105 protein-coding genes and 1 tRNA gene (2 of these 106 running past the window's edge) are annotated in these 110,840 nt (G+C 73.3%); 45 read left to right on the forward strand and 61 right to left on the reverse strand.

Going from position 1 to position 110,840, the window contains the following annotated elements; genetic code table 11:
• The 5 genes from OG553_RS16985 to OG553_RS17005 form a co-directional block, all read right to left on the reverse strand.
• On the reverse strand, positions 1-1,156 hold the 5' portion of the coding sequence (locus OG553_RS16985) for a peptidoglycan D,D-transpeptidase FtsI family protein (protein WP_405979777.1). It extends 311 nt beyond the left edge of the window; only the first 1,156 of its 1,467 coding nucleotides appear in the window; the start codon lies at positions 1,154-1,156; its stop codon lies beyond the left edge, outside the window.
• Positions 1,153-2,577 carry an FtsW/RodA/SpoVE family cell cycle protein gene (locus tag OG553_RS16990; RefSeq protein ID WP_405979778.1) on the reverse strand — a complete coding sequence of 475 codons (1,425 nt, stop codon included), beginning with the start codon at positions 2,575-2,577 and terminating at the stop codon, positions 1,153-1,155. Before OG553_RS16990 ends, OG553_RS16985 begins: the two co-directional genes overlap by 4 nt.
• A 31-nt stretch (positions 2,578-2,608) precedes the next feature.
• On the reverse strand, positions 2,609-4,075 hold the full coding sequence (locus tag OG553_RS16995) for a PP2C family protein-serine/threonine phosphatase (RefSeq protein WP_405979779.1): 1,467 nt from the start codon (positions 4,073-4,075) through the stop codon (positions 2,609-2,611).
• A gap of 142 nt (positions 4,076-4,217) precedes the next feature.
• A complete protein-coding gene (locus OG553_RS17000) occupies positions 4,218-4,718 on the reverse strand; it encodes an FHA domain-containing protein (RefSeq protein WP_405979780.1) in 501 nt (166 codons plus the stop codon).
• 10 nt (positions 4,719-4,728) lie between these two features.
• Positions 4,729-5,535 (reverse strand): FhaA domain-containing protein, encoded by an 807-nt coding sequence (locus OG553_RS17005; protein WP_405979781.1) that lies wholly within the window; start codon positions 5,533-5,535, stop codon positions 4,729-4,731.
• Positions 5,536-5,828: 293 nt separating this feature from the next.
• On the opposite strand from OG553_RS17005, the gene OG553_RS17010 reads away from it, so the two are divergent.
• The 6 genes from OG553_RS17010 (at position 5,829) to OG553_RS17035 (ending at position 11,327) form a co-directional block, all read left to right on the forward strand.
• Positions 5,829-5,911 (forward strand) — tRNA-Leu (locus tag OG553_RS17010).
• A 130-nt stretch (positions 5,912-6,041) separates the two neighbouring features.
• Positions 6,042-7,733: a histidine kinase gene (locus OG553_RS17015; protein WP_405979782.1), complete on the forward strand. Its 1,692-nt coding sequence runs from the start codon at positions 6,042-6,044 to the stop codon at positions 7,731-7,733.
• Between the two features lie 10 nt (positions 7,734-7,743).
• Positions 7,744-8,403, forward strand: coding sequence for a response regulator transcription factor (locus tag OG553_RS17020; protein ID WP_125595717.1), 660 nt, complete (start codon positions 7,744-7,746; stop codon positions 8,401-8,403).
• Positions 8,404-8,472: 69 nt separating this feature from the next.
• Complete coding sequence (locus OG553_RS17025; protein WP_405979783.1) at positions 8,473-9,954, forward strand: DUF2252 domain-containing protein; 1,482 nt, start codon at positions 8,473-8,475, stop codon at positions 9,952-9,954.
• A gap of 131 nt (positions 9,955-10,085) precedes the next feature.
• Positions 10,086-10,916, forward strand: coding sequence for a J domain-containing protein (locus OG553_RS17030; protein WP_405979784.1), 831 nt, complete (start codon positions 10,086-10,088; stop codon positions 10,914-10,916).
• A 66-nt stretch (positions 10,917-10,982) separates the two neighbouring features.
• Positions 10,983-11,327 carry a rhodanese-like domain-containing protein gene (locus OG553_RS17035; protein ID WP_405979785.1) on the forward strand — a complete coding sequence of 115 codons (345 nt, stop codon included), beginning with the start codon at positions 10,983-10,985 and terminating at the stop codon, positions 11,325-11,327.
• A gap of 33 nt (positions 11,328-11,360) precedes the next feature.
• Here the strand turns inward: OG553_RS17035 and OG553_RS17040 are convergent, their stop codons facing one another.
• From OG553_RS17040 to paaA, 6 genes are all read right to left on the reverse strand, one after another.
• Positions 11,361-12,503: an acyl-CoA dehydrogenase family protein gene (locus tag OG553_RS17040; protein ID WP_405979786.1), complete on the reverse strand. Its 1,143-nt coding sequence runs from the start codon at positions 12,501-12,503 to the stop codon at positions 11,361-11,363.
• A 105-nt stretch (positions 12,504-12,608) separates the two neighbouring features.
• The gene (locus OG553_RS17045) at positions 12,609-13,709 is read right to left on the reverse strand and encodes a 2Fe-2S iron-sulfur cluster-binding protein (protein WP_405979787.1); all 1,101 of its coding nucleotides are present in this window, start codon (positions 13,707-13,709) and stop codon (positions 12,609-12,611) included.
• Positions 13,710-14,216 carry a 1,2-phenylacetyl-CoA epoxidase subunit PaaD gene (paaD, locus tag OG553_RS17050; RefSeq protein WP_405979788.1) on the reverse strand — a complete coding sequence of 169 codons (507 nt, stop codon included), beginning with the start codon at positions 14,214-14,216 and terminating at the stop codon, positions 13,710-13,712. It lies immediately after the preceding gene.
• Positions 14,210-14,944, reverse strand: coding sequence for a 1,2-phenylacetyl-CoA epoxidase subunit PaaC (gene paaC, locus OG553_RS17055; RefSeq protein ID WP_405979789.1), 735 nt, complete (start codon positions 14,942-14,944; stop codon positions 14,210-14,212). The genes paaD and paaC overlap by 7 nt, the downstream gene beginning before the upstream one ends.
• The gene (gene paaB / locus OG553_RS17060) at positions 14,941-15,225 is read right to left on the reverse strand and encodes a 1,2-phenylacetyl-CoA epoxidase subunit PaaB (protein ID WP_125813338.1); all 285 of its coding nucleotides are present in this window, start codon (positions 15,223-15,225) and stop codon (positions 14,941-14,943) included. Before paaB ends, paaC begins: the two co-directional genes overlap by 4 nt.
• Positions 15,222-16,238: a 1,2-phenylacetyl-CoA epoxidase subunit PaaA gene (gene paaA / locus OG553_RS17065; protein WP_405979790.1), complete on the reverse strand. Its 1,017-nt coding sequence runs from the start codon at positions 16,236-16,238 to the stop codon at positions 15,222-15,224. The genes paaB and paaA overlap by 4 nt, the downstream gene beginning before the upstream one ends.
• Positions 16,239-16,373: 135 nt before the next feature.
• Between paaA and OG553_RS17070 the strand changes: the two genes are divergently transcribed.
• The 3 genes from OG553_RS17070 to OG553_RS17080 all read left to right on the forward strand — a co-directional run bounded on the left by OG553_RS17070 (position 16,374) and on the right by OG553_RS17080 (position 19,208).
• On the forward strand, positions 16,374-17,072 hold the full coding sequence (locus OG553_RS17070) for a DUF5819 family protein (RefSeq protein ID WP_405979791.1): 699 nt from the start codon (positions 16,374-16,376) through the stop codon (positions 17,070-17,072).
• A complete protein-coding gene (locus tag OG553_RS17075) occupies positions 17,069-18,358 on the forward strand; it encodes an HTTM domain-containing protein (RefSeq protein ID WP_405983060.1) in 1,290 nt (429 codons plus the stop codon). Before OG553_RS17070 ends, OG553_RS17075 begins: the two co-directional genes overlap by 4 nt.
• A gap of 109 nt (positions 18,359-18,467) precedes the next feature.
• Entirely contained in the window at positions 18,468-19,208 is a 741-nt protein-coding gene (locus tag OG553_RS17080) for a TrmH family RNA methyltransferase (RefSeq protein WP_405979792.1), read from the forward strand.
• A gap of 10 nt (positions 19,209-19,218) precedes the next feature.
• Here OG553_RS17080 and paaN read toward each other — a convergent pair whose 3' ends face one another.
• The gene (gene paaN / locus OG553_RS17085) at positions 19,219-20,901 is read right to left on the reverse strand and encodes a phenylacetic acid degradation protein PaaN (protein WP_405979793.1); all 1,683 of its coding nucleotides are present in this window, start codon (positions 20,899-20,901) and stop codon (positions 19,219-19,221) included.
• Between the two features lie 189 nt (positions 20,902-21,090).
• Here paaN and OG553_RS17090 point away from each other — a divergent pair, with 189 nt between their 5' ends.
• Positions 21,091-22,617, forward strand: a complete 1,527-nt coding sequence (locus tag OG553_RS17090; protein ID WP_405979794.1) for a 3-hydroxyacyl-CoA dehydrogenase — start codon at positions 21,091-21,093, stop codon at positions 22,615-22,617.
• Positions 22,614-23,204, forward strand: a complete 591-nt coding sequence (locus tag OG553_RS17095; RefSeq protein WP_285547841.1) for a TetR/AcrR family transcriptional regulator — start codon at positions 22,614-22,616, stop codon at positions 23,202-23,204. Before OG553_RS17090 ends, OG553_RS17095 begins: the two co-directional genes overlap by 4 nt.
• Before the next feature lie 54 nt (positions 23,205-23,258).
• On the opposite strand, the gene OG553_RS17100 is transcribed toward OG553_RS17095, so the two are convergent.
• Entirely contained in the window at positions 23,259-23,813 is a 555-nt protein-coding gene (locus OG553_RS17100) for an Lrp/AsnC family transcriptional regulator (RefSeq protein WP_386275350.1), read from the reverse strand.
• Between the two features lie 179 nt (positions 23,814-23,992).
• On the opposite strand from OG553_RS17100, the gene pdhA (OG553_RS17105) reads away from it, so the two are divergent.
• The 3 genes from pdhA (OG553_RS17105) to OG553_RS17115 are packed head-to-tail and all read left to right on the forward strand — an operon-like array spanning position 23,993 to position 27,446.
• Entirely contained in the window at positions 23,993-25,126 is a 1,134-nt protein-coding gene (gene pdhA / locus OG553_RS17105) for a pyruvate dehydrogenase (acetyl-transferring) E1 component subunit alpha (RefSeq protein ID WP_405979795.1), read from the forward strand.
• Positions 25,126-26,124, forward strand: coding sequence for an alpha-ketoacid dehydrogenase subunit beta (locus OG553_RS17110; protein ID WP_405979796.1), 999 nt, complete (start codon positions 25,126-25,128; stop codon positions 26,122-26,124). Before pdhA (OG553_RS17105) ends, OG553_RS17110 begins: the two co-directional genes overlap by 1 nt.
• The gene (locus OG553_RS17115; protein WP_405979797.1) at positions 26,124-27,446 is read left to right on the forward strand and encodes a dihydrolipoamide acetyltransferase family protein; all 1,323 of its coding nucleotides are present in this window, start codon (positions 26,124-26,126) and stop codon (positions 27,444-27,446) included. Before OG553_RS17110 ends, OG553_RS17115 begins: the two co-directional genes overlap by 1 nt.
• Positions 27,447-27,670: 224 nt before the next feature.
• Here OG553_RS17115 and OG553_RS17120 read toward each other — a convergent pair whose 3' ends face one another.
• From OG553_RS17120 to OG553_RS17165, 10 genes are all read right to left on the reverse strand, one after another.
• Positions 27,671-28,648, reverse strand: coding sequence for an NAD(P)H-quinone oxidoreductase (locus OG553_RS17120; RefSeq protein ID WP_405979798.1), 978 nt, complete (start codon positions 28,646-28,648; stop codon positions 27,671-27,673).
• 19 nt (positions 28,649-28,667) lie between these two features.
• Positions 28,668-29,768, reverse strand: coding sequence for a potassium channel family protein (locus OG553_RS17125; protein ID WP_405979799.1), 1,101 nt, complete (start codon positions 29,766-29,768; stop codon positions 28,668-28,670).
• On the reverse strand, positions 29,756-31,048 hold the full coding sequence (locus OG553_RS17130) for a molybdopterin molybdotransferase MoeA (RefSeq protein WP_405979800.1): 1,293 nt from the start codon (positions 31,046-31,048) through the stop codon (positions 29,756-29,758). The genes OG553_RS17125 and OG553_RS17130 overlap by 13 nt, the downstream gene beginning before the upstream one ends.
• A complete protein-coding gene (locus OG553_RS17135) occupies positions 31,045-31,920 on the reverse strand; it encodes an NTP transferase domain-containing protein (RefSeq protein ID WP_405979801.1) in 876 nt (291 codons plus the stop codon). The genes OG553_RS17130 and OG553_RS17135 overlap by 4 nt, the downstream gene beginning before the upstream one ends.
• 713 nt (positions 31,921-32,633) lie before the next feature.
• Positions 32,634-33,173 carry a bacterial proteasome activator family protein gene (locus OG553_RS17140; protein ID WP_401254360.1) on the reverse strand — a complete coding sequence of 180 codons (540 nt, stop codon included), beginning with the start codon at positions 33,171-33,173 and terminating at the stop codon, positions 32,634-32,636.
• Between the two features lie 82 nt (positions 33,174-33,255).
• A complete protein-coding gene (locus OG553_RS17145; RefSeq protein WP_405983061.1) occupies positions 33,256-36,012 on the reverse strand; it encodes an FtsX-like permease family protein in 2,757 nt (918 codons plus the stop codon).
• Between the two features lie 101 nt (positions 36,013-36,113).
• Positions 36,114-36,857 carry an ABC transporter ATP-binding protein gene (locus OG553_RS17150; RefSeq protein WP_405979802.1) on the reverse strand — a complete coding sequence of 248 codons (744 nt, stop codon included), beginning with the start codon at positions 36,855-36,857 and terminating at the stop codon, positions 36,114-36,116.
• Positions 36,858-36,882: 25 nt separating this feature from the next.
• Positions 36,883-37,566: a PadR family transcriptional regulator gene (locus OG553_RS17155; RefSeq protein WP_405979803.1), complete on the reverse strand. Its 684-nt coding sequence runs from the start codon at positions 37,564-37,566 to the stop codon at positions 36,883-36,885.
• Positions 37,567-37,627: 61 nt separating this feature from the next.
• The gene (locus OG553_RS17160) at positions 37,628-38,173 is read right to left on the reverse strand and encodes a hypothetical protein (protein WP_405979804.1); all 546 of its coding nucleotides are present in this window, start codon (positions 38,171-38,173) and stop codon (positions 37,628-37,630) included.
• Positions 38,174-38,598: 425 nt separating this feature from the next.
• Positions 38,599-40,284, reverse strand: coding sequence for a protein kinase domain-containing protein (locus OG553_RS17165; protein ID WP_405979805.1), 1,686 nt, complete (start codon positions 40,282-40,284; stop codon positions 38,599-38,601).
• Positions 40,285-40,510: 226 nt separating this feature from the next.
• Here OG553_RS17165 and OG553_RS17170 point away from each other — a divergent pair, with 226 nt between their 5' ends.
• On the forward strand, positions 40,511-42,100 hold the full coding sequence (locus OG553_RS17170) for a protein kinase domain-containing protein (protein WP_405979806.1): 1,590 nt from the start codon (positions 40,511-40,513) through the stop codon (positions 42,098-42,100).
• 77 nt (positions 42,101-42,177) lie between these two features.
• Here the strand turns inward: OG553_RS17170 and OG553_RS17175 are convergent, their stop codons facing one another.
• Positions 42,178-42,621: a pyridoxamine 5'-phosphate oxidase family protein gene (locus OG553_RS17175; RefSeq protein ID WP_405979807.1), complete on the reverse strand. Its 444-nt coding sequence runs from the start codon at positions 42,619-42,621 to the stop codon at positions 42,178-42,180.
• A gap of 148 nt (positions 42,622-42,769) precedes the next feature.
• Positions 42,770-43,429 carry a response regulator gene (locus OG553_RS17180; RefSeq protein ID WP_405979808.1) on the reverse strand — a complete coding sequence of 220 codons (660 nt, stop codon included), beginning with the start codon at positions 43,427-43,429 and terminating at the stop codon, positions 42,770-42,772.
• 325 nt (positions 43,430-43,754) lie between these two features.
• Here OG553_RS17180 and pdhA (OG553_RS17185) point away from each other — a divergent pair, with 325 nt between their 5' ends.
• The 5 genes from pdhA (OG553_RS17185) to OG553_RS17205 all read left to right on the forward strand — a co-directional run bounded on the left by pdhA (OG553_RS17185) (position 43,755) and on the right by OG553_RS17205 (position 49,302).
• Positions 43,755-44,963 carry a pyruvate dehydrogenase (acetyl-transferring) E1 component subunit alpha gene (pdhA, locus tag OG553_RS17185; RefSeq protein ID WP_405979809.1) on the forward strand — a complete coding sequence of 403 codons (1,209 nt, stop codon included), beginning with the start codon at positions 43,755-43,757 and terminating at the stop codon, positions 44,961-44,963.
• A complete protein-coding gene (locus OG553_RS17190) occupies positions 44,963-45,943 on the forward strand; it encodes an alpha-ketoacid dehydrogenase subunit beta (protein WP_405979810.1) in 981 nt (326 codons plus the stop codon). Before pdhA (OG553_RS17185) ends, OG553_RS17190 begins: the two co-directional genes overlap by 1 nt.
• A gap of 13 nt (positions 45,944-45,956) precedes the next feature.
• Positions 45,957-47,450: a dihydrolipoamide acetyltransferase family protein gene (locus OG553_RS17195; protein ID WP_405979811.1), complete on the forward strand. Its 1,494-nt coding sequence runs from the start codon at positions 45,957-45,959 to the stop codon at positions 47,448-47,450.
• A 130-nt stretch (positions 47,451-47,580) separates the two neighbouring features.
• Positions 47,581-48,519 carry a GNAT family N-acetyltransferase gene (locus OG553_RS17200; protein WP_405979812.1) on the forward strand — a complete coding sequence of 313 codons (939 nt, stop codon included), beginning with the start codon at positions 47,581-47,583 and terminating at the stop codon, positions 48,517-48,519.
• An 18-nt stretch (positions 48,520-48,537) separates the two neighbouring features.
• Positions 48,538-49,302, forward strand: a complete 765-nt coding sequence (locus OG553_RS17205) for a hypothetical protein (RefSeq protein ID WP_405979813.1) — start codon at positions 48,538-48,540, stop codon at positions 49,300-49,302.
• Positions 49,303-49,323: 21 nt separating this feature from the next.
• On the opposite strand, the gene OG553_RS17210 is transcribed toward OG553_RS17205, so the two are convergent.
• Positions 49,324-50,025 carry a TetR/AcrR family transcriptional regulator gene (locus OG553_RS17210; protein ID WP_405979814.1) on the reverse strand — a complete coding sequence of 234 codons (702 nt, stop codon included), beginning with the start codon at positions 50,023-50,025 and terminating at the stop codon, positions 49,324-49,326.
• A gap of 113 nt (positions 50,026-50,138) precedes the next feature.
• Between OG553_RS17210 and OG553_RS17215 the strand changes: the two genes are divergently transcribed.
• Both OG553_RS17215 and OG553_RS17220 read left to right on the forward strand, forming a co-directional pair.
• The gene (locus OG553_RS17215; RefSeq protein WP_405979815.1) at positions 50,139-50,753 is read left to right on the forward strand and encodes an NADPH-dependent FMN reductase; all 615 of its coding nucleotides are present in this window, start codon (positions 50,139-50,141) and stop codon (positions 50,751-50,753) included.
• Positions 50,754-50,767: 14 nt separating this feature from the next.
• Positions 50,768-52,183: a DHA2 family efflux MFS transporter permease subunit gene (locus OG553_RS17220; RefSeq protein ID WP_405979816.1), complete on the forward strand. Its 1,416-nt coding sequence runs from the start codon at positions 50,768-50,770 to the stop codon at positions 52,181-52,183.
• Here the strand turns inward: OG553_RS17220 and OG553_RS17225 are convergent.
• The 3 genes from OG553_RS17225 to OG553_RS17235 form a co-directional block, all read right to left on the reverse strand.
• Positions 52,180-52,599: a PPOX class F420-dependent oxidoreductase gene (locus OG553_RS17225; protein ID WP_405979817.1), complete on the reverse strand. Its 420-nt coding sequence runs from the start codon at positions 52,597-52,599 to the stop codon at positions 52,180-52,182. The two genes, OG553_RS17220 and OG553_RS17225, sit on opposite strands and share 4 nt — an antisense overlap.
• 87 nt (positions 52,600-52,686) lie before the next feature.
• Positions 52,687-53,889: a DUF1266 domain-containing protein gene (locus tag OG553_RS17230; protein WP_405979818.1), complete on the reverse strand. Its 1,203-nt coding sequence runs from the start codon at positions 53,887-53,889 to the stop codon at positions 52,687-52,689.
• Positions 53,890-53,899: 10 nt separating this feature from the next.
• Positions 53,900-54,313 carry an ATP-binding protein gene (locus OG553_RS17235; protein WP_405979819.1) on the reverse strand — a complete coding sequence of 138 codons (414 nt, stop codon included), beginning with the start codon at positions 54,311-54,313 and terminating at the stop codon, positions 53,900-53,902.
• A 204-nt stretch (positions 54,314-54,517) separates the two neighbouring features.
• On the opposite strand from OG553_RS17235, the gene OG553_RS17240 reads away from it, so the two are divergent.
• Genes OG553_RS17240 through OG553_RS17250 form a run of 3 tightly spaced genes read left to right on the forward strand, consistent with a single transcriptional unit; the run spans position 54,518 to position 55,840 of the window.
• Positions 54,518-55,399 (forward strand): DUF5753 domain-containing protein, encoded by an 882-nt coding sequence (locus OG553_RS17240; protein WP_405979820.1) that lies wholly within the window; start codon positions 54,518-54,520, stop codon positions 55,397-55,399.
• 4 nt (positions 55,400-55,403) lie between these two features.
• Entirely contained in the window at positions 55,404-55,580 is a 177-nt protein-coding gene (locus OG553_RS17245) for a DUF397 domain-containing protein (RefSeq protein WP_405979821.1), read from the forward strand.
• Positions 55,577-55,840 carry a glutaredoxin domain-containing protein gene (locus tag OG553_RS17250; RefSeq protein ID WP_405979822.1) on the forward strand — a complete coding sequence of 88 codons (264 nt, stop codon included), beginning with the start codon at positions 55,577-55,579 and terminating at the stop codon, positions 55,838-55,840. Before OG553_RS17245 ends, OG553_RS17250 begins: the two co-directional genes overlap by 4 nt.
• Here the strand turns inward: OG553_RS17250 and OG553_RS17255 are convergent.
• Positions 55,837-56,151 (reverse strand): hypothetical protein, encoded by a 315-nt coding sequence (locus tag OG553_RS17255; RefSeq protein ID WP_405979823.1) that lies wholly within the window; start codon positions 56,149-56,151, stop codon positions 55,837-55,839. The two genes, OG553_RS17250 and OG553_RS17255, sit on opposite strands and share 4 nt — an antisense overlap.
• A gap of 172 nt (positions 56,152-56,323) precedes the next feature.
• The gene (locus tag OG553_RS17260; RefSeq protein WP_405979824.1) at positions 56,324-57,550 is read right to left on the reverse strand and encodes a serine hydrolase domain-containing protein; all 1,227 of its coding nucleotides are present in this window, start codon (positions 57,548-57,550) and stop codon (positions 56,324-56,326) included.
• Positions 57,551-57,846: 296 nt separating this feature from the next.
• Here OG553_RS17260 and OG553_RS17265 point away from each other — a divergent pair, with 296 nt between their 5' ends.
• The 3 genes from OG553_RS17265 to OG553_RS17275 all read left to right on the forward strand — a co-directional run bounded on the left by OG553_RS17265 (position 57,847) and on the right by OG553_RS17275 (position 61,401).
• The gene (locus tag OG553_RS17265) at positions 57,847-59,052 is read left to right on the forward strand and encodes an FAD-dependent monooxygenase (RefSeq protein WP_405979825.1); all 1,206 of its coding nucleotides are present in this window, start codon (positions 57,847-57,849) and stop codon (positions 59,050-59,052) included.
• Between the two features lie 123 nt (positions 59,053-59,175).
• Entirely contained in the window at positions 59,176-61,059 is a 1,884-nt protein-coding gene (locus tag OG553_RS17270) for a C1 family peptidase (RefSeq protein ID WP_405979826.1), read from the forward strand.
• A 30-nt stretch (positions 61,060-61,089) separates the two neighbouring features.
• Positions 61,090-61,401, forward strand: a complete 312-nt coding sequence (locus OG553_RS17275) for a protease inhibitor I42 family protein (RefSeq protein ID WP_405979827.1) — start codon at positions 61,090-61,092, stop codon at positions 61,399-61,401.
• Here the strand turns inward: OG553_RS17275 and OG553_RS17280 are convergent.
• The gene (locus OG553_RS17280) at positions 61,385-62,560 is read right to left on the reverse strand and encodes a DUF418 domain-containing protein (protein ID WP_405979828.1); all 1,176 of its coding nucleotides are present in this window, start codon (positions 62,558-62,560) and stop codon (positions 61,385-61,387) included. The genes OG553_RS17275 and OG553_RS17280 overlap by 17 nt on opposite strands.
• Positions 62,561-62,705: 145 nt before the next feature.
• Between OG553_RS17280 and OG553_RS17285 the strand changes: the two genes are divergently transcribed.
• Positions 62,706-63,362, forward strand: coding sequence for a GntR family transcriptional regulator (locus OG553_RS17285; RefSeq protein ID WP_405979829.1), 657 nt, complete (start codon positions 62,706-62,708; stop codon positions 63,360-63,362).
• Positions 63,359-64,666 (forward strand): nitrate/nitrite transporter, encoded by a 1,308-nt coding sequence (locus tag OG553_RS17290; RefSeq protein ID WP_405979830.1) that lies wholly within the window; start codon positions 63,359-63,361, stop codon positions 64,664-64,666. Before OG553_RS17285 ends, OG553_RS17290 begins: the two co-directional genes overlap by 4 nt.
• Positions 64,667-64,696: 30 nt before the next feature.
• Here OG553_RS17290 and OG553_RS17295 read toward each other — a convergent pair whose 3' ends face one another.
• A complete protein-coding gene (locus tag OG553_RS17295; protein ID WP_405979831.1) occupies positions 64,697-65,524 on the reverse strand; it encodes a maleylpyruvate isomerase family mycothiol-dependent enzyme in 828 nt (275 codons plus the stop codon).
• A gap of 139 nt (positions 65,525-65,663) precedes the next feature.
• On the opposite strand from OG553_RS17295, the gene OG553_RS17300 reads away from it, so the two are divergent.
• Complete coding sequence (locus OG553_RS17300; RefSeq protein ID WP_405979832.1) at positions 65,664-66,443, forward strand: carbon-nitrogen family hydrolase; 780 nt, start codon at positions 65,664-65,666, stop codon at positions 66,441-66,443.
• Positions 66,444-66,470: 27 nt separating this feature from the next.
• Here OG553_RS17300 and OG553_RS17305 read toward each other — a convergent pair whose 3' ends face one another.
• Positions 66,471-66,986: an LURP-one-related/scramblase family protein gene (locus OG553_RS17305; RefSeq protein WP_405979833.1), complete on the reverse strand. Its 516-nt coding sequence runs from the start codon at positions 66,984-66,986 to the stop codon at positions 66,471-66,473.
• A 32-nt stretch (positions 66,987-67,018) separates the two neighbouring features.
• Here OG553_RS17305 and OG553_RS17310 point away from each other — a divergent pair, with 32 nt between their 5' ends.
• On the forward strand, positions 67,019-67,858 hold the full coding sequence (locus tag OG553_RS17310; RefSeq protein WP_405979834.1) for a hypothetical protein: 840 nt from the start codon (positions 67,019-67,021) through the stop codon (positions 67,856-67,858).
• 50 nt (positions 67,859-67,908) lie between these two features.
• On the forward strand, positions 67,909-69,750 hold the full coding sequence (locus tag OG553_RS17315) for an NHL domain-containing thioredoxin family protein (protein ID WP_405979835.1): 1,842 nt from the start codon (positions 67,909-67,911) through the stop codon (positions 69,748-69,750).
• Here the strand turns inward: OG553_RS17315 and OG553_RS17320 are convergent.
• The 5 genes from OG553_RS17320 to OG553_RS17340 form a co-directional block, all read right to left on the reverse strand.
• On the reverse strand, positions 69,747-72,026 hold the full coding sequence (locus OG553_RS17320; RefSeq protein ID WP_405979836.1) for a hypothetical protein: 2,280 nt from the start codon (positions 72,024-72,026) through the stop codon (positions 69,747-69,749). The two genes, OG553_RS17315 and OG553_RS17320, sit on opposite strands and share 4 nt — an antisense overlap.
• Positions 72,027-72,076: 50 nt before the next feature.
• Positions 72,077-72,418 (reverse strand): hypothetical protein, encoded by a 342-nt coding sequence (locus OG553_RS17325; RefSeq protein ID WP_405979837.1) that lies wholly within the window; start codon positions 72,416-72,418, stop codon positions 72,077-72,079.
• Between the two features lie 104 nt (positions 72,419-72,522).
• Positions 72,523-73,815: a M18 family aminopeptidase gene (locus OG553_RS17330; RefSeq protein WP_405979838.1), complete on the reverse strand. Its 1,293-nt coding sequence runs from the start codon at positions 73,813-73,815 to the stop codon at positions 72,523-72,525.
• Between the two features lie 100 nt (positions 73,816-73,915).
• Positions 73,916-74,650 (reverse strand): hypothetical protein, encoded by a 735-nt coding sequence (locus OG553_RS17335; protein ID WP_405979839.1) that lies wholly within the window; start codon positions 74,648-74,650, stop codon positions 73,916-73,918.
• A gap of 134 nt (positions 74,651-74,784) precedes the next feature.
• Positions 74,785-76,611 carry an acyl-CoA dehydrogenase gene (locus OG553_RS17340; protein ID WP_405979840.1) on the reverse strand — a complete coding sequence of 609 codons (1,827 nt, stop codon included), beginning with the start codon at positions 76,609-76,611 and terminating at the stop codon, positions 74,785-74,787.
• Positions 76,612-76,787: 176 nt separating this feature from the next.
• Here OG553_RS17340 and OG553_RS17345 point away from each other — a divergent pair, with 176 nt between their 5' ends.
• The gene (locus OG553_RS17345) at positions 76,788-77,249 is read left to right on the forward strand and encodes an SseB family protein (protein ID WP_405979841.1); all 462 of its coding nucleotides are present in this window, start codon (positions 76,788-76,790) and stop codon (positions 77,247-77,249) included.
• Positions 77,250-77,296: 47 nt separating this feature from the next.
• Positions 77,297-78,271: a helix-turn-helix domain-containing protein gene (locus tag OG553_RS17350; RefSeq protein WP_405983062.1), complete on the forward strand. Its 975-nt coding sequence runs from the start codon at positions 77,297-77,299 to the stop codon at positions 78,269-78,271.
• Positions 78,272-78,477: 206 nt separating this feature from the next.
• Here OG553_RS17350 and OG553_RS17355 read toward each other — a convergent pair whose 3' ends face one another.
• Positions 78,478-78,954: a hypothetical protein gene (locus OG553_RS17355; RefSeq protein ID WP_405979842.1), complete on the reverse strand. Its 477-nt coding sequence runs from the start codon at positions 78,952-78,954 to the stop codon at positions 78,478-78,480.
• 198 nt (positions 78,955-79,152) lie between these two features.
• Between OG553_RS17355 and OG553_RS17360 the strand changes: the two genes are divergently transcribed.
• Complete coding sequence (locus OG553_RS17360; protein ID WP_405979843.1) at positions 79,153-80,124, forward strand: pirin family protein; 972 nt, start codon at positions 79,153-79,155, stop codon at positions 80,122-80,124.
• A gap of 64 nt (positions 80,125-80,188) precedes the next feature.
• Here OG553_RS17360 and OG553_RS17365 read toward each other — a convergent pair whose 3' ends face one another.
• Positions 80,189-82,393, reverse strand: coding sequence for a SpoIIE family protein phosphatase (locus OG553_RS17365; protein ID WP_405983063.1), 2,205 nt, complete (start codon positions 82,391-82,393; stop codon positions 80,189-80,191).
• Positions 82,394-82,529: 136 nt separating this feature from the next.
• Between OG553_RS17365 and aspS the strand changes: the two genes are divergently transcribed.
• Positions 82,530-84,347 carry an aspartate--tRNA ligase gene (gene aspS, locus OG553_RS17370; protein WP_405979844.1) on the forward strand — a complete coding sequence of 606 codons (1,818 nt, stop codon included), beginning with the start codon at positions 82,530-82,532 and terminating at the stop codon, positions 84,345-84,347.
• An 80-nt stretch (positions 84,348-84,427) separates the two neighbouring features.
• Here aspS and OG553_RS17375 read toward each other — a convergent pair whose 3' ends face one another.
• Entirely contained in the window at positions 84,428-86,410 is a 1,983-nt protein-coding gene (locus OG553_RS17375) for a VWA domain-containing protein (protein ID WP_405979845.1), read from the reverse strand.
• Positions 86,411-86,733: 323 nt separating this feature from the next.
• Between OG553_RS17375 and OG553_RS17380 the strand changes: the two genes are divergently transcribed.
• The gene (locus tag OG553_RS17380; protein ID WP_405979846.1) at positions 86,734-88,827 is read left to right on the forward strand and encodes a PhoX family protein; all 2,094 of its coding nucleotides are present in this window, start codon (positions 86,734-86,736) and stop codon (positions 88,825-88,827) included.
• Positions 88,828-88,845: 18 nt separating this feature from the next.
• On the opposite strand, the gene OG553_RS17385 is transcribed toward OG553_RS17380, so the two are convergent.
• The 4 genes from OG553_RS17385 to OG553_RS17400 all read right to left on the reverse strand — a co-directional run bounded on the left by OG553_RS17385 (position 88,846) and on the right by OG553_RS17400 (position 93,976).
• Complete coding sequence (locus tag OG553_RS17385) at positions 88,846-90,102, reverse strand: ATP-binding protein (protein WP_405979847.1); 1,257 nt, start codon at positions 90,100-90,102, stop codon at positions 88,846-88,848.
• Positions 90,090-90,797: a hypothetical protein gene (locus OG553_RS17390; RefSeq protein ID WP_405979848.1), complete on the reverse strand. Its 708-nt coding sequence runs from the start codon at positions 90,795-90,797 to the stop codon at positions 90,090-90,092. Before OG553_RS17390 ends, OG553_RS17385 begins: the two co-directional genes overlap by 13 nt.
• 285 nt (positions 90,798-91,082) lie before the next feature.
• Entirely contained in the window at positions 91,083-93,077 is a 1,995-nt protein-coding gene (locus OG553_RS17395; RefSeq protein WP_405979849.1) for an FUSC family protein, read from the reverse strand.
• Positions 93,078-93,148: 71 nt separating this feature from the next.
• Positions 93,149-93,976, reverse strand: coding sequence for a hypothetical protein (locus OG553_RS17400; protein ID WP_405979850.1), 828 nt, complete (start codon positions 93,974-93,976; stop codon positions 93,149-93,151).
• A gap of 163 nt (positions 93,977-94,139) precedes the next feature.
• Here OG553_RS17400 and OG553_RS17405 point away from each other — a divergent pair, with 163 nt between their 5' ends.
• Complete coding sequence (locus OG553_RS17405) at positions 94,140-94,553, forward strand: hypothetical protein (RefSeq protein WP_405979851.1); 414 nt, start codon at positions 94,140-94,142, stop codon at positions 94,551-94,553.
• 68 nt (positions 94,554-94,621) lie between these two features.
• On the opposite strand, the gene OG553_RS17410 is transcribed toward OG553_RS17405, so the two are convergent.
• The 7 genes from OG553_RS17410 to OG553_RS17440 form a co-directional block, all read right to left on the reverse strand.
• Positions 94,622-94,825: a hypothetical protein gene (locus OG553_RS17410; protein ID WP_405979852.1), complete on the reverse strand. Its 204-nt coding sequence runs from the start codon at positions 94,823-94,825 to the stop codon at positions 94,622-94,624.
• A 57-nt stretch (positions 94,826-94,882) separates the two neighbouring features.
• A complete protein-coding gene (locus tag OG553_RS17415) occupies positions 94,883-95,239 on the reverse strand; it encodes a hypothetical protein (RefSeq protein WP_405979853.1) in 357 nt (118 codons plus the stop codon).
• A 90-nt stretch (positions 95,240-95,329) separates the two neighbouring features.
• Positions 95,330-95,932, reverse strand: a complete 603-nt coding sequence (locus OG553_RS17420; protein ID WP_405979854.1) for a hypothetical protein — start codon at positions 95,930-95,932, stop codon at positions 95,330-95,332.
• 179 nt (positions 95,933-96,111) lie between these two features.
• Entirely contained in the window at positions 96,112-97,170 is a 1,059-nt protein-coding gene (locus OG553_RS17425; RefSeq protein ID WP_405983064.1) for a PucR family transcriptional regulator, read from the reverse strand.
• A gap of 145 nt (positions 97,171-97,315) precedes the next feature.
• A complete protein-coding gene (locus OG553_RS17430; RefSeq protein WP_405979855.1) occupies positions 97,316-97,561 on the reverse strand; it encodes a hypothetical protein in 246 nt (81 codons plus the stop codon).
• Positions 97,562-97,609: 48 nt separating this feature from the next.
• Positions 97,610-98,371 (reverse strand): CbtA family protein, encoded by a 762-nt coding sequence (locus OG553_RS17435; RefSeq protein ID WP_405979856.1) that lies wholly within the window; start codon positions 98,369-98,371, stop codon positions 97,610-97,612.
• Positions 98,372-98,413: 42 nt separating this feature from the next.
• Positions 98,414-98,629 (reverse strand): CbtB-domain containing protein, encoded by a 216-nt coding sequence (locus tag OG553_RS17440; protein WP_401250855.1) that lies wholly within the window; start codon positions 98,627-98,629, stop codon positions 98,414-98,416.
• A gap of 242 nt (positions 98,630-98,871) precedes the next feature.
• Between OG553_RS17440 and OG553_RS17445 the strand changes: the two genes are divergently transcribed.
• A complete protein-coding gene (locus tag OG553_RS17445; protein WP_405979857.1) occupies positions 98,872-99,315 on the forward strand; it encodes a histidine phosphatase family protein in 444 nt (147 codons plus the stop codon).
• 73 nt (positions 99,316-99,388) lie between these two features.
• Here OG553_RS17445 and pucL read toward each other — a convergent pair whose 3' ends face one another.
• Positions 99,389-100,306, reverse strand: coding sequence for a factor-independent urate hydroxylase (pucL, locus tag OG553_RS17450; RefSeq protein ID WP_405979858.1), 918 nt, complete (start codon positions 100,304-100,306; stop codon positions 99,389-99,391).
• 270 nt (positions 100,307-100,576) lie between these two features.
• Positions 100,577-101,938 carry an aspartate aminotransferase family protein gene (locus tag OG553_RS17455; RefSeq protein ID WP_405979859.1) on the reverse strand — a complete coding sequence of 454 codons (1,362 nt, stop codon included), beginning with the start codon at positions 101,936-101,938 and terminating at the stop codon, positions 100,577-100,579.
• A 434-nt stretch (positions 101,939-102,372) separates the two neighbouring features.
• Between OG553_RS17455 and OG553_RS17460 the strand changes: the two genes are divergently transcribed.
• Positions 102,373-102,801, forward strand: coding sequence for an ATP-binding protein (locus OG553_RS17460; RefSeq protein WP_405979860.1), 429 nt, complete (start codon positions 102,373-102,375; stop codon positions 102,799-102,801).
• Positions 102,802-102,930: 129 nt separating this feature from the next.
• Here the strand turns inward: OG553_RS17460 and OG553_RS17465 are convergent, their stop codons facing one another.
• A complete protein-coding gene (locus tag OG553_RS17465) occupies positions 102,931-103,794 on the reverse strand; it encodes a SigB/SigF/SigG family RNA polymerase sigma factor (RefSeq protein ID WP_405979861.1) in 864 nt (287 codons plus the stop codon).
• Positions 103,795-104,027: 233 nt separating this feature from the next.
• Between OG553_RS17465 and OG553_RS17470 the strand changes: the two genes are divergently transcribed.
• On the forward strand, positions 104,028-104,420 hold the full coding sequence (locus tag OG553_RS17470) for a molybdopterin-binding protein (protein WP_405979862.1): 393 nt from the start codon (positions 104,028-104,030) through the stop codon (positions 104,418-104,420).
• 57 nt (positions 104,421-104,477) lie between these two features.
• On the opposite strand, the gene OG553_RS17475 is transcribed toward OG553_RS17470, so the two are convergent.
• Positions 104,478-105,110, reverse strand: a complete 633-nt coding sequence (locus tag OG553_RS17475; RefSeq protein WP_405979863.1) for a hypothetical protein — start codon at positions 105,108-105,110, stop codon at positions 104,478-104,480.
• Between the two features lie 9 nt (positions 105,111-105,119).
• Positions 105,120-105,770: a TetR/AcrR family transcriptional regulator gene (locus OG553_RS17480; protein WP_405979864.1), complete on the reverse strand. Its 651-nt coding sequence runs from the start codon at positions 105,768-105,770 to the stop codon at positions 105,120-105,122.
• Positions 105,771-105,867: 97 nt separating this feature from the next.
• Here OG553_RS17480 and OG553_RS17485 point away from each other — a divergent pair, with 97 nt between their 5' ends.
• Positions 105,868-106,911 (forward strand): aldo/keto reductase, encoded by a 1,044-nt coding sequence (locus OG553_RS17485; RefSeq protein WP_405979865.1) that lies wholly within the window; start codon positions 105,868-105,870, stop codon positions 106,909-106,911.
• A gap of 67 nt (positions 106,912-106,978) precedes the next feature.
• Here the strand turns inward: OG553_RS17485 and OG553_RS17490 are convergent, their stop codons facing one another.
• Positions 106,979-107,959, reverse strand: coding sequence for a LuxR C-terminal-related transcriptional regulator (locus tag OG553_RS17490; protein ID WP_405979866.1), 981 nt, complete (start codon positions 107,957-107,959; stop codon positions 106,979-106,981).
• Between the two features lie 219 nt (positions 107,960-108,178).
• Between OG553_RS17490 and OG553_RS17495 the strand changes: the two genes are divergently transcribed.
• The gene (locus tag OG553_RS17495) at positions 108,179-108,817 is read left to right on the forward strand and encodes a hypothetical protein (RefSeq protein ID WP_405979867.1); all 639 of its coding nucleotides are present in this window, start codon (positions 108,179-108,181) and stop codon (positions 108,815-108,817) included.
• A gap of 243 nt (positions 108,818-109,060) precedes the next feature.
• Here the strand turns inward: OG553_RS17495 and OG553_RS17500 are convergent, their stop codons facing one another.
• Positions 109,061-109,687 carry a TetR/AcrR family transcriptional regulator gene (locus tag OG553_RS17500; protein WP_405979868.1) on the reverse strand — a complete coding sequence of 209 codons (627 nt, stop codon included), beginning with the start codon at positions 109,685-109,687 and terminating at the stop codon, positions 109,061-109,063.
• A 108-nt stretch (positions 109,688-109,795) separates the two neighbouring features.
• On the opposite strand from OG553_RS17500, the gene OG553_RS17505 reads away from it, so the two are divergent.
• The gene (locus OG553_RS17505) at positions 109,796-110,743 is read left to right on the forward strand and encodes an alpha/beta fold hydrolase (protein WP_405979869.1); all 948 of its coding nucleotides are present in this window, start codon (positions 109,796-109,798) and stop codon (positions 110,741-110,743) included.
• Here the strand turns inward: OG553_RS17505 and OG553_RS17510 are convergent.
• On the reverse strand, positions 110,724-110,840 hold the 3' end of the coding sequence (locus OG553_RS17510; protein ID WP_405979870.1) for a GlxA family transcriptional regulator. 843 nt of this gene lie beyond the right edge of the window; only the last 117 of its 960 coding nucleotides appear in the window; the start codon falls outside the window, past its right edge — the gene reads right to left on this strand; the stop codon is at positions 110,724-110,726. The two genes, OG553_RS17505 and OG553_RS17510, sit on opposite strands and share 20 nt — an antisense overlap.

A 110,840-nucleotide genomic window follows, 5' to 3' on the forward strand; every position in this document is an offset into this window, starting at 1 on the left:
TGAGGGGCTTGCTCATCTCGGAGGGCTCGTGCTTCTCGATCGTGTCGAGGCCGGGCGCGGTGAGCTGGTCGACCATGTACGGCTTCATCAGCTTGCCGTCGTTGGCGATGGCGGCGGTGACCATGGCCATCTGGAGCGGGGTGGCCGCGGTGTTGAACTGGCCGATGGAGCTCTGCGCGTTGCCGTCGCGGCCCATGGTCTTGTCGTAGACGCTGGCGAAGGCGCGGACCGGGGTGTCGATCTTGTCGTTGTTGAAGCCGAACTTCTGGGCCGTGTCGACCATCTTGTCGCGGCCGACCTTGTCGCCCAGGTTCGCGAAGACCGAGTTGCAGGAGACCTTCAGCGCGTCGTTCAGGCTCGCCTTCTCGCAGCCGGAGGCGTGGTTGACCATCGGGGTCTTCGTGCCGGGCAGGATGTACGGCTCGGGGGTGTCCGTCGGCGCGTTGATGTCGCTGACCACGCCGTTCTCCAGCGCGGCGGCGGCCGTGACCACCTTGAAGGTGGAGCCCGGCGGGTACGTCTCGCGCAGGGCGCGGTTGACGAGCTTCTTGTCCTCGGAGTCCTTCAGCTCGACCCAGGCCTTCTCGTCGGCCTTGGAGTTGCCGGCGAAGGTGGACGGGTCGTACGAGGGGGTGCTGACCAGGGCCAGGATGGCGCCGGTGCGCGGGTCGATCGCCGCGACCGCGCCCTTCTTGGTGCCGAGCTGGTCGAAGGCGGCCTTCTGGGCGGTGGGGTTCAGCGTGGTGATGACGTTGCCGCCGCGCTTCTTCTCACCGGTGAACATGCCGATGGTGCGGTCGAAGAAGAGCCGGTCGTCGTTGCCGGTGAGGATGCCGTCGTCCAGGGACTCCAGCTGGGTGGAGCCGAAGGCCTGCGAGGCGTAGCCGGTGACGGGCGCCCACAGGGGGCCGTCGAGGTAGGTCCGCTTGTACTTGTAGTCGCTGCCGGCGGTGACGGCCGACCCGGTGATCGGCTGGCCGCCCTGGACGATGATGTTGCCGCGTTCGGTGGCGTACTGGGCGATCTGGACCCGGCGGTTCTCCTTGCGCGTGCTGAGGGCCTCGGCCTGGACGTACTGCAGCCAGTTGGTCCGGATCAGCAGGGCGAGGACGAGCAGCCCGCAGAACAGCGAGATGCGGCGCAGGGGCTTGTTCATGACGGGCGGACCACCTGGGTCATCTCGGAGTCGGGGGACGGGGCGGGGGCCGGGGCAGGTCGGCGTGCGGTGTCGCTGATCCGGATGAGGATGGCGATGAGGACCCAGTTCGCCAGGACGGAGGAACCGCCGGAGGCGAGGAAGGGCATGGTCATGCCGGTGAGGGGGATGAGGCCCATGACTCCGCCGGCGACGACGAAGATCTGCAGGGCGAAGGCGCCGGAGAGCCCGATGGCGAACAGCTTGCCGAAGGGGTCGCGCGCGGCGAGGGCGGTGCGGACGCCCCGCTCGATGATCAGGCCGTAGAGCAGGAGGAAGGCCATGACGCCGGTCAGGCCGAGCTCCTCGCCCACGGTGGAGAAGATGAAGTCGGAGTTGGCGGCGAAGCCGATCAGGTCCGAGTTGCCCTGGCCCCAGCCGGTGCCGAGCACCCCGCCGGAACCGAAGCTCATGATCGACTGGCCGACCTGCTCGCAGGCGCCGGACGTGGAGTAGCAGGCGAAGGGGTCCAGCCAGGCGGTGACGCGGGCCTTGACGTGGCTGGCAGTGGCGCCGACGACGGTGGCGCCGCCGACCGACATGAGCAGGCCGATGACGATCCAGCTGGTCCGCTCGGTGGCCACGTACAGCATGATCACGAACATGCCGAAGAACAGCAGCGAGGTGCCGAGGTCGTTCTCGAAGACGAGGACGAGCAGGCTCATCGCCCAGATCATCAGGATCGGGCCGAGGTCGCGGCCGCGCGGCAGGTAGAGGCCCATGAAGCGGCGGCTGGCCAGGGCCAGCGCGTCGCGCTTCACCATCAGGTAGCCGGCGAAGAAGATCGCGATGACGATCTTCGCGAACTCACCGGGCTGGATGGAGAAGCCGCCGACGCTGATCCAGATCTTGGCGCCGAAGACGTCCGCGCCCAGACCCGGGATGACGGGCAGGATCAGGAGCACCAGGGCGCCGGCCATGGAGATGTACGTGAACCGCTGGAGCACGCGGTGGTCCTTGAGGACCAGCAGCACGACGGAGAACAGGGCGATGGCGAGCCCCGTGTACATCATCTGGCGCGGCGCGGATTCCGAGAAGGTGCCGAAGCTGCGCTTGGCGAGGTTCTGCAGCCGCTCCGACTGGTCGAGCCGCCAGATCAGGACGACGCCGAGCCCGTTGAGCAGCGTCGCGATCGGCAGCAGCAGCGGGTCGGCGTACTTGGCGTAGCGGCGTACGACCAGGTGGGAGATCCCGGCGAGCACGGCGAAGCCGAGTCCGTAGAGCAGCATGCCCGGGGGCAGCTCGCCGTGGATCGACAGGCCCACGTTGGCGTAGGCGAAGATCGGGATGACCACGGCGAAGGCGAGCAGCAGGAGCTCGGTGTTCCGTCGGCTCGGCGCCTCGATGGCGCCGATGGTGGTCGTGTTGGTGACAACGCTCATGGTGTGGCAGGCCCCCTGTGCCCGCGTATGTCTACTGCTTTTCGCACTGGCCGACGACAGCCTGCTCCGCGGGAGTCAGGCTGGGGCCGGGCGTCTGGTTGCCCTGGGCTTCGGAAGCGCGGCGGGCCTCGTCCTGCTTGCAGGCGGAGACCTGGACCCCGAGCTCCTCGATCTTCTTGCGCGCACCGTCGAGGCTGCTCTCGCTGATCGTGGCCTCGACCTGCTTGCGCTTGAAGGGCGGGAGGTACTTCAGTTCGATCTCGGGGTGATCCGTCTCCACCTCCGAGAGGTGGATCCAGGCCAGGTTCTGGCTGAGGCCGCGGTACAGCGCGACATGGTCACCCTTGACGCCGACGTAGTACTGGGTCTGCGTCCACCGGTGCGCCGCGTACAGGCCGCCGCCGACGACACCGGCCACGAGCAGCAGGATCAGCGTGCGCGTGGTCCACTTGCGCCCTTTGCTGCGCCGCTTGCGCGGGTGGTCGTACGTGTCCTCGTACTGGCCGTCGGCGTCGTAGGCGTCGTGGGCCTGCGGTGCGCCGAAGGTGCCCGGGGCGCCGCCCTGGCTCTGGTCGGGGTATCCGTAGCCGGGGGCTTCGCCGCTGCCGGGCGGGCCGAAGGCGCCCGCGGGCGGCGGGGCCTGGCGGCCGAGCCCGGAGGCGCGGCCGGCCGGGGTCTGCATGGCGTTGCCGTCGAAGAGCTGGTGCTGGTTCTCGGCGACCGCGCCGACGACCACCGGGGTGTCGTTCAGCTGGGCGGCCATGGTGTCGCCGCTGTCGGTGTCGAGGACGTCCGCGACGATGCAGGTGATGTTGTCCGGACCGCCGCCGCGCAGGGCGAGCTGGATCAGGGACTGCACGGTCTCGTGCGGGCCGTGGTAGTCGGCGAGGGTCTCTTCCAGGGTCTGGTGGGAGACCACGCCGGACAGGCCGTCGGAGCAGATCAGGTAGCGGTCGCCGGCCCGGACCTCGCGGATGGAGAGGTCGGGCTCCACGACGTCGCCGCTGCCCAGCGCGCGCATGAGGAGGGAGCGCTGCGGATGGGTGGTCGCCTCCTCCTCGGTGATCCGGCCCTCGTCGACCAGGCGCTGCACCCAGGTGTGGTCCTGGGTGATCTGCGTGAGGACGCCGTCGCGGAGCAGGTAGGCCCGCGAGTCGCCGACGTGCACGAGGCCGAGGCGCTGGCCGGTCCACAGCAGGGCGGTGAGCGTGGTGCCCATGCCTTCGAGCTGGGAGTCCTCCTCGACCATGACGCGCAGCTGGTCGTTGGCGCGCTGCACGGCGATGCCGAGGGCGGTGAGGATGTCGGAGCCCGGGACGTCGTCGTCGAGCTGGACGAGCGAGGAGATGACCTCGGAGCTGGCGACCTCGCCGGCTGCCTGGCCGCCCATGCCGTCGGCGACGGCGAGGAGCCGGGGACCGGCGTAGCCGGAGTCCTCGTTGCCCTCCCGGATCATGCCCTTGTGCGATCCGGCGGCGAAACGCAGGGACAGACTCATGCGCACCTGCCCTGTCGACGCCTCGGGGTACAACCGGTCTCGAGCCACACTGCCCACCCTCCGGTCGGGAGCGCGCTCGGGTCCGTGTCCCCGGTGGGACGGACCGCCGCGGCTCGCTCGCTCCGCTCGCTCATTCTCGTTACTACTTCCGCAGCTCGATGACGGTCTTGCCGATGCGGATCGGGGCGCCCGGCGGAATGGGCGTCGGGGTGGTCAGCCGGGTCCGGTCGAGGTACGTGCCGTTCGTGGACCCGAGATCCTCGACGATCCACTGGCCGTCACGGTCGGGGTAGATCCTGGCATGCCTGCTGGAGGCGTAGTCGTCGTCCAGCACGATCGTGGAGTCGTGGGCGCGGCCCAGCGTGATCGTCTGGCCGGCGAGGGCCACCGTGGTGCCCGTGAGGGTCCCCTCGGAGACGACGAGCTTGGTCGGCGCACCCCTGCGCTGGCGCTGCTGGGGCGGCGCGGCCTGCCGTCCCGTCTGCTGCTGGGCGCCCGCGGCGGCCCCGCCGCGGCGCGAGCCGCGCTGTGTGACGCGCGTACCGAAGAGGTCGCTGCGGATGACCTGAACGGCCACGATGACGAACAGCCACAGAACGGCCAGGAAACCCAACCGCATGACCGTCAGGGTCAGCTCTGACATTGCCCCCGCTTCACCCTTCGGCTTGCCGGTAAATGATGGTGGTGCTGCCCACGACGATCCGCGAGCCGTCGCGGAGCGTAGCGCGGGTGGTGTGCTGCCCGTCCACCACGATGCCGTTGGTGGACCCGAGATCCTGGATCGTCGGGGGTGTTCCGGTCCGGATCTCACAGTGCCGGCGGGACACGCCGGGGTCGTCGATCCGCACATCGGCCTCGGTGCTGCGGCCGAGTACGAGCGTCGGGCGCGAGATCTGGTGGCGGGTGCCGTTGATCTCGATCCAGCGGCGCATGGCCCCCGGGGCACCGGGAGCGGCCGGCGGGGCGCCGGGGCGCGCGCCGGGTCCGCCCACGGGCGGACCCGGGGGCATGGGCGGGGCGCCGACCGGCGGGTAGCCGTAGCCGCCCTGCTGGCCCTGGGCGGCCTGCGGGGAGTCCTGGGAGGTGCTGGAGGCGAGGGTACGACTGCGGACCCGGTAGAGGCCGGTGTCCAGGTCGTCCGCCTTCTCCAGGTGCACCTTGATGGGGCCCATGAAGCTGTAGCGCTGCTGCTTGGCGTAGTCGCGTACGAGGCCCGCGAGTTCGTCGCCCAGCTGACCGGAGTAGGGGCTCAGGCGCTCGTAGTCGCCGGCGCTGAGCTCCACGATGAAGTCGTTGGGTACGACGGTCCGCTCGCGGTTCCAGATCGTGGCGTTGTTGTCGCACTCGCGCTGGAGGGCGCCGGCGATCTCCACCGGCTGGACCTCGGACTTGAACACCTTGGCGAAGGTGCCGTTCACCAGACCTTCGAGGCGCTGCTCGAAACGCTTCAGGACTCCCATGGGGCACCTCCTCCGTCGTTGTCGCCCTGTACTGCTTACTGATCGTATCCACGCGTGGCGGATTCGGCTGGTTCCCCTTCGGTCCTGCGCGCAGGAGTGTTGGTGCTCACAAGGGATCGTAGGGGTGCGCCAGGGACAGTGTCCCGCACCCGGAGGGGACTGTGGGAGGGGCCGTGCCGGTCGTCGTGAGGGGGGCCGGGGAAAGCGATTTCAATCAGGCCCGTCCGACGTGTTAATGTTTCGACGTCGCCAGGGGAACGGCCCGAAAGGGAAGAACCACTGGGACGCTGCTCGGGCGAGTGGCGGAACGGCAGACGCGCTGGCTTCAGGTGCCAGTGTCCTTCGGGACGTGGGGGTTCAAATCCCCCCTCGCCCACATCGGGGAAGCCCCGGTCCGGACTCCGGACCGGGGCTTCTCGCATGTCCGGCTCCGGACGACTTTCGTCGTGCGGGACGCGACGAAAGAAGACGGCCGACGGCACGGGCCGCTGTCTAGGGTCGGACGCGTGGATGCCAAGGCGAGGACGCGTGCGGGCTGGGACTGGCTGAAGGGGCCGGAGCCCTGGACGCGGCGGATGCTGGCCGGGGACCTGACGACCGCCGCCGTGCTGGCGCTGCTCGGCGTCGGCGTGGACGAACTCAGCAACAGCTCCGTACTGAAGACGGCCCTCGGGGTCGTGGCCGTGGTGTCGCTGACGCTGCTGCGCCGAAGGCTCCCGGCGGCCACGCTGGTGGTGGGGGCGGCGGCCAGCGCCCTGCTGCCCGGGGTGTTCCTCGTGACGGTCCTGCTGGGCTGGTCCGCGGGCCGCCGGATCGTCGGCGTGGGCCGGGCGCTCGGTGCGTTCCTGCTGGCCTTCCTCGCGGCGATCGGCCTCACCCTGGTCGACCAGTGGTCGCAGATGCGGCCGGTGCTGGTGGTCGTCTTCTCCACCCTGCTGTTCCTCGCGGCGACCGTCATGCCGGGTCTGGCCAGCCGGTACTGGCACCAGCGCCGGACCCTGCTGAGCGCGCTCCAGGAGCGCAACGACCGGCTGCTGCGCGAGCGGACCATGGTCGCCGGGCAGGCCAGGCTGCGGGAGCGGCAGCGCATCGCCCAGGACATGCACGACAGCCTGGGCCACCAGCTGGCGCTGATCTCGGTGCACACGGGGGCGCTGGAGGTGGACCCCGCGCTGACCGACCGCCAGCGCGAGGCGGTGGGGGTGCTGCGGCAGGCCTCGGTGGCGGCCATGCACGAGCTGCGCGAGGTCGTCGGGATCCTGCGCGACGGAGTGGAGGCGCCCGCGCCGGTCGAGGAGGCGCAGCCGGCCGCACGGGGGGTGGCCGGGATCGCCGGGATCGTAGAGGCGGCGCGGGCCGCGGGGACCGACGTACGGCTGGGCACGGCGGGGCGGCCGCGGCCGCTGGTCGCGGCCTGCGACCACGCGGCGTACCGGATCGTGCAGGAGGCGCTGACCAACGCCTACAAGCACGCTCCCGGGTCGCCGATCACCGTGGAACTGCGCTACGAGGACGACTCGCTGGTCGTGGAGATCGCCAACGGTCCGGCCACCGACCGGGGTTCGGGCGAGGTCGTGTCGGGCGGGCAGGGGCTGACGGGGCTGCGGGAGCGGGCCCGGCTGGTCGGCGGCATGGTGCACGCGGGGGCGACCGAGGACGGCGGCTTCCGGGTGGCGGGCGTGCTGCCGTACGGGACGGAGCCGGCCGGGCTGGTCGAGGACGTGGCCGACGACTTCGGGCAGCGCTCGCAGGCCCGTGCGCTGGCGCTGAAGGGTGCGCCTCCGCTGGACTGGGCCGCGCTGGACCGCGAGCTGTCGGTGCCGGTGCGCACCCGGACCGGTGGCGTGGCGATGGGCTGCGGGATCGCCGTCGCGGCGCTGGTGCTGCTGGTCATCGTGATGGGGGCCGCGGTGGTGATGCTGGTCGGCTCCGCGAACGAGGCGATGATCGGCAGGGAGGAGTACGACGCGGTCCACGTGGGCGAGTCCGAGCAGTCCGTACGCGGTCGGCTGCCGAGCGGGGACAGCGTCCTGACGGCGGGGATGGACCGCAAGGGCCCGCCGCGGCCGGAGGGCTCGGAGTGCCTGGCGCTGCTCTCCAGCGGCAATTCGGAGTGGTCCGCCGACGACACCGTTTTCCGGTTCTGCTTCAAGGACGGCAAGCTCGTCGACAAGCAGGCGTACGAGGTCAAGCAGTAGGAGCGTGCGGGTGACAGCCAAGGTGATCAGAGTGGTGATCGCTGACGACGAGCCGCTGATCCGCGCGGGGATCAGGATGATCCTGACCTCGGCGCCGGACATCGAGGTCGTCGCCGAGGGGGCCAACGGCCGGGAGGCGGTCGAGCTGGCCCTGTCGCACGCCCCGGACGTGGTGCTGCTGGACATCCAGATGCCGGTGATGGACGGGCTGACGGCGCTGGGCGAGCTGGGGCGGGCCGCGCCGGCGGTGCGGGCGCTGATCCTGACCACCTTCGGGGAGAAGGAGAACGTGCTGCGGGCGCTGAGCCAGGGCGGCGCGGGCTTCCTGCTGAAGGACTCGGCGCCCGGCGAGCTGATCGGCGCCGTCCGCGCGGCCGCGGCCGGGGACGCGTACCTCTCGCCCGGGGCGACCCGGCACGTGGTCGACCAGCTGGCCACGGGCCCGGCCGCGGGGCGCGGCGAGGAGGCCCGGCGGCGGGTGGCGGAGCTGAGCGAGCGGGAGCGCGGCGTGCTGGCGCTGCTGGGAGAGGGCTTGTCCAACGCGGACGCGGGGCGCAGGCTCCACATGAGCGAGGCGACGGTGAAGACGTACGTGAGCCGGATCCTGGCGAAGCTGGGCTGCGAGAACCGGGTTCAGGCGGCCCTGCTGGCCAGGGACGCCGGGCTGTAGGTACGGTCTGCCCGGACTTGATCGGCCACGAGGTGGCCGGTGTGGCGCGAACAGGGCGGGGCAGCGCGGATGGTGGCGATACCGGAGCAGTACGCGGCGGCGGGCCTGGTGGCCGGGGCGTCGGGCGGGGCGGGCGTGACGGCGGACCCGGCCGCGGGGCGCGACGGCGGGCGGATACCGCGCGTCGCGGGCTTCGCGCCGCGGAACGTGACGGGTTCGCCCAAGGAGGCGGGCAAGGCGCTGCGGCTGCGCGTACCGCGGGCGGCCCACGCCCGGTTCGAGGCTCCCGCCGGGCGTCCGGACGCGGTGCGCGCGGTGGAGGAGTCCAACGTGGGCCGGGTCGCCGAGCTGACCCCGATACGGGTGGGGCGGATGGCCGCGAACCCCTTCGCCTTCCTGCGCGGGGCGGCCGGGCTGATGGCGCACGACCTGTCCGGCGGTCCGGTGACCGGGGTGGGCGCGCAGATCTGCGGTGACGCCCACGCGGCCAACTTCGGCCTGTACGGGGACGCGCGCGGCCGGCTCGTGATCGACCTGAACGACTTCGACGAGACCGTCTTCGGTCCGTGGGAGTGGGACGTGAAGCGGCTCGCGACCTCCCTGGTACTCGCCGGGCGGGTGGCGGGCGCCTGCGAGGACACCTGTCTGGCGGCGGCGCGGGACGCGGTGGGCGCCTACCGGCGCACCATGCGGCTGCTGGCCAAGCTGCCCGCGCTCGACGCGTGGAACGCGATCGCGGACGAGGAGCTGGTCTCCCACACCGACGCCCGGGACCTGCTGGGCACCCTGGAGCGGGTCTCGGAGAAGGCCCGCAACAACACCTCCGCCCGGTTCGCCGCCAAGTCGACCGAGCTCCTCGCCGACGGCGCCCGACGCTTCGTGGACGCGCTGCCGGTGCTGCGGCGGGTCGGGGACGGGGAGGCCGCGGCCGTGGCCGCCTCGCTGGGCCCGTACCTGGCGACCCTGTCGGGGGACCGGCTGCCGCTGCTGGCCCGGTACGCGATCCACGACGTGGCCTTCCGCGTCGTCGGCACCGGCAGCGTGGGCACCCGCTCGTACGTGGTGCTGCTGCTGGACCACCGGGGCGAGCCGCTGGTGCTCCAGGTGAAGGAGGCGCGGCCGTCGGTGCTGCTGCCGCACCTGCCGGGGCTGGGCTTCCACGCGCCGGAGGAGGAGCACGAGGGCCGCCGGGTGGTGGCCGGGCAGAAGCGGATGCAGGTGGTCTCGGACATCCTGCTGGGCTGGACGACCGTCGAGGGGCGTCCGTACCAGGTCCGGCAGTTCCGCAACCGCAAGGGCAGCGTGGACCCGGCGGCGCTGGCGGTGGACCAGATCGACGACTACGGCCGGATGACCGGCGCCCTGCTGGCGCGGGCGCACGCGCACAGCGCCGATCCGCGGCTGCTGGCGGGGTACTGCGGCAAGAACGAGGAGCTGGACGAGGCGATGGCCGCCTTCGCCGTGGCCTACGCCGACCGGAGCGAGGCCGACCACGCGGATCTGGTGGCCGCGGTGCGCTCGGGACGGATCGCGGCCGAGTTCGGGGTCTGAGCGGCCGGCCGGGGTCCGCCGGGCCGGCCGGGGTCCGCCGGGCCGGTCTGACCCGGGCCCGCACGTTTCACGTGAAACATCCCCTACGTTTCACGTGAAACCTGGCCCGGGGCGGGCCGTAGGCTGGCCGGGTGAGCGAGCAGACCGAACACACCGCCCCCGATGAGTCCGCCGTCCCCGGTGACGAGCGTCCCGAGGCGCGGCTGGAGCGCGCCGTGCGGGCCGCCGAGCAGGCGCTGATCGAGTTCGAGATCGCCGTGGAGACCTTCCGGGTGGAGGTCGAGAACTTCTCCCGGCTCCACCACCAGAAGCTCGGCCCGATGTACTCGCGGCTCGACGAGCTGGACGCGCTGATCGCCGAGGCGAAGGCGGCCCGCACCGGCGATCCCGAGGACCTCCGGCGGGCCCAGGAGGCCCGTTCCCTGGTCATGCCGATGCCCGGGGTGGAGGAGCTGTTCCACGACTGGCTGGGCTCGGACGGGATCTCCGACGATGCCGCCGCGATGCTCACCGACCGGTCGGTGCAGCCGCCGCAGCGGGTGCGGCCCACCGAGGAGGTCCGGCGCCTGTACCGCGAGCTGGTCCGCAAGGCCCACCCCGACTTGGCGCAGGACGAGGCCGAGCGCACCCGCCGCGATGCCTTCATCTCCCGGGTCAACGCCGCCTACGGGCGCGGCGAGGAGCGGCTGCTGCGCGAGCTGGCCGAGGAGTGGGAGGCCGGCCCGGCGCCCGAGGAGGTCCGGCCGAGCGAGAGCGAGGAGCTGTACGCCCGCCTGGAGTGGCTGGCCCAGCGCAAGGAGCTGCTCTCGCTGGTGGCGAAGGAGCTGGAGGACAGCGCGATCGGCGCCATGCTGCGGATGGCGCCGGACGACCCGGACCGGCTGCTGGAGGAGATCGCGGAGCAGCTGCTGGCGCAGGTCTCCGAGCGCGAGGCGGAGCTGGCGTCGTACAGCGCCGGATGAGCCCGGCCCGGCCGGGGCTTCGGATAGGTTGGCAGACCAGATCCGTGAAGAGAGAAGGCGACTGTTATGAACCTCGGACCGCTTCCCTCGGTGGACGCCGCGGCGGTGCCCGCCGAAGGCTTCGTCCTCGACGTCCGTGAGGACGACGAATGGGCGGCCGGGCACGTCGAGGGTGCGCTGCACGTCCCGATGAGCGACTTCGTGGCGCGCTTCGGCGAGGTCACGGAGGCGGTTGCGGACGGCCGTACCGCGTACGTGATGTGCCGGGTGGGCGGCCGTAGCGCGCAGGTCACCCAGTACCTGGTGCGCCAGGGCATCGAGGCCGTGAACGTCGACGGCGGGATGCAGGCCTGGGACCGTGCCGGGCGCCCGATGGTGACGGACAACGGGAACCCGGCCTTCGTGCTCTAGGCCGCGTCCTTCCGATCGGGCCGGGCCGGTGGCTCAGCCGAGGGGGTGGGCGGCCAGCAGGTCGCCCAGTGCCTCCTCGTGCGCGGCGGCCGGGCCGAGCTGGAGCTCCAGCTGCTTGGCCCAGGCGTGGTAGCGGTGCAGCGGGTAGTCGGTGTCGGCGCCGAAGCCGCCGTGCAGGTGCTGGGCGGTCTGCACGACCCGGCGTACGCCCTCGGAGGCCCAGATCTTGGCGACGGCGACGTCCCCGGCGCTGGGCAGCGGGCCGCCCGCCCCGCCGGTGGCGGCGTCGAGCCGCCAGGCGGCCTGCCAGAGGGTGGCCTCCATGGCGCGCAGGTCGATGTAGCGGTCGGCGGCCTGCACCGCGACGGCCTGGAAGGTTGCCACGGGGAAGCCGAACTGCTCCCGCTTGCCGGTGTACTGGCTGGTCATGGTGAGGGCGGCCTCGCCGAGGCCGAGCGCGAGCGCGCAGGTGCCGGTGGCCAGGAGCTGGTGGAGCCGTTCCCAGGCGCCGGGGGCGTCGATCACGTGGGCCGCGGGTGCCCGTACCGCGTCGAGGGTGAGTTCGGCGAGCCGCTCGCCGCTGGTGGAGTACTGGTCGGCGAGCGTGAGTCCCGGGGTGACGCGGGGCAGGAGCGCGAGGACCGCCTCGCCCTCGCCGCTGTGGGCGGGGACCGCGATCCAGTCGCTGCCGTGGGCCCAGGCCACGGAGGTCTGCACCCCGGCCAGGAGCCAGTCCGTGCCCTCGCGGCGTGCGGTGACGGCGAGTTCGGCGGGGTCGTGGCCGGTCCGGCCGTGCGCCGCCGCGGTGAGGACGAGCGTGCCGTCCGCGGCGCCGGGCAGCAGGGCGGCGGCCAGTCCGGGGCTGCCGTGGGCCTGGACGGCCATGGCGGTGGCACAGTGCTCCAGCAGTGGCACCCGGGCCAGCACCCGCGCCGCTTCGCGGAGCACCAGGCACAGGGCGATGGCGTCGAGACCTGCCCCGCCGTGCTCCTCGGCGAGGACGAGGCCCAGCAGGTCGGAGCCGGCGAGCCGGGCCCACAGCGGCCGGTCGAAGTCGTCCGCGACGGCCCCGGGCGTGAGCGCGGGGCTGGGGACGCCGTCGGGGGCCACGCCCGCGAAGACGGCCCGCGCGGCCTCGACGGCGGCCTGCTGTTCCTCGGTGAAGGTGAAGTCCACTGCCTGTCCTCCTGCGCGCACCGGCTGACGCCCTGATCTGACGGTGCGTCAAGATAGAGCAGCTCGAGGCAATTGGACAGGCCCCCGGCAGGGGTGGGCGTGGGCCTACCGGTCGAAGTCGATCTCCACTTCCTCGGTCAGGGCGTGGGACTGGCAGGCCAGCACGAACCCGGCGTCGGTCTCCTCCGCCTCCAGCGCGAAGTTGCGGTCCATCCGCACCTCGCCGGAGACCACGAAGGCCCGGCAGGTGCCGCACACCCCGCCCTTGCAGGCGTAGGGGGCGTCCGCGCGGTTGCGCAGCACGGTGTCCAGCAGGGACTCGCCGTCCTGCACGGACCAGGTGCCGGAGCGGCCGTCGAGCCGGGCGGTCACCCGGCCGTGGGCCGGCGAGGGGACGGAGCGGGCCGGGCCCTGCGGGGCGGTTTCCTCGACGTGGAAGATCTCCTCGTGCACCCGGGTCCGTACGACGCCCAGCGCGCCCAGGGCCTTCTCCGCGCCGGTCACGAGCCCGTAGGGCCCGCACAGGAACCAGCCCGTCACCTCCTCGACCGGAAGCAGCGCGGGCAGCAGGGACACCAGCCGGGCCTCGTCGAGCCGACCGGACGGCAGCCCGGCCTCCTGCTCCTCGCGGGAGAGCACGGTGACCAGCTGGAAGCGGTCGGGGTAGCGGTCCTTGAGGTCGGCCACGTCCTCCAGGAACATCGTCGAGGCCGCCGTACGGTCGCTGCGCACCAGGCAGAACCGGGCGTCGGGCCGCGCCGCCAGCACCGTGGCGGCGATCGACAGCACCGGGGTGATGCCGCTGCCGCCGACGATCGCCGCGTAGTGCGGGGCCTGCGGGGCGGCGGCCGGGTCCAGCACGAACCGGCCGGCCGGGACCATCACGTCCAGCACGTCGCCGGCCGCGACCTCCTTGTGCGCGAACGTGGAGAACTCGCCGCCCTCCACCAGGCGCACGCCCACCCGCAGCTCGGCCGGGCCGGGGCCGTCGGGGGCCGGGGCGGGGGAGCAGATCGAGTAGGTGCGGCGGACCTCGGGGCCCTCGGCGGCGCCGCGGCGCAGCGTCAGGTGCTGGCCGGGGGCGTGGCGGTAGTCCTCGCGCAGTTCCTCGGGGACCCGGAGGGTCAGTGCCACCGAGTCGTCGGTGAGCCGGTCGACTGCCGCCACCGTCAGCGGGTGGAACGCGCCGTGGCGGGGTGCGGCCATCTACAGCTCCTTGAAGTGGTCGAACGGTTCGCGGCAGGCGACGCAGCGGCGCAGCGCCTTGCACGCGGTGGAGGAGAAGCGGCTGAGCAGCTCGGTGTCCGTCGAGCCGCAGTTGGGGCAGCGCACCGACAGCGTCAGCGGTACCGGCCCGCCGGTGGAGTGCGGGCGGGGCGGCGCGATGCCGAACTCGGCCAGCTTGCGTCGGCCTTCGGCGCTGATGTCGTCGGTGGACCAGGCCGGGGACAGGACCGTGGTGACCCGCACCTCGGGGATGCCGTGGCAGGTGAGGACCCGCTCGATGTCGGCGGACATGGCCTCGATGGCCGGGCAGCCGGTGTACGTCGGGGTCAGGACCACCTCGGCGTGGCCGTCCTCGTGCATCCGCACCCCGCGCACGACGCCCAGCTCGGCCAGGGTCAGCACGGGCAGTTCCGGGTCGGGGACGGAACCCGCCAGCTCGGCCAGCTCCGCCTCCAGGCGGGTGGTCCCGGCCCCGGCGCTCACCACGACGCTCCGGGGTGGCTGCGGTGCAGGTGCTGCATCTCGGCGAGCAGCCGCCCGAACGGCTCGGTGTGCAGGCCCTGGCGGCCCGCTCCGGCGGCCCAGGCGCCCGTGCGGGGCCCCTCGGGCAGGGAGAGGCCCGCCCGGTCCAGTACGTCGCCCAGCGCGGCCAGCCAGCGGCCCTCCAGGGCCTCCATGGCGGCCCGGTCCAGGCCGAGGCCCTCGACGGGCAGGAACATCTCCCCGGTGAACTTCCACAGGGCGTCCAGCGCCGCGCGCATCCGGGACCGGCTCTCCTCGGTGCCGTCGCCGAGGCGCAGCGTCCACTGCTCGGCGTGGTCCCGGTGGTAGGCGGTCTCCTTCACGGCCTTGGCCGCGAGCGGGGCGAACGGGCCGTCCCCGGCGGCGAGCTCCGTGTACAGCTCGTGCTGGTAGAAGGAGAAGTACAGCTGGCGGGCGATGGTGTGGGCGAAGTCCCCGTTGGGCTGCTCGACCAGCTGGAGGTTGCGGAAGGAGCGCTCCTCGCGCAGGAACGCGAGCTCGTCCTCGTCGCCCGCCATGGACAGCAGCAGGCGGGCCTGGCCGAGCAGGTCGAGGGCGATGTTGGCCAGGGCGACCTCCTCCTCCAGGACGGGGGCGTGGCCCGCCCACTCGCCGAGGCGGTGGGAGAGGATCAGCGCGTCGTCGCCGAGGGCGAGGGCGGCCGCGGTGCGGGTGTCGGTGCCGGCGCTCACAGGTGGCGCACCCCCTCGGGGATCTCGTAGAAGGTCGGGTGCCGGTACGGCTTGTCGGCGGACGGGGCGAAGAACGGGTCCCGCTCGTCCGGCGAGGAGGCGGTGATCTCCGTGGAGGGCACGACCCAGATGGAGACGCCCTCGTTGCGCCGCGTGTAGAGGTCGCGTGCGTTGCGCAGGGCCATCTCCGCGTCGGGGGCGTGCAGGCTTCCCGCGTGCGTGTGCGAGAGGCCGCGGCGCGAGCGCACGAACACCTCCCACAGGGGCCAGTTCTGCGTCATGCCTGTACCTCTCGTCCGGTGCTGGTGTGCTTCGCGGCGTAGGCGGAGGCGGCCTCGCGGACCCAGGCGCCTTCCTCGTGCGCCGTGCGCCGCTGGCTGATCCGCTGTTCGTTGCAGGGGCCGTTGCCCTTGAGGACGTCCCAGAACTCGGCCCAGTCGATGGCGCCGAAGTCGTGGTGGCCGCGCTCCTCGTTCCACTTGATGTCCGGGTCGGGCAGGGTCAGGCCCAGCGACTCGGCCTGCGGGACGGCGATGTCCACGAAGCGCTGGCGCAGCTCGTCGTTGGAGTGGCGCTTGATCTTCCAGGCCATCGCCTGCGCGCTGTGGACCGACTCGTCGTCCGGCGGGCCGAACATCATCAGCGAGGGCCACCACCAGCGGTTCACCGCGTCCTGGGCCATCTCGTGCTGGGCCTGGGTGCCCTGCGAGAGGGCGAGGAGCAGCTCGTAGCCCTGGCGCTGGTGGAAGGACTCCTCCTTGCAGATCCGGACCATGGCGCGGGCGTAGGGGCCGTAGGAGCAGCGGCAGATCGGCACCTGGTTGGTGATCGCCGCGCCGTCCACGAGCCAGCCGATGGCGCCGACGTCGGCCCAGGTCAGCGTGGGGTAGTTGAAGATCGAGGAGTACTTCTGCTTGCCCGAGTGGAGCTTGTCGAGCAGCTCGTCGCGGCTGGTGCCGAGGGTTTCGGCGGCGCTGTAGAGGTAGAGGCCGTGGCCCGCCTCGTCCTGGACCTTGGCCATCAGGATCGCCTTGCGGCGCAGGGAGGGCGCGCGGGTGATCCAGTTGGCCTCGGGCTGCATGCCGATGATCTCGGAGTGGGCGTGCTGTGCCATCTGGCGGACCAGGGAGGCGCGGTACTCCTCGGGCATCCAGTCCCGGGGCTCCACGCGCTCGTCGGCCGCCACGGCGGCGTCGAAGTCCGCACGGAGCTGTGCGCCGAGGTCCGCGGACTGCCCGTCCACCGCGCCGTCCACCGTGCCTGACGTGCCCGTTTCCGGGGTCACTGCGACCATCCCGGTCCCCTGTCAGAGTGTGCCGTCCGCCCGACCGACCGATCGTTCGGTTCATCCTCTTCAATGGTGAGACGGCGGCCCGTAGGGTGTCAACCTCTGTGGGCAACCCTGTGGAAGCCGGATGATCGGGGCGGGATGGATTCGAACGAGCGCGAGCCTGCGGAAGGAGCCCTTCCGACAGCCGCCCCGGAGCCGCCCGCGCCGCCCCGCGCACCCGGGATCGCGGGCCTGTCCGCCCCCTACCGGGTCATCGCGGCCCTCGCCCTCGGGGCCCTGGGCGTCGGCGCCTGCCTGCACCTCGGACTGGTCTTCCTGCACGTCGCGCCGTCCAACACCGTCGGCAAGCAGAACGCCAGGCTCGTGGACGGCTGGATCTACCCCGAGTTCGAACAGAACTGGAAGCTCTTCGCGCCCAACCCGCTCCAGCAGAACATCTCCGTCGAGGTCCGCGCCCAGGTCCGCACCGCCGGCGGAGAGCTCGTCACCCGCGACTGGCGCGACCTGTCCGCCGAGGACGGCGCGGCGATCCGCCACGGCCTGCTGCCCAGCCACACCGAGCAGAACGAGCTCCGCAGGGCCTGGGACTTCTTCACCGGCTCCCACGACGAGGACAACAAGCCCGACGGCGAGCGCGGGGAGCTGGCCGAGCAGTACCTGAAGCGGATCGCCGTGGCCCGGCTGGCCGGCGGGGAGGCCGTGAGCCGTCCCGGGGGCGAGCGGATCGTACGGATCCAGCTGCGCTCGGCGACCCGGTCCGTGGCCGCGCCCTCCTGGAGCGGGGAGAAGACCGACACCCAGACGTACTACCGGGAGCTGCCGTGGTGGAACGTGTGAGGAGCGCCCTCGCGCGGGCGGCCGCGAAGGCCACCGGACAGGCGCTGGGCCCCTACCAGAGCGCCGTCGTACGCATCGGCTTCGCCGCGACCTGGCTGTTCTTCCTGCTGCGGGAGTTCCCGGGCCGGCACGAGCTGTACGGCCCCGACGGGCCCTGGAGCTGGCAGCTGGCCGAGCGGCTGATCGCCTCCAACCGCGCCTTCACGGTGCTCATGTGGTCGGACTCGACGCTGTGGTTCGAGGCCGTGTACGCCCTCTCCCTGCTCGCGAGCGCGCTGCTGGTGCTGGGCTGGCGGACCCGGGCCTCGTCGGTCCTCTTCATGATCGGGGTGCTGTCGCTGCAGAACCGCAGCGTGTTCATGGGCGACGGCGGGGACAACGTCATCCACCTGATGGCCGTCTACCTCGTGCTGACCCGCTGCGGGCAGGTGTGGTCCCTGGACGCCCGCCGCGCCCGGCTGCGCGGCGCGGCGACCGCGGGGGCCGCCGGGCCGGTGCTGTGGGCGCTGCTGGGCGCCGGGTTCGCGTACGGGGTGGCCGGCGGGCACCTCGGCACGCTCTGGCTCGTGTTCTTCGGGACCCTGTGGACCGGGACGGCGCTGTGGTGGCTCACCGACCGGTACGAACCCGGGGGCGAGCGGCGGGCGACCCTCGACGTGCTCGCGAACCTGCTGCACAACGCCGGGATGCTGGTGATCGCGGCCGAGGTGTGCCTGATCTACGCCACCGCCGGCTGGTACAAGATCCAGGGCTCGCGGTGGCAGGACGGGACCGCGCTGTACTACCCGCTGAGCCTGGACTACTTCACCCCGTGGCCCCGGCTGTCGGAGCTGGTGGCTTCCAGCGGGGTGGTGGTGATGCTGCTGACGTACGGGACCGTGCTGGTGCAGGTGGCGTTCCCGTTCACGCTGTTCAACCGGCGGGTCAAGAACGTGCTGCTGGCGGTGATGATGCTGGAGCACGCCGGGATCGCGGTGCTGCTGGGGCTGCCGTTCTTCTCTTTGGCGATGATCGCCGCCGATGCGGTGTTCCTGCCGACGGGGCTGCTGGTGTGGGTGGGGGCCCGGGCTGTCGCCGTCGCCGGTGGCCTGCGGCGCTGGTCCCCTACCCGCCCTTCGCCCGTTCCCCGGGCTGCGCCCGGACCCCTCCTGGGGGCTCCGCCCCCAGGCCCTCCCCCGGCTACCGCTGGGGGGACCCCCAGCGCCTCAAACGCCGGCGAGGCCGGGATTGCCGGCGGGGCCGGGATCGCCGGCGAGGCAGGGGCGTCCAGCCCGTCCGGCGTTTGAGGACCGGGGTCCGGGGCGGAGCCCCGGGGGAACGGGCGAAGGGCGGGGCGGGGAGCAGCCCCGCGCAGCGGCGGCACGGCGTCGGCCGGGCGGGGCTTAGGGTCGGGGCATGGGTGCGCAGCAGGGTGTGACGTGGGAATTGGCCGCCGCGCGGGACGACGTCGTACTGCTCGACGGGTTCCACGCGCTGAAGCACGCGCTGCGCTTCGGGGCCGAGGTGCTGGTCGTCGTCGCCGACGAGCCCGAACGGGTGCGGGAGCTCGCCGCCGGGCTGGCGCCCGATGTGGAGGACGAGGTGGCCCGCCTCGTGCGCAAGGCTCCGCTCAAGGAGCTGCTGCCCCGCGTGCACCCCACCGGGGTTGCCGCGCTCGCCGTGCGCCCCGGCCGGGAGGCCGGACGGGCCGCGCTGGCGCGCACGCCCCGGCCCGCCCCCGTCGTCCTGCTCGACAACCCCCGCAACCTCGGCAACGTCGGCGCCGTCGTCCGCCTCGCCGCCGGCTTCGGGGCCACCGGGGTGGTGACCCGGGGCGACCTCGACCCCTGGCACCCGAACGTGGTCCGCGCCGGTGCCGGGCTGCACTACGCCACCACCGTGGACCGGCTGGAGCTGGAGGAGCTCCCGCCGGGCCCGGTGTACGCGCTCGACGCGGGGGGCGAGGACATCCGCGGCCTCGTCCTGCCCGACGACGCGCTGCTCGCCTTCGGGTCGGAGCGGCACGGCATCTCGCCCGAGCTGCGCGCCCGGGCCGATCACCTGGTGGCGCTCCCGATGCGCCCCCAGGTGTCCAGCTACAACCTGGCCACCAGCGTGGCCATGACCCTGTTCCACTGGGGCGGACCCAAGGGCTAGGGCCCGGGGGCTAGCCCTGGCGGCGGACCTCCACCACGCGGAAGCGGTTGGCCACGAACGCCCCGTCGCACAGCGCGGCGTTGGCGGCCGGGTTGCCGCCGGAGCCGTGGAAGTCGGAGAAGGCCGCGGTCTGGTTCACGAAGACCCCGCCCGTCAGGTTCAGCGACAGCTGCGCCGACTCCTCCAGGCAGACCTCCTCGATCGCCCGCTCGGTGTCCCCGGACGTGGTGTACGCGCCCACGGTCATCGCGCCCTTCTCCCGCACCGTACGGCGCAGCAGGTCGAGGGCGTCCGCCGTGGAGTCCACCGCCACCGCGAAGGAGACCGGGCCGAAGCACTCGGACAGGTAGGCCGCCTCCGGGTCCGGCTTGCCGGCGTCCAGCTTCACGATCACCGGGGTGCGCACGACCGCGTCGGGGAACTCGGGGTTCGCCACCTCGCGGGAGGCCAGCGCGACCTCGCCGAGGCCGGCCGCCGCCTCCAGGCGGGCCTTGACGTCCGGGTTGACCAGCGCGCCCAGCAGGGCGTTGGCGCGGGCGTCGTCGCCCAGCAGGCCGCCGACCGAGGCGGCGAGGTCGGCGACGACCTCGTCGTACGACTTGTGGCCGGCGTCCGTCTCGATGCCGTCGCGGGGGATCAGCAGGTTCTGCGGGGTGGTGCACATCTGGCCGCTGTACAGGGAGAGGGAGAAGGCCAGGTTGGACAGCATGCCCTTGTAGTCGTCCGTGGAGTCGACGACGACCGTGTTGACGCCGGCCTTCTCCGTGTAGACCTGCGCCTGGCGGGCGTTGGTCTCCAGCCAGTCGCCGAACTCGGTCGACCCGGTGTAGTCGACGAGCTTGATCTCGGGGCGCACGGCCAGGGTCTTGGCGATGCCCTCGCCCGGCCGCTCGACGGCCAGGGCGACGAGGTTCGGGTCGAAGCCCGCCTCGGCCAGGACCTCGCGGGCCACCCGCACGGTCAGCGCCAGCGGCAGCACGGCGCGCGGGTGCGGCTTGACCAGGACGGCGTTGCCGGTGGCGAGGGAGGCGAACAGGCCCGGGTAGCCGTTCCAGGTGGGGAAGGTGTTGCAGCCGATCATCAGCGCGATGCCGCGCGGCACGGCCGTGAAGGTCTTGCCGAGCTCCAGCGGGTCCTTCTTGCCCTGCGGCTTCGACCAGGCTGCCTGTCCGGGAACCCGGGTCTGCTCCTCGTACGCGTAGGCCACCGCCTCCAGGCCGCGGTCCTGCGCGTGGGGGCCGCCCGCCTGGAAGGCCATCATGAAGGCCTGGCCGCTGGTGTGCATGACCGCGTGCGCGAACTCGTGGGTGCGGGCGGAGATGCGGGCGAGGATCTCGATGGAGACCAGGGCGCGGGTCTCGGGACCGGCGTCCCGCCAGGCGGCGATGCCGGCCTTCATCGCGGGCAGCAGCACGTCCGGGTCGACGTGCGGGTACTCCACGCCCAGCTCCGGACCGAACGGCGAGACCTCGCCGCCCGCCCAGCCGTCCGTGCCGGGCTGCCCGAGGTCGAAGCGGGTGCCGCGGACGGCCTCGAAGGCGGCGAGCCCGTCGGCCGGGGCGCTCTCCCCGTAGGCCTTCGGGTGCTCGGGGTGCGGGGACCAGTAGGCGCGGCTGCGGATGGCATCCAGCGCCTGGTCCAGGGTGGTCCGGTGCTTCTCGGAAAGCTGGGGGACGGTGAGCTCGGCGGCCATCAGGGACCAACTCCTCGTTGAGCCGGGCGGGATCAGGCTGGTTCGCAGACTGGGTTCAGGCTGGAGTCAGGCTGGGATCGGGCTGGGGCGGGTGAAGAAGAGCAGACTGGAGTTAGAGTAACCGAACGATCGGTCGGTACAAGAGGGCCCGGCAGACCTGTGGACAACCGCGTGCGGGAGGATCAGGACATGACAGCAATCGAGCGGGCTCGCACTGTGGCGGTCATCGGCGCCGGAACCATGGGCCAGGGCATCGCCCAGGTCGCTCTCCTCGCAGGTCATCGCGTACGCCTCTACGACTCCGTGCCCGAGCGGGCCCGCGAGGCCGTCCAGACCGTGGGCGGCCGCATCGAGCGGCTCGTCGCCAAGGGACGGCTGGACCGGGCCGAGGCCGACGACGCCGTCGGCCGGCTGGAGTCCGCCGAGACCCTGGCCGGGCTGGCCTCCGCCGCCCTGGTGATCGAGGCGATCGTCGAGGACGTCACCGTCAAGCGCGAGCTGTTCGCGGCCCTCGAAGGAGTGGTTCCGCCGGACGCGCTGCTGGCGACCAACACCTCCTCCCTCTCCGTCACCGAGCTCGCCGCCGGCCTGGCCCACCCGGGCCGCTTCCTCGGCCTGCACTTCTTCAACCCGGCCCCGCTCCTCCCCCTCGTCGAGGTGGTCAGCGGCCACGCCACCGACCCGGCCGCCGCCGAGCGCGCGTACCGCACGGTCCTGGGCTGGGGGAAGACGCCGGTCCGCTGCGCAGACACCCCCGGCTTCATCGTCAACCGGATCGCCCGCCCCTTCTACGCCGAGGCCTTCGCGGTCTACGAGGAGCAGGGCGCCGACCCCGCGACCATCGACGCCGTCCTGCGCGAGAGCGGCGGCTTCAAGATGGGGCCCTTCCAGCTGACCGACCTGATCGGACAGGACGTCAACGAGGCCGTCACCCGCTCGGTCTGGGACTCCTTCTTCCGCAGCCCCAAGTTCACCCCCTCGCTCGCCCAGCGCCGGCTGGTCCAGGCGGGCCGCCTCGGCCGCAAGTCCGGGCACGGCTGGTTCCCGTACGCGGACGGCGCCGTGACGCCCGCCCCGCACACGGCCGGCCCCGAGGACGCCCCGGAGAAGGTCACCGTCGTCGGCGACCTCGGCCCGGCCGCCGTCCTGGCCGACCTGATGGAGGAGGCCGGGATCGCGGTCACCGCCACCGAGCACGGCGGCCCGTACATCCAGCTGCCCGGCGAGGGCCAGCTGGTCCTCGCGGACGGCAAGACCTCGGTCGAGTTCGCCGACGTCGTCTACTTCGACCTCGCGCTCGACTACCGCGGCGCGACCCGGATCGCGCTGTCCGCCAGCGAGGACACCACCGAGCGCACCCTCGCCGAGGCGGTCGGCCTCTTCCAGCGGCTCGGCAAGGACGTCTCCGTCATCGGCGACGTCCCCGGCATGATCGTCGCCCGGACCGTCGCGATGCTGATCGACCTCACCGCCGACGCCGTCGCGCGCGGGGTGGCCTCCGCGCAGGACATCGACACCGCGATGCGGCTCGGCGTGAACTACCCGCTCGGCCCCGCCGAATGGCACGACCGGCTCGGCCGCGACTGGGCGTACGACCTGCTGCACCACCTCGACGAGCGCTGTCCGGGCGGGCGCTACGCGCCCTCGCTGGCACTGTTCAAGCTGGGCTACGCGGCCGGCGAGGACGAGGACGGGGAAGAGGAGGGCACCGAGTGACCACGGCCAGGCGGGACACCTACACCCCGGAGACGCTGCTCTCCGTCGCCGTACAGGTCTTCAACGAACGCGGCTACGACGGCACCTCCATGGAGCACCTCTCCAAGGCCGCCGGGATCTCCAAGTCCTCGATCTACCACCACGTCGCGGGCAAGGAGGAGCTCCTCCACCGGGCCGTCAGCCGGGCCCTGGACGGCCTGTTCGGGATCCTGGACGAGCCGGGCGCCGTACGCGGCCGCGCGGTCGCGCGCGTCGAGTACGTGACCCGCCGCACGGTCGAGGTCCTGGTCGCGGAACTGCCGTACGTCACCCTCCTGCTGCGGGTGCGCGGCAACACCCGCACCGAGCGCTGGGCCCTGGAGCGCCGCCGCGAGTTCGACCACCAGGTGGCGGAGCTCCTCAAGGCCGCCGCCGCCGACGGGGACCTGCGCGCCGACGTGGACATCCGGCTCGCCACCCGCCTGCTGTTCGGCATGGTGAACTCGCTGGTCGAGTGGTACCGCCCGCACCCGGGCACCACCCCCGACCAGCTCGCGGACGCCGTGGTCAGCATGGCCCTGGACGGCCTGCGCACCAAGGCCGCGTAGCCCGTCCGGCCCAGTCGCCCGGCCGGCCCCGCCCGCCCGTCCGTCCGGCCCCGCTCAGTCCTCCGTGAGGGCGGGGCCGCCCGACGGGCCCGGGTCCAGCAGATCCGTTTCCTCGAACACCAGCAGCGTGCGCGTGGACAGCACCTCCGGGATGGCCTGGAGGCGGGTCAGGACCAGCTCCCGCAGCGTGCGGTTGTCCGGCGTGTGGACCAGCAGCAGGACGTCGAAATCCCCGCTGACCAGCGCGATGTGCGCCGCGCCCGGCAGCTCGCGCAGCTTCTCGCGCACCGTCCGCCAGGAGTTCTGGACGATCTTCAGCGTGATGTACGCCGACGCGCCCTGCCCCGCGCGCTCGTGGTTCACCCGGGCCGTGAAGCCGCGGATCACCCCGTCGTCGATCAGCCGGTTGATCCGCGCGTAGGCGTTGGCCCGGGAGACGTGCACCTGCTCCGCCACCGACCGTATCGACGCGCGGCCGTCCGCCTGGAGCAACCGCATGATCGAACGGTCGATGGGGTCCAGGGGGCGTGGCGGCACCGGTGGGCCCGAAGGTGCGCCCCCCGGTGGGACCGGTGCGGAACCCGCTCCGGCCATTTGTTCATCCGGCATTGCCCACTGCCTCCCTCTCCTGGACGTCCTGCACCCATCCCAAGGCTCCGCCGCCACTTTGTCCACAGCCTGGAGCCGCCTGTAGCCAAATTGCGCCAACGACCGAACAATCGGTTGGTGAGGCGCCTCACACCCGGTGGCGCCCCCAGCCCGCTTCCCACGAGGAGGTGTACGCCGCCATGACGGTCCAAGAGCTGCCCGGTGCCGGTGCGTCGCACCGTGTCACCCCGCCGCCCGCCTGGAGGCCCCGTATGGAGGCCGCCCCGCTGCTGCCGGACCCCGAGCCCTACCGGGTGCTGGGCACTCCGGCGGCGGAGGAGCTCGACCCCGCGCTCATGCGCCGGTACTACGCCGAGCTCGTCCGGGGCCGCCGCTACAACGCGCAGGCCACCGCCCTGACCAAGCAGGGCCGTCTCGCCGTGTACCCCTCCACCGTCGGGCAGGAGGCCGCCGAGATCGCGGCCGCACTGGTCCTGGAGGAGCAGGACTGGCTCTTCCCGAGCTACCGCGACACCCTCGCGGCCGTGGCGCGCGGACTGGACCCCGTACAGGCGCTGACGCTGCTGCGCGGCGACTGGCACACCGGGTACGACCCCCGCGAACACCGCATAGCCCCCCTGTGCACCCCCCTCGCCACCCAGCTGCCGCACGCGGTGGGCCTGGCGCACGCCGCACGGCTGCGCGGCGACGAGGTCGTCGCGCTCGCCATGGTCGGCGACGGCGGCACCAGCGAGGGCGACTTCCACGAGGCGCTGAACTTCGCGGCCGTCTGGCAGGCCCCGGTGGTCTTCCTCGTCCAGAACAACGGCTTCGCCATCTCCGTCCCGCTCGCCAAGCAGACCGCCGCGCCCACCCTCGCCCACAAGGCCGTGGGCTACGGGATGCCCGGCCGGCTGGTCGACGGCAACGACGTCGCCGCCATGCACGAGGTCCTCACCGAGGCGGTGAAGCGGGCCCGCGCGGGCGGCGGACCGACCCTGATCGAGGCCGTCACCTACCGGATGGAGGCCCACACGAACGCGGACGACGCCACCCGCTACCGCACCGACGCCGAGGTCGAGGCCTGGAAGGCGCACGACCCGGTGCAGCTGCTGGAGCGCGAGCTCACCGCGCGCGGCATCCTCGACGACGAGGGCATCCAGGAGGCGCGCGACGCGGCCGAGGTGATGGCGGCGGACCTGCGCGAGCGGATGAACGCCGACCCCGTGGTCGACCCGATGGACCTCTTCGCACACGTCTACGCGGAGCAGACCGGCCGACTGCGCGAGCAGGCCGCGATGCTGCGCGCCGAGCTGGAAGCCGAGGGAGAGTGATGACGACCGTTGCCGCGAAGCCCGCGACGATGGCGCAGGCCCTCACCCGTGCCATGCGCGACGCCATGGCCGAAGACCCCACCGTCCACGTGATGGGCGAGGACGTCGGCGCGCTGGGAGGTGTCTTCCGCATCACCGACGGGCTCGTGAAGGAGTTCGGCGAGGACCGAGTCACGGACACCCCGCTCGCCGAGGCCGGGATCCTCGGCACCGCCGTCGGCATGGCCATGTACGGGCTGCGGCCCGTCGTGGAGATGCAGTTCGACGCGTTCGCCTACCCGGCCTTCGAGCAGCTCCTCTCGCACGTGGCGAAGATGCGCAACCGCACCCGGGGCAAGATGCCGCTCCCGATCACCATCCGCGTGCCGTACGGCGGCGGGATCGGCGGCGTCGAGCACCACTGCGACTCCTCCGAGGCCTACTACACGGCGACCCCCGGGCTCACCGTCGTGACCCCGGCGACGGTCGAGGACGCGTACGGGCTGCTGCGCGAGTCGATCGCGAGCGACGACCCGGTGGTCTTCCTGGAGCCGAAGCGCCTCTACTGGTCCAAGTCGCAGTGGTCGCCGGAGGCCCCCACGGCCGTCCCGGGCATCGGCAAGGCCCTGGTCCGCCGGGCCGGCACGAGCGCCACCCTGATCACGTACGGCCCCTCGCTGCCGGTCTGCCTGGAGGCGGCCGAGGCGGCCCGCGAGGAGGGCTGGGACCTGGAGGTCGTCGACCTGCGCTCCCTCGTCCCCTTCGACGAGGAGACCGTCGTCGCCGCCGTACGCCGCACCGGGCGCGCGGTGGTGGTCCACGAGGCCGGCGGCTTCGGCGGGCCGGGCGCGGAGGTCGCCGCCCGCGTGATGGAGCGCTGCTTCCACCACCTGGAGGCTCCGGTGCTGCGCGTGACGGGCTTCGACATCCCGTACCCGCCGCCGATGCTGGAGAAGCACCACCTGCCCGGCGTGGAGCGGATCCTCGACGCCGTGGCCCGCCTGCAGTGGGAGAACTGATGCCGCAGGTCATGGAATTCAAGCTGCCCGACCTCGGCGAGGGGCTGACCGAGGCCGAGATCGTGCGGTGGCTGGTGGCGGTGGGCGACGTCGTCGCCATCGACCAGCCGGTCGTCGAGGTCGAGACGGCCAAGGCGATGGTGGAGGTGCCCTGCCCGTACGGAGGCGTGGTCACCGCCCGGTTCGGCGAGGAGGGCGAGGAGCTGCCCGTCGGCGCCCCGCTGATCACCGTGGCGGTGGGCGCGGAGTCGGCCCCCGCCGGGGCCGTGGAGGCCGTCGCCGACGCGGGTGCCGAAGCTTCCGCCGACGCGCCCCGGCCGCTGATCGGGTACGGCTCGGACCACTCGCGCCCGGCGCGTCGGCGGCGGGTGCGACCCGTCACCGCCGCGGTGTCGGCGCCCGTCGCGGCCCCGGTCGCGGCCCCGGCGGCTCCGGCTCCGGTGGTGCCCGCCGGGCCGGTGCCCGTCATCTCCCCGCTCGTGCGCAAGCTGGCCCGGGACAACGGGGTCGACCTGCGGGCGCTGCGCGGATCCGGGCCGCAGGGCCTGATCCTGCGGGCCGACGTGGAAGCCGCGCTCCGCGCCCCCGAGCCCGTGGCCGCCCCCGTGGCGGCGCCGGTCCCGGTGGCCGCGCAGGGCGAGCGGATCCCGCTCAAGGGGCTGCGGGGCGCCGTCGCCGAGAAGCTCTCGCGCAGCCGGCGGGAGATCCCCGAGGCCACGTGCTGGGTCGACGCGGACGCCACCGAGCTGATGGCCGCGCGGGCCGCGATGAACGCCGTGGACGGGCCGAAGATCTCGGTGCTCGCGCTGCTGGCCCGCATCTGCACGGCCGCGCTCGCCAAGTACCCCGAGCTCAACTCCACGGTGGACCTCGCCGCCAACGAGATCGTCCGGCTCCCGTCCGTGCACCTGGGCTTCGCCGCCCAGACCGAGCGCGGGCTGATGGTCCCGGTGGTCCGGGACGCCCACACGCGCAGCCCGGAGGCCCTGTCGGCGGAGTTCGCCCGGCTGACCGAGCTGGCGCGGGCCGGGAAGCTGTCCCCGTCCGACCTGACCGGCGGGACGTTCACGCTGAACAACTACGGGGTGTTCGGGGTGGACGGCTCCACGCCGATCATCAACCACCCCGAGGCGGCGATGCTCGGCGTGGGCCGGATCATTCCGAAGCCGTGGGTGCACAAGGGGGAGCTGGCCGTGCGTCAGGTCGTGCAGCTCTCCCTGACCTTCGACCACCGCGTCTGCGACGGCGGGGCGGCCGGTGGCTTCCTGCGGTACGTGGCCGACTGCGTGGAGAACCCGGCGGTGCTGCTGCGCAGCCTTTAGGCGGGCCGCTGCACGGGCTGCTCCGCGCCCCGCCCTTCGCCCGTTCCCCGGGGCTGCGCCCCGGAACCCCTGGGGGCTCCGCCCCCAGACCCCCGCGCCTCAAACGCCGGCGAGGCTGGATATATCCAGCCTCGCCGGCGTTTGAGCGCACCGGGCGGGGTCCCCCGGACGGAGTCTGGGGGAGGGTAGGGGACCGCTCCGCGCAGCGGCTCCCCCCCGGGACGTCAGAGCGTCAGCAGGAGCTTGCCCACGTGGGTGCTCGCTTCGAGGATCCGGTGGGCTTCCGCGGCTTCGGCGATCGGGTACGCCGCGTGGACCACCGGCGTGACGCGGCCGGTGGCGATCAGGGGCCACACGTGCTCCCGGACGGCCGCCACGATGGCCGCCTTCTCCTCCAGCGGCCGGGTCCGCAGCGACGTCGCCGTGATCGCCGCCCGCTTGGCCAGCAGCGTGCGCAGGTCCAGCTCCGCCTTCACACCGCCCTGGAGGCCGATCACCGCGAGCCGGCCGTTCATGGCCAGCGCGTCCAGGTTCCGCGCGAGGTACTTCGCGCCCATGATGTCCAGGATCACGTCCGCCCCGGCCCCGCCCGTCGCGGACCGCAGTTCCTCCACGAAGTCCTGCTCGCGGTAGTCGATCAGGACGTCCGCGCCGAGCTCAGCGCAGCGCGCCAGCTTCTCCTTGCCGCCCGCGGTCACCGCCACCCGCGCCCCGACGGCCTTGCCCAGCTGGACGGCCATCGTGCCGATGCCGCTGGAGCCGCCGTGCACCAGGAGGGTCTCGCCCGGACGCAGCCCGGCCACCATGAAGACGTTGGACCACACCGTCGCCACGACCTCCGGCAGCGCGGCAGCCGTCACCAGGTCCACGCCCTCGGGGACCGGCAGCAGCTGGCCCGCCGGTACGGCGACCCGCTGGGCGTATCCGCCGCCGGACAGCAGCGCGCACACCTCGTCGCCGACCGCCCAGCCGGACACGCCCGGGCCGACCTCGACGATCCGCCCGGAGCACTCCAGGCCGGGATACGGGGAGGCGCCCGGCGGCGGGTCGTAGAAGCCCTGCCGCTGCAGGACGTCGGCGCGGTTCACGGCGCTCGCCGCGACCTCGACGAGCACCTCCCCTTCGCCCGCCACCGGATCGGGTACTTCGGCCCAGACCAGGGCCTCGGGGCCGCCGGGCTGCTCGATCGTGATCGCATGCATGGCCCGGAATCTACCGGTGCTACTCGGCCGGGCCCAGGGTGACCTGGGGGCCGGTCGGCGGGACCGCCCGGACGATGGTGATCAGGCGGTCCGTCAGCTGGAGCGGGCTCGCGTGCGGGTCGTCGTACGGGAGCAGCCGGTGCCCGCGCAGGACGCTGACGACGAGGTCGCCGGTGTCGCGGACGCTGCGGCCCACCTCCGACTTGGTGACGGGCCGTTCGATCAGGTCCAGGCCGCTGCCCTGCTGGATCAGGTCCTCCATCACGGTGCCCGCGCTGGGGCTGAGAACCGACAGGCCCAGCAGCCGGCCGGCCGCGCTCGCGCTCGTGATGACGGCGTCCGCGCCGGACTGCTTCAGCAGCGGCGCGTTCTCCTCCTCGCGGACCGCGGCCACGATCTTCGCGCCCCGGTTGAGCTGCCGGGCCGTCAGGGTGACCAGTACGGCCGTGTCGTCGCGCTGGGTGGCGATGATGATCTGACGGGCCTTCTGGAGTTCGGCCCGCAGCAGCACTTCGGAGCGGGTGGCGTCGCCGATGACTCCGGTGAAGCCCTCCGAGTTGGCGATGTCGATCACCTTGGCGCTGGGGTCGACGATGACGACCTGCTCCCTCGGGAGGCCGGTCGCCAGCAGCGTCTGCAGGGCGGATCGGCCCTTGGTGCCGAAGCCCACGACGACCGTGTGCTCACGCAAGTTGTTCCTCCAGCGGTTGAGCCGCCACTCTTCGCGGGTCCGTTCGGTCAGCACCTCCAGGGTGGTGCCGACCAGGATGATCAGGAACAGCACGCGCAGCGGGGTGATCAGCAGGACGTTGACCAGCCGCGCGCTGTCGCTGTAGGGGACGATGTCGCCGTAGCCCGTGGTCGACAGGGTCACGGTCGCGTAGTAGACGCAGTCGAGGAAGTCGACCTTCTCGTTGGCGTTGTCGTGGTAGCCCTCGCGGTCGAGCCAGACGATCAGTACCGTCAGGCACAGCACGAAGAGGGCCATCAGCAGTCGCCGGGTGACCTGCCGGAGCGGCTTCTCGACCTCCCGCTTGGGGAGTTTGATGCGGCGTGAGACGAGCTTCTCGTCCGCGCCCCGCGCCATGGCGTCCTGGCCGTGAAGTTTCACGTGAAACATCCCCCCGAAGCCCAGGGCAGGTCCAGGATCTCCAGCTCCTGCCCCGATCGTGCGCCGTGCGGCGGTACGACGGCCAGCGCGTCGGCGCCCGCCACTCCGCGCAGCATCGCCGGGCCGTTGTACCGCAGCGGTACGGCGTGTTCGTCGGTCAGCAGTACCGGCACGAGCCGGGTGTCGTACGGGTGGCCGGGTACGTCGCCCTCCACCGGGACCGTGTAGCGGGGGCGCTGGCGGCGGCCCGCGAGGGCGCGCAGCAGCGGCTCGGCGAGGGTCAGCAGCCCGGACACGGCGGCGAGGGGGTTGCCGGGCAGTCCGACCACGTGGCGGGCGTCCTCCCGGTCGCCGATGCGGGCCAGCAGCATCGGGTGCCCGGGGCGCACGGCGACCCCGTCCACGAGCAGCTCGGCCCCGGCGCGCTCCAGCACGGGGTGGACGTGGTCGACGGGGCCGGAGGCGGTGCCGCCGGTGGTGACGACGACGTCGGCGGTGGAGGAGGTGACGGCCTTGAGCAGGGCCTCGGCCCCGGCGGGGTCGTCGCCGAGCCGGCGCGTACCGATGACTTCGGCGCCGAGCCGGGTGATCCAGGGGCCGAGCATGGGGCTGAGGGCGTCCCGGATCAGACCGTCGTGCGGGCGGCCCTCGGTGAGCAGCTCGTCCCCGAGGACGAGGATCTCCACGCGCGGCCGGGGCCGGGTGACCAGCTCGTCGTACCCGGCGGCCGCGGCGAGGCCGAGCACGGCCGGGGTGACGAGGGAGCCCACGGGGAGCAGCAGGTCGCCCGAGCGGCATTCCTGGCCGCGCGGGCGGATGTCCTGGCCGGTGTTCACGGGCCGGTCGGAGTACAGTTGGGTGCCGGACTCGCGGGCGTGCTCGCTGCGGATCACGGCGGTGGTGTCGGCAGGGACGCGGGCGCCGGTGGCGATCCGTACGGCCTCGCCGTCGGCGAGCGGCGCGGGCGGCTCGTCACCCGCGAGCACCCCGTCTCCGGGGCGGACCCGCCAGGGGCCGGGGCCGGCGACGGCCCAGCCGTCCATGGCCGAGGTGTCGAAGGACGGCAGGTCGCTGAGGGCTTCGAGGGGTGCGGTCAGCACCTCGCCGAGCGCGTCCGCGAAGGGCACCCGGTGGGTGCGGGCCGGCACGGACGTGCCGGCCCGGGCCGCGGTCTCCCGGGCGCGCAGCCAGGGGGCGGCGCGGTGGCCGGTGGCGGAGCCGGGGTCGGGGTTGCGGCTGACCAGGGCGAGGGCCTCGTCCAGGGCGCCGTCGGCGTCGGTACGGGTCATCCGGAGCCGGTCTCCTCGGGGTGTGGGGGCTGGGCTTCGGCTGCCCAGCGCAGCGCCAGTTCGGCGGCCTTGCGGGAGGCCTCGGCGACGGCCCGGGCGGGGTCCGCGCCGGTGGCCTCGGCGCGGGCGGCCGCGTAGCCGACGAGGAACGTCGTCAGCGGGGCCGCGGGCCGGGCCACGCCGTGGGCGGCGTCACGGGCGAGGTCGAGCAGGGTCGCGACGTCGACGGGGACGTCGTCGATCCCGAGTTCGTTCTTGGCAGCGGTGATCCAATGCTCCAGCACGCTCCCATGCTCCCTGATCCGGGCGCGGGCCGCTGCCAGGTCTTCCCAGGTGTCGCAGTCGAAGGAGGCGAGTGGCTCAGCCGCGCCGATCCTGGCCAGATCGAGCTCGGCGGTGAGGGCGCGCAGCGGGAGGCCGTGCAGGGTGCCGTGCTCGGTGGCGAGCAGGGCGATCTCGCGGCGGAGGGGCTCCGCGCGGTAGGCGGCGACGAGGGGCTGGTCGCGGCCGGTCGCGTCGCGGAGGAGGGCGCCGTCGCCGTCGGTGCCGGCTGCGGAGAGCAGGGCGTGGACCGTGGCCCGGTCCAGGAAGGGCAGGTCGGCGGAGAGCACGAGGACCAGCGGGGCGGTGGTCCGGCGGAGCCCGGCGTCCAGCGCGGCCACCGGGCCGCCGCCGGGCGGGTCCTCGCGGGTCCACCGGACGGGGCGGGCGGTTGCCGTGCGGGCGCCGACCACGACGGTCTCGGCGGCGTCGGGGCAGGCTGCGAGGACCCTGTCGAGGAGGGTGCGGCCGCCGACGTGGAGGGTGGGCTTGTCGGCCCCGCCGAGGCGCCGGGCGGCGCCGCCGGCGAGGACGATGGCGTCGTAGCTCATGCCCCTGAGTATGCGCGGGGCATCTGGGCGGCGTCGTCGCCGACTTACTCCGTGCTTATGCGGGGGCCGGGCCGGGGCCGGCCGGGTGGGGTGCCGCTGCGCGGGCCACTCCCCGCCCCACCCTTCGCCCGTTCCCCGGGCTACGCCCGGCCCCCTCCTGGAGGCTCCGCCCCCGGACCCCCGCGCCTCAAACGCGGGCGGGGCTGGGTTTGGCTGCGCCGGTCGTTCGGCTGCGGGCCGTGTCCCAGGGGCTCCGCCCCCGGACCCCCGCGCCTCAAACGCCGGCGGGGCTGAGATGGGCTGCGCACATCCAGCCCGCGCTGGGGGCACCTCCCAGCGATAGCTGGGGGAGTGCGAGGCGACGGGCGCGCAGCGCCAGTACGGGGTCAGGGGCGGAGCCCCTGGGGGTTTTCAGCCTCGCCGGCGTTTGAGGCGCGGGTCCGGGCAGCGCCCGGGGAACGGTGGAAGGGCGGGTAGGGGACCTCGCCCGCGCAGCGGCAACGCACCCGCACCCGGCCCACCGGCCCCGGACACGCGAACCGGCCCCGCACCCGGCCCACCGGCCCCGGACACGCGAACCGGCCCCGCACCCGGCCCACCGGCCCCGGACACGCGAACCGGCCCCGCCCCGCTACCGCCGGACGGAGTCCGGCGCAGCGGCGCGAAGCCGGTGAGGCCGCCTGCGGCCGCACCGCGCGAGCGGTGCAGGAAAGCTAGAGGTACGGGCCCGAGCGGACCGCGCCGTGGGGGCCGTCTTCGTCGTCGTCGTGGGAGCCGCCCGGCGGAAGGGCTCGGCGCATCTGCTCCAGCTGGGCCCGCGCCGCCATCTGCTGCGCGAACAGGGCCGTCTGGATGCCGTGGAAGAGGCCTTCCAGCCACCCCACCAACTGCGCCTGCGCGATCCGCAGTTCGGCTTCGGAGGGGACCGCCTCCTCGGTGAACGGCAGGGAGAGCCGCTCCAGTTCCTCCACCAGCTCCGGCGCAAGGCCGTCTTCGAGTTCCTTCACCGACGCAGCGTGGATGTCCTTCAGACGGACCCGGCTGGCCTCGTCCAGAGGAGCTGCGCGGACTTCTTCCAGAAGCTGCTTGATCATGCTGCCGATGCGCATGACCTTGGCGGGCTGTTCGACCATCTCCGTCACCGGGACCTCGCGCGACTCGTCATCGGTGCCGCCGACCGCCGTCCCGTCCTGGCCCACGATCAGCACGTGCGGGGGGCTGTCCTGCGACCGTTCACTCCTCGGCATCTCCATGCCGTCATTCTCTCGCACACCTGCGTACTCACACGGTGTGCCCCCGTACGGGCGTGATCCACCCTGTACGGGGGCACCGGGATCAGCCCGCCGCCCGCCGGGCCAGTGCGCCGCTCGACCTGGTGACCAGTGCGGCCAGCAGCGCGGCGCCCAGCGGGACGAGGACCAGCAGGCCGGCCAGCGTGTCCCAGGGCACCGCGATCGGGACGTACAGCTCGGTGTCGCGTGCCGAGGCGTAGCCCATGTCGAGGGCGCTCTGGATGAGCCTCCGCTGTTCCCGCTCCTCGGTGAGGCGGAGTCCGACCGCGGGCAGGACGCCCGCCGCCGAGCCGAGGACCACGCCCATCAGGGCCACCACCCCGCACTGGAAGCCGCTGAGGGTGCGCCGTACGCGCGGGGCCGCGCCGACCGCCGCCAGGGTCTTCAGGTCGGCCTCGGAGTCCGCCTGGGCGAGGCCGGTGGCGATGCCGGCGGCGCCGATGGTGACGAGCCCGGCGAAGACGCTCAGGGCGAGCAGGCCCAGGGTGTGCTGCTCCTGGTAGCCCTCCTCGATCCTGACCTCGGCGTCGGCGCCCATCCGGTCGATCTCCCCGTCCAGCCGCTGCCGTTCCTCGGTGCCGGCCTTCCGGTCGAGGCTGAAGTAGGCGCCGGCCGGAGCCGTGGCGATGCCGGCGGCGCGGGCGGCGGCGGGCGGCAGGACCAGTTCGAGGCCCCAGCCCTGAACGGTGCCGGGCGCCTGGTGGACGGCGAGCACCTTGTCCTGGCCGGGCGGGTCGGCGCGCCGCTCGGAGGCCTCTTCGGCGGCGCGCGGGTCGGTGACCAGGCGCAGGGTGACCTTGCCGTCCTTGACCTGGTTGGCGTTGAAGGAGACGGGCCGGCCCTCCTTCAGCGCGGCCACCGACCCCGGGTCGGAGACGGCCAGCACCTGGAGCAGCTTCTCGTCGGCGACGACGACGTCGAAGGGGGTGAAGCGGCCGCCCTCCTGCTTGCAGCGCGGGTCCTGCCGCAGTGCGCGGGCCTGTTCGGGCGGGAAGGAGCCCGGTCCGTGTTCCGCCTCGAAGAGCGGGCAGCGCTGCTCCTTGGGGACGATGACCTCGGCCCGGCCGCAGCCCGGGGCCGTGGAGAGCGGGGAGCAGTTCGGGTTGCCGACGACGAGCCGGTCCACGTCGGCCCGCACGGCCACCGGCAGGGACTTCGACAGGGTGTCGCGCAGGGCGGGCATCTCCTTGTGGCCGGCGTTGTCATGGGTCGTCAGGTAGCCGGCGTTGTCGGGGAGTACGGCCTCGTACTCGTGCCGGAACTGGACGTCCCGGCTGTGCTGGTACGTGGACACCGCGACCGTTCCGGCGACGGCGGCCAGTACGGCGGCCACGGCCGGGGCCGTGCGCCCCCGGTTGCGGACGGCGTCGCGCAGCGCGAGCCGCGGTGACACCGGGAGCCACCGTCCGAGCCGGCCGAACATGCCGACCAGCAGCGGGGTGAGGGCGACGACGCCGAGCTCGGCGAGGGCGCTGCCGCCCATCACGAAGGTGGTGTTGGTCCGGAACCGGCTCCCGTACAGGACGAGCGCCGCACCGCCGGCGACGGCGAGGAGCCCGATGACGGGCAGCACCCGGTTGGCGCGGCGCACTCCGCGCCGGCCGGTGAGGGAGGACAGCACGCTCTGCCGGGACGCGGTGACGGCGGGGGCCACGGCGGCCAGCAGGCCGGTGACCACGGCGAGCAGGGCGATGCCCAGCAGCTCCAGGGGGCGGACTTCGAAGCCGCCGAAGCGGGCGCCGAGCTTCTCCTCCAGCACGGGCCGCAGTCCGATGGTGAGGGCGACGCCGACGGCCGTGCCGATGACCGCTGCCGCGGCGCCGAGCACGATGCCGCCGGAGAGGACGACGGCCCGGATGTGCCGGCGGTCGCCGCCGTTGGCGCCGACGAGGCCCAGCTGGCGGCGCGAGCGCCGGGCGCCGACCGCGAAGGCGGGTCCGGCGAGGAGGCAGATCTCCAGCATGGCGAGGCCGATGACGGTGACCAGGATGGCCTTCTCGGCCGCCATGGTGGCGTCAGGCCTGTTGAACTCGTTCTTCGGCTGCTGCTTGAACAGCGGGACGTCCGAGTCGGCCGGCGGGTGCAGGGCGACGGTCCGGGAGAGCACGAGGGCGCCGTGCTTGTTGACCTCCTTGACCATGTTCCACGTGAAACCATCGCCGCCCGCGGCGACGAGGTAGGCGGGCCGGGGGTTGAGCCCGGGTGCTCCGGCGGCCTTGAGCGCCTTGTCGAGGGGGTCGAGCAGGGTGCCGGGCAGGGCGAGCAGTTCGGGGCGGGCGAGCTTGCCGGGCATCTCGTACGCGCCCACGATCCGGTACGAGGACGTGGCACCGCGCGGGTTCGCGGAGGAGCCCACGTACAGGCCGGAGGCCTTCAGGAAGGCGGTGGTGGCGACCACCTCGTCCGGTGCCTCGGGCATGCGCCCGCGGTCGAGGGTGAACAGGCCCTTGGTCAGCGGGTCGCGCACGTCGAGCTCGCGCAGGTCCGTTCCCAGCAGCCCGTGCGCGGTGTGGACCTTGGCGAAGCCGCGGCGGTCCTCGACGGAGCGGATCCCGGGCGGCAGCGCGGACTTCAGCGGCTGACGGTCCTCCTCGCGGCCGGCGCGGTACTTGTCGTAGCCGCCGACGGGCGCGTACTGCTCGCCGTTGGGGTGCTGGTAGACCGGCGCGTCCAGGCCGGCCGGGGTGATCCGGGCGTCCGCGGCGCCGAGCTCGCGGGTCATCCGCTCGCCGGTGGAGAGGTCGGCGCTGCGGTAGGTGAGGTCGATGGCGCTCATCCCGATGATCGGCAGGGCGAGCATCGCGAGTACGAGGGCGCTGCGCCCCTTTGCGCGCCACGCGTCGCGGCGGGCGATGCGCAGGGCGGCGATCCAGGAGTGGTACCAGGCGGTGAGCGGGGAGGTCACAGGCCGGCCGCCCGCCCGTGGAGCAGCGAGTCGGCCTGGCTGCGCAGGGTCTCGTCGACGACGCTGCCGTCGCGCAGGAAGACGACCCGGTCCGCCCAGGCGGCGAAGCGGGGTTCGTGCGTGACGAGGATGCCGGCGGCGCCGGCGTCGCAGCGGGTGCGGAGCAGCGCGAGCACGGACTCGCCGGTCTCGGAGTCGAGGGCGCCGGTGGGTTCGTCGGCCAGGACCAGGCGGCGTTCGCCGACCAGGGCACGGGCGATGGCCACCCGCTGCTGCTGGCCGCCGGACATCTCGTCGGGGAAGCGGTCGGCGAGCTGCGGCAGGCGTATCTCCTCCAGCGCTGCGAGGGCCGCGCGGCGGGCCTTGCGGGCGGAGGTCCCGTCGAGTTCGAGGGGCAGGGCCACGTTCTCGGCGGCGGTGAGGGCCGGGATCAGGTTGTAGTCCTGGAAGACGTAGCCGATGCTGCGCCGGCGCAGTGCGGCCAGCTGCCGGCGGGAGGCGGTGGTGATGTCGACGCCCTCGACCAGGACGTTGCCGCTGGTGGGGGTGTCGAGCCCGCCCGCGAGGGTGAGCAGCGTGGACTTTCCGGAGCCGGACGGGCCCATGACGGCGACGAGTTCGCCGGGGTGGACGCTGAGGTCGATCCCGCGCAGGGCGTGCACCTCGGTGGCGCCGCTGCCGTGGGTGCGGACGAGGCGGTCGAGCCGGAGTACGGGGTTGGAGCGGTGCTGGTCGGGCATGAGGGATCCCCCCTGGGACGTTCGTTCAGCCGCGCCGCGTGCGGGCGGCGGGCCTGGTGGTGCCGGTGGTGCCGGTGGTGCCGGTGGTGCCGGTGGTGCCGGTGGCGGGCGCTGCCGTCGGACCGGGTGCGTCCGCCGGACCGGCGGGCGGGTCGGCCGGGCCGAGCGCGGCCAGCCTGACGAGGCGGGTCTCGGAGTGGTCGAGCCAGCGGGCCTCGGCCTCGGTCTGGAAGATCAGCTGTTCCAGGACCAGCAGCCAGGCCAGGTCGTCGCGTTCGCGGGACCGGCCGCTCTCGATGGCGGCGAGCGCACCGGCCTTGAGCCGGGTGTAGTCCTGCATCGCCTTGAGGGTGGCGTGCCGCTGCGCCTGGATGACGGCGCGGATGTCCACGCCGGGCGCGCCCACGGCCATGGCGAGCTTGATGGACAGCTCGTCGCGGGGCGGGTTGGTGCGGTCGACGGGCCGCTCGTACCAGTCGTGCAGTTCGGTGCGGCCCTCGTCGGTGATGGCGTAGAGGGTGTGGCCGGCGTGGTCCTCGCCGCCGGGGGCGACGAGGCCGTCGCGCTCCAGGCGGCCCAGTGTGGTGTACACCTGCCCGACGTTGAGGGGCCAGGTGGAGCCGGTGCGGGATTCGAACTCGGTGCGCAGCTGGGAGCCGTAGCGGGGGCCCCGTTCCAGCAGTGCGAGAAGGCCGTGACGGATCGACATACTGAGTATGTATACCGAGTATGCTCGTCTGTGCAAACACCCCGCCCCCGGCGGCGCCGCGCTACCGGCCCCGCCGCAGCCGCACGCCCATGTAGCCGATCCCCAGTCCCATCAGGGCCAGTCCGGTGCCCAGCGGGAGCAGGTGCGCGGCCAGGTCGGCGGCCCGTTCGTTGGGCTCGGTGCCGAGCGCGGTGACGGGTGCGGTGACGGGTGCGGTGACGGCCGGCGGTGGGCTGGCCGACGCCTCCGGCCGCGGCAGGGCGGGCTCGGGCCGTTCCTGCGCCGGCTGGAGCGGGCGCGCCGGGTGGACCGGGTGCACCGGCCGTCCGGCGGCGGCGAAGGCGGGGTCGGGGGGTGCGTCGGCGGGCCGCCCGGGGCGCGCCCGCGCAACGCCCGCGGCGCTGCCGGCGAGTTCCTCGTAGGCCTCTCGCGGTACTGCCCCGGCTGCCGCCGGCAGGTTCCCCCAGGCCGCCCGGCCGGGGAGTGCGGGCGCGGCGGCGGCCGGGGTGCGGGCGGGGGTCGCGCTCGCGGGGGCGGAGGCCAGCAGCGCGGCGGCGGCCAGCGAGGCCCCGGCGGTCCAGTGCGGCGGGCGGAGGCGTCGAGTCACGGGGTGCCCCTCCCCTTCCGTGCGGCCCGGACGTCCGATGTCGGAGCGCCGCACTCAGGTTCACATGCTGGGGCAAACCAGGCATCTCGGGCGGTCCGTCAGGGTGTCCGGGACACCACTACCACCGGTCCGGCGGTACGGGGCCCGGTACGCAAGCGCCCCCGGCCGGTACGGAAGCCTCCGGCCGGCACCGAAGCGCCCCCGGCCGGTACGGAAGCGCCCGGCCGGTACGGGAAGCCCCCGGCCGAGGCAGGAGCCCCCCGGCCGAGGCGGGGCCCCCGGCCGGTACGCAAGCGCCCCCGGCCGGTACGCAAGCCCCCGGCCGGTACACAAGCCCCCGGCCCGGTACGGAAGCGCCCCCGGCCGGGCGGAGCCGGCCGGGGACGGATGCCCGCGCGGCGCCCGGACGGCGCCCGCGCCACTGCCTACTGCGGGTCGCCGGTGGAGACGACCAGCGTGAACTGCGTGCCCTCCTTGGCGACGTCCGACCCGGACGCCGGCAGCTGCTCCAGGACGGTGTCCTGGCCGTAGACGGTCTCGTCGCGGTTCTGGATCTCCAGCCTCCAGCCCGCGGCCTGGAGGCACTCCTTCACCGAGCGCAGGTTCTTGTACCGGAAGTCCGGGGCCACGACCTTGGTGGCGTCCTTGTAGGACTTGGTCGGGCTCTTGCACTTCTCCACGTCGATCGTGCGCGACGGGTCCGGTCCCTTGTGGCCGGGCTTCGCCGCGCCCGACGCGGACGCCGAGGCGGAGGACGAGGCCGCCGGGGAGGCCGTGTCGTCCTTCTTGTCGTCGTCCATGTTCAGGACCGCGATCAGACCGCCGATGGCCAGCAGGGCCACCACGATGGCCCCGACCACGACCGGGGTGTTCGTCTTCCCGCCGCCCGAGGAGGCCGCGCGGGACGGCGCCGGGGTGGGCGAGATGGTGAACGGCGGCGGGGTCTGCGGGGCGTACTGCTGCTGCGGCACCGGCGGCGGGGTGTGCGGGTACGCGTAACCGCCCTGCTGGGTCTGCTGCGGCTGGGGCTGCTGGTGCGTCTGCGGCGCGTACGGGGAGGGCGCCGGCGTCTGCGCCTGGTACGGCTGCTGGAGCGACTGCGGCGGCGGCGCCTGGAAGCCGGAGTCCACCGGCGGGAAGACGGCCGAGCCCACGCCCGCCCCGCTGCCGCCGGTCGCGGCACCAGGGACGATGACCGGGGCGCCGGTCTGGCCGGCCGACATCACGCGCATGATCTCGTCCCGCATGGCCGCGGCCGTGGGGAAGCGCTCGTTCGGGTTCTTCTTCAGCGCCCGCGCCACCAGCGCGTCCATCGCCGGGGTGATCGACCGGTTGACGGTCGACGGAGCCACCGGCTCCTCCTGGACGTGCGCGTACGCGATGGCCAGCGGCGAGTCCGCGTCGAACGGGATCCGGCCCGTCAGCAGCTGGAACAGCATGATGCCGACCGAGTACAGGTCGGAGCGGGCGTCCACGCCGCGCCCCAGCGCCTGCTCGGGCGACAGGTACTGCGGGGTGCCGACGACCATGCCGGTCTGCGTCATCGAGGTGACCCCCGACTGCATCGCGCGGGCGATGCCGAAGTCCATCACCTTGACCACGCCGCGCTTGGTCATCATCACGTTGCCGGGCTTGATGTCGCGGTGGACCAGGCCCATCTCGTGGCTGGTCTCCAGCGCGGCCAGCACGTCGGCCGTCACCTTCAGCGCCTTGTCCGCGGGCATGGCGCCGTACTGGCGCACGTCCGCGTCGAGCACCGAGCCGAGCGGCTGGCCCTCCACGTACTCCATGACGATGTACGGCATGACCGCTTCGTCCCCGCCGCCGGAGCCGAAGGTGACGGTCCCCTCGCCGGTGTCGAAGACCGAGACGATGTTGGTGTGCGACAGTTTCGCAACAGCCTGCGCCTCGCGCCGGAAGCGCTCGCGGAAGGACGCCTCGCGCCCGAGTTCGCTGTGCAGGGTCTTGATCGCGACCTGGCGGTCGAGCGCGGAGTCGTACGCGAGGTAGACCGAGGCCATGCCCCCCTCGCCCAGCAAATCCCTTAGCTGGTAACGGCCACCGGCCAGGGAGCCGCCTGCGTACCGGCCCTGCGTGCCGTCCTGGCTCATGACTGTTGCTTCCCCTCGGGCTGTTTCCCTACGCGTCTGGCTGAGCGCATGTCGCGCCCAGTCTGCCGGAGGGCAAGCACACGTCAAGCCGGTGCCCGCTGCGTGACCGCAGGCCTACGGGGCGTCTGTAGCCGAACGGTGACGGGTTCGGAGGCTGTAGCGTTCATCGGAGCACCCGATGAGGACCCACCGCTAGAGCGGACGAGAGAGACGACGGCGAGGACTGATGGCACCCGAACCCGAGGGAAACGGCGCCGGGATGGCCGACGGTCCTGAGCACTGGGGCGCCGGCGGTCTCGTGGGGGACGGCCGCTACCGGCTGACCCACCGCCTGGGCCGCGGCGGCATGGCCGAGGTGTTCGCGGCCGAGGACGTACGGCTGGGCCGCACCGTGGCCGTGAAGCTGCTCCGCGCCGACCTGGCCGAGGACCCGGTGTCCAAGGCCCGCTTCACCCGTGAGGCGCAGTCGGTCGCCGGCCTCAACCACCACGCCGTCGTCGCCGTGTACGACTCCGGCGAGGACCGGGTCGGCCCGAACGTGGTCCCGTACATCGTGATGGAGCTGGTCGAGGGCCGCACCATCCGCGAGCTCCTCATCAGTGCCGAGGCCCCCGGGCCCGAGCAGGCGCTCATCATCGTGTCGGGCGTGCTCGAAGCGCTGGCCTACTCGCACCAGCACGGCATCGTGCACCGCGACATCAAGCCCGCCAACGTCATCATCACCAACAGCGGCGCGGTGAAGGTGATGGACTTCGGCATCGCCCGCGCCCTGCACGGCGCCCAGTCGACGATGACCCAGACCGGCATGGTCATGGGCACCCCCCAGTACCTGTCGCCCGAGCAGGCCCTCGGCAAGGCCGTGGACCACCGCTCCGACCTGTACGCCACCGGCTGCCTGCTCTACGAACTCCTCGCGCTGCGGCCCCCCTTCACCGGCGAGACCCCGCTGTCGGTGGTCTACCAGCATGTCCAGGACGCGCCGGTGCCGCCCTCGCAGCTGCCCGAGGGCGGCTCGATCCCGCAGGAGCTCGACGGCCTGGTCATGCGCTCCCTCGCCAAGGACCCGGACGACCGGTTCCAGAGCGCCGAGGAGATGCGCGGGCTCGTCCAGTACGCGCTCCAGATGCTCCAGGACCAGGGGCCGAACACCGGCACCTGGAACACCGGCCCCGTCACCATGGCGCTCCCGCACGGCCAGCCTGGCGGCGCGCCCACCTCGGCGATGGGGGCCGCCCAGAACGGCGGCCCGCGCCAGCAGTACCCCTCGCACGCCACGACCTCGCAGTTCCAGCAGCCGATGGTGCCCCCGCTGAACCCGGACGACGGCACGGCCTTCCCGGGCGGCGGCAACCACGGCGGCGGCCAGGGCGGCCACGGCGGCTACGACCACTACGACAACGGCCGGCGCGGCGGCGCGTGGAAGGCGTGGCTCTTCGCGGTGCTAGCGGTCCTCGCGATCGCCGGCGGTGCCGCGTACGCCATCAAGACCGGCAATCTCGGCGTGGGCGGCGGCGGCAACAAGCCGAAGAGCAGCACCAGCTCGCCCGCCCCGTCGCAGAGCAGTGACAGCACGCCGGACACCCCGTCGACCTCGCCGAGCCCGGAGACCGGCTCGCACAACGAGGAGACGACCCGGCCGACCGCGCCCCGCACCAAGTCGACGCCGAGCACCACCCCGTCGACCCCGTCCACCCCGTCCACGTCGCCGAAGACCACCCCGCCGGTGGAACCGTCGACGAAGCCGACGCCCCCGACGGACCCGCCGACCAAGCCGACGACGCCCACCGGCGGCGGGAGCCCCGCGAACGTCGACTAGCAGACCGGTGAAAGGCCCGGAGGAAGGCCCGGAGGACGGAATTGGGCCGCCGGGCCTTTCGCGTATCCGGCGGCAGGTCAGAGGGCGTGCAGGTAAGGGCGGTCCGCAGCGCTCCCACGGCTTCCGGCGGCCTGGTTCCCGGGCAGCGTGTGCACGGTGACCAGTTGGGGTTCGATGCGCATGTAGACGGGGTCGAACACTTCTCCGTCCACGAAATGCGGACCCGGACCGAATAGTTCCAGTTCTGCCGTGGTCGGTTCGACCAGCTCCGCCGTTCCGGTGAACTGCACCGTCCACAACGCGGCCTCACCGGAATTGAAGTTGTCCGCCCCGTAGGCGACGACGCTCCCGGCGCACGCCCGGTGGTACCCGAAACCGCTGTGCATTCTCAGCACGACCCTGCCGTCCACCACGATGTGGCGGGCGACGGCGAGGAAGGGCAGCGCGCGCATGCTGGTGGCGACCCGGCCGTAGGGCACGCGGCGCAGCAGTTCGATGGCGTGGAGTTCCTCCGGTGACATGCAGCCACTCTCCGGCACCGGCGGAGTGCCGGACAGAGGATCCCGCCCCGTTGATCGGGGACGTTGGTCCCGAATTAAACCGTGCGCCCCGGGGCACCACACGGCCACGGGGCGTCACGCCGGAGAACCGGTCGAGGAACGCTCGGGGCTAGCGCTTCTCCGCCTGCAGCCGCGCCACGTACGCGGCGGCCTGGGAGCGGCGCTCCATGCCCAGCTTGGACAGCAGGCTGGAGACGTAGTTCTTGATGGTCTTCTCGGCCAGGTGCAGCCGCTCGCCGATGACCCGGTTCGTCAGGCCCTCGCCGATCAGGTCGAGGATCTTGCGCTCCTGCTCGGTGAGGTTGGCGAGCCGGTCGTCACCCTTGCCGTTCTTGCCGTCGCGCAGCCGCTCCAGCACGCGCGCGGTGGCCACGGGGTCCAGCAGCGACTTGCCGGCCGCCACGTCGCGCACGGCGCTGAGCAGCTCGTTCCCGCGGATCGCCTTGAGGACGTAGCCCGAGGCACCGGCCATGATCGCGTCGAACAGCGCCTCGTCGTCGGCGAACGAGGTGAGCATCAGGCACTTGACGTCCTCGTCCAGCGAGCGCACCTCGCGGCAGACCTCCACGCCGCTGCCGTCCGGCAGTCGTACGTCGAGCACCGCGACGTCGGGGCGGGTGGCGGGAATGCGGACCAGGGCGTCGGCGGCGGTACCGGCCTCACCGACGATCTCGATGTCCTCTTCGACCGACAAAAGCTCATGAACGCCCCGACGTACCACTTCGTGGTCGTCCAGGAGAAATACCTTGATTTTTCCGTCTTCGCGCACAAACTCATCTTCACACACTCACCTCTTCCCTGCCGCAGTTACCCGGGATAACGTGCCGTTGTTCCGGCCCCCTGCAAGGCTGTGACCAGTGGAAGTTCCCCAGGCGGCCGATTTACTTGGATATCCAAGCAAAATCGCAGGTCAAACGGGGTTTCGCAGTTATGCGTCGCACTGGGTAACGTGCTGTGCGCAGGGCACTCGCCGGGGCACCTGTCACGCCTGAATCCGTTACGCGCCGTGCACCCACCCCGTGCACGGGTACGGATACAGGTGAGCCGCACTGGTCCCCGGAGAACCCGGGTGCCGGACCGACGGAGGAGCACACGTGACCGTGGAGAGCACTGCCGCGCGCAAGCCGCGACGCAGCAGCGGCACCAAGCGGGCGGCCGGCGCGGCGAGCGCCCGCAAGACCGCCGCTGCCACCGCACAGCCGCACGACGCCGAGCCTCAGCTCGTACAACTGCTGACGCCCGAGGGTGAGAGGGTCGAGGTCGAGGGCAACCCCGACATCGCGGAATTCGCGCCCTTCGTCGCGGACATCACCACCGAGGACCTGCGGGCGCTGTACCGCGACATGGTCCTCACCCGCCGCTTCGACGGCGAGGCGACCGCGCTCCAGCGCCAGGGCGAGCTGGGCCTGTGGGCCTCGCTGCTGGGCCAGGAGGCCGCGCAGATCGGCTCCGGCCGGGCGCTCCGCGACGACGACTACGTCTTCCCGACCTATCGGGAGCACGGCGTGGCCTGGTGCCGCGGCGTCGACCCGACGAACCTGCTCGGCATGTTCCGCGGTGTGAACCACGGCGGCTGGGACCCGACCACCAACAACTTCCACCTGTACACGATCGTCATCGGCTCGCAGACGCTGCACGCCACCGGCTACGCCATGGGCGTGGCCAAGGACGGCGCCGACTCGGCCGTGATCGCGTACTTCGGCGACGGCGCGTCCAGCCAGGGCGACGTCATGGAGGCCTTCAACTTCTCCGCCGTCTACAACTCCCCCGTGGTGTTCTTCTGCCAGAACAACCAGTGGGCGATCTCCGAGCCGACCGAGCGCCAGATGCGCGTGCCGCTCTACCAGCGCGCGCAGGGCTTCGGCTTCCCCGGCATCCGCGTCGACGGCAACGACGTCCTGGCCTGCCTCGCGGTCACCCGCTGGGCGCTGGACCGCGCCCGCCGCGGCGAGGGCCCGGCCCTGATCGAGGCGTTCACGTACCGCATGGGTGCCCACACCACCTCCGACGACCCGACCAAGTACCGGCTCGACGAGGAGACGGCGGCCTGGGAGGCGAAGGACCCGATCCTGCGCCTGAAGGCCCACCTGCTGGCCTCCGGCGGCGCCGACGAGGCGTTCTTCGAGGAGCTGGAGGCCGAGAGCGAGACCATGGGCAAGCGGGTGCGCGAGGTCGTGCGCGCCATGCCCGACCCCGACACCATGGCGATCTTCGAGAACGTCTACGCGGACGGGCACGCGCTCGTCGACGAGGAGCGCGCCCAGTTCGCCGCCTACCTCGCGTCCTTCGAGGAGGGTCACTGATGGCTGTCGAGAAGATGTCGATCGCTAAGGCGCTCAACGAGTCGCTCCGCAAGGCCCTGGAGACGGACCCCAAGGTCCTGATCATGGGTGAGGACGTCGGCAAGCTGGGCGGTGTCTTCCGCATCACCGACGGGCTCCAGAAGGACTTCGGCGAGGAGCGGGTCATCGACACCCCGCTCGCCGAGTCCGGCATCGTCGGCACCGCCATCGGCCTGGCCCTGCGCGGCTACCGGCCGGTCGTGGAGATCCAGTTCGACGGGTTCGTCTTCCCCGCGTACGACCAGATCGTCACGCAGCTCGCGAAGATGCACGCCCGCGCCCTCGGCAAGATCAAGCTGCCGGTCGTCGTGCGCATCCCGTACGGCGGCGCGATCGGCGCCGTCGAGCACCACAGCGAGTCCCCCGAGGCGCTCTTCGCGCACGTGCCGGGCCTGAAGGTGGTCTCCCCGTCGAACGCCGCCGACGCCTACTGGATGCTCCAGCAGGCGATCCTCAGCGACGACCCGGTGATCTTCTTCGAGCCGAAGCGCCGCTACTGGGACAAGGGCGAGGTCGACACCGAGGCCATCCCCGGCGAGCTGCACAAGTCGCGCGTCGTCCGCTCCGGCACGGACCTCACCCTGGCCGCCTACGGCCCGATGGTGAAGGTCTGCCTGGAGGCCGCCGCCGCGGCCGCCGAGGAGGGCAAGTCGGTGGAGGTCCTGGACCTGCGCTCGATGTCCCCGATCGACTTCGACGGCATCCAGGCCTCCGTGGAGCGCACCCGCCGCCTGGTCGTGGTCCACGAGGCCCCGGTCTTCCTCGGTACCGGCGCGGAGATCGCCGCCCGCATCACCGAGCGGTGCTTCTACCACCTGGAGGCCCCGGTGCTGCGCGTCGGCGGCTTCCACGCCCCGTACCCGCCGGCCCGCCTGGAGGACGAGTACCTGCCCGGCCTGGACCGCGTGCTCGACGCCGTCGACCGCTCGCTGGCGTACTGAGGAGATCAGCGCGATGACGATCCGCGAATTCAAGATGCCCGACGTGGGCGAGGGCCTGACCGAGGCCGAGATCCTCAAGTGGTACGTCCAGCCGGGTGACACGGTCACCGACGGGCAGGTCGTCTGCGAGGTGGAGACCGCGAAGGCGGCCGTGGAGCTGCCGATCCCCTTCGACGGGGTGGTGCACGCGCTGCTCTTCGAGGAGGGCGTGACGGTCGACGTAGGCCAGGTCATCATCTCCGTCGAGACCGGTGAGGCCGGCGGCGGTGCGGCCGAGGCCCCGGTGGCGGCCGTCGCTGCCGCCGCCCCGGCGGTCTCGGAGGCCGCCGAGGAGCCGGCGCCCGAGGGCCGCCAGCCCGTGCTGGTCGGCTACGGGGTGTCCCAGGCCTCCAGCAAGCGCCGCCCGCGCAAGGCCCCCGCGGCAGCCGTCGCGGCCCCGGTGGCGGCGGTGCCGGCCCCGGCCGCGCCGGTCGCCCCGGCCGCCGCGCCCGTCGTGCCCGCTCCGGCCGCGCCCCAGAACGGCACCGCGTACGCCAACGGCAACGGCGTCGCCGCCGGTGAGCGCCCGCTGGCCAAGCCCCCGGTGCGCAAGCTCGCCAAGGACCTCGGCATCGACCTGGCCGTGGTGGTCCCCACCGGTGACGGCGGGGTCGTGACCCGGGAGGACGTGCACGCCGCCGCGGCGGCCGCGCTCGCCCCGCAGGCCCCCGTCCAGGCCCCGGCCCCGGTGGCCGCGCCCGCACCGGCCGCGCCCGCACCGGCTGCGGCTCCCGCCGTGGCGGCCGTGGCCGTGGCGGCTCCGGACGCGCGGGAGACCCGTATCCCGGTCAAGGGCGTCCGCAAGGTCACCGCGCAGGCCATGGTCGGCTCCGCGTTCACCGCGCCGCACGTCACGGAGTTCATCACCCTCGACGTGACCCGCACGATGAAGCTGGTCCAGGAGCTCAAGGAGGACCCGGACCTCTCGGGCCTGCGGATCAACCCGCTCCTCCTGATCGCCAAGGCCGTCCTCATCGCCGTCCGCCGCAACCCGGAGGTCAACGCCTCCTGGGACGAGGCGGCCCAGGAGATCGTGCTCAAGCACTACGTCAACCTGGGGATCGCGGCGGCCACCCCGCGCGGCCTGATCGTCCCGAACATCAAGGACGCCCACGCCAAGAGCCTGGCGGAGCTGTCGACGGGCCTGTCCGAGCTGGTCGCCACGGCCCGCGAGGGCAAGACCTCCCCGGCCGACATGCAGAACGGCACCCTCACCATCACCAACGTCGGCGTCTTCGGCGTCGACACCGGTACGCCCATCCTGAACCCCGGCGAGTCCGCGATCCTCGCGGTCGGCGCGATCAAGCTCCAGCCGTGGGTCCACAAGGGCAAGGTGAAGCCGCGCCAGGTCACCACCCTGGCGCTGTCCTTCGACCACCGCCTCATCGACGGTGAGCTCGGCTCCAAGTTCCTCGCGGACATCGCGGCGGTACTGGAGCACCCGCGCCGGCTGATCACCTGGTCCTAGCGCGTCCCGGGCGGCAAGAACCCCCGATGGCCGGTCCCTCCTCCGCGGGACCGGCCATCGGGCGTTTCCGCGGCCCCCCCCGGGGGAAAACCCCTGGTCAAGGCCGGGGGCCGGTGTGATCATCGGCGTGATGAGATTTCGCGCTGCCACCGCAGACCCCGCAGACCTCGACCGCGCCACGGCCCACCCGGCCGACGGCCCCGTCGCCGCCCTGACCCCCGACCGGATCCGCGAGGAGTTCGCGGGGAACCGGATGCGCCCCGAGTGGACCTGGTTCGCCGAGGACGCGGACGGCCGGGTGCTGGCCCGGGCCCTGTGGTGGGGGCGCGCCGACAGCGGGCGGCCGATCGCCCTCGACTGCCTCCAGGTCCGCGACGGGGTCGCCGATCCGGCCGCCCTGGCCGCCGCCCTGCTGGAGGCGGGGCACGCCGCCTTCGGCAAGCGGCCGGGCTACAACGTCTCCCTGCCCCGCGACTGGCGGGCCCGCCCCGACGTCGCCGCGGCGGTGGCCTGGCGGCAGGAGGCCGCGTACCGGGCCGGTCTGACGCGGGAGATCGAGCGCCTGCGCTACGAGTGGACACCGGCCGCCGGGACGGCGGAGCCGACCGGGAGGCTCGTCTTCCGCGAGGGCGCGGACGAGGAGTTCCTGGACGCCTTCGCGCGGCTCTCGCGCGGCAGCCTCGACCTGGCCACCCAGCACGAGCTCGCGGACCTGAGCGAGGAGGAACTGGCCCGCGAGGACTTCGAGTTCTACCGGGACTGCCCCGGCGAGCGTTCCTGGTGGCGCCTGGCCCACCTCCCCGACGGCACCCTCGCGGGGCTCGCGATCCCCTCCGCGACGCCCTACCACCGCAACGTCGGCTACCTGGGCGTGGTCCCCGAACAGCGCGGCAGGGGCCTGATCGACGAGGTCCTCGCCGAGATCACCCGCTTCCACGCGGGCGAGGGCGCCGAGCGGATCACGGCGACCACCGACACCGTGAACCTCCCGATGGCCGCCGCCTTCGACCGGGCCGGCTACGAGGTCACCGAGATCCGCCTCGTCCTGGAGGCCCCGCCCGGCAGTTGAGGCGGTAGCCTCCCGGCCATGCCGTTCGCCGAGTTGCAGGTGTACCGCGTGGAGCAGGCCGACGTCACCGGCGGGGTCTGCCTCGTGCGGTGCGTCGGCGGCACGGCGCGGGCCGGGCAGGTGTACGCGGCCGGGGAGTCACGCCTCTGGCTGCGCGGGATAGAACGCCACGGACGCCACGCCGACTCCTTCGGCGCGGGCCACACCGCGCGGGTCCGCCTGGCGGGCGCCGTCGTCGCGCTGCTGAGCCGGGGCCAGGTGCTGACCCGCGTGCCCCCGGACGGGCACGGCCTGGCGGAGCTGGAGGCCTGGCTGGCCACCGGGCCGCCGCTGACGGACGAGCCGCACCCGCGCACCCTGCGCAGCCTCGCGGTGGGCGGGATGCAGGACGACCGGCTGCCGGACGCGGCGCGGCTGCGCTGGGGCCGGCTGGCGGTGGCGGCGGCGTACCGCTGCGCGGCGGCGGAGGGCGCGTCCGACCTGGTGCGGGGGATCGACCTGGCCTTCGTACGCGGCTACCTGCTACGGGAGTTCGGGCCCGGGCGCGGCGGCGACCCGGCCGCCGTGTGCCGGGAGACGCTCGCGCTGGTGGACCTCACCCCGGCGGAGGCGGCGGCGCGGGCCCGTGTCTGGCGGGAGCTGCCGCGCGCCGAGATCGTGCACCTGCGCCACCTCAAGAACCTGCTGCGCTGGACGGGCGCCGCCCGGCCGCACCTGGTGGACGGCGACCCGCTGGCGGTGGCGCTGGACGCCTGGTCGCGGGTGCGTCCAGGGCTGCCCTAGGCGCGGTCCGGGCCGGGGTCGTCATCCGGCCCGGTAGGCGCGCGCGAATGCGGCCACCCCGCCGTTGATGAGCCGTTCGGTCTCCTCCTCGGCCAGGGGCAGGAGGCCGTAGTGGGACTGCTGCACGATCTGGTGCGCGGTCAGGGCGGTGAAGTGGATGCCGGCGAGGTCCGCGTCGCCGTGCACGTCGATGAGCCCGGCGGCGTCGAGGCCCGCCATCGCCTCGGCGAGGGCGCGGGCGACGGGCCGCGGTCCGGCCTCCTTCCACGCCTCCAGCACGTCGGCCGGCACGTGGTTGACCTCGGCGTGGATGTGCCGGACCAGGGCGAAGTGGTCGGAGTGCTCGAACATCACGCAGACCAGGGCGCGGGCGAGGGCCGTCAGATCGCGTTCCAGGTTGTCCGGGTGGGGCGGGCGTCCGGGGTCGAACAGGGCTCGCACCTTGGCGATGTGGGTGTCGCGCACCTCCCCCGAGGTCCAGGTGACGACGGTGGCGAAGAGCTCGGCCTTGCCGCCCGGGAAGTGGTTGTAGAGCGTCCGGGTGGAGACGCCCGCGGCTTCCGCGAGCGCGTCGACGGAGGCGCGCGCGTACCCCTCGCGGCCGAAGACGGCACAGGCCGCTTTCGCCATGGCGATCCGCTTGGCCAGCTTCCGCGGCGGGATCCCGGGCTGTACCTCTGCTGCGCGGGCGTCCGATTCCCGGGTGCCGTCGCTGCCGTCCACACCAGCCTCCTCAATTTCTTACAACGAGCGTTGCAGTTTTTACAACGACCGTTGTAGTTTACCGGAGCGGCGGCCGCACCGGGCGGCCGGTCCGCTGTCCAAGGGGGATCATCATGTCCGTCAGCGAAACAGTCCTGGACGAGCCGCTGCGCGTGGCCGTCGTCATCGGGAGCGTCCGCGAGGGCCGCCGGGGCCCCGCCGTCACCGACTGGTTCCTGGGCTCCGCAGCCGCCCACCACAGCGGCCTGGAATTCGACGTCGTCGACCTCGCCGACGTACCGCTCCCGCTGGCCATGCCCGACTGGGGCGGCTCCCCGGACCCGGCGGCCGCCGCCGCCCTCGCCGAGGTCAGCCCGCGCCTCGCCGCCGCCGACGCCTTCGTGTTCGTCACCCCCGAGTACAACCACAGCTTCCCGGCCGTACTGAAGAACCTCATCGACTGGCACCGCCGGCAGTGGCACGCCAAGCCCGTCGGCTTCGTCTCGTACGGCGGGGCCGGCGGCGGCCTGCGCGCCGTGGAGCAGCTCCGGCTGGTCTTCGCCGAACTGCACGCCGTCTCCGTACGCGACTCCGTGAGCCTGCACGGCCCGTGGTCCGGGCTCGGACAGGACGGCGCCCCGCGCGACGGGGTCGTCACCGAGAGCGCCGCCAAGAACATGCTCGACCAACTGGACTGGTGGGGCCGGGCGCTGCGCACGGCGCGCGCGGACCGCCCCTACGAGGCCTGAGGGAACCGGACGCCATGAGCACCGCACCCGCATCCGCCTCCGCGACCTCCCGCGAGGCGGCACCCCCCGGCCCCGGGGCGTTAGGGAAGACGATCGCCGTCGTCATCACCGGCTCGGTGATGGCCGTCCTCGACATGACGATCGTCAACGTGGCCCTCGGCAGGCTCTCCACGGCCTTCCACGCCCCGCTGGAGACCATCCAGTGGACCGCCACCGCCTACACCCTCGCACTCGCCGCCGTCATCCCGGCGGCGGCCTGGGCCATGGGCCGGATCGGCGCCAAGCGCGCCTACCTGACCGCACTCGTCCTGTTCACCCTGGGCTCGCTGCTCGCCGCCTGCGCCTGGAACGCGAGCAGCCTGATCGCCTTCCGCGCCGTCCAGGGACTGGGCGGCGGGCTGCTGATGCCGGTGGGCATGACCATGGTGATGCGCAACGCCGACCGGGCCCGGATGGGACGGGCGATGGCCCTGCTCGGGCTGCCGATCCTGGTCGGCCCGGTCGCCGGGCCGATGCTCGGCGGATGGCTCGTCGACTCCGCCTCCTGGCAGTGGATCTTCCTGGTCAACCTGCCCGTCGGCGTGGCCGCCCTGGTGCTCGCGGCGAAGCTCCTCGCGCCCGACGCCCCCGCCGACCCGGCGTCGGCGCCCCGGCTGGACGTCCCCGGGCTGCTGATGCTCTCGCCTGGGCTGGCCCTGCTGCTGTTCGGGCTGTCCCGGGGCGGCGAGGCCGGGGACTTCACCGCCCCCGGCGTGCTGCTGCCCACGCTGGCGGGCGCCGTGCTGGCCGCAGGGTTCGTCCGGCGGGCGCTGCGGGTGCGCGAACCGCTGCTGGACCTGAGGCTGCTGCGCGACCGGACCTTCGCCGCCGGCATCGTCACCCTCGCCCTCTTCACCTGCGGCTACTTCGGGTCGATGCTGCTGGGCCCGATGTACTTCCAGCAAGGGCGCGGCCTGAGCGCGAGCGCGGCCGGCCTGCTCGTCGCCCCCGTCGGGCTCGCCGTCGGCGTGACCATGCAGATCGCCTCGCGGCGCGTCGACAAGGTCGCGCCGCGCAGGCTGATCCCGGCCGGGGCGGCCGTGGGGGCCCTGGGCATGGCGGCGACCGCCCTGCTGACCGGCACCGACGGGGTACCGGTCTGGCAGGTGGTCGGCGCGGGCCTGGTCATGGGCGTCGGCGCCGGGATCGTGCTCATGCCGACGATGACCACCGCCAGCCGTGACCTGCCCGGCGAGCGCATGGCCGCGGCGAGCACCGCCCTCAGCATCAACTCCCAGCTGTGGGCCTCGGTGGGGACGGCGCTGCTGTCCGTCCTCCTCGGCGGGGCGGGCGTGGGCCCGGCCGGCTTCCGCCTCGCCTACGGAGCCGCGGCGGTCCTGCTGGCCCTGGCCGCGATCCCGGCACTGCGGCTGCCGGGGCGGCGCGCCTAGGCGTCGGCCTTCGCGGCGTTGCCGAGCACCTTGGACGGGGTGATGCGCACGACCACGCGCACCGCTCCGTCGGAGGCGTCCCCGTACTCCTTGCCGGCCCCCGGCCCGAGGTACTCCTCGGCGATGCGGACGGCGACGGCCCGGCCGGTGTCCTCGGAGAGGGTGGCGGTGCCGCGGATCTCCGCGTAGACGTAGGGGTTGGCGAGGTCGAAGACGGTCAGGCCGACCCGCTCGTCGCGGGCGATGTTCCGCTCCTTGCGGCGGCCGCGCTCGGTGGACACGAGCAGGTCGTCGCCGTCCCGGGACACCCAGACCACGGAACTCTGCGGACTGCCGTCGGGGTTGAGGGTGGACAGGACCGCGGGGTGGGGGGAGTCGAGCAGCTGTCGTACGGTCTCGTTCAGCGCAATCGTCATACCGGTCAAGGTAGTTGGCGGGCGCTGCGACCCCACGTCCTTTTGCGGCGGCCCGCACCTACTACCCGAAGTCGGCCCCGGGGGCCGTCAGTCCCAGGGGATGTTGCGGTACGGGCTGGCCGGATCGGTGGTGAGGGTCAGGTGGGTGGCCAGCGAGGACCCGTACCAGCGCCCGAACTCCTCCTCGTCGAAGTGCAGGCAGCGCCCCAGCGCGTACCCGGCGGAGAACTCCTCCCACGAGCGGTACGCCTTCCGGGCCGCCGCGCCGGCCCGGAGCACGGCCCGCTCGGCGTCCTCCAGGGTCCCGTACCGGGTGGCGAGCCCCCAGCGGGCCATCTGGGAGGCGCGGCCGAGGTCCCAGGCGTGCACCGAGCGCACCCAGCCGTCCTCGGGGAGCAGCCCGTCGGCCCGGAAGCGCTGCTCGTAGCGGGCTATCCGGCCGATGAGCCGCCGCACCCCGGCTATCTCCCCCTCGACCTCCGCCACGGGGCGGGGCGCGGCCACGGTCACCCCGTCCGGGGTGAGCTGCGGCTCGGCGGCCTTCTCGGCACCGTGCCGCAGGCTCGCCTCGGCGGCGTGGCGCCAGTGCTCGACGTCGACGGGCCCGGCGAAGTCGGAGACCAGCAGCCGGCGCACGCGCAGCGCGTACTCCCAGACGGGGCTGACGGTCTCGGCGTCCAGCATCCGCTGGAGCACGTCGAACCAGCCGGCGGTGTCCGTGACGCCCCAGGACTTGCGCAGCCGCTCGCGTTCGTGGGTGTAGCCGTTGCCGTGGTGGGCGAGGGAGTTCCAGAACTCCCCGTTGGAAACGGCGAGGTGGGCCCCGACGGCCAGCCCGTGCGCGACGGGCCCGTGCAGCGGCCCGCCGGTGTGCAGGGCGTGCAGGGTGCCGGGGGTCAGGCCCCAGGAGGGGGCGGCGTCCCAGTGGGCGCGCCAGCGGGCGCGGTCGGCGGGGGTGGTGGTGAGGTACGCCTCGGCGGGCGTGCCGGGGTTCACGGCCAGGTGGGCGGGGTCCCGGTGGTCCCAGGCGTTCGCGAACCAGGCGAGGCTCTGGCGCAGGAACACGGTGTCCGGGCCGGGGGCCGGGAGCACGCCCCGGGTGTAGACGGCGAGCCCGGCGGGGCCGGGGTGGAAGCGGGCCGCGCGGGGGTCGGAGTCGACGTCGGCGCGGGCCTGCGGCAGGAACAGCTCGGCACGCGCCAGGGCGTCGAGGTAGCCCGGCCAGTCGCCGCGCCGCTTCGCCTCGTGCAACTCCCTCTCGATCGCACTCGGCGCCGTCCAGCCATCCATATGGGGGACCTTATACGGGCCCCGGGAGCGCGCACTCGGCCCACACGGTCTTCCCGACCACCCGCTGTGACGCCCCCCACCGCTGGGCGACGGCTTCCACGACCGCGAGTCCGCGCCCGTACTGCTCCTCGTCGGACACCGCCCGGGGCTCGGGCCACCGCTCGCCCTTCGGATCGGTGACCGCGATGCGGAGCACTGCTCCGTCGAGCTGCACCTCGACCCGGATGTACCGGTCCCGGACCGCCCCGTGCAGCAGCGCGTTGGTGACGAGCTCGCTGGTCAGCAGGGCCACGTCCGAGGCCACCCGGGGCTCCCCCCACGCCACGGCCAGCCACGCGGCCCACCGCCGGGCGGCGGGTACGGAGTCCTGGCGGGGCGGGTAGTTGCGTACGCCGTAGCGGGTGAGGGTGTGCTCGGTGGTCATGGCACCTCCTGGTCGGGCGGTGGCTCTGTCGGCTCCCGTGTCGCGGGCGTGCCGGTGCGCTTCCGCCAACTCTGCTTGTGTAGTGAGCAGTTCGTCACCGACGGTAGGGGTGGCTGCGGCGCGGGAGCAAGCTGTTCGGGGAAAAGTTTCCCCGTGTGGGTGATGGGGTGTCGACTTGCCCTCGCCAGGCGCGAAACTGGCACGGTGAACGGTGGAAGGCGAACAGACCAGGGCAACCGGACCTCAACGGTGCTGGGCCGTCGGCTGGGTGGTGAGCTGTACAAGCTCCGTACGGCGGCGCGCAAGACGCAGCAACAGGCGGCGCAGGCGATCACCGCCACCACGACCAAAGTCACCAAGATGGAGAGCGGTTGGGTCCCGATGCGGGATCCGGACATCCGGGTGCTGTGCGAGTTCTACGGCGTGACCGACGCGGAGGTCGTGGGCGGTCTGCTGGACCTGGCCCGGCTGGACCGCGAACGCCGCAAGGCCAAGGGCTGGTGGCACCAGATGCCCATGGTCGGCGGACTCGGCGAGTACATCGCGATGGAAGAGGTCGCCACCCGCATCCGCACCTGGCAGCCGGCCCTCGTTCCCGGACTGCTTCAGACCCCTGAGTACATCAGGGCCTTGGGCGTCACCTCGAAGTGGTCGCATCCGGACGAGATCGAGGCGATGGTGACCTCACGGGTCAAGAGGCAGGCGCGACTGCGGGTCGAGCAGCCGATGGAGCTGCACGCCGTGCTGTGGGAGGCCGCCTTGCGGCATCAGGTCGGCAGCGGTCAGGTCATGCGCGCACAGCTCGACCACCTGGTGGAGATGGCGCAACTCCCCCATGTGCACGTCCAGGTTCTGCCCTTCCTGGCGGGGAGGCATCACGGTGCCAAGAGCTCGTTCAGCATCCTCTCGTTCGCGGAGCCCGGAGCACTGGACGTCTCCTACGCGGAGGCCATCGGCTCTACCCTGTGGGCAGAAGGGGCGGAAGCCAATGCGGCCTACGTCACCGTGTTCGAGCAGGTTTCACGGCTGAGCCTTGCACCGCGCGACTCGGTGGACCTGATCGACGCCATCCGCAAAGGTGCGTAAGACCGTGAGCCAGTTCGAGTTCGTGAAGTCCAGCTACAGCGACGACCAGGCCGACTCCGAGTGCGTCGAAGTGGCCGTGAACGTGCCCGGCACGGTCGCGGTTCGGGACAGCAAGCAGACGCGCGGCCCCGTCATCGAGGTCACCCCCACCGCCTGGGCGGCCTTCGCGGGGTCGCGTTGAGCACCAGCGGCGGGATAACCGTCTACTGGCGGCCCGGCTGCGTCTTCTGCATGAAGCTCTGGAGCCAGCTCCGCCTGACCGGCACCCCCTACCGCCCCGTGAACATCTGGCGGGACGCCGACGCGGCGGCGTTCGTCCGCAGCGTCAACGACGGCAACGAGACGGTCCCCACGGTCCGCGTCGTCTCCCCCTCGGGGGAGGAGTCGGTCCTGACCAACCCGAGCCTGGCCCAGGTCCGCGCGGCCCTGGCGGCGGGCTAGCACTCGTAGCCGTGGGGGACGCCCAGAACCGCGACGAACACCCACACCATCGCGGCGGAGCCGGCCAGGCCTGTGAGGAGGGCGACGGCCGTGTTCCGAGGGCCGACGCAGCCGAGTGCCGCGCCCCACCACGCCAGGGCGAGCAGCACGAGGAAGGCCCCGTAGAGCAGCAGGGCGAAGCCGTTGGCCGAGGCGTTGACGCCGACGTCGCACGCCCGCCAGGCGGCCGCCAGCAGCTTGATGCCGACCAGGCCGGTGGCCAGCCCGGCCACGGGTATGAGCACACAGCCGCCCCACTGCCCCCGCGTCATCGCGGTCCCCCCGTTGTCAGTGGCCCCTGCTAGCTTCCGCGTTGGGACAGAGGCCGGTCAGAGAACCCTAGAGGTCCGCGGTCAAGGGGGGTGGGCATAAAAGTCCCCGGCAGCCGGCTCGGGACTCTGGTGGCGGTCCGTGAACCCACCCCCCTCCCCACCCCCGACGGCGTCAGCCGTGTCTCGGCGGGGTCGGCTTGTGGCCCGGGTAGACGTGGTCCGGGGTGACGATCTGCGTGATGGCCTCGCCGAAGAGGGTGCTGGGCTCCTGGCCCTCGTGCAGTACGTCCGTGTTCAGGATGACCACCAGCGTCGCCTGCTCCTCGGGCAGGTACACGCCGAGGCTCTCGTAGCCCGGGAGCGAGCCGTTGTGGCCGATCCAGCCCTGTACGTCGAACAGGCCCAGGCCGTAGCCCGCGCCGGGGATGCCGACCGAGGTGGTCTTCAGGCGCTCGGCCTGCGTCGCGGGGGTCAGCAGGGTGCCCGTCGCCAGGGTCTTGGCCCAGCTGCGCAGGTCCTCCAGGTCGGAGATCATCGCGCCGGCCGCCCACGCCCAGGAGGGGTTCCAGTCGGTCGAGTTCACGATCTCGCCCGAAGCCGACTGGTCGGTGTAGCCCTGGGCGTGCGGGGAGGGGAAGGCCGCGTCGGTGGGGAACAGGGTGTGGTGCAGCCCCGCCGGGTCGATGACCTGCTGCTTCAGGACCTGCTGGAGGGGCTGTCCGGTGACCTTCTCGATGACCAGGCCCAGCAGGATCAGGTTGGTGTTGGAGTACTCGAACTTCGCGCCCGGGGCGAAGTTCACCGGGTGCTTGAAGGAGTAGGCGAGGAGCTGCTGCGGGGTGAAGGGGCGGGTCCCCTCGGTGGTGAGGGCCTTGTCGAAGGCGTCGTCCTCGCTGTAGTTGAACAGGCCGCTGCGCATCCCGGCCAGCTCGCGCAGGGTGATGCGGTCGCCGTTCGGGACGCCGGAGACGTACTTCCCTATGCGGTCGTCCAGGCCCACCTTGCCCTGGTCCACCAGGCGGAGGAGGGCGGTGACCGTGAAGGTCTTGGTCTGGCTGCCGATGCGGGTGTAGAAGTCGGTCCGCATCCGCGCGCCGGTCTCCTTGTCGGCCACCCCGAACGTCTTCACGTAGCTGCCCTTGCCCGGCGCCCACAGGCCCACGATCACGCCCGGTACCTTCGCCTCGCGCAGGGTGTCCTGGACGGCCGCGTCGAGCTTCGCGGCCACCTCGGGGGTGAGCTGCGGGAAGTCCCCGCCCGTGTCGGGGGAGGGTGCCGCGGCGGCGCGGGCCGGGGCCCCGTACGCGGGGCCGGCGGCGGCCGGGGCGAGGAGCACCGCGGCGGCGGCCACGGCCGTGCAGGCCCGGCGCAGCCGGATTCGGGCGGCGGTCGGCGTCATGGCTCGGCCTCCTGTCGTCCCCGAGGAGCGAAGGACAAGGCCTACCCAGCGTAGGTCCGAGCCCCCGGGGACGCTCGGCGGGCGTCCGGCGGGCTGAGCGCGGGACGCGACAGGGGGATGCCGCGTCCCGCGCCGACTGGGGTGTTGTCGCGAAGGCCGGTTGACCTGCGGCGACGGGATTCATGCTGGTCGCAGCCGCTTGCGTTCGGCTCACGCATCGCTAACGCCCCGCCCGAGGCCGGTCCGCCCAGTACGGTGGTCGTCCCAGGGCAACGCGGCTTCGGCAGGGGGCGGTCATGCGGGGCGGAACGGTAGCGGTGGTCGGCGGGAGCATCGCGGGGTGCGCGTTCGCCTCCGCCGCGGTGCGGGCCGGGGCCGACGGGGTCGTCGTACTGGAGCGCACGCGCGGGCGGCTCGCGGACCGCGGGGTCGGGCTGTGCGTGCACGACGAGCGTGCCGCCGAGCTGGCCGCCGCCGGGGCGCTGCCCGGCGGGATCCCCGCGCACCGGCTGCTGCGGCGGCGGTGGGTGGTGCGGGACGACGGTGCCGGGCCGGGCGGGCGGATGATCTGGGAGCAGCCGTTCCCGTTCCACTCGTACCACTGGGGGCTGCTGTGGCGCGGGCTGCGGGAGGCGACGCCGGAGGCGGTCGTGTACCGGCAGGGCGTGGCCGTCGCCGGGGTGGCCGGGGACGGGGGCGCGGCCGAGGTGCGGCTCGGGGACGGCTCCGTCGAGCGGTACGACCTGGCCGTCGGCGCGGACGGGTACCGGTCGGTGGTCCGGGAGGCGGTGGCGCCGGGGGCGCGGCCGCACTACGCCGGGTACGTGTGCTGGCGCGGGAACTTCGACGCGGGACCACTGGAGGGGGCGGACGCGCACCCCGAGGCGGTGACCACCGTGTGCTTCCCCGGCGGCAGCTGCGTGATCTACCGGATCCCCGGCCCGGACGGGCCCCGCGTCAACTGGGTGCTGTACGCGCCGCCCCCGCCGGACGGGCGGCTGCGCTTCGACGACCCCACCAGCTTCCCGCCGGGCGCGCTGACCCCCGAACTGCTGGACCACCTGCGGGCGTTGCTGGAGCGGGAGTTCCCACCGTACTGGGGCCGGGCGCTGGCCCTCACCGACCCGGCGGACACCTTCGTGCAGCCCATCTACGACCTGGAGACCGCGAGCACCACCGCCGGCCGGCTCCTCCTCGCCGGGGACGCCGCCACGGTGGTGCGCCCGCACAACACCAGCGGCGCCGCGAAGGCCCTCCAGGACGCCACCGCCTTCGGGGCCGCGTGGGCCGGGGCGGACACCTGGGAGGAGCTGCTGCGGGCCTACCAGGCGGCCAGGGGCGCGGCCGGGCGGGAACTGGTCGCGCTGGCGCGGCGGCTGGGGCGGGCGCAGGTGGAGCGGACGCCGGAGTGGGGGCGGATGAGCGGCGCCGAGGTCGAGGCGTGGTGGCAGGGCCAGCTCGGCGGCGCCCCGGGCATCGGCGGCCAGTCCATGGCCCGGTAGCGGGCCGGACGCACGTACGACCCCCGTGCCACCGCGCGACCGCGTGGCCCCCCTTGACGGGGGGTGGTGGCGGGGAGACGCTCCCCGGGCTCACGACCGAGGGTTGCAGCTGGGGGGCCGGGGATGCCGGAGGAGTCTGTCCAGACGGTGGGGGAGCTGCGGGCGCAGCTCGTGGAGTACGGGGCGCGGTGGACCGTCAGCGAGCACCTGGCGGACGGGGACCCGGTGCCGAGGCCCGCCCTGGGCCTGGAGCCGGGGGTGAACCTGACGCCCGCCGCCGAGGCGGGCTCGGTGGACCTGCGGGCGCTCGTGGGGAGGGCGAGCGGCAACCCGCACCTGACCCGGCGGCGCGCCGCCAACGGCCTGCTGAGCGGAAGCGGCGCGGCGCCCGGGCGGCCCGCCGCCGTCGACTGGCGCAGCCGCTGGGGCTGGCCCTGGCTGACGAAGGTCAAGGACCAGAACCCCTGCGGCTCCTGCTGGGCCTTCGGCGCGGCCGGGCTCGTCGAGTCGATGGCCCGGATCGAGCACGACGTATGGGCCGAGCGTTCCGAGGGCGACGTCCACGACGGGCTCAAGTCCACCTGCGGGCAGGGCAGCAATCCGGAGACCGCCCTGGACTGGATCAAGAACAACGGAGGGCTCGCCGACCCGGACTGCTGGCCGTACAGCACCCCGCCCCCGGGCCTGCCGGCCGAGCGGCGCGACGCCTGGCGCGCCGAGTACACGCCCAGCTGGGACCGCTCGGGCCGGACGGTCCGCATCGGTGACTACGTACGCCTCGGCGACGTCGAGCAGCAGAAGGTGTGGCTGGACACGGTCGGGCCGCTGACGGCCTGCTTCGACGTGTACGACGACTTCTTCGGGCTCGGGTCGGGCGTCTACCACCGCACCAGCGACCGACTGGCCGGCGGGCACTGCGTGCTGGTCGTCGGCTACGACGACGCGGCCGGCTGCTGGCTGTTCAAGAACTCCTGGGGGCCCGGCTACCACGTCGGCGGCTACGGCCGGATCGCGTACGGCGAGGTCAACATCGACTACTGGGCCAAGTGCGGGCTGCGCGGCACCAACATCGACCCCTGGAGCAAGCGCCGCCTGCACGCGGGCAGCACCTACGAGAGCGGCAACGGCCGCGCCCACCGCAACTTCGAGATGGCGGCGACCGGCGGCGGCGGCCGGCTCCAGCACTGGTGGCGGGAGGGCGACGCCCCCTTCGCCTGGGCCCGGGGCCTTGCCTACGCCTCCGACGCCTCCGGCCAGCCCGCGTTCACCGGCACCACCTACAACCGGAACATGGAGTCCCTGCACGTCACCACCGGCGGCCGGCTGCGGCACTGGTACTACGAGCAGGCCTTCGGCGTCTGGCGCGACGGCGGCGCCTTCGGTCCGGGCGACGCGGCCGTCGGCTCGACCCCGGCGTTCATCCAGAGCGACTACGGAAAGCCCGGCAACTTCGAGGTGGTCGTCCGCACCGCCGACGGCCGCCTCAACCACTGGTGGCGGATCAACGGCGCCCCCTGGACCTGGAACGACGGCGGCCGCTTCGCCTCCGGCATCGCCCACTACGGGCCCGCCCTGATCCAGACCCGCTCCCGCACCCTCGACCTGGTCGCCGCCCGCACCGACGGCCGGATGCAGCTGTGGTGGCGCGACGACCCCAATGGCTTCGTCTGGCGGGCCGGGGAGGTCTTCGGCAGCCGGATCAACTCCGCGCCCTGCCTGATCGAGGGCCAGTACGGGGCCGCCGACGAGGACACCGCCGGGAACTACGAGCTGTGCGTGGCCGGCGCCGACGGCCGGATCGAGCACTGGTGGCGGGGGAACGCGGCGGGCGCCCCCTGGGCCCGCAGCGCGGTCTTCGGGCACGACGCGCTCGCCGTCACCGGGATGCTCCAGGGCAGCTTCGGGTTCAACCTGGAGGTCCTCGTCCTGCGCACCGACCGGCTGCTCCAGCACTACTGGCGGGACGGCGCGGGCTGGCACGAGGGGGCGGTGATCGGCCCGGCGTGAACCGCGCGCGGACCACGAGGGAGGCGGCCGGTGGAGGTACGCGGGATCGCGCTGCGCGCCGGGGAGTCGTACGAGCTGCGGCTCACCGGGCGCGGGGCGCGGGGGTACGTGTGGACCTGGCAGGTCAGCGGTGACGCCGACGCCGTCTCCGTGACGGAGGCGCCGGGCTCCGCTCCCCCGCGGGCGGAGCCCGGCGCACCGCTGGCCAGGACGTACGTGGTGGGCGGCCGCCGCCCCGGGGGGCGGGCCCGGATCCGCTTCGCGCAGATCCGGCCGCCCTATCCCGAGGAGGCCCCCTACGACGAGTTCGTCCTGGACGTGGAGGTCACCGGCGGGGCTTGAGCGCCCAGTGCTGCACGGCCTCCAGCGGGCCCCGGTCGAAGTGGCGCAGCCACAGCCGGGACGCGGCGACCAGGACCAGGCTCACCGCCGCCCACAGGCCCATCACCCACCACGGCCCGCTCCCGCCGAACCGCGCGGCCAGCCCGAGCCCGAAGCCGTAGCAGAGCAGCGCGCACAGCAGGTTCTGGCCGACGTAGCAGGACAGGGCGGTGCGTCCGACGGAGCCGAGCGCCGCCGCGCCGGGGACGGCGAACCGGTCGAGGGCCCAGCCGATGAGGCCGATGTAGCCGACGGCGACGAGCGGGGCGATGCCGTAGCGGCCCAGGACGAAGAAGTCGGGTCCGGCCAGCTCGGCGGCGATGCCCAGCGGCAGTCCGAGGCCGAGTCCCCAGGCGGCCATCCGGCCGCGGATCCGGCGCCCGGCGGCGGTCGGGCCGAAGGCGCCGGCGCGGTGGAGGCGGACGCCGAGGAGGAAGAGGAACACCAGCAGCCCGAAGGTGAAGACGGGCTCGATGCGCAGGGCGAGGGCGTTGTCGAGGCGGAAGCCGATCTGCTCGGCCCAGCTGCCGTCCGCGTAGAGCCGTACGGCCTCGGGGTCGACCGTCTTCGGGGAGTCCGGGGTGACGGCGTCGCCGAGGGTCACCAGGGCCACCAGGGTCAGGTGGACGCCGGCCGCGACCCACATCGACACCCGCCGCACCCGCTCGGAGCGGGCCAGCAGCCAGGCCACCAGCAGGGCGGTGACGGCGTAGCCCATCAGCACGTCCCAGGCGAATATCAGGACGAAGTGGACGGTCCCCTCCAGGAAGAGGAACGCGGCCCGCCGCGGGTACCGGCCGGGCCACGGCTCGCCCCGGCGGGCGGCGGAGTCGAACTGGATGGCCAGGCCCACGCCGAACAGGATCGTCAGCAGCGAGAGGAACTTGCCGTCGGCCAGGAAGCGGAAGGCGGTCTCGGCGATGGTGGCGGCCGAGGGGTCGGCGATCGGGTCCGGCAGGCTCAGCCCGCCCTGGAGGACGCTCCACTCGGAGCCGGGCGAGGCGAAGATCCAGACGTTGGTCATGAGCGTGCCGAGGATCGCGGCGCCGCGCAGGACGTCGAGCAGGGGTAGCCGGGACGCGGTCGTGTCCGCCCGGGATGTGACGAGGGTGTCGGCCATGTCTCCAGGCTCCCGGGGCGGACGGCCCGGCTCTTCCTGCCGGTGGAGGAACGCGGACTACACCTTTCGATGCAGTCGGGGGCGCCCGCCGTCCACATCGCGGACGGCGGGGCCGTTGCATCCCTGATGTATCTATCCTGTGCGCATGCCGCCAGCCACCCGTGCCGCCACCGCAGCCGACCGCGTCTACCACCACGTGAAGCAGGGCGTACTGGACCGCCGCTACGAGGGCGGGACCCTGCTCACCGAGGGCGAGCTCGCCGAGGCCGTCGGGGTCTCCCGCACCCCGGTCCGCGAGGCCCTGCTGCGGCTGGAGACCGAGGGCCTGCTGCGGCTCTACCCGAAGAAGGGCGCGCTGGTGCTGCCGGTCTCCGCGCAGGAGATCGCCGACGTGGTAGAAACCCGGCTGCTGGTCGAGGAGTTCACCGTGCGCAGGGCCGTCCCGGCCCCGCCCGCGCTGCTGGAGCGGCTCACGGAACTCATGGCCGAACTGCGCGCGCACGCGGACCGCGGCGACCTCGCCGCGATGACCACCGCCGACCGCTGCTTCCACGCCGAGATCGTCCGCCACGCCGGGAACGAGATCCTCAGCCGGCTCTACGACCAACTCCGCGACCGACAGCTGCGGATGGGCGCGGCCCTGCTGCACGCCCACCCCGACCGGGTGGAGCGCACCCTCGACGAGCACGCGGAGATCCTAGACGCCCTGCGCGCCGGGGACGCGGAAGCCGCCGCCGCGGCCGTACGCGGCCACGTGGGCCGGGTCGGCGCCCTGGTGCGGGCCGGCGGTGGGGCCCGGTGAACGCCGAGCCGCCCGGCGGGCGGGGGGCCGTCGCCGTCTGGTCCATAGGCGTCGCCGTCTACTTCGTCGCCGTCATCTTCCGCACCAGCCTGGGCGTCGCGGGCCTGGAGGCGGCGGACCGCTTCCACGTCAACGCCTCCGCCCTCTCCACCTTCTCCCTCCTGCAACTGCTGGTCTACGCGGGCATGCAGGTCCCCGTCGGCCTGATGGTCGACCGCCTCGGCACCAAGAAGGTGCTGACGCTGGGCGCCGTCCTGTTCACCGCCGGGCAGATCGGCTTCGCCCTCTCCCCCTCGTACGGCATGGCGCTGGCCGCCCGCGCCCTGCTGGGCTGCGGCGACGCCATGACCTTCATCTCCGTCCTCCGGCTCGGCACCCGCTGGTTCCCCGCCCGCCGCGGACCGCTGATGGCGCAGCTGGCCGGGCTCGTGGGCATGGCCGGCAACCTGGTCTCCACCCTGGTGCTGGCGCCCGTGCTGCACGGCCTGGGCTGGGTGCCGGCCTTCGCCGGAAGCGCGGTGGCGGGGCTGATCGTCCTCGTCCCGCTGGTGCTGTTCCTGCGCGACCACCCCGAGGGGCACGAGCCGGCGCCCGTCACCCCGGGCGCGGGGGGCTTCGTGCGCCGTCAGATCCGGGACTCCTGGCGCGAGCCCGGCACCCGGCTCGGCCTGTGGGTGCACCTCACCACGCAGTTCCCCGCGATGGTCTTCCTGCTGCTGTGGGGCATGCCGTTCCTGGTCGAGGCGCAGGGGCTGTCCCGGAACACCGCGGGCGGGCTGCTGACCCTGGTGGTCGCCTCGAACATGGGCTTCGGCCTGGTCTACGGCCAGCTCATAGGCCGCAGGCCGGGCGCCCGGCTCCCGCTGGCGCTCGGCACGGTCGCGGCCACCGCGCTGCTGTGGGCCTCCGTGCTGGTGTACCCCGGGGACCGGGCACCGATGTGGCTGCTGGTCACGCTGTGCGTGGTGCTCGGCACCTGCGGCCCGGCCTCCATGATCGGCTTCGACTTCGCCCGTCCCGCGAACCCGGCCGAGCGGCAGGGCACCGCGTCCGGCATCACCAACATGGGCGGCTTCATCGCCTCCATGACCACCCTGCTGGCCGTCGGCGTCCTCCTCGACGCCACCGGGGACGACTACCGGATCGCCTTCTCCTCGGTGTTCGTGGTGGAACTGGCGGGCCTCAGCCAGGTGCTGCGGCTGGCGCCCCGCGCCCTCGCCCGCGAACGCGAGACCCTGGCCGTCACCGCGGCCGCGGCCGCCGGAGGGAGCCCGCGCGAGGCGGTGCGCCCCGCCTCCCGCTGATCCGGCGCCACGGGTCCGCGGAGGCCGCCGCTACGGGGTGACGGCGAACGCGCCGAGGATGGCGGTGGCCAGCTCGGTGTCGCCCTCCACCTTCACCCGGTCGGCGACCGTGCGCGGCCGGACCCGGCCCGCGGCGAGCCGTACGTACGTCTCCCAGTCCATCGCCAGCGACACGTCAGGGCCCAGCGAGGGGGTCTTGTCGAGGGCGGCCCGGCCGGCCGCGTCCACGCGCACCGTCCGCAGGAACTCCACGGGCCCGTGCACGTCGATGACCACGGCCGAGTTCGGCGGGGCGCCCGCGCCCTTCGCGACCACCTTCGGCAGCCCGGCGAGGAGGATGTCCCGCGCCACGAACGCGCCCGGCGAGTCCCAGTTCCCCGGGACGCCCAGCGCCGCCCGCAGGTCCTGCTCGTGGATCCAGGTGTCGAAGGCGCGCAGCCGGAGAGCGAACTCCAGGGTGATCTGGTTGCCCTGCGGTCCGCGCACCATCGTGGTGGCCGGATCCCGCTTCTCGTTGCGCAGCTGGCGCTGGCGGCGGATGACCGTGTACTCCAGCTCCGAGGTCATCTCCGGGGCGGTGTGGTGGCGGCGCACGTCAACCGGCACCTCCATGTAGCGGGTGAACTCGTCCACCACGTGCCGCAGGTCGCGCGGAAGGGTGTGGATCGGCCGCGGGTCGCCGAGCTGCTCCAGTTCGAGGCCGATGATGTGGGAGACCACGTCGCGCACGGACCACCCGGGGCAGGGGGTGGGCAGGTTCCACTGGCCCTCCGGGAGGGGGAGGACCAGCTCGGTTATCGCCTCGATGGAGTGGGTCCACGCGTCGGCATAGGGCTCAAGACTGGGATGGACGGTCAACGGGACCCCTCGCTGGCTGTTCAGTGGCGCGTTGTGGACTATTCCCAAAACTACGCTGCCGATGAGCACCCCGACAGCGCTTTCGTGTGACGATCGTAGGCCTTGAGTTGACCGGCTGACATGCCAGGACGGTGGTAATGTGCGCGCCTCTCTGATCCAAATCGCCGTGAACGACGGGGAGTCGGTGGCTTCCCGGCGGCAGCGGGCCGCCGAACTCGTCAGGGAGCAGAGCGGCTCCGATCTCGTCGTGCTGCCCGAACTGTGGACGGTGGGCGCCTTCGCCTACGAGCAGTTCGAGACGGAGGCCGAACCGCTGGACGGCCCGACCTTCGAGGCCATGTCCAAGGCCGCCTCCGACGCCGGGGTCTGGCTGCACGCGGGCTCGGTCGTGGAGCGCGCCGGCGACGGCTCCCTCTACAACACCGCCCTCGTGCTCTCCCCGTCCGGCGAACTCGCCGCGACCTACCGGAAGATCCACCGCTTCGGCTTCGACCAGGGCGAGGCGGTGCTGATGTCCGCCGGCGACTCCCTGACCACTGTGGTCCTGCCGGAGCAGACCCTCGGCCTCGCCACCTGCTACGACCTGCGCTTCCCCGAGCTGTTCCGCGGGCTCGTCGACGCCGGCGCCACCACGATGGTCGTCTCCGCGGGCTGGCCGGCCCGGCGGCGCGAGCACTGGACCCTGCTGAACCGGGCGCGGGCGGTCGAGGACCAGTCGTACGTACTGGCCTGCGCGACCGCCGGCACGCACGCGGGCGTCGAACAGGCCGGGCACAGCCTGGTCGTGGACCCCTGGGGCGAGGTCCTCGCGGAGGCGGGCCCGGGCGAGGCCGTCCTGACGGTGGACCTGGACCCGGCGAAGGTCGCCGAGACCCGGGACCAGTTCCCCGCCCTGAAGGACCGCACCCTGGGCCGCTAGCGGACGTCCGGGGGCTCCGTCCTCACCTCACCCGTCGGAGCCCCCGCCCGCCCCTTCCTCCCGCTCCTTTTCGGCCATTCTGATCACGCAGACGGCGAGCGCCACGAGCAGCGCCGCGTCCGCGTCCTCCCGGACCACGTCCACGGCGTACGTCTCGCGGATCCGGTACCACTGCCGGGAGATCAGCGCGAGCAGCTCGCCCTCGTACTCGACCTTGAACTCGCGGTCCAGGATCCGCCCGCTGACGTCGAGTTCCGTGCCCTCCGCCATGGTCACGCGGAAGTGGTTGCGCAGCAGCGAGAGCCGCTTGCGCCGGACCACCGCGAGCCGGACCCCGTCCCGCTCCAGGGTCATCGCGTCCCGCAGGGTGAAGAGCTTCTCCCGCAGGGTGAGCAGGACCCGCCCGTCCGGGTCCTCCAGTTCCAGGGTGTCGCGGAAGCGGAGGGCCTTCCCGTCGACGAGGAAGGCGTGCCGGCCGTCCTCGTCCTCGATCCAGTAGTCGTCCCCGATGGCCAGCAGTTTGTCCCGAACGAGGTATTTCATGCCCTGATCGCTGCCCGGGATAGCTTGGCCCCATGCCCACGAAGCCCAGGACCCGCCTCCTCTACGTGACCGACCTCGCCTACCCCGCGCGCGGCCGCCGCTACTGCGACGAGGACATATTCCTCACCGCCCGCCTCCGCGAGCACTTCGACCTGGCCCTGTGCCACCCGCTGGACGCCCGGGCCCTCATGCCGGGCTTCGACGCCGTCGTCGTCCGCAACAGCGGCCCGGTCCTGGGCTACCAGGAGGCCTACGACGAGTTCCGCGCCGCCGCCCTCGCCGCCGGGACCCCCGTCTACAACCCGCTCACCGGCCGCGCCGACATGGCCGGCAAGCAGTACCTCCTGGACCTCACGGCCGCCGGCCACCCGGTGATCCCGACCGTCGACGACCCGGCCGACCTGCACCTGCTGCCGCCCGCGGACACGTACGCGGTCAAGCCCAAGCAGGGCGCCGACTCCATCGGCCTCACCTTCACCGCCACCCCGTCCGGCCCGGCGGGGGAGGTCCTGATCCAGCCGCGGATCGACTTCGCGTACGAGGTGTCCTTCTACTTCGTCGACGACGCCTTCCAGTACGCCCTCCACGCCCCGGACCCCGCCCGCCGCTGGGACCTCACCCCGTACGAGCCGACCGACGCGGACCTGGCCTTCGCGCGCGGCTTCGTCGACTGGAACACCCTCGACCACGGCATCCAGCGTGTGGACGCCTGCCGCGCACCCTCGGGGGACCTCCTGCTGGTCGAACTGGAGGACCTGAACCCCTACCTCTCCCTGGACCTCCTCCCGCCCCCCACCCGCGAAGCCTTCGTGGAAGCCCTGGTCCACTCCCTGCACGCGTTCACCGCCGGGGCAGGGGCCGCCGGGGGCTGAGCCCCCGAACGCGTGATCCGGTGTTCACGACCGGATGGCAAGCTTTAAGGATGAACGATGCTGCCCCGGCGCCGACCCCCGCGCCCGCGCCCCGCCGTGCCCGTGTCCGTGCCCCCGAGCTGATCGGCAAGGGGGGCTGGCTGAACACCGGCGGGAAGGAGCTCACCCTCGCTGACCTGCGCGGTCGCATTGTGATCTTGGATTTTTGGACCTTCTGCTGCATTAACTGCCTGCACGTCCTCGACGAGCTGCGGGAGCTGGAGGAGAAGCACCGGGACACCGTGGTGATCATCGGTGTGCACTCGCCGAAGTTCGTCCACGAGGCCGAGCACGCCGCCGTCGTCGACGCCGTCGAGCGGTACGAGGTGCACCACCCCGTGCTCGACGACCCCGAGCTCGCGACGTGGAAGCAGTACGCCGTGCGGGCCTGGCCCACGCTCGTGGTGATCGACCCCGAGGGGTACGTCGTCGCGCAGCACGCCGGTGAGGGGCACGCGCACGCCATCGCGCGGCTCGTCGAGGAGCTGGAGGCCGAGCACGCGGCCAAGGGAACCCTGAGGCGCGGGGACGGGCCCTACGTGGCGCCCGAGCCCGTAGCCACCGACCTGCGCTTCCCCGGCAAGGCGCTCGTGCTGCCTTCCGGGAACCTGCTGGTGAGCGACTCGACGCGGCACCAGCTGGTGGAGCTGGAGGCCGACGGGGAGACCGTCGTACGGCGGATCGGCAGCGGTGAGCGCGGTTTCGGGCCCGACGCCTTCAGCGAGCCGCAGGGGCTTGCGCTGCTGCCCGACGGGCGGGTCGTGGTCGCCGACACCGTCAACCACGCGCTGCGGGTCCTCGACCCGGAGACGGGCGCCGTCGAGACCGTCGCGGGGACCGGGCGGCAGTGGTGGCAGGGTTCCCCGACCTCCGGGCCGGCGCTGGAGGTGGACCTGTCCTCGCCGTGGGACGTCGCCTGGTGGCAGGGCCGGGTGTGGATCGCCATGGCCGGCGTGCACCAGCTGTGGACGTGGGACCCGGAGGCGGGGACCGTCGCGGTGGCGGCCGGCACGACGAACGAGGGGCTCGTGGACGGGCCCGCCGCCGAGGCCTGGTTCGCGCAGCCGTCCGGGCTCGCGGCCGCCGGGGACCGGCTGTGGATCGCCGACTCGGAGACGAGCGCGGTCCGCTACGTGGAGCCCGTCGACGGGGGCTACGCGGTCCGCTCCGCCGTCGGGACCGGCCTGTTCGACTTCGGCCACCGGGACGGCGACGCCGCCCAGGCGCTGCTCCAGCACCCCCTGGGGGTGACGGCGCTGCCGGACGGCTCGGTCGCGGTCTGCGACACGTACAACCACGCCCTGCGCCGCTACGACCCGGCCACCGGGCAGGTGTCCACCCTCGCCACCGACCTGCGCGAGCCGAGCGCGGCCGTGCTGGTCGGCGAGGACATCGTGGTGGTGGAGTCCGCCCGGCACCGGCTGACCCGGCTGCGGCTCCCGGAGGAGGCCGTACGCGTGGACGCGGTCGCCCACCGCACGCAGCGGGCGGCCACCGAGGTGGCCCCCGGCACGCTCCGCCTGGACGTGGTCTTCCAGGCCCCGGCCGGCCAGAAGCTGGACACCCGCTACGGGCCGTCCACCCGGCTGCTGGTCTCCTCGACCCCGCCGGAGCTGCTGGCGGAGGGCGAGGGGGCCGGCTCGGACCTGTTCCGGAACCTGGTGCTGAACCCCGCCGTCACCGAAGGGGTCCTGCACGTCTCGGCGATGGCCGCGTCCTGCGACGACGACCCGGCCAACGAGTACCCGGCCTGCCACGTCCACCAGCAGGACTGGGGCGTGCCGGTCGTCGTCACGGCCGCCGGCACCACCCGCCTGCCGCTGGTCCTCGCGGGGATGGACCGGGAGGCCTAGAGGGTCGCCGCCTCCTCGGCGTCCGCGTCGGCGTCCGCGTCCTCCGCCGGGGTGATCCTCCGGCGGAGGTTCTCGATGTCCGTCTGCAGGCCGATCAGCTGCATGTGGAGCTCGTCGAGGACGTTCAGGGGGACGATCGGGGTGTGCCCGGCGACCTCCGGTTCGAGCTGGTGCAGCCGCTCCATGGCGTCCCGGGCGGCGGTGACGCTCTGCCGCAGCACCGCACGGTGGTCGGCGGCGCGCCGGCTCGCAGGGCGGACGTCCTGCGCGGCGGGGGCCGGCGCGGCGGGCCCGGCCGGCTCGGTCCGGTCGCCGGCCGGTTCCGTACGCGGCTCCGGCAGCGGGACGGCGGGCGCGGGCGGGGCCGGAGCCTCGGTGTTCTTGCGGGCCCGCTCGGGGTCCGCCGCGTAGACCACGTCCCACTGGTACAGCAGCTCGGGCACGCCGTCGGCGTCCCGGGCGACCTTGTGGTCGCCTGCCAGGTCCACGTTGAAGTGGATGTACGGGCTGCCGCCCTCGCCCTCGGGCTTCTCCTTGCGGCTCAGGGCGCGCATGGTGACCGCGTTCTCCGGCAGGGCGTCGCTGCGGAAGCCGTTCGCGACCAGCGCGAGGAGCCACAGGCCCAGCTCGTTGTCCTGCCGGGACAGCCCCTCGACGATCAGGCTGACGTCGGCCCGGAAGGGCACGCCGCCCTTCTCCTTGGGCGAGTTGAGCGCGGATCCGACGTTGCGGGTCAGCAGCTTGTCGGCGATGAGCGCGACACCGCCGGCCACGGCCAGGGTGCAGCGGGCGTTGGTGTCGCCGGCGAGGGCGGGGGCCACCAGGGTGGTGAAGTCGTCGGTGGGGACGGGGTCCCATTCGCCGACGACGTCCGGGGTGAGGACACCGCCGTTGTTCCAGGCGTTGCGGGCCTGCTTCGTCACCAGCTTCTTGTAGCTGCGCCACGGCAGGTCGACGATCGGGCCGAGGAGTTCGCCGAAGCCCTTGAGCCCCATGCGCTTGCCGCCCTTGATGGCCTTGGCCTGGTCCTTGAGGCGTTCGAGCAGCTCGGGCCGGGTGAGGGCGTGGACGACGTAGACGGCGCGCCACAGCGCGGTGCCGGGCGGGGGCGTCGAGCCGGGGAAGAGCCGGGGCAGGTCGGCGGAGTGGGTGCGGCCGACGGCGAGGCCGTAGACGGCCTGGAGGTCGTCCTGCGGGATCAGCGAGTCGCCGAGCTGGATGACCCGCTTGAGGGCCCGGGTGATGACCTCCACGTTCTGGGCGGCGTCGTCCCACGCCTTGAACTCGACGTGGACGCTGGCCAGTACGCTCCTGATGGCGTCGTCGAAGATGTCCTCGGGGGCGAGCAGGTGCCCCGGGTGGCCCTCGATGCCGACGGTGATCTGGGCGGGTGCGACGAAGGTCTGCCCGATCTGGGCGGCGCGCGGACCCGGTTCGAGGAGGCCGACGGCCTCCGCGTACTCCTCGCGCAGGGAGCCGCGCCACTTCTCCCGGACCGACGCCAGGTGGCGGCCGGTCGGGACACCGGGCGGGAGGGGGGTCTCGGCCTTGCCGAACAGGGCGCCCACGGCCAGGTCGGCGACGTCGGTGGTCTCGGCGCCGGGGCCGGCGAGGACGGCCCAGGCGCTGGCGAGCCGGGTGATCCCGTCGCGTACGGCCAGGGCGTGGAAGGACTCCGTGCCGTCCTCGAAGGAGATCTCCACGGGGTGGGCGATCAGGTTGCGGGTGATCGTCCGGGCGAGGACCGAGCCGACGTAGTTGTTCAGCGACAGGGTGCCGTTGATCGTCTGCCAGACGTGTTCGCGCAGGTGGGAGAGGTCCTTGAAGCGGTACCGGACCGTCGCGCAGGGGCGTCCGTCCTCGGTGACCCCCTGGACCTGGGGGTCCGGGATCTCGGTGGCCTCCATCCCGGTGCGGGGCTGGATGCCGGGCAGCAGCTCGCTCAGGTAGACGCGGGTGACGAGCGAGCGCAGGGTCGCGCCCTCGACGTTCTCGACCATCAGGACCCCGCCGGGGTCCTGGCGCGTGGGGCGCAGCTGTACGGCGACGCCCTCCGCGTCGATCGCGGCGCGGCCGACGGCCGACCAGGCCTCTTCCGTCAGCAGGGCGGCCGGGTTGGCGCGGCCCGCCTCGACGACCTTCAGCTCGGCGTCGTCCGCTGGAGGTATGGGGAGGTCCTGCCCGGTGTTGGACACCAGGATCTGCTCGGATCCCCACGTGACGGTGAGTGACCGGGGTGTGTGCTGGCCCATCGCGACTCCGTTGTGTGTAGGCACGGCGAGGAGCGTATCCCCAACTCACGTTTATTTACACAAGAATTACTGAGTTACGGACTCAGCTGAGCCTTGGCCTGCGGATAGTTGTCGAAGATTTTCGGCAGGGGGTTGGCGCCGACCTGGTCGAGGGCCGCGATGGACGCGGCGACTGCGACGACGTGGCCGAGCGGACTCTCTTTCCCTATGACGAAGACGAAGGCGTTCTCCGATGTCGGGAGCCGCTTCGGGAGGGTGATGAGCCCCAGTTTCTCCAGCTCTTTGCTGATTTCCGCGCAGAGTTCGGAGCTCAGTCGGGTGCGGTCGGGTGCGGCGTGCTTCTTGACGAACGCCATGGACAGCCGTTTGATGCCGTCGTCCGCTTCCACCGCGTGCTTGATAATCATCAAGTCCATAACTGAGTAAGTTACTCAGTTGGCTGCGGAGTTGAGAAGGCCCCGTCCGGCGTCTCCTCCGCGGACAGGGCCCTCGTGTGCGACTCGCCGCTCTACCGCGGGAGTCAGCCCTCCAGGAACGCCAGGAGTGCGTTGGCGAGGAGGAACGGGTCGTCGGAGCCGCAGAGTTCGCGGGCCGAGTGCATCGACAGGATCGCCACGCCGATGTCCACCGTCTGGATGCCGTGGCGGGCGGCGGTGATCGGGCCGATCGTCGTACCGCACGGCATCGAGTTGTTGGAGACGAAGGTCTGCCACGGCACCCCGGCCCGCTCGCAGGCCGCGGCGAACACCGCGCGGCCGCTGCCGTCGGTGGCGTAGCGCTGGTTGACGTTGACCTTCAGGATGGGGCCGCCGTTGGCGCGCGGGTGGTGCGAGGGGTCGTGCCGTTCCGCGTAGTTGGGGTGCACGGCGTGGCCCGTGTCCGAGGAGAGGCAGATGGTGCCGGCGAAGGCGCGGGCCTTGTCCTCGTACGTGCCGCCGCGCGAGAAGACTGAACGTTCCAGCACGTTGCCCAGCAGGGGGCCGTCGGCGCCCGTGTCCGACTGGGACCCGTTCTCCTCGTGGTCGAAGGCCGCCAGCACCGGGATGTGGTCCAGGCCCTCGGAGGCGGACACCGCGGCGAGGGCGGCGACGCCGGCGTGCACCGACAGCAGGTTGTCCATGCGCGGGCCGGCCAGCAGCTCGCGGTCGCGGCCCAGGTAGGCGGGCGGCTCGATCGAGTGGACCATCAGGTCCCAGCCGGCCACGGAGCCCTGCGGCAGGCCCTCTTCCTCCTCCAGGAAGGCGATCAGGTCGCCCTCGCGGGCCTCGCCGAGGCCCCAGATCGGCTGCATGTGCCGCTGCTTGTCGAGCTTGAGGCCGTCCGTGTTGACGGACCGGTCCAGGTGCACGGCGAGCTGCGGGACGCGCAGCAGGGCGCGGTCCACGTTCACCAGGCGCTCGGTGCCGTCGCGCAGGGTCAGCCGGCCCGCGAGGCCGAGGTCGCGGTCGAGCCAGGTGTTGAGCAGGGTCCCGCCGTAGATCTCCACCGCGACCTGGCGCCAGCCCTGCGAGCCCGTGTCCGGTACGGGCTTGACCCGCAGGTTCGGGGAGTCGGTGTGGGCGCCGATGATCCGGAAGGGGGTGTGCGCGGCCGCGCCCTCGGGCACGTACCAGGCGATGAGCGCGCCGCCGCGCAGGACGAACCTGCCCCCCGTGCCCGAGTCCCAGGCGTCCGATTCCGACAACTGCCTGAAGCCCGCCTTCTCCAGCCGCTCCGCCGCGTTCGCCACTGCGTGGTACGGCGACGGACTGGCCGTCAGGTAGGTCATCAGATCGTCGGTGTGGCCGCGGTCGAAGCGGGCGGGAGAGCTCATGTGGTTCACCTTAACGACGGTCGTGTTCGCCATGGCCGGACTGCGGCGGATAGCCGAGAGGGAAGGGACGCGGGGGGTTTGCCCTGCGATCCCGTCGTCCTCAGCCCGGCGGACGCTCGAATCTGCGCTGCAGCTGTCTGCGCTCGCCCCGGCGGATGCGGGGGAGCATCTCGGGGGTCTGCGGTGGGCGCTGCGCGCGTCTCTTGCGTCCGGCGCAGAAGATACAGGCCTCACCGGGAGGGGCATCGGGGTCGATCGGCGCGCCGGGGTGTTCGGAGCATCCCGAGGCGTTGCGCGGCCGCGACAGCTCGCGGGCCACGATGAACGCCCGGTGGAGGTCGTCGGCGATGCGCACGAAGTCCTGGTCGGCGGAGCCGAGGGTGAGGTGGAAGCGCTGCTCGTCGATCACGCGCAGGTAGTGGCGCAGGACGTCGAGGGAGTACGGGGGCTCGGGCACCGGGTAGCCGAGGCGCCGCTGCTCGCCCGCGGGGGCGGGGCCGGCGGCCCGGCCGCCCTGCAGGCGCCGGCCGAGGCGGCGGCGGTCGTTGCAGATCAGGCAGCGGCCCCAGCCCTCCGGCGCCTCGGGGTCGAGGGCGCCGTTGGGGTGCTCGGGGCAGCCCGTGTAGCTCTTGGCGGGGGCCAGGCCCGCCGCCGTCTGGAAGGCCACGTACAGGGCGTCGGCCACCGGGTCGTACTCGGCCGGGTGGGCGCCGTCGTAGAGGTCCTTGATCCGGTCGCCTAGGGCGCCCACGTTCGCCTGGAGCTCCTTCAGGGCGTACGGGCGCCCCGTGGGGACCGAGTACCCCCTGCTGCCGTGCTGCTCCTGTGGACTCATGTCTACGAGCGTGCCACGAACCACCGACAACGGCCGAAACGGCCCGACAGCAGTGGCCGGACCCCCGACAGGGAGGGTCCGGCCACTGTGCGTACGTACACCGCGTACGTGCGTGATCGGCGAGGCGGCGTGCCTTAGAAGGCGGCCTCGTCGAGGTCCATCAGGGAGTTGTCGACGGCCTCGGCCAGTGCGCGCTGGACCGAGACGCCCGGCAGGACCTGGCCGGCGAAGAACTTCGCGGCGGCGATCTTGCCGGTGTAGAAGGCGGCGTCCTTGGCGGAGGCGCCCTCCAGCTTCCCGGCGGCCACGGCCGCGCCCTTGAGCAGCAGGTAGCCGACGACGACGTCGCCGGAGGCCATCAGCAGGCGGGTGGTGTTCTGGCCGACCTTGTAGATGTTCTTGACGTCCTCGCCGGTGGCGGTGAGGTCCACGATCATCTGGCCGACGATGGCCTCCAGGTCCACGGCGGCCTTGGCGAGGGCGTCGCGGGCGGGGGCGAGGTCCTCGCCGCCGGGGCCCTCGGCGAGGAACTTCTTGATCGTCTCGGAGAGGATGTTCAGCGAGGCGCCCTGGTCGCGGACGATCTTCCGGAAGAAGAAGTCCTGGCCCTGGATGGCCGTGGTGCCCTCGTAGAGGGTGTCGATCTTGGCGTCGCGGATGTACTGCTCGATCGGGTACTCCTGCAGGTAGCCGGAGCCGCCGAAGGTCTGCAGGGACTGGGCGAGCTGCTCGTACGACTTCTCCGAGCCGTAGCCCTTGACGATCGGCAGGAGCAGGTCGTTGAGGCCGACCTCGGCGGAGGCGTCCTCGCCGGCGGCCTGCTTGACGGCGATCTCGTCCTGGACGGAGGCCGTGTAGAGCACCAGGGCGCGCATGCCCTCGGCGTAGGCCTTCTGCGTCATGAGCGAGCGGCGCACGTCGGGGTGGTGGGTGATGGTGACCTTGGGCGCGGTCTTGTCCATGAAGTTCGCGAGGTCCGGGCCCTGCACGCGCTCCTTGGCGTACTCCAGGGCGTTCAGGTAGCCCGTGGAGAGCGTCGCGATGGCCTTCGTGCCGACCATCATGCGGGCGAACTCGATGATCATGAACATCTGGCGGATGCCGTCGTGCTTGTCGCCGATCAGCCAGCCCTTGGCGGGGTGCTGGTCGCCGAAGGTCATCTCGCACGTGTTGGAGGCCTTGAGGCCCATCTTGTGCTCGACGTTGGTGGCGTAGACGCCGTTGCGCTCGCCCAGCTCGCCGGTCTCCCAGTCGAAGTGGAACTTCGGGACGAGGAAGAGGGACAGGCCCTTGGTGCCCGGGCCGTGGCCCTCGGGGCGGGCGAGGACGTAGTGGAGGATGTTCTCCTCCATGTCGTGCTCACCGGAGGTGATGAAGCGCTTCACGCCCTCGATGTGCCAGGAGCCGTCCTCCTGCTGGACCGCCTTGGTGCGGCCGGCGCCCACGTCCGAGCCGGCGTCCGGCTCGGTGAGGACCATGGTGGAGCCCCAGCGCTTCTCGACGGCGATCTGCGCGATGCGCTTCTGCGCCTCGTTGCCCTCCTCGTGGAGGACGCCGGCGAAGGCCGGGCCGGAGGAGTACATCCAGATGGCCGGGTTGGAGCCGAGGAGCAGTTCCGCGTAGGCCCAGATGAGGGAGCGGGGCGAGGTGGTGCCGCCGATCTCCTCGGGCAGGCCCAGGCGCCAGTACTCCGAGTCCATGAAGGCCTCGTAGGACTTCTTGAAGGAGGCCGGGACCGGGGCGGTGTTGGTGGCCGGGTCGAAGACCGGCGGGTTGCGGTCGGCGTCCGCGAAGGACTCCGCGAGCTCGTTCTCCGCGAGGCGGGCGATCTCGGACAGGATGCTCTTGGCGGTCTCGGTGTCCATCTCGCCGAACGGGCCGGTGCCGTACAGCTTTTCGCGGCCGAGCACCTCGAAGAGGTTGAACTCGATGTCGCGAAGATTCGACTTGTAGTGCCCCATGGCTACGGCTCCGTTAAGGCTCGGGGAGACAGGTTCCTCGTACATACCAATCGGTAACGTCATGATGCTACCCACCAGTAATAAGAATCAACCCTTCGTTGACCACTGTGACCAGCATCAAGCGGGAATCCCTGGAGGGTGCCTGGGGGCGGGGCCCGCTCGGTAGGCTTCGGTCCATGTACGGCTACGACCAGAACGTGAGCGCAGGGCAGCAGCAGTACGCCGCCCCGCAGCAGATGGGCGGCGGGTACGGCGAGCAGCCGCTCTACCCCGAGCCCTCGCCGCCGTCGCTCGCCGACGCGGTCCGGGCCTTCACCACCGGGTCGCTGTCCGCCGAGGACTTCCAGCAGATCTTCGCGACGTCGAAGGTCTACTGCCCGCGCGGCGACACCCCGGGATTCCTGGCCCTGCACAACACGCAGCAGCCGGTCATCCCGATGTTCACCACGCTCAAGGAGCTCCGCCGGTACGCCGGCAAGGAGTCCAAGTACTTCGTGATCACCGGCGCCGAGGTGATCGACCTGCTGCCCACCGGGTACGGCTTCGTCCTCGACATGGAGGGCGACCACCGGATGGTCTTCGACGCGAAGGCCGTCGAGCAGATGGTCGACTTCGCGATGCGCCGCATGTATGGCTGACACGTAGGAGATCGCCGGCGCCGGGGGGTGGTTGGGCCTTGCTGAGGGTGCACTTCACGGCCGAGGACCTGTTCAACGTCACCTTCGCCGCCGAACCGCTGCCGCTGCTGGAGCTCGCCATGGCCATGGTCGCCTGGCAGCGCACCGACGAGCCGGCGGTCTTCGGCCCGTGGCGCCGCCGCGTCTGCCGCGACCTGCCCGGCCGGGCCCGCCCGCTGGTCGACCTGCTGCGCCCCGACGGGCAGAACCCGCAGTTCGTCGAGCCGTACGCGCCCACCCTGGAGGAAGGGCTGGCGGCCGTCCGCGAGGCGGGCGCGCGGCTCACCGGGGAACAGCTGGCCACCGCCGCCGCCCGGGCCCCCGACGGCCGGCCCTCCTGGCTGCGCGCCCTGTGGGAGCAGGACCGCGAGGCCTGGGCGCAGCTGGGCGGGGCGATCGGTTCCGCGTACGAGGTGGTCGTGGCCCCGTACTGGCCGCACATCCGGCAGTCCTTCCGGGCGGACGTGGCCTGGCGCACCCGGCTGCTGGCCGCCCACGGCATCAAGGCCTGCCTGGCCGGCATCCACCCCGCGGCCCGCTGGTCGGGCACCGTCCTGGAGATCGACGGGCCGCCCGGCTACGAGGTGCACCTCGGCGGGCGCGGGCTGCTGCTGATGCCGTCCCCGTTCTGGACGGGCCGGCCGCTGCTCGCGGACGGCCCCGACGGGCCCGGCGGGCGGCCCCTGCTCATGTACCCGGCGATGACGCCGCTGCCGCTGGTGGACGCGGGACCGGCCGGGGGTCCGTCGGGGGAGGCGCTGGACGCGCTGCTGGGGCGGACCCGGGCGGCGGTGCTCCGGCTGCTGGTCCGGCAGCGGACCACGAGCGAGCTGGCCCGTGACCTGGACGTCAGCCTGCCGTCGGTCTCGGAGCACACCCGCACCCTGCGCGCCGCGGGCCTGATCACCACCGAGCGGGACGGGAAGGCGGTGCTGCACTCGGCCACGGGCCTGGGGGTGGAACTGCTGCGGAGCGGCGGCTGAGACCCGGCCGGGAACCGGTGGGACCCGGCTGGGAACCGGTGGAGGGCCGGTAGGAGCCCGGTGGAGGACCGCCGGAGCTTTCGGCCACCGCCGAAAGGATCGCCGGGGCGGCCCGCCCTCGCGCACCATCGGGAGCGGCGGGGGACCCACGGGGGAGTCCCCCGCCCCGTACTCCCCGCACTCCCCGTACTCGTACTCCGCCGTCCCTACCGCCGTCCGGCGTCCGTCCGGCGCCGGCGCCACAGGGCGACGGCCGCGGCCAGGGCCGCCAGGGCCGCCAGCCCGTACGCGTACAGCGGCGCGGGGTCGGGGCGGTAGGCCAGGCAGAGCCGGATCCCGGCGAAGGCGGGGAAGCCGACCAGGGCCCAGCGGCCGTCGTACTCGACCCCGGACGTGGCCCACTGGAGCAGCAGGCCGGCGAGGAACGTCAGCACCGCCCACGCGCCGAGGTAGGGCCAGGGCGATCCGGGCAGTGGCTCCATCGGCAGACCGGTGGCCGCCCACCGGTACACGGCGTAGCCGAGGCAGGTCATCAAGGCCGCCATCGCCAGGGCCGTGGCGGGCACGCGCAGCCACGCGGGCGGGCTCCACGACGGCTCGGGGGCGGTGTCGTGCGCCGTCTCGTCGGCGGTGTCGTTCTCAAGGCCGGGACCGTGGCCGGTCCGGGGGTCGCTGCTCTCCATGCCCCGGTAGACCGCGCCGGGCGTCCCCTGGTTGTCAGGTACGGGGAAAAACCGCGACCCGGGGCGTAAAACGGCCGAAACCCCCCTCTCCTGCGTCACCCTGGCGGCCGGGAATGCCTCGTACGGGCGAGCTGTTCCGTCCGGTGTGGCAGAAAGTTCGAGTTTCAACTAAACTCGACGCAGAAGGAGGTCCTGACCATGCCCGCAGTGACTGTTGAGAACCCGTTGGCCCTTCCGCGCGTGGCCGCACCGGCCGGCGCCGTGGCCCGCCCCGTGCTGGCCGTGACGAACGCCCCGAGCGGCTTCGAAGGCGAAGGCTTCCCCGTGCGCAGGGCATTCGCGGGGATCAACTACCAGCACCTCGACCCGTTCATCATGATGGACCAGATGGGCGAGGTGGAGTACGCGCCGGGCGAGCCGAAGGGCACCCCCTGGCACCCGCACCGCGGCTTCGAGACCGTCACGTACATCATCGACGGGACCTTCGACCACCAGGACTCCAACGGCGGCGGCGGCACCATCACCAACGGCGACACCCAGTGGATGACCGCCGGCTCGGGCCTCCTCCACATCGAGGCCCCGCCGGAGCACCTGGTGGTGTCGGGCGGGCTCTTCCACGGCCTCCAGCTGTGGGTGAACCTCCCGGCCAAGGACAAGATGATGGCGCCGCGCTACCAGGACATCCGCGGCGGCTCCGTCCAGCTGCTGACGTCCCCCGACGGCGGCGCGCTGATCCGCGTCATCGCCGGCGAGCTGGACGGCCACCAGGGCCCCGGCATCACCCACACGCCCATCACGATGATCCACGCGACGGTCGCGGCGGGCGCCGAGGTCACGCTGCCGTGGCGCGAGGACTTCAACGGCCTGGCGTACGTGCTCGCGGGCCGCGGGTCGGTGGGTGCCGAGCGGCGCCCGATCCACGTCGGCCAGACCGCCGTCTTCGGCACGGGTTCCTCGCTCACCGTCCGCGCGGACGAGCAGCAGGACTCCCACACCCCGGACCTGGAGGTCGTACTGCTCGGCGGACAGCCGATCCGCGAGCCGATGGCCCACTACGGCCCGTTCGTCATGAACACCCGCGAGGAGCTCCAGCAGGCCTTCGACGACTTCCAGAAGGGCCGGCTGGGCACGATCCCGGCCGTGCACGGGCTGTCCGAGGGCGGCCTGTAGGACGGCGCTCCTACAGGACGGCGCTACCTGGGGCCGGTGCGCGGTGGTGCGTACCGGCCCCGGACTACGCGGTCTCGTCGGCGGGCTTGGAGCGCTCGTACAGCTCGAACCAGATGGACTTGCCCGCGCCCCGGGGGTCCACGCCCCAGGTGTCGGCGAGCATCTCCATCAGCAGCACCCCGCGCCCGCTGGAGGCCATCTCCCCGGGGTGCCGCTTGTGCGGCAGCTCGTCGCTGCCGTCGGCTACCTCCACGCGCAGCCGCCGGGTGCCCAGCTCGCCGGCCGCCTCCGCGACCAGCAGCGCGTCCCCGTCGGTGTGCACCAGCACGTTGGTCACCATCTCGGAGACCATCAGCACCGCCGAGTCCACCTGGTCCGGGTCCGCCCAGTCGTGCAGCAGCTCCCGGACCTGGCGGCGGGCGCCCGCGATCCGTTCCGGTTCGGCCTGGGCCACGGTCAGCACCGTGCGCCGGGCGGGCCTGGCCGGGTGTGCCGGGCCGGTCCCGCAGCCGCATCCGGCGCCCTCGCGGCAGAGCAGCACCACGGCTATGTCGTCCTCGCGGCGGTCGGCGAGCGGGCCGGTGGTGTGGTGCGAGGAGGGCCCGTGCACGGCCTGGACCAGCAGGTCGGCGAGGCGTTCCAGGTGCCCGGCGGTGAGGTCCGCCCCGGGCCCGTACGTCTCGGCGTCGGCCTCCAGGACGGCCCGCAGCCGGGCCCAGCCGGTGTCCAGGTCGTGCCCGCCGGTCTCGATCAGCCCGTCGGTGCACAGCATCATCGTCTCGCCGGGCTCCAGGGTGAACCGGGTCGTCGGGTAGTCGGTGTCGGGGACGATGCCGAGCGGGAGGCCGCCGGCGGTCGGCCGCATCAGGACGGTGCCGTCCGTCATCCGGATCGCCGGGTCGGGATGCCCGGCGCGGGCCACCTCCAGGGTGCCGGTCGCCGGGTCGCACTCCACGTACAGGCAGGTCGCGAAGCGGGGGCTGAGGTAGTCGGACTCGCCGGCCGGGCCGCGCTCGCCCGCCTCCGCCTCCGCTTCCTCCTCCTGGGAGGAGCAGAGCCCGGCGAGGAAGCGGGAGGCCCGGGAGAGCACCGCGTCGGGCCGGTGGCCCTCGGACGCGTACGCCCGTACGGCGATCCGCAGCTGCCCCATCAGGCCGGCCGCCCGGACGTCGTGCCCCTGGACGTCGCCGATGACCAGCGCGAACCGTCCCGAGGGCAGCGGGATCATGTCGTACCAGTCGCCGCCGACCTGGAGCCCGCCGCCGGTCGGGACGTAGCGGGCGGCGATGGTCATGCCGGGGATCTCGGGACCCAGCTGCGGCATCATCGACCGCTGGAGCCCGGTGGTCAGCTCGCGCTCGGACTCGGCGACCCCGGCCCGCTGGAGGGCCTGCGCCAGCATCCGGGCGACCGTCGTCAGCACGGAGCGTTCGTCGGGCGAGAAGGTCACCGGCTGCTTGAAGGCGGCCATCCAGGCCCCCATGGTCCGCCCGGCCACGATCAGCGGCAGGAAGGCCCAGGAGACCCGGCCGAAGGGCTCGGCCAGCGGCCAGGTGACGGGGAAGCGGCGCTCGTAGTCCTCCGGGGTGGGCAGGTAGATCGCCCGGCCGGTGCGGACGACCTCCGCGGCCGGGTAGGCGGTGTCCAGGAACATGCCCGTGAAGGGGGCCTCGTCGCCGGGGGCGTGCCCGTGGTGGCCGATGACGGACAGCCGGTCGCCCGCCACCCCGAAGACCGCCAGCCCGTCGGGGCTGAAGCCCGGCATGGACAGCGAGGCCGCCACCCGCAGTACCTCGGCCGTGGACCGGGCCTCGGCGAGCGCCCGCCCGGCGTCGAGCAGGAAGGCCTCGCGGGAGCGCCGCCAGTCGCCGGTGATCGGCGTGTGGACGGCGGTGGTGCCCGGCTGCGGCTCGGCGATCTCCTGGATGGTGCCGATCAGCTCGTAGTCGACGCGGCCGTCGGCCGTCCGGTTCTCCACGGGTTTGGAACGGCTGCGCACGGTGCGCAGCACGCGCCCGTCCTCGTCCATGATCCGCAGCCGGGCCTCGGCGAGGGTGCCCTCGGCGACGGCGAGGTTGACGATGCCGTTGATCTCGTTCCAGTCGACCGGGTGGAAGCGCGAGCGCACCGCCACCTCGGGCAGGACGACGGGCTCCGCGGGCAGGCCGAGCAGCCGGGCGGCCTCGCCGTCGAGGGTGACCGTCCCGGAGGCGTTGTCCCATCGCCACAGGCCGGTCGCGATGGCGGCCAGGACGTCCTCGGTGCGCACCCGGTCATCTTTACAGGTCATCCCGCCGGGCTGCCTGTCCGGGAGCCCGCTCGGGCTCGCCCGCGCGCCACCCCGCCCGGACGGTAACCTTGGGACGGTTGAATCCACCCTGGTATCGCGTAGAACTGGATGACTGATGCATCGGTACAGGTCCCACACGTGCGGCGAGCTCCGTGCCTCTGACGTCGGCACCGACGTCCGGCTGAGCGGCTGGCTGCACAATCGTCGAGACCTGGGCGGCATCCTCTTCATCGATCTGCGCGACCACTACGGCATCACGCAGCTCGTCGCCCGCCCCGGCACCGCGGCCGCCGACGTCCTGGACAAGCTGTCCAAGGAGACGGTCGTCCGGATCGACGGCAAGGTCGTCTCCCGCGGCACCGAGAACGTGAACCCCGACCTGCCGACCGGCGAGATCGAGATCGAGGCCGCCGAGGTCGAGGTGCTCGGCACGGCCGCCCCGCTGCCCTTCACGATCAACACCGACGACGGTGTGAACGAGGAGCGCCGCCTGGAGTACCGCTTCCTCGACCTGCGCCGCGAGCGCATGCACCGCAACATCATGCTGCGCTCGGCGGTCATCGCCTCCATCCGCTCGAAGATGGTGACCCTCGGCTTCAACGAGATGGCGACCCCGATCCTCACCGCGACCTCCCCCGAGGGCGCCCGTGACTTCGTCGTCCCGTCCCGCCTGAACCCGGGCAAGTTCTACGCCCTGCCGCAGGCCCCGCAGCAGTTCAAGCAGCTGCTGATGATCTCCGGCTTCGACCGGTACTTCCAGATCGCGCCCTGCTTCCGCGACGAGGACGCCCGCGCCGACCGCTCGCCGGGCGAGTTCTACCAGCTCGACGTGGAGATGTCCTTCGTCGAGCAGGAGGACGTCTTCCAGCCGATCGAGAAGCTGATGACCGAGCTCTTCACCGAGTTCGGCGGCGGCCGCCCGGTCACCTCGCCGTTCCCGCGGATCCCGTTCCGCGAGTCGATGCTGAAGTACGGCAACGACAAGCCCGACCTGCGCGCCAAGCTGGAGCTCGTCGACATCACCGACGTGTTCGAGGGCTCGGAGTTCAAGGCGTTCGCCGGCAAGCACGTCCGTGCGCTGGCCGTCCCGGACACCGCCGCCCAGCCGCGCAAGTTCTTCGACGGCCTCGGCGAGTACGCGATCTCGCTGGGCGCCAAGGGCCTGGCGTGGGTCCGCGTCGGCGAGGACGGCTCGCTGACCGGCCCGATCGCCAAGTTCCTCACCGAGGAGAACGTCAAGGTCCTCACCGAGCGTCTGGGCCTGGCGGCCGGGCACGCGGTGTTCTTCGGCGCGGGCGAGTTCGACGAGGTCTCCAAGATCATGGGCCCGGTCCGGGTCGAGGCCGCCAAGCGCGCGGGCCAGTTCGAGGAGAACGTCTTCCGCTTCTGCTGGATCGTCGACTTCCCGATGTACGAGAAGGACGAGGAGACCGGCAAGATCGACTTCTCGCACAACCCCTTCTCGATGCCGCAGGGCGGCATGAAGGACCTTGAGGAGAAGGACCCGCTCGACATCCTGGCCTGGCAGTACGACATCGTCTGCAACGGCATCGAGCTGTCCTCCGGCGCCATCCGCAACCACGAGCCCGAGGTCATGCTGAAGGCCTTCGAGATCGCCGGTTACGAGGCCGAGACCGTCGAGCGCGAGTTCGCGGGCATGCTGCGCGCCTTCCGCCTCGGCGCCCCGCCGCACGGTGGCATCGCCCCGGGCGTGGACCGCATCGTGATGCTGCTGGCCGACGAGCCGAACATCCGCGAGACCATCGCCTTCCCGCTGAACGGCAACGCCCAGGACCTGATGATGGGCGCGCCGACGGTGCTGGAGGAGTCCCGCCTGCGCGAGCTGAACATCGCCCTGCGCAAGCCGGTCGAGACGAAGGCCGCGGACGCCAAGCCGGTCGCGGAGGCCGTCCACCCGGACGCCGCGCGGTGACGCTGCCGCTCGGGTAGCGGGAAGGGCCCGGGATCCTCACGGATCCCGGGCCCTTCTGCGTTGTCGCTGCGCCGCTCGGTTCAGAACCGGTCGAGGACGCCCTTGAGGAGGGCGGCGGAGGCCAGTTCGGCGGGGGCCGGGCCGGCGTGGAAGAAGCCGGCGTTCTCGGCGTCCAGCTTGCGCAGGAAGTCGAAGGCCTTGGCGTCGTGGTCGCCGAACGCGACGAACTGCCAGTGGACGCCGGGGGCGGTGGCGGCGGCGTCCGCGATCGCCTGGCGGGCGGGGCGGACGCTGTCGGGCGCGCCGTCCGTCTGGAAGACGACCAGGGCCGGGCCCTCGCCGCCGTCCTTCTGGTACCGCTCGACGACGGCCTCGACGGCCACGTGGTAGCTGGTGCGGCCCATCCGGCCGAGCTCGGCGTGGCGGGCCTCGACCCAGGTCGCGTCGTGCGAGTCGAGGGTCAGGTCGGCGGTGCCGTCGAGCTCGGTGGAGAAGAACACCGTGTGGACGGTGGCCTCCTCGTCCAGGTGCGCGGCCAGGGCGAGGGCGTGGTCGGCGAGGTGCTGGGCGCTGCCGTCCTTGTAGAAGCCGCGCATGGAGCCGGACCGGTCCAGCACGAGGTACACCTTCGCGCGGGCCCCGGCCTTCCCCTTGGCCCGCAGCACCTGCCCGGCGGCCTTGTACGCCCCGGCGACCCCGGCGGCCCGCCGCCGGACCGCTGCCGCGGCGATGGCGGACCCCGCCGCGGCCTCCGGCTCCGCGTCGGCGGCCTCTGCCTCCGGCTCTGCGTCGGCGAGGGGCTCGGCCTCTGCCTGCGGCTCTGCGGCGGCGAGGGGCTCGGCCTCGGGATCGGCCGCGGGCTCCGCGGCGGGTGCGGCGGCGAGGGGCTCGGTCTCCGGCTCGGCCTGGACGGCGGGTTCGTCCTGCGCCTGCGGCGCGGGCTCTTCGGCAGCCACCGGGGCCTCGGGCTCCGCCTCAGCGGCGGGCCCGGCGTCGGCGACCGGTGCCGCCCCGGCCTCCGGCTCGGTGGTGACCTCGGCTTCCGGCCCCGCCTCTGCGGCGATGGCCGGCTCGGCCTCTGCCTCCGGTTCGGTGGCGGCGACCGGCTCGGCCTCTGCCTGCGCCTGCGGCGCGGGGGTCTCGGCGGCCGCCTCGGCCTCCGGCTGCGCCTCGGCGTCTGCGTCGGCCTGGGCCTGCGGCTCTGCTTCCGGCTCCGTCGGCAGGGAGGCGGCCTCGGGCTCCGCCTCAGCGGCGAGGGGCTCGGCCGCCGTTTCCGGCTGGGCGGCGGGCTCGTCCTGCGCCTGCGGCGCGGGGGCCTCGTCCTCGGGCTGCGCCTCTGCGGTGGGTTCGGCGTCGGCGACCGGTTCCGCCTCTGCCTCGGGCCCGGCGGTGGCGACCTCTGCTTCCGGCGCCGCCTCCGCGGCGATGACCGGATCGGCCTCCGGCTCCGGGTCGGCCTCGGCTCGCGCGGCGGCGGGCTCGTCCTGCGCCTGCGGCGTGGGCTCTTCGGTGGCCGCGGGGGCCTGGGCCTCGGGCTCCGGCTCGGCGGCGGGCTCGGGGGTGGCCTCCTGCGTGGTGGCGGCGACCGGCTCCGGGTCGGCCTCGGCCTGCGCCTGCGCCTCGGCGGGGGCGGCTTCGGCTTCCGGAGCCGCCTCGGCCCCGGCCTCGGCGGCGGCCTCCGGCGCGGTGGCGGCGGCCGACTCCGGGGCGGGCTCGGCCTGCGGCTCGGTCTCGCTGGTCGGCTGGGCCGGCACCGTGGCGGGGGGCTCCGGGGTCGCGGCCCCGGGGGCGGCGGGGGCTCCCGCACCTTCCGGAACCGCCGGAGGCAACGGGCGGCGGGCCTCCGGGACCGTGGGGTCCGCCGCCGGGGCCGGGGCGGCGGTCAGCAGGGCGCCCGGCTCGCGGTCGCGCGGCGCGGACTGCGGCGGCACCGTCGGGTTGTCGAAGGACGCCGCCACCAGTTCGGCGGCCGCGTCCAGGGGGGTCCGTTCGGTCTGGCTCGGGAGGGCCGCCGAAGGGGCGTCGGACGTCTCGGGGACCGGCTCCGCAGTCCGTCCGAACACCTTGCGCAACAAGCTCCGAATACCCATGGGCCAGGCCTTTCGCATGAGTGCGTGCGTCATTTGTCCGTGCTGCGCGGTTGATCCCTGCCCAGAGTGGACACGTAAGGTTATCGGCCCCTTGGCTGGAACTTCGGCAGGGGCGCCTTTCGTGGCGCCCGGCCTTCCACCCAACCGGAACCCCTCCCCGAACTCCCCCTCCGCCGTGCCGGGTTCATCCACCGTTCATCCCCGCGCCGCCGCAGTGGCGCAACCCCCGCCTACCGTCGCGGCTGAATTCGTACCGACACGTCGTCGGCGCCGTGCACCCACCGGAGGACACCCTCGTGCGCAAGCTCCTGCCGTTCATCGGCAACCCGCATGGCAGCGGCCGTTCCGCTCTCACCTGCCGCTACCGCTGCGGCGACGCATGCTTCCACGAGGTGCCCAACACCAGCGACAACGAGTACGTCGGCGACGTCATAGCCCGCGCCTACTCCCGCCGCTCGATGCTGCGCTCCGCCGCGGTCGTCACGGTCGCCACCGCCGCCGGCACCGCCGTCGCCGTCGGCGCGGGCGGCGCCCAGACCGCCAGCGCCGCCCCCGTGTCCGACGCCGAGGCCAAGCGCGCGGGCGAGGCCGCCCGCGGCCTGCGCTTCAAGCCCGTCGCCCCGAACACCGACGACAAGGTCACCATCCCCGAGGGCCACGAGCAGAACGTGGTGATCCGCTGGGGCGACCCCATCCTCAAGGGCGCCCCGGGCTTCAACTCCGACAAGCAGACCGCCGCCGCCCAGGCCGGCCAGTTCGGCTACAACAACGACTTCCTCAGCCTGCTCCCGCTCGGCGGCAACTACGAGCGCCAGCAGCTTCTCGTGGCCAACCACGAGTACACGGACGAGAACCTCATGTTCAAGGGCTACGACCCGGCGAACCCCACCCGCGAGCAGGTCGAGATCGCCTGGGCCGCGCACGGCCTGTCCGTGGTCGTCGTCCAGGAGGACCACCGCAGCGGCAAGCTGACGGCCGTGAGCCGCCACCAGCTCAACCGCCGCCTGACCGCGACCAGCGAGTTCCGGCTGACCGGCCCGGCCGCCGGCAGCGCCCTGCTGAAGACCTCCGCCGACGCCACCGGCACCAAGGTCCTCGGCACCCTCAACAACTGCGCGGGCGGCACCACCCCGTGGGGCACCACCCTCCACGGCGAGGAGAACTTCAACCAGTACTTCGCCAACGCCGGCCAGGTCACCGAGCCCACCCAGGCCGCCCGCCTGAAGCGCTACGGCGTGACCTCGGGCGCCTCCGAGCGCAAGTGGGAGCGGTTCGACAAGCGCTTCGACGTCGCGCAGGAGCCCAACGAGTCGCACCGCTTCGGCTGGGTCGTCGAGCTCGACCCGTACGACCCGAACTCCGTCCCGCGCAAGCGCACCGCCCTCGGCCGCTTCAAGCACGAGGCCGCGCAGCCGCGCGTCACCGAGGACGGCCGCCCGGTCGTGTACATGGGCGACGACGAGCGCTTCGACTACTTCTACAAGTTCGTCTCCTCGAAGCGGATGATGAAGGGCAATTCGCGCGCGGCGAAGGAGCACAACCTCACGCTGCTCGACGAGGGCACCCTCTACGTCGCCAAGCTCACCGGCGACTCCCCGGCCGCCTCGATCGACGGCTCCGGCAAGCTCCCCTCCGACGGCGAGTTCGACGGCTCGGGCGTCTGGATCAAGCTGGCCACGGCCTCCCCCTCCGGCAACGTCTCGCACGTCGAGGGCATGACCGCCGAGGAGGTGTTCGTCTTCACCCGCCAGGCCGGTGACAAGGTCGGCGCCACCAAGATGGACCGCCCCGAGGACGTCGAGCCGTCGCCGCGCACCGGCCGCGTCTACATCGCGCTCACCAACAACACCGACCGCGGCAAGCCCGGCAAGGCCGGCGCGGACGAGGCCAACCCGCGCAACCTGAACAAGCACGGCCAGATCCTGGAGCTCGCCGAGAACTTCGACGACCCGGCGGGCGACGGCTTCGCCTGGCGGCTCTTCCTGGTCGCCGGCGACCCGAACGACCCGGCCACCTACTTCGCGGGCTTCCCGAAGGACAAGGTCAGCCCGATCTCCTGCCCCGACAACGTGGCCTTCGACCCGCACGGCAACCTTTGGATCTCCACCGACGGCAACCAGCTCGGCTCGCACGACGGCCTGTACGGCGTCGCCACGTCCGGCGAGCGGCGCGGTGAGCTGAAGCAGTTCCTGACCGTTCCGCGCGGTGCCGAGACCTGCGGCCCGCTGGTCCAGGACCGGCGCGTGCTCGTCTCGGTCCAGCACCCGGGCGAGATCGACGGCGCGTCCGTGGAGAAGCCGCAGTCGGTGTGGCCCGACGGACCGGGCAAGATCGTCCGCCCGGCGGTCGTGTCCGTGTGGCGCAAGGACGGCAAGAACATCGGCGTCTGATCCGCCGGCGGGCGGAGGTCAGTCCGGCTCCGGCAGCCGTCCCACCGGCAGCCGGAGCGTCGTCAGCGCACCCCCGTCCGGGGCGTTGGCGAAGCCCAGCGCGATCTCCAGCACCGCCGCCTGCCCCACCGCGATCGTCAGCCCCAGCCCGTGGCCGCGGCCGCGCCCGGGATCCCCGGTGCGGAACCGCTTCGGGCCCTGCTCGATGAGCTCGGCGGGGTAGCCGGCGCCGTGGTCGCGGATCACCACCACGGGCCCCTCCACCGTCACCTCGACCGGAGGGCGCCCGTGCTTGTGGGCGTTGACCAGCAGGTTGGCCAGGATCCGGTCCAGGCGGCGGCGGTCGGTGAACACCACCGCGTCCCGCACGACCCGTACCTCGGCGGGCAGCCGGGTCCCGGCGACGGCCCGTTCCACGGCCCGGCCCAGTTCCACCTGGGCCAGGTCGGCCCGCTCCACCCCGGAGTCCAGCCGGGAGATCTCCAGCAGGTCCTCGGTGAGCAGGTGCAGGGCCTTCAGCCGGTCGTTGATCATCTCCTTGGGGCGGCCCTCGGGCAGCAGCGAGGCGGCGGCCAGCGAACCGGTCAGCGGGGTGCGCAGCTCGTGCGCGACGTCGGCGGTGAACCGCTTCTCGGCCTCCAGCCGTTCCTGGAGCGAGGCGGCCATCGAGTCCAGCGCCTGCGCGACGTCCCGTACCTCGTCGTGGTAGCGGCGGGTGCCGGGCCCGTCGTCCTCGGGGAGGGCCACCCGGGCGTCGAGGTCGCCCGCGCTGATCCGGCGGGCGACGGCGGCGGTCGTGGTGAGCCGGCGGCTGATCCGGTCGGCGAGGAACACGCCGGCCAGGGCCACCACCCCGGCCGCGACCACCGAGGAGACGAGGATCGCGGTGTCGAGGTCGCGCAGCCGGTGGCGCGTGTTCTCGTACGGGATCCAGACCGCCAGGGCCTTCCGGTCGGCCGGCCCGGCGGCCCACATGACCGGCTTGCCGTCGTGGGCGCCGGCCATGCTGCCGGTGCGTCCGCGGGCGACGAGCTCGCGCAGCGGCCGGGGCAGGCCGGGCGGGTCCAGGGCGACGTTCACGTCCCCGTGCGAGGTGCCGTACTCGTAGTGGCCGAGGGCGTGGTCGAGGTCCCGCTCGACGTCCTTGCGGACCTCGCCGACGACCTGCCGCGCGACCACGTTGTGCACCAGGATCCCCAGCGCGGCGGCCACCGTGCAGCACACCAGCGTGGTGGTGAGGGCGATCTTCCAGCGCAGGCTGCTCAGCGGGCGCATCGGGACCGTCCCTCGCTCAGCGGGACGTCGGTGATGGCCGGGCAGTCGTCGAGGGTCAGCTGGGTCAGGCTCATGCTGCGGGCCTTCGGGTCCCACACGTAGTCGGAGACGGAGATGTAGGCGGGGTTCGAGGTCGGCTCGCGCACCGCCAGGTGCTCGGCGGCCACCTCCACCCCCTCCAGCACCCCGCGCCGGGACAGGATCCGGGCGACCTTGCCGTCGTCCCGGACGGTGTACACGCGCAGCTCGCTGAGCCGGCCGTCCACGTCGAGGGCGGTGACCAGCTCGTCCTTCCCGTCGCCGGTCAGGTCGTGGAGGACGCCGGGGCGGACCGGGCAGTACGGGCCGCCGTCCACGGCCTGTGTGCAGAGTGCGAGCCGCTGGACGGCCCGGGGGTCGACGAGCCGGCCGGTGCCGGTGTCCTCGGCGGTGGCGGAGGTGATGTCGGCGCGTACGACGGCCAGCGCGTCCGCGCCGCGCATGCCGGGGCCGGGCGGCGCGGGCACCCCGGGCACCACGGCTGCCGCGCCGGGCTGCTGGCCGGGGCCCGGCGGGTCGGGGCGGTACTCCTGCCACAGGGTCTTGGGGGCGTGCACGGTGCCGAGGTCGCCGGAGTCGCGCAGCCCCTCCACGTCGGCGCACCCGGCCGTGGCCGCCAGGAGGGCGGCGAGGGCCAGCGCGTGTGGGCTCCGCATGTACCGATGCTCCCCCGGAGCCGCCGCCCCGTCCCGACCACTGACCCATCCGGGGGTTGCGGGGTCCTGCGGTTCGGGCCGGGGGCCGCGGGCCGCCGGTGCCGGTGCCGGTGGGGCGTGTGGGGGTAGGGGACCCCGGCCCCGCGCAGCGGCACACCACCCGCACACGACCCACCGGCCGAGGCCACCCGAACCGGCCCCGCCCAGCGGGCCGCCGGACGGAGTCCGTCGCGGCGGGCCCGAAGCCCGCGAAGCGCCCCGGCGCTGAGCGGCGCGAGGACCGCGTCAAGAAGGGTCGGCAATGGCTCGGGCCGCCGCCAGCTCGTGGTGGACCGGGGCCAGGACGCCCGCCTCGTCACCCTCCGCCGGGGCATCCACGCGGACCGGCGTCGCGCTGCTGCGCACCCGCTCGGCGAGCTCGCGCAGCTCCCGCGCGATCCGTTCGACCTCGCCCGCCGCAGGCGGCTCGGCGCCGTGGTTGACGCGGACCCGCGCCGCGGTGGTGGCGTCGACGATGCGTTCCACGGCCACCACCAGCGGCCACCACGCCGCCGCCCGGTCCCCCGTCGGCGGCGGCTCGGTCAGCGCCCGCTGGAACTCGCTCCGCACCCCCGACAGGTCGCGGTAGATGCGGCGCCGCGCCTGGAGGCGGGACTGCCGGGCGGCCCGCAGCTCGGCGTCGTCCGTGACGGGGGCGAAGGCGCGTTCCACGTAGCGGGCGGCGTCGTCGACGGCGTCGGCGAGCCGGTCCCCGATACGGGTGTGCCAGCTCTCGGGCCACAACAGGTATCCGGCGACCAGGACGATCGCGCAGCCGATCAGGCTGTCGAGGAGCCGGGGCATGATGAGGTCGAAGCCCTCGTGGTTGAGCTGGTCCGACAGCAGCAGGATCACGGGGGTGATGGCCGCTGTCTGGAAGGCGTACCCCTTGGCGGAGAACGCGGGGATCAGCGCGGCGAGCACCACCATCACGGGTACGTCCCACCAGCCGCGCGGCACCTCGGCGAGGACGGCGGCGGCGAGGACCAGCCCGGCCGCCGTGCCCAGGGCGCGCAGGACCGCGCGGGAGAAGACCGAGCCGAAGTCCGGTTTCAGGACGAAGGTGACGGTCAGGGCCACCCAGTAGGAGCGTTCGACCTCGATGAGGGAGACGAGTGACTGGGCGAGGCCGATGCACAGGGCGAGCCGGAGCCCGTACCGCCAGGAGGCCTCGGACAGCATCATGTCGCGCACCCCGCGCCGGGCCCGGACGCGCAGGGCGGCCGGCCGGCCGAGGCGGTCGTCGACGTTGTACGGGTCGGGTTCGGCGAGGTGCACGATGGCCGCCGCGTGCCGCAGCGCGGAGTCGATGGCCCGCTCGGACGGGGTGTGCGGGGCGGGCAGGGTGAGGACGGGGGTCCCGGTGCGGCCCTCCTCGACGGTGGTGGCCAGTTCCCGTACGGCCGCCGGGATCTCGGCGGGCAGCGGGCGGCCCCGCAGGTGGGCGGCGGGCGCGGCCTCCGCGAGCGGGATCAGCACGTTCAGCTGGGCCAGCATCCGCACCAGGGAGGGGCTGCGCCCGTGTACCCGGGCCCGGCGGCCGAGGACGAGGTCGTAGGCCTGGTTGAGGGCCTGGGTGACCTGCCGGCGGCGTTCGTCGTAGACGTCCTGGGGTCCGCCGCAGGCTTCCAGGGCATCGGCCAGCGCCCGGTAGGTGGCGGCGACGGCGGCCCGTTCGGGTTGCCTGCCGCGCAGGGGCCAGGCCAGCAGGGTCAGCGCGAGGACGAACAGGCCCCCGGCGGTGAGCAGCAGCGGCGCGGTCCACCAGGGCCGGGGCATCGGCAGGCCCGCTCCGACGACGGCGTTGAGCAGGAGCAGCAGCCCGGACACGGAGGCGACCGAGCCGATCGAGGAGACCATCCCGGAGACGAGGGCGACGAGGGTGAGGACGGCGACGGCCACCCAGCCGCGCCCGTAGACGAGGGTGCCGACGGCCACTCCGATGGCGCCGAAGGCCTGCGGGACGGCGATGTTCAGGACCCGCATCCGGTAGGCGTCGGCGGTGTCGCCGAACACCCCGGCGAGGGCGCCCATGGCGACCAGGGCCCCGTACTCGGGTTCGTCGAGGGCGAAGCCGACGGCGAGCGGGACGGCCATCGCGATCCCGGCGCGGGCGGCCGCCGCCCAGGGGACGGAGGTGCTGCTGGGCCGCAGTCCTGCGAGCAGCCAGGCGGGGGGAGCCAGGGGGTGGGTCCGGGGCCGTCCGGACGGTATGTGCTCGGTGCGTCGTTCGGTGGTCATTCCGCTTCCGTGTCACCGCTCGCGAATCGGTCGTTCTGGGGAGTTCTGCGGAGGATGGGTACCTTCCGAGCTTATGGGGTGCGGCGTAGCCGGCCCACCAGCCAGGCGGCGAGCGCGGTGGCCAGCCCGAGGGCGAGCACCACCCAGGCGGTGGTCCGCAGGAACGCGGTGAGTGCGTCGTACACGGCCGCGGCGGCGGGCCGGTCGACGTCGGACGGCAGGTCGTCGAGCGTGATGCGGCGGCACACGCCCACCGCCGCCCACAGCAGTACGGCCCCGACCGCGAGTCCTGCGCCGGTGGCGAGGACGGCCCGCCGGCGCCGGACGGCGACGGCCACGGCCGCCACCGCGAGGAGCACGGTCAGTACGGGAAGCCAGACTCCGGCGATCTCGAGCACGTGGAACCCCTCCCGGAGCGCGCCGAGGTTGTCGTATTCCATGACCTTCACGGAGAGGTGGGTCTCCGGGATGCGGTCGGCGAAGGGCACGCCGTCCGCGATCAGTTCCCCCTTGACCTGCGCGATCACGGGCGCGAGGTCGACGGTGACGGCGTCGCCGTGGCCGGTGTTCAGGGCGTCGAGGAAGGCGGTGTGCGCGGCGCGGTTGGCCGTCTCCCAGGCCGTCCGGTAGGCGGGGGTGCCGGTGAAGGAGCGCAGGGCGTCGCCGAGGAGGGCGTCCACGGCGCCCTGGAAGGGGCCCGCGTCGATCTGCCCGGACAGGGCCCGGGTGGCCTGGGTGACGACCACCTCCTGCACGGCCGGGTCTTTGGCGAGCGGGGCCATGGCCGCGGTGTAGTGGTCGGCGTCGCCGAGCCGGCGGTCGGCCCAGTACGCGACCGCGCTCGCGGGCACGAGCAGGGCCACGAGCACGATGAGGGCCGCCGACAGGTAGGTGCGCACGTCACCAGGGAAAACCGGGTGCGGTGGGGGGCGCCACCCCTGCTGCTGCGTCCGGGGCCCGGATTCCCTCCGGGAGCGCGGTCCGCACCGCCCGGACGAGTGATCCACTTGCCGCTCCCGGGTGCCGGGTGTGCCCTTGAGGGTGGAAGAGAGGAGCCCCGCCATGGCACATGCGGCACCCACCGTCCCCCGGCGGCACCGCCCGATGACGTCGGCGGACGCGGACCGGCAGACCGACCGGAACCGCCTGATCCGCGCGCTGCTCATGGGCCTCGTCTACGGGGTCTGGGCGGCCTTCATCAAGCGCCAGATGGGCCCGGTCGACGCGGGCAACGTGTTCTACGGGATCCTGTGCGGCGTGATCTTCGCGGCCATCATGTTCACCCTCGCGCGGGTGGGCCCGAGGCTGAAGCGGGAGCTGCACGCCGCCGCGTACGGGGTCTTCGCCGGCATCGCCGCCGGCTACCTCCACAGCCTGACCAACGAGTCCGTGCTCCGTGCCACCGGCGTGGGCCTGTTCGTGGGCGCGGGTGTCGGGATCGGGGCCTTCTACCGGTACTACACGCGGGAGGACTGAGCCCCGGCGGACCGCGCCGGTCCCCGCGCCCACTGCGAGGGCGCGGGGACCGGCGTTCGCACGTGCCGTTATGCCGCCGAGCCGGACTCGGGCTCGGCGGCGGCGGGCTGCGGGACGGTCCGGTCGGCGAGGGCCTGGTCGGCGGGGGTCCGGTCGGCGAGGGTCCGGTCCGTGCGCGGGCGGTCCTGGCCCTCCGTGCGGGCCGGCGGGGAGAAGCGGGCGGCCTCGGCGCGCAGCATGGCGTTCAGGGCGGCGTACGGGTCGATGGGCATGGCGGAACCTCACGGTGCTTCGGGGGTGTGGGGGGTCGCGTGCGCTGCTCGGCCCGCTCAGCAGCGCAGGACCACACTCCGTACCGCCAGCCGGGACAGGGCCGGTGAGGCCGTCCCGTACGAGGCCGTGCGGGCAGGCCCGCCCGCACGTTTCACGTGAAACATCCGCTGCGGCAGCCGCCGTCCGACCGGTGCCGTGCGTACGACCGTCCGCAGAGCCGAGCGGCCGACGGGGTCCCCGGCGGGCTCCGACTGTCCCTCGGCGGGGTCGGCGGGTGCCGAGGAGGCGGGGCGCGGCTCGGCGCCGGCCGTGGCCGTCGCCGCCGGACCGACGCCGAACAGGCACAGCAGTGCCACGCAGGCCACCGTCAGGGCCCGCGCCAGCCTCGTCCGCGCGTACCGCGCACCGTTCATGGGGCCTGCATGCCCCGACACGCCGGGCAACTTTCCGGAGACCTCCAAGAAGCCCCCGACCGGGGGAACGAAGACACCCCTGACGGCTGCTCAGCCGGTACGCCGCGGCCCCGTCAGCCGGGCCAGGACCGAGGTCTCGCCGCTGACCAGCCGCAGCCGGGCGAGGCCGGTGTCCCCGGCCGGCGCCGTGACCGCGTGGGGGGAGACCCGCTCGACGGTGAACACGGCCGTACGGTGGTCCGCGCGCGGGATCTCGATGATCCGGCCCCGCCGCAGCCCGGCGAGCGGGAGCCCGTCGCCGGTGACCACGGCGGTCCCGGCGGAGCCGGGGGCCGGGCCGTCGGTGTCCCAGCCGGCCCCGCCCTCACCGTCCTGCGGGCCCCTGGCCAGCGGGAGGTCCACACCCAGGCTGGGGATGCGCAGCCGCAGCGGCCGTGCCGCCCGCATCGGCGGGGCGGACACGGTCCGGCGTTCCGCGCCGACGGGTCCGTGAGCGCTGGGTCCGTGCGCACCGGACTGCTCCAGCCCGCGTACGAGACGGCGGTGCCCGGACAGGCCCAGGGCCCGGGAGGGCAGCGCGTCGGTGACGCTCGCGGGGGCGGGCTCCGCGCCCGTGCTGCCGCGCAACAGGCTCACACCGGTACAGAGCAGAGTGACCGTCAGCGCGGCGGCGGCCCACTGGGCGCGGGACATGGCGTTCCTCCTGTCCGGCTCGGGCGGCCGGTTCCTGGGAGCAGTGGACCGCTCCCCGACCGCCCGCACATCGCCGCCCGCCCCGGAAATGACGGCGCGTCACGTCCCTTGCGCGCCCCCGCGTCCGTGTCCTCCCAGCTGGCGGCGGGTGCGCGGGCCGGACGCGCCCGATCGGGCCGCTACCCCCGAACGGGTGAGGGGGTTACACCGGGGAGCGGCCGGGCGGGCCAGTCCAGCAGCCGGGCGCCGATCACGGCCGTCTGGAGGGTGTAGCGCTGCACGGGGTCCCCCGGGTCGGTCCCGGTCAGCCGGTGGATGCGCTCCAGCCGGTAGGTCAGCGCCCGCACGCTCAGGTCCAGCCGCCGGGCCGCCTCGGCTGCCACGCACCCCGAGTCGAAGTACGCGCTCAGGGTGTCCAGCAGGGGTGCCGCACCGCCGCGTCCGGCCCGCAGCGGCCCGAGCGCGGCCAGCACCAGCTCGGCCATCGCCGCCCGGTCGCGGGTCAGTACCGGGAAGACCAGCAGGTCGGCGGCGCGCAGTAGCGGGCCCGTGAGCCCGAGCCGGTCCGCGACGCCGAGTGCGTCCAGGGCCTCCGCGTACGAGGTCGCGGCCCCGCCCGCGCCGGGGTGCGGGCGCCCGAGGGCGACGAGCCCCCGCCCTTCGGACTCCGCGTGCGCCAGCCGGGCGAAGCGGGCCGGTACCTCGTCGCGCCCGCCCGGTGCCACGCAGACCAGCCGGCCGTCCTTGGTGGCGAGCAGGAAGTCCCGGTCCCCGAAGCGGCCGGCCAGGGCCGACTGCAGCCGGCGCTGCTCCGGGCCCCCGTCCTCGTACGGGACGGGGCCGTGCGCGACGGCCACGGCGTGCGCCCGTGCCGGGTCCAGTCCGAAGCGGGCGGCGCGTTCGCCGAGGCGGGCGGGGTCGCCCCCGCCGAGCAGCAGGTCGTCGACGAACTCCCGGCGGGCGGCCGCTTCCCGGTGCGCGGCGGCCCCGTGGGAGCGTTCGTACCCCTCGGTGAAGGCGTCCAGGGCCTGTTCCACCACCGCGAGCACGTGGTCGGGGGCGGGGCGTCCGCCGAGGGCCGTGCGGGTGGCGGCGAGGTGTGCGCCGATGAGGCCCCGCAGTCCGTGGCCGGCTCCGGCGGCCCGCTCGCCGAACGCGCGGCGGGCGTCGAGTTCCTCGCGTCCGGGGTGCCGGCCGGTGGCCGAGGCGTTCGCGAGCATGCGTACGTACCCGTCCATGTACTCCTGGGGTATGCCCCGCCCTGACTCCACACCAGCTCCCCGGTCCGCTCCGCTCGAAGGAACGGTCATTCTCCCCCGAACCAAGATCAATTCGACCCGGAGGTGCGGAAGGGCGGTGCGGGATGCGGGAGGTGAGGAGAAGTCAGGCCACCACGAGCGCCACTGCCGCCGCCCCCATGAGGGCGGCGGCGAGGTGCACCACGGGGTGCCCGTAGTCCCCGAACCAGAGCTGGCGGGCCAGCCCGCCGAGGGCGGCCAGGGCGCTGATGACCCCGAGCTGCGCGAGGAGGGTGGCGGCGCAGAAGGGGGCCGCGATGAGCAGTGCCGAGTTCAGCCAGAAGGGAGCGGCGCCGGTCCAGCCGCGCCATTCCCGGATCGCGGACCGCATCGCCGGATCCCACCTCCACACCTGTCACATGCGCAACAGGTGTCGCGCTCAACTCGTCGGCTGTACAGCCTCCTTGGGTGCGGCGGCGGGGGCAAGAGCGCGTTCGGCTAGAAAACCGAAGGCCAGGCCGAAAGTCGTCCACAGCGCTGTCTGGATGGCCAGCGACGCGAGACGGAACTGCCAGATCAGCGCGGCCGGGAAGCCTTCGGGCACCTCGTCGATCCCGGGCAGCAGGGCGTACGAGACGCCCACCGCCGCCACGAAGGCCAGCGAGGCCGCCACCGAGGCGTTCCAGTTGCCCAGGCGCGGCGCGAGCCGCCGCCCCAGGATCAGCGCGCCCGCCGCCAGCAGCGCGCTCAGGGCGATCATCAGCAGGTAGAGGGCGGTCCGCCGGGCGGCGGTGTCGGGGTCCCCGACGGCGGGCGGATTGGCCGGGTACTTGAAGAACGGCACCAGCGTCACGGTGACGAACAGGGCTCCGGTGACCAGGGCCGCCGTGGACCGGGCGCCGAAGCGCCCGATCCGGCCCAGGGCGAAGCAGTAGACGAGCGCGGCGATGCCGCCGAGGGCGACCCCGTAGAGCAGGACGCCGGTGCCGAGGCCGGCGGTGGCCTGGAGGGCCCGGCTGACCGGGGCCTCCTCGGCGCCGTGGTCGTGGCCGGCCGCGAGGTGGCCGGCCTCCTCGATGGCGATCGCCGCGTCCACCTTGGACTCGCCGAGGAGGTAGGCGACGAGGAAGGCCGCGACGCCCGCGAACAGGCCGGCCAGCATGCCCCGCACCAGCAGGACGCGGGGGGAGACGGTGTTCACGCATGAACCCCTTGGGTGATCGTGAGGGAGATCGGAAGGGGGTCAGTGGCAGGGGAAGCCGAGCAGGTGGCGGCCGTCGTGCAGCCACTCGTGGACGGTCTCGCCCTGGAAGACGGCCGTGGCGCCCTGCTCGATGCCGACGAAGTACAGCAGGACGAGGGCCAGGACCGCGGCGAAGGCGGCCCAAGGGGCCAGCGCGGAGAGGGAGATGGGGGCGACGGTGGCGGGCGCCGAAGCGGGTACGGCGGTGTGGGCCATTGCAGAACCTCCAGGGGGAACACGCGTCCCGGTCAGTGGTGCTCTGTTCGAAGGAGGCGGGTCTGACTTCCCTCCCCGGGTACCGCGGGAGGATTCACAGTGGCGCGACCGTGCCGGATTCTCACCGGTGCTTCCGTCATACCTTCGTCATGTCGTCCGCGACCGTACCGCGCTCGTGGCTTGAACACCACGGCGCGTGGCCGACGTTCCGCGCCCCCGCGCGTGCGCTCTACGCTCCCCGCATGCCATCCGTACGCGTACACCTCGCCACACCACCGCTCGACGAAGCCGCCCGCCAGGGCCGGTTCGGACACGGGGAGCCGTGCCCCGGCCACCCGGGCCTCGCCGCGCCCGCCACCGGGGACTGGGCGGGCCGGACCCTCGAAGAGGTGGCCGCCGAGGACCCGGAGGGCATCCGGCGCTGGCTCACGGACCCGGAGTACGCGCCCCCGGGCGGCGGGGAGCCGGTGGCGGCGCTGATCGCCCGGACGGGCGAGTACCTGGTGGGCCTGGGTCCGGGCCGGCACCACGCGGTGGTCGCCCAGGCCGTCGTACGGGCGGCCGTGGTGTCCGCGCTGGAACTCCCGGCCGCCGCCTTCTGGCGGCTGGACGTGCGGCCGGACACCGTGACCTCCCTCAGCGGGCGCGCGGGCCGCTGGAACCTCCTCGTCGGACAGCCCCGGTAGCCCGGCAGGGAACGCCGACCGGCCCGGACCCCGCGACGCGGTCCGGGCCGGAGCCGACTGACGGAAGCGGGCGTTACGCCACGATCCAGTCGGAGGTGGCGATCACCGGCTGGACGCCGTCACGGTGCACGGTGCCCTCGATCAGGCCGTACATGCGGTCCGCGGCGAAGTAGACCTCGTTGTCGTTCTTGAGGCCGAAGGGCTCCAGGTCGACGAGGAAGTGGTGCTTGTTGGGCAGGTTGAGGCGGACCTCGTTGACCTTGGGGCAGTTGTCCAGCACCCGCTCGGCCATCTGGTTCAGGGTCTGCTGGAGCGAGTACGAGTACGTCTCCGCGAAGGCCTCCAGCATGTGCTTGCGGACCTTCTTGTACGACTGGTCCCAGTCGTACCCGGCGTCGTCGCCGGCCAGCGCCGAGTGCGCCCAGCGGGCGGTGACCTTGGTCGCCAGGATGCGGTCGTACGCCTCCTGGAGGGTCGTGTACTTGTCCTTGATGAAGCCGTGGAACTCGGAGTTGGTCGAGTTCATCACCGTCAGGTCCTTCAGGCCCGAGATGACCTGGAGACCGGTGGTCTCGCTGTAGGTGATCTGCGCGGTGCGCACCTCCTGGCCCTTGCGGACGAAGGAGTGCTGCTCCTTGCGGGTCGGGACCGGGATCCGCTCCCAGGCGTACTCCTCGATGCGGATCTGCGCCTCGCGGATCGGGGCCTGCGAGGAGACGAAGTGCTTCGCGAGGAGGATGCCGAAGGCCTCGGGGGAGGCGATGCCGTGCTCCTTGCCGAAGGCGTACACCGTGTTCTTGGTGGTGTCGGTCGGCAGGCAGTTGGCGTTGTCACCCGTCAGGTGGACGTCGCGGAACTCGCCGCGCAGGGCGACCGAGACGTTCAGGTCGCGGATCTCGGCCCAGGAGCCGTCGCTGCCCTTGCGGGTGACCACGACGATGCGGTTCTCGGCCTTGCCGTACTGGTTCTGGCCCAGGACGTGCTTGCTCATGCTGTCTTCCTTCGGGTACTCGGGAACACGGAGTCCGTTGTTCTGGATCCCGTACGCCCGGCGTCCAGCGCCCGCCCTCCTGGAGGACGTCCCGCTCCCCGCCGTTCGGCCCCGCAGGACCGCCCCGGGACTGACGTGCATCCCGGTCCGTAGGTGCTGATTCGTACTGAAGTACTGACGGGATTGCACCATGTGTACGGCGGGGAAACCACCGCACGGAACATCCGAACACCAGCACCCACGGATTGGGCGACTACACAAGCTCGCAGGTCAGACCATGTGGGCATCCGTGACCGAGAGGGCCTCGTCGAGGATCGCCAGCCCCTTGGCCACGTCCTCGGTCGAGATGTTGCAGGGCGGGGCGACGTGGATCCGGTTCCCGGCGAGGAGCGGCCAGAGGCCGCCCTTCTTCAGCGCCGCGCCGAACGCGGCCATCGGCGCGTTGTCGGCCCCCGAGGCGTTGTACGGGACCAGCGGCTCGCGGGTCTCCGCGTCCTTCACGAGCTCCAGGGCCCAGAAGGTGCCCATGCCGCGGACCTCGCCTACGGACGGGTGGCGCTCCGCGATCTCGCGCAGGCCGGGGCCCAGCAGCTCGGCGCCCGTGCGCGCGGACTGCTCGACGATGCCCTCCTCGGCCATGGTGTTGACCGTGGCGACGGCGGCGGCGCAGGCCAGCACGTGCCCCGAGTACGTCAGACCGCCCGGGTAGGGGCGGCGGGCGAAGGTCTCGGCGATGGCGGCGGAGATGGCGACGCCGCCGAGCGGCACGTAACCGCTGGTGATGCCCTTGGCGAAGCAGAGGAGGTCGGGCGTGACGTCCCAGTGGTCGGCGGCGAACCAGGCGCCGGTGCGGCCGAAGCCGACCATGACCTCGTCCAGGATGAAGACGATGCCGTAGCGGTCGCAGAGTTCGCGCACGCCCTTGAGGTAGCCGGCCGGGGGCACGAGCACGCCGGGGGCGCCGCCGACGGTCTCCAGGATGATCGCGGCGATGGACTGCGGCCCCTCGAAGACGATCGTGTCCTCCAGGTGGCGCAGGGCGCGCTCGCACTCCTCGGCCTCGGTGGCCGCGTGGAAGGGCGAGCGGTAGAGGAACGGGCCCCAGAAGTGGACGACGCCGGCGGTCGCGCCGTCGTTGCCGAAGCGGCGGGCGTCGCCGGTGAGGTTGATCGCGGTGGTGGTCGCCCCGTGGTACGAGCGGTACGCGGACATCACCTTGGGCCGGCCGGTGTGCAGCCGGGCCATGCGCACGGCGTTCTCCACCGCCTCGGCGCCGGCGTTCGTGAAGAAGATCTTGTCGAGGTCGCCGGGGGTCCGCTCGGCGATCAGGCGCGCCGCCTCGGAGCGGACGTCGACGGCGAAACCGGGCGCGAGGGTGCAGAGCTTCGTCGCCTGCTCCGCGATGGCGGCGGCCACCCGGGGGTGCTGGTAGCCGATGTTGGTGTAGACGAGCGCGCTGGAGAAGTCGAGGAAGCGGTTGCCGTCGTAGTCCCAGAAGTACGAGCCCTCGGCCCCGGCCACGGCGAGCGGGTCGATGAGCTCCTGCGCCGACCACGAATGGAAGACGTGGTTACGGTCTGCTTCTTTGACTGCGTCTTTCACGGCCGCGAGGGCGTCGGCTTCTGCGTTCATATATCGAGGGTAGTTGTCCAGGATGTGGACCCCGGGGTGCCTCGGGTACGACACCCCGCGCGGGCGACTTGACGGATCCCCGGGCGGCTCCTCGACGGGTCCGCACGGCCCGCATAGCGTCCGTCGGACCGGCCGCTCCACGGGGGAGAACGGCGGAAAACCCATGGTGGGAGCCGTTGCGGCCCCGCCCGGCGGATCGGGGGCGGCCATCGGGCCGCCCCCGGCGCGCCCCTCCAACCACCCTCGACCGGCCGCTGCCGCGACCGTCGGTCCGCCGTCGAGGTCCCTTCGAGGCCCCTTCGAGGCCGTCCATCGCCGCGCATCACGCTCCGGGTGCCGACTCGGCAGTAGCGTGGGGTCCGTGCGGGATTTGTCCGTCCCGGCCGGGGGTAGGTGCGGCGCCGGGGGGAGCGGCGTCGGAGACGGGAGAGCCTGTGGCGGAGCAGACGCGGCGGCTGGTCCTGGGCGGCGCCACGGCAGGGGTCGTGGCCAGGTGCCGGGACTTCACCCGCAGGGCCCTCACCGACTGGCTCTGGCCCGAGGGGTCGGAGGCCGAGGAGGACCTGCTCCTGCTGGTCTCCGAGGTGGTCACCAACGCCTGCCTGCACGCGGGCGGCCCGCGCGAGCTGGTGCTGCGGCACGCCCCCGGGCTGTTGCGGGTCGAGGTGAGCGACGACAGTCCCGAAGCGCCGGTGCGCCGGGCGGTGCGGGACCGCTCCCGGCCGGGCGGCCACGGGCTGGTCCTGCTGGAGCGCCTCGCGAAGAACTGGGGGTTCCAGCCGGCGGCGGACGGCCGGCCCGGCAAGACGGTCTGGCTGGAGGTGACGGCCCCCGAGCCCGCCGCCGGCCCCCCGGGCGCCTGATCTCCTGTCCGCGTCCCTTGCTCCCCTGCCCCCCGTCTGCTCTCCTGGCCCCGTCCCCTGACTGCCCGGGCCCCCGAGCCGCCCGGGCCACCGGTGTTCCTCCCCGTATGCCCGTATGCCTCTATGCCCCTAGGCCTCGGTCAGGAGGCCGCCGCGCAGCCGGGTCAGGGTGCGGTTCAGCAGCCGTGAGACGTGCATCTGGGACAGGCCCAGCCGGGCCCCGATCTCGGACTGGGTCAGCTCCTGCCCGAACCGCAACGACAGCAGCTCCCGCTCCCGCTCGGGCAGCCCGGCGAGCATGGGCTTGAGGGACTCCAGGCACTCGATCCGGTCGTACGCGGGCTCCTCCTCGCCGAGCGAGGCCGGCTCGGCGGCCGGGTCGCGCTCGGCGTCCTCCTGCACGGGCGCGTCCAGGGAGCGCGCGGAGTAGGCGCTGGCCGCCTTGCGGCCCTCGCCGAACTCCTCCGGCGTGATGTCCAGCTCCCGTGCCATCTCGGCGTCGGTGGGCTCGCGGCCGAGGTCCTGCTCCAGGGCGTCATGGGCCTTGGCGCTGTCGATCCGCAGTTCCTGGAGCCGGCGGGGCACCTTCACGGCCCAGCTGGTGTCGCGGAAGAACCTCTTGATCTCCCCGCTGATCGTCGGCATCGCGAAAGTGGTGAACTCCACCCCGCGCTCCGGGTCGAACCGGTTGATGGCCTTGATCAGTCCGACCGTGCCGACCTGGACGATGTCCTCCATCGGCTCGCTGCGGCCGCGGAAGCGGCGGGCGGCGTACTTCACGAGGCTGAGGTTCAGCTCGACCAGGGTGTTGCGGACGTACGAGTAGTCGGCCGTCCCTTCGTCCAGTTCCGCCAGCCGGTGGAACAGGGTCGTGGACAGGGCCCTGGCCTCAAGGGTGGCCGCGGCCATGCGGTCGGTGTGGTCCGCACGCCCGGTGCTGTCGCCGTCGCCGTGCTCCATGAGGTGGGTGTGGTCGCGCTCGGTACGTGCCATCTCTCTGCGCTCCTCCGACGGGAGCCCCGGGTCGCGGGCCGAGGTCATGCGCGGGTGGGGCCGTCACCGTCCAGGTGGATATACCCGCCGATAGTGGTCGATACCCGCACTTTTTCCCGAGCCATGTTTCACGTGAAACCATCGTCGGCCCAAAAGCCCTGCTCACAGGGGTGGTCGCGGCCCGCCGTCGCCCTGCTCACCGCCCGGGCCCGGCACCGCCTACGCTGCGGTGCATGGAGTCCTACACGATCGGCCAGGCAGCCCGGCTGCTCGGCGTCAGCAGTGACACCGCCCGCCGATGGGCGGACGCCGAGCGCTTTCCGACCCGGCGGGAGGGCAACCGCAGGATCGTCGACGGGCCGGACCTGGCGGCGTTCTGCGTCGAGGTGGCCCAGGAGGCGGGGGAGGACGACGAGGCCCCCTACACCTCGGCCCGCAACGCCTTCCCCGGCATCGTCACGGGCATCCGGCTGGGCTCGGTCAGCGCGCAGGTGGAGATCCAGGCGGGTCCGCACCGGGTGGTCTCGCTGCTGACCCGTGAGGCGGTGGAGGAGCTGGGGCTGGAGGTCGGCATGCGCGCCACGGCCCGGGTGAAGTCCACCAGCGTCTTCGTCGACCGCACCTGAGGCCCGGTACCGCCCCGGTGCGGCAGCCTCGGTACGCCGGCCTCAGTACGGGAGCCCTCAGTACGGGAGTCCGACCAGCCCCCGGCGCCGTGCGGCGGCGCCCGTGACGGCCTCGCCCCACTCGCGCATCAGCGCGGTGGCCCCGTCGAAGGTGTCGGGCCAGCCCGACCAGCGGAAACCCGCCGCGGCGACGGGGCCGCGCAGTTCCCCCAGCCGGGGCGAGACCCCCTCCCAGGCGCGGGCGAGCGCCGCCACCTCCTCCGGCGCCCGGCCCAGCAGCAGCCGCGGCCGCCACGGTTCGGGGTCGTCCGGGAAGCCGCGCAGGGCCGGCGGGTCCTCTGCGCCGGGGTCCTCGGCGTAGTCCGGGCCGTCCCAGACCAGGCCGCCGAGGAAGGCGTCGAGGCCGTCCCGCAGACCCGGCTCGACGGAGTCCCTGACGCTCTGCCAGGTCTCGGCCAGCCAGAAGTGCCAGGCATAGGTGCCGGTCGTCCCGGAGAAGCGGTACTCGGCGCACCACGGGACCCCCATCGGCGAGGCCCAGCCGCCGGTGACCGCCCGGTCGGCCTCTTCACAGGCGTCGCAGCAGAAGTACGGGTGCACGGCGTCGGTCAGGGCGTCGAGGCGCTCCTCCGCCGGTATCCGCGCGAGGTGCTCCCAGTCGGCCGCGACCACGGTGATGTCCAGTCCCACTGCCGCAGGCTAACAACCGCCCTCCACGGCCCGGGGAGTCCGTACGAAGGCCCCCGCGCGGGCCGCCGCCACCGCCGCCGCGGCCGCCCGCCGGGCCGCGGCCTCGTCCAGCGGGGCGTCCGTGGTCAGCAGCCGGTAGTACAGCGGGGCGGAGACGGCGCGGACCACCTCCGCGGCGTCGGTGCCCTCGGGGAGTTCGCCCCGCTCGACGGCCTCCCGGACGCAGGGCGCCCACTCCGCGACCCGGACCTCGTAGAACCGGTGCAGCGCCTCGGCCGTCCGGGCGTCGCCCGTGGCCGCGGCGATGACGGCTTTGAACAGGGGTCCCTGGCGCGGGTCGGACAGGGTGCGCCGGACGAGCCCGGCGTTGGCCAGCAGGTCCTCCTCCAGCGAGCCGGTGTCGGTGCGCGGCAGCGACTGCTCGGCCATGTCCGTGAGCAGGTCGGCGACCAGGCCGGCCACGGTGCCCCAGCGCCGGTAGACGGTGGTCTTGCCGACGTCGGCCCGCCGGGCGATCTCGGCGAGGTCCAGCCCGTGGAAGCCCTGCTCGGCCAGCATGTCCCCGGCCGCCTCCAGCACGGCGGCCCGCACCCGGGCGGTCCGGCCCCCGGGGCGCACGGTCCCCGGCTCGCCCTCCGGGGTCTCACTCGGCGAAGTCATAACGGGTCTCCGGTTCCATTAGTGGTGATCGGCTGTTACGTTGGGATCACCTTAAAGGGTCTGCGGTTCCATTACCGCTCACAGGAGGAGTTCCGTCATGGAGTACAGGCAGCTCGGCGCATCCGGCCTCAAGGTCCCCGCCCTCGGCTTCGGAGCCGGCACCTTCGGCGGCCGGGGCCCCGTCTTCGGAGCCTGGGGCAGCACGGACGCCCAGGAGGCGCGCAGGATGGTGGACATCTGCCTGGACGCCGGCATCACCCTGTTCGACACCGCCGACGTCTACTCGGCGGGAGCCTCGGAGGAGGTCCTCGGACGGGCCGTCAAGGGCCGCCGGGACCAAGTGGTCATCTCCACCAAGGCGGGCCTGCCCACCGGTGACGGCCCCGGCGAGTACGGCACCTCCCGGTCGCGGCTGATCGGGGCGGTCGAGGACGCCCTGCGCCGGCTCGGCACCGACCACATCGACCTCTTCCAACTGCACGGCTTCGACGCCGCCACCCCCGTCGAGGAGGTGCTGTCCACGCTCGACCAGCTCGTCCGCTCCGGCAAGATCCGCTACACCGGCGTCTCCAACTTCGCGGGCTGGCAGCTGATGAAGTCCCTGTCCGCCGCCGACCGGCACGGATTCCCCCGCTACGCGGCCCACCAGGTGTACTACTCGCTCGTCGGCCGCGACTACGAGTGGGAGCTGATGCCCCTCGCCCACGACCAGGGCGTCGGCGCGGTGGTGTGGAGCCCCCTGGGATGGGGGCGGCTCACCGGCAGGCTGCGCCGCGGCCGCCCGCTGCCGGCCGGCAGCCGGCTCCACGAGACCGCCGACTACGGCCCGCCGGTGGCGGAGGAGCACCTCTACGACGTGGTCGACGCCCTCGACGAGGTCGCGCGGGAGACCGGCCGGACCGTTCCCCAGGTGGCCATCAACTGGCTGCTGCGCCGCCCGACCGTCTCCACCGTCCTCGTCGGCGCCCGCGACGAGGAGCAGCTGCGGCAGAACATCGGCGCCGTCGGCTGGGAGCTGACCCCCGGCCAGGTGGCCCGGCTGGACGCCGCGAGCCACCGGCCGGCGCCGTACCCGTACTTCCCGTACGAGCGGCAGGAGGGCTTCGCCCGCCTCAACCCGCCGCTGCTCCCGCGCGCGTGACCGCGCCCGCGTGCCCGGCCGGTCCCGATCGCGTGACCGCGCCCGTGCCCGTTGCCGCCCGGCGCCGTCAGATCCACTCCCGCTGCGCGGCCCGCAGGCCCGCCTCGAAGCGACTGCCCGCGCCGAGGCGCTTCATCAGCTCGGCCATCATCCGGCGCACCGTGCGCAGGGACAGGCCCAGTTGGCGTCCGGCGGCCTCGTCGGTGAGGCCGCAGCCCAGCAGTTTCAGCAGCTCCCGCTCCTGCCGCGTCAGACCGCGGTCGTCGCGGTCCCGGACCGCGCCCAGGGGCGTGGCCGACTCCCAGACCCGGTCGAAGAGTCCGGCGAGGCCGACGACCACGCCGGGTTCCGACAGCTCCACCGCGCCCTTGCGGGTGTTGTCCGGGTCGGCCGGGACGATCACGGTCTTCCGGTCGAACAGGAGCATCCGCAAGGGCAGCGTGGGGACGGTGCGCACCTCGCCGCCGAGGCCGGTGAGCCACTCGGCGTACTCGCGGGTCACGGCGTCGTTGCAGACGCTGTCGAGGTAGACCGTCCGCATCCTGACGCCCCGGTCGAGCGTGTCGCGGTCCAGGGCCCTGCTCGCCTCCAGGCTGGCCGGGGACTGGGCGCCGCCCGGGTTGAAGGTGAGGCACTCGGAGCGGGCCCCCGCGGACAGTTCCCGGATCCGGCCCTGCACCGACTCCACGCCCAGGAACCGGCGTGCCACGTGCCGGGTCTGACCGGTGTACAGGTCGGAGTAGGTGACGAGGGCCGCGGCCACGTCGGCCTCGCAGCGCGCGACGGCCTCCTGCCGCCGTTCCAGTTCGCGTTTGTGCTGGTTGAGGAGTTCGCGCAGGCCCAGGGCCGGGTCGCTGGGCCGGAGTTCGTCGTCCAGCGGGGAGCGGTGCAGGAGCCTCAGTTCGGTGAGCTTCGCCAGGGAGGCGCGTACGACGGCGGCCGGTACCTCCAGACGGGCGGCGAGTTCGACCTCGCCCCAGGTCCGGTCGGCCAGCACGAGCTGGTAGACCGTGGCCGTCCCGGCGTCGAGCCCCAGTAGTTCCAGCATGGGCGTTCCCCGTCCGGTCCCCCGCGCACTCTGCCTGCCCGAGCCGCGCCGAAGCGTCCAACTTATGAGACGCCGTGGTGCGATCGCCAGTTCGAGCGGGTCGGGGAGGGGTGGCACCGAGCTGCCACGCGGTTCTTCCTGCCCGCGGATCCGCTTCCGTCCGGTGCCGCGCGCGGGCGAGGCTGGACGTGGAGACGAGGAGACGAGGAGACCAGAACTGTGGAAAAGACCATCGCCGGCCCCGGCGTCCGGCCCGCCGCCCGCCCCGCCGTCCGCACCCGGCGGGAGCAGCTCCGCAACGGCGGCAGAGGGGCGCTGATCGGTACGGGGTTCGGGCTGATGTGGTTCGTGCTGGGCCGTCCGGCCGTCCACGGCTCGGCCGGCCGGGCCGTGCTGGTGGCGGGGCTGGTCCTGCTGGCGGCGAGTGCGGCCGCCGTCGTACGGCTCTTCGTGCTGGCGCGGCGCACGCCCGCAGCGGAGCCGGGACTTCCGATGGCCCCGGCCCCGGCAGGCGGGCCGAAGTTCCTCACGGTGGTACTCGTCCAGGCCGTCGCGCTCGGGGTGGGCAACGGCTTCGTGCGCAACTCCCTGCACCGGCCGGAGCTCATGCTGAGCTGGTCGGCGCTGGTGGTCGGGGCGCACTTCTTCCCGATGGCCCGGAGCCTGAGCGCGCCGGTGCTGCGGGTGGTCGGCGCGGCGATGATCGCCACCGTCGGCCTGGCGGCCCTGGCCACGCTGCTGCCGGGGGCGACCGCGAACGTCTGGCAGGCGGTGCCGGGCCTCGGCTGCGCGGCGGTGCTGTGGACGGCGGGCGCGGCGACGGGCCTGCGGGCGGGCCGCCGCAACACCCCGGCCTGATCAGGCCGGTGGGCGGACCGGGCCCCGGCTCGGCGCGGCCGGGGTCCGGCCCGGAGGCGGCCGTCGTCCGGCCTGGCGCGGCCGGGGTCCGGCCCGGGTGGCCGGCGTACGGCCCGAAGGCGGCCGGGAGGTCCGGCCCGGCTGTCGGCGTACGGCCCGGGGCCGGTCGCGGGCTCAGGTCGCGGTGGTCAGGGAGTCCGGCCAGGCGGTGAGGCGGGTGCCCTAGCGGGTCATGACCTCGGGCTACAGGGGCCCGGCCCCGGGCGGCGGCGGGGTGAAGATCCGGTCCAGGTGGTGGCGCAGTACCGCAACGGCCGAGTCGGGTCCCCGCTGGCCGACGAGGATGCTGGTGCCCAGGGTGCCCGCCATGGCCAGCAGGCCGATGGCCTCCGTGCGCGCGTCGATGTCCGGGCCGGTCAGGCCCGCCTCGCGGGCCTGCGCGAGCAGTCCGGCCAGGGCGTCCTCGGCGGCGTCGGGGTTGTCGATGAACGGCTGCGCGGCCAGTGCCCCGTCCGTCACGGACAGGATCGCGTACGAGCTGTAGAGCAGGTGGAAGGTGCGGCTCTCCTCGTCGGTGGGCAGGGAGGCCAGCAGCAGGGCCTCGGCCGTCGCGCGCGGCCCGGGGGCGGGTCCGGCGGCGGCGAGGCGGGCGCCGACGCGCGCGGTGAAGCGGTCGGTGAGGTGCTGGAGCCCGTAGAGGAGCAGCTTCTCCTTGGTCTCGAAGTAGTACTGCACGAGCCGGAGCGAGACCCCGGCCTCGGCGGCGACGTCGCGCATGCCGACGGCGTGCAGTCCGCGCCGTCCGGCCACCCGGACCAGCGCCTCGGCGATCTGGCCGCGCCGTTCCTCGTGGTCAACCCGTTTCGGCATGTCCTCGTGTCTCCGTCCGTCACCCTGGCCCCCACTTGATGGTACCGCTGTACCAACAACATGGTACGTTCGTATCACGAAGAACGGATCTTCCCAGGAGGTGCCGCCGTGCCCGAGACCGCCGTGACCCAGAGCACGCCCCGCGTACGCCGTGACGTCGGCCGCTACGTCAACGACACCCTGCGCGACCGCTACTTCGCCGCCGCCGACGTCCTGTTCGCGATGGGCGCCCCGGTCCGCTCCGAGACGGACGTGGAGACGAGCTTCGGCACCACCCACGTCTACCGCTACGGCCCCACGGACCCCGCCGCCGAGTCCCGGACCCCGATCGTCCTGATCCACGGCGCCGGCTACGGCTCGGCCATGTGGTACCCCAACACCCCGGGCCTGAGCCTCGACCGCCCCGTCTACGCCCTCGACACCCCCGGCGACGCCAACCGCAGCGTCCACCGCGAGCCCATGTGGCAGCCCGAGCGCGCCGCGCAGTGGATGGACGAGGCCCTCGACGCGCTCGGCCTCGACCGGGTCCACCTCGTCGGCTCCTCCTACGGCGGCTGGCTCGTGCTCAACCAGGCCCACCTGCGGCCCGGACGGCTCGCCTCCGTCACCGCCCTCGACCCCGGCGGCCTGGAGAAGGTCGGCCTGCGCTTCTTCGGCTGGGTCTTCGTGAGCCTGTTCGCCACTTTCGCCCCCAAGGCGCTGCGCCCCCGGCTCGCGAAGTGGCTGGACCAGCCGGTCCTCGCCGTCCCCGAGATGCGCGCGTGGATCCAGCTCGGCGCCCGCGCCTACCGGATCCGCCGCCCCGCCCCCCTGCCGCTGACCGAGGACGAGCTGCGGACCGTCCGGACCCCGCTCTACGTGATCATGGGCAAGCACAGCCTGCTCGTGCACCCCAAACGGCAGCTGGAACGCGTACCGCGCCTCGTCCCAGGAGCCCGCGCCGAGATCATCTCCGCGACCGGCCACGGCCCGCAGATCGACCACCCCGACGTGGTCAACGCCCGGATGCTCTCCTTCATGGAGGACGTCGACTCCCTCACCGCGCGGCGCGGCTGAACGCCCTGCGGTACGAGCGCGGCGGCACCCCGCGCCGCCGTACGAACTGCTCGCGCAGCACCGCCGCGCTCCCGAAGCCGACCAGCCGGGCGATCTC

The sequence above is a fragment of the Streptomyces sp. NBC_00158 genome (genome assembly GCF_045160885.1).
Classification (GTDB): Bacteria; Actinomycetota; Actinomycetes; order Streptomycetales; family Streptomycetaceae; genus Streptomyces.

Coding starts and splice junctions, on each gene's coding strand:
- OG553_RS16990 (WP_405979778.1), bottom strand. CDS start 2,577: ATGAGCGTTGTCACCAACACGACCACCATCGGCGCCATCGAGGCGCCG.
- OG553_RS16995 (WP_405979779.1), bottom strand. CDS start 4,075: ATGAGTCTGTCCCTGCGTTTCGCCGCCGGATCGCACAAGGGCATGATC.
- OG553_RS17000 (WP_405979780.1), bottom strand. CDS start 4,718: ATGTCAGAGCTGACCCTGACGGTCATGCGGTTGGGTTTCCTGGCCGTT.
- OG553_RS17005 (WP_405979781.1), bottom strand. CDS start 5,535: ATGGGAGTCCTGAAGCGTTTCGAGCAGCGCCTCGAAGGTCTGGTGAAC.
- OG553_RS17025 (WP_405979783.1), top strand. CDS start 8,473: ATGGTGGCGATACCGGAGCAGTACGCGGCGGCGGGCCTGGTGGCCGGG.
- OG553_RS17035 (WP_405979785.1), top strand. CDS start 10,983: ATGAACCTCGGACCGCTTCCCTCGGTGGACGCCGCGGCGGTGCCCGCC.
- OG553_RS17045 (WP_405979787.1), bottom strand. CDS start 13,709: ATGGCCGCACCCCGCCACGGCGCGTTCCACCCGCTGACGGTGGCGGCA.
- paaB (WP_125813338.1), bottom strand. CDS start 15,225: ATGACGCAGAACTGGCCCCTGTGGGAGGTGTTCGTGCGCTCGCGCCGC.
- paaA (WP_405979790.1), bottom strand. CDS start 16,238: ATGGTCGCAGTGACCCCGGAAACGGGCACGTCAGGCACGGTGGACGGC.
- OG553_RS17070 (WP_405979791.1), top strand. CDS start 16,374: ATGGATTCGAACGAGCGCGAGCCTGCGGAAGGAGCCCTTCCGACAGCC.
- OG553_RS17080 (WP_405979792.1), top strand. CDS start 18,468: ATGGGTGCGCAGCAGGGTGTGACGTGGGAATTGGCCGCCGCGCGGGAC.
- paaN (WP_405979793.1), bottom strand. CDS start 20,901: ATGGCCGCCGAGCTCACCGTCCCCCAGCTTTCCGAGAAGCACCGGACC.
- OG553_RS17090 (WP_405979794.1), top strand. CDS start 21,091: ATGACAGCAATCGAGCGGGCTCGCACTGTGGCGGTCATCGGCGCCGGA.
- OG553_RS17100 (WP_386275350.1), bottom strand. CDS start 23,813: ATGCCGGATGAACAAATGGCCGGAGCGGGTTCCGCACCGGTCCCACCG.
- pdhA (WP_405979795.1), top strand. CDS start 23,993: ATGACGGTCCAAGAGCTGCCCGGTGCCGGTGCGTCGCACCGTGTCACC.
- OG553_RS17110 (WP_405979796.1), top strand. CDS start 25,126: ATGACGACCGTTGCCGCGAAGCCCGCGACGATGGCGCAGGCCCTCACC.
- OG553_RS17115 (WP_405979797.1), top strand. CDS start 26,124: ATGCCGCAGGTCATGGAATTCAAGCTGCCCGACCTCGGCGAGGGGCTG.
- OG553_RS17120 (WP_405979798.1), bottom strand. CDS start 28,648: ATGCATGCGATCACGATCGAGCAGCCCGGCGGCCCCGAGGCCCTGGTC.
- OG553_RS17125 (WP_405979799.1), bottom strand. CDS start 29,768: ATGTTTCACGTGAAACTTCACGGCCAGGACGCCATGGCGCGGGGCGCG.
- OG553_RS17130 (WP_405979800.1), bottom strand. CDS start 31,048: ATGACCCGTACCGACGCCGACGGCGCCCTGGACGAGGCCCTCGCCCTG.
- OG553_RS17135 (WP_405979801.1), bottom strand. CDS start 31,920: ATGAGCTACGACGCCATCGTCCTCGCCGGCGGCGCCGCCCGGCGCCTC.
- OG553_RS17140 (WP_401254360.1), bottom strand. CDS start 33,173: ATGGAGATGCCGAGGAGTGAACGGTCGCAGGACAGCCCCCCGCACGTG.
- OG553_RS17145 (WP_405983061.1), bottom strand. CDS start 36,012: ATGCTCGCCCTGCCGATCATCGGGATGAGCGCCATCGACCTCACCTAC.
- OG553_RS17150 (WP_405979802.1), bottom strand. CDS start 36,857: ATGCCCGACCAGCACCGCTCCAACCCCGTACTCCGGCTCGACCGCCTC.
- OG553_RS17155 (WP_405979803.1), bottom strand. CDS start 37,566: ATGTCGATCCGTCACGGCCTTCTCGCACTGCTGGAACGGGGCCCCCGC.
- OG553_RS17165 (WP_405979805.1), bottom strand. CDS start 40,284: ATGAGCCAGGACGGCACGCAGGGCCGGTACGCAGGCGGCTCCCTGGCC.
- OG553_RS17170 (WP_405979806.1), top strand. CDS start 40,511: ATGGCACCCGAACCCGAGGGAAACGGCGCCGGGATGGCCGACGGTCCT.
- OG553_RS17175 (WP_405979807.1), bottom strand. CDS start 42,621: ATGTCACCGGAGGAACTCCACGCCATCGAACTGCTGCGCCGCGTGCCC.
- OG553_RS17190 (WP_405979810.1), top strand. CDS start 44,963: ATGGCTGTCGAGAAGATGTCGATCGCTAAGGCGCTCAACGAGTCGCTC.
- OG553_RS17195 (WP_405979811.1), top strand. CDS start 45,957: ATGACGATCCGCGAATTCAAGATGCCCGACGTGGGCGAGGGCCTGACC.
- OG553_RS17200 (WP_405979812.1), top strand. CDS start 47,581: ATGAGATTTCGCGCTGCCACCGCAGACCCCGCAGACCTCGACCGCGCC.
- OG553_RS17205 (WP_405979813.1), top strand. CDS start 48,538: ATGCCGTTCGCCGAGTTGCAGGTGTACCGCGTGGAGCAGGCCGACGTC.
- OG553_RS17215 (WP_405979815.1), top strand. CDS start 50,139: ATGTCCGTCAGCGAAACAGTCCTGGACGAGCCGCTGCGCGTGGCCGTC.
- OG553_RS17220 (WP_405979816.1), top strand. CDS start 50,768: ATGAGCACCGCACCCGCATCCGCCTCCGCGACCTCCCGCGAGGCGGCA.
- OG553_RS17225 (WP_405979817.1), bottom strand. CDS start 52,599: ATGACGATTGCGCTGAACGAGACCGTACGACAGCTGCTCGACTCCCCC.
- OG553_RS17230 (WP_405979818.1), bottom strand. CDS start 53,889: ATGGATGGCTGGACGGCGCCGAGTGCGATCGAGAGGGAGTTGCACGAG.
- OG553_RS17235 (WP_405979819.1), bottom strand. CDS start 54,313: ATGACCACCGAGCACACCCTCACCCGCTACGGCGTACGCAACTACCCG.
- OG553_RS17255 (WP_405979823.1), bottom strand. CDS start 56,151: ATGACGCGGGGGCAGTGGGGCGGCTGTGTGCTCATACCCGTGGCCGGG.
- OG553_RS17260 (WP_405979824.1), bottom strand. CDS start 57,550: ATGACGCCGACCGCCGCCCGAATCCGGCTGCGCCGGGCCTGCACGGCC.
- OG553_RS17265 (WP_405979825.1), top strand. CDS start 57,847: ATGCGGGGCGGAACGGTAGCGGTGGTCGGCGGGAGCATCGCGGGGTGC.
- OG553_RS17270 (WP_405979826.1), top strand. CDS start 59,176: ATGCCGGAGGAGTCTGTCCAGACGGTGGGGGAGCTGCGGGCGCAGCTC.
- OG553_RS17280 (WP_405979828.1), bottom strand. CDS start 62,560: ATGGCCGACACCCTCGTCACATCCCGGGCGGACACGACCGCGTCCCGG.
- OG553_RS17285 (WP_405979829.1), top strand. CDS start 62,706: ATGCCGCCAGCCACCCGTGCCGCCACCGCAGCCGACCGCGTCTACCAC.
- OG553_RS17305 (WP_405979833.1), bottom strand. CDS start 66,986: ATGAAATACCTCGTTCGGGACAAACTGCTGGCCATCGGGGACGACTAC.
- OG553_RS17310 (WP_405979834.1), top strand. CDS start 67,019: ATGCCCACGAAGCCCAGGACCCGCCTCCTCTACGTGACCGACCTCGCC.
- OG553_RS17315 (WP_405979835.1), top strand. CDS start 67,909: ATGAACGATGCTGCCCCGGCGCCGACCCCCGCGCCCGCGCCCCGCCGT.
- OG553_RS17325 (WP_405979837.1), bottom strand. CDS start 72,418: ATGGACTTGATGATTATCAAGCACGCGGTGGAAGCGGACGACGGCATC.
- OG553_RS17330 (WP_405979838.1), bottom strand. CDS start 73,815: ATGAGCTCTCCCGCCCGCTTCGACCGCGGCCACACCGACGATCTGATG.
- OG553_RS17335 (WP_405979839.1), bottom strand. CDS start 74,650: ATGAGTCCACAGGAGCAGCACGGCAGCAGGGGGTACTCGGTCCCCACG.
- OG553_RS17340 (WP_405979840.1), bottom strand. CDS start 76,611: ATGGGGCACTACAAGTCGAATCTTCGCGACATCGAGTTCAACCTCTTC.
- OG553_RS17345 (WP_405979841.1), top strand. CDS start 76,788: ATGTACGGCTACGACCAGAACGTGAGCGCAGGGCAGCAGCAGTACGCC.
- OG553_RS17355 (WP_405979842.1), bottom strand. CDS start 78,954: ATGGAGAGCAGCGACCCCCGGACCGGCCACGGTCCCGGCCTTGAGAAC.
- OG553_RS17360 (WP_405979843.1), top strand. CDS start 79,153: ATGCCCGCAGTGACTGTTGAGAACCCGTTGGCCCTTCCGCGCGTGGCC.
- aspS (WP_405979844.1), top strand. CDS start 82,530: ATGCATCGGTACAGGTCCCACACGTGCGGCGAGCTCCGTGCCTCTGAC.
- OG553_RS17385 (WP_405979847.1), bottom strand. CDS start 90,102: ATGCGCCCGCTGAGCAGCCTGCGCTGGAAGATCGCCCTCACCACCACG.
- OG553_RS17390 (WP_405979848.1), bottom strand. CDS start 90,797: ATGCGGAGCCCACACGCGCTGGCCCTCGCCGCCCTCCTGGCGGCCACG.
- OG553_RS17395 (WP_405979849.1), bottom strand. CDS start 93,077: ATGACCACCGAACGACGCACCGAGCACATACCGTCCGGACGGCCCCGG.
- OG553_RS17405 (WP_405979851.1), top strand. CDS start 94,140: ATGGCACATGCGGCACCCACCGTCCCCCGGCGGCACCGCCCGATGACG.
- OG553_RS17410 (WP_405979852.1), bottom strand. CDS start 94,825: ATGCCCATCGACCCGTACGCCGCCCTGAACGCCATGCTGCGCGCCGAG.
- OG553_RS17415 (WP_405979853.1), bottom strand. CDS start 95,239: ATGAACGGTGCGCGGTACGCGCGGACGAGGCTGGCGCGGGCCCTGACG.
- OG553_RS17420 (WP_405979854.1), bottom strand. CDS start 95,932: ATGTCCCGCGCCCAGTGGGCCGCCGCCGCGCTGACGGTCACTCTGCTC.
- OG553_RS17425 (WP_405983064.1), bottom strand. CDS start 97,170: ATGGACGGGTACGTACGCATGCTCGCGAACGCCTCGGCCACCGGCCGG.
- OG553_RS17430 (WP_405979855.1), bottom strand. CDS start 97,561: ATGCGGTCCGCGATCCGGGAATGGCGCGGCTGGACCGGCGCCGCTCCC.
- OG553_RS17440 (WP_401250855.1), bottom strand. CDS start 98,629: ATGGCCCACACCGCCGTACCCGCTTCGGCGCCCGCCACCGTCGCCCCC.
- OG553_RS17445 (WP_405979857.1), top strand. CDS start 98,872: ATGCCATCCGTACGCGTACACCTCGCCACACCACCGCTCGACGAAGCC.
- pucL (WP_405979858.1), bottom strand. CDS start 100,306: ATGAGCAAGCACGTCCTGGGCCAGAACCAGTACGGCAAGGCCGAGAAC.
- OG553_RS17455 (WP_405979859.1), bottom strand. CDS start 101,938: ATGAACGCAGAAGCCGACGCCCTCGCGGCCGTGAAAGACGCAGTCAAA.
- OG553_RS17465 (WP_405979861.1), bottom strand. CDS start 103,794: ATGGCACGTACCGAGCGCGACCACACCCACCTCATGGAGCACGGCGAC.
- OG553_RS17470 (WP_405979862.1), top strand. CDS start 104,028: ATGGAGTCCTACACGATCGGCCAGGCAGCCCGGCTGCTCGGCGTCAGC.
- OG553_RS17480 (WP_405979864.1), bottom strand. CDS start 105,770: ATGACTTCGCCGAGTGAGACCCCGGAGGGCGAGCCGGGGACCGTGCGC.
- OG553_RS17485 (WP_405979865.1), top strand. CDS start 105,868: ATGGAGTACAGGCAGCTCGGCGCATCCGGCCTCAAGGTCCCCGCCCTC.
- OG553_RS17490 (WP_405979866.1), bottom strand. CDS start 107,959: ATGCTGGAACTACTGGGGCTCGACGCCGGGACGGCCACGGTCTACCAG.
- OG553_RS17500 (WP_405979868.1), bottom strand. CDS start 109,687: ATGCCGAAACGGGTTGACCACGAGGAACGGCGCGGCCAGATCGCCGAG.